This window comes from Streptomyces sp. NPDC043176, from assembly GCF_056436715.1.
Window position 1 is genome coordinate 55,229 of the sequence record NZ_JBWKCA010000002.1, and the last position, 115,343, is coordinate 170,571.

The 115,343-nt window shown below is 70.3% G+C and carries 99 protein-coding genes and 3 pseudogenes (1 of these 102 cut by a window edge); 44 read left to right on the forward strand and 58 right to left on the reverse strand.

Annotated features, from left to right (window positions below):
* Positions 1 to 105 precede the first annotated feature (105 nt).
* The 7 genes from AC067A_RS02860 to AC067A_RS02890 all read right to left on the reverse strand — a co-directional run bounded on the left by AC067A_RS02860 (position 106) and on the right by AC067A_RS02890 (position 4,723).
* Complete coding sequence (locus tag AC067A_RS02860) at positions 106 to 462, reverse strand: hypothetical protein (RefSeq protein WP_478613664.1); 357 nt, start codon at positions 460 to 462, stop codon at positions 106 to 108.
* A 28-nt stretch (positions 463 to 490) separates the two neighbouring features.
* A complete protein-coding gene (locus AC067A_RS02865; RefSeq protein WP_478613666.1) occupies positions 491 to 1,291 on the reverse strand; it encodes an SPDY domain-containing protein in 801 nt (266 codons plus the stop codon).
* Entirely contained in the window at positions 1,288 to 1,671 is a 384-nt protein-coding gene (locus tag AC067A_RS02870) for a hypothetical protein (RefSeq protein ID WP_331452137.1), read from the reverse strand. The genes AC067A_RS02865 and AC067A_RS02870 overlap by 4 nt, the downstream gene beginning before the upstream one ends.
* A gap of 306 nt (positions 1,672 to 1,977) precedes the next feature.
* Entirely contained in the window at positions 1,978 to 2,736 is a 759-nt protein-coding gene (locus tag AC067A_RS02875; protein WP_478614575.1) for a hypothetical protein, read from the reverse strand.
* Positions 2,737 to 2,759: 23 nt separating this feature from the next.
* Complete coding sequence (locus AC067A_RS02880; RefSeq protein ID WP_478613670.1) at positions 2,760 to 3,113, reverse strand: hypothetical protein; 354 nt, start codon at positions 3,111 to 3,113, stop codon at positions 2,760 to 2,762.
* 351 nt (positions 3,114 to 3,464) lie between these two features.
* Positions 3,465 to 4,301, reverse strand: coding sequence for a relaxase/mobilization nuclease (locus tag AC067A_RS02885; protein WP_478613673.1), 837 nt, complete (start codon positions 4,299 to 4,301; stop codon positions 3,465 to 3,467).
* Positions 4,298 to 4,723 (reverse strand): hypothetical protein, encoded by a 426-nt coding sequence (locus AC067A_RS02890; RefSeq protein WP_478613675.1) that lies wholly within the window; start codon positions 4,721 to 4,723, stop codon positions 4,298 to 4,300. Before AC067A_RS02890 ends, AC067A_RS02885 begins: the two co-directional genes overlap by 4 nt.
* Positions 4,724 to 4,976: 253 nt before the next feature.
* On the opposite strand from AC067A_RS02890, the gene AC067A_RS02895 reads away from it, so the two are divergent.
* Entirely contained in the window at positions 4,977 to 5,540 is a 564-nt protein-coding gene (locus AC067A_RS02895) for an HNH endonuclease (RefSeq protein ID WP_478613677.1), read from the forward strand.
* 61 nt (positions 5,541 to 5,601) lie between these two features.
* Here AC067A_RS02895 and AC067A_RS02900 read toward each other — a convergent pair whose 3' ends face one another.
* The 19 genes and pseudogenes from AC067A_RS02900 to AC067A_RS02990 form a co-directional block, all read right to left on the reverse strand.
* The gene (locus tag AC067A_RS02900; protein WP_478613680.1) at positions 5,602 to 6,093 is read right to left on the reverse strand and encodes a hypothetical protein; all 492 of its coding nucleotides are present in this window, start codon (positions 6,091 to 6,093) and stop codon (positions 5,602 to 5,604) included.
* A gap of 208 nt (positions 6,094 to 6,301) precedes the next feature.
* Positions 6,302 to 8,101, reverse strand: coding sequence for a vWA domain-containing protein (locus AC067A_RS02905; protein ID WP_478613683.1), 1,800 nt, complete (start codon positions 8,099 to 8,101; stop codon positions 6,302 to 6,304).
* Positions 8,098 to 9,240 (reverse strand): AAA family ATPase, encoded by a 1,143-nt coding sequence (locus tag AC067A_RS02910; RefSeq protein WP_478614578.1) that lies wholly within the window; start codon positions 9,238 to 9,240, stop codon positions 8,098 to 8,100. The genes AC067A_RS02905 and AC067A_RS02910 overlap by 4 nt, the downstream gene beginning before the upstream one ends.
* 178 nt (positions 9,241 to 9,418) lie before the next feature.
* Entirely contained in the window at positions 9,419 to 9,640 is a 222-nt protein-coding gene (locus AC067A_RS02915; RefSeq protein WP_478614580.1) for a hypothetical protein, read from the reverse strand.
* Between the two features lie 56 nt (positions 9,641 to 9,696).
* Positions 9,697 to 10,968, reverse strand: a complete 1,272-nt coding sequence (locus AC067A_RS02920) for an MFS transporter (protein ID WP_478613686.1) — start codon at positions 10,966 to 10,968, stop codon at positions 9,697 to 9,699.
* 30 nt (positions 10,969 to 10,998) lie between these two features.
* A pseudogene (locus tag AC067A_RS02925) lies at positions 10,999 to 12,109 on the reverse strand (hypothetical protein).
* Between the two features lie 47 nt (positions 12,110 to 12,156).
* A complete protein-coding gene (locus tag AC067A_RS02930; protein WP_478613689.1) occupies positions 12,157 to 12,615 on the reverse strand; it encodes a hypothetical protein in 459 nt (152 codons plus the stop codon).
* 318 nt (positions 12,616 to 12,933) lie between these two features.
* Positions 12,934 to 13,674, reverse strand: coding sequence for a glycosyltransferase family 2 protein (locus tag AC067A_RS02935; protein WP_478614583.1), 741 nt, complete (start codon positions 13,672 to 13,674; stop codon positions 12,934 to 12,936).
* Between the two features lie 50 nt (positions 13,675 to 13,724).
* Positions 13,725 to 14,288 carry a hypothetical protein gene (locus AC067A_RS02940; protein ID WP_478613692.1) on the reverse strand — a complete coding sequence of 188 codons (564 nt, stop codon included), beginning with the start codon at positions 14,286 to 14,288 and terminating at the stop codon, positions 13,725 to 13,727.
* Positions 14,289 to 14,308: 20 nt separating this feature from the next.
* Positions 14,309 to 15,217, reverse strand: a complete 909-nt coding sequence (locus AC067A_RS02945; protein WP_478613694.1) for a hypothetical protein — start codon at positions 15,215 to 15,217, stop codon at positions 14,309 to 14,311.
* A gap of 171 nt (positions 15,218 to 15,388) precedes the next feature.
* Positions 15,389 to 15,958: a hypothetical protein gene (locus AC067A_RS02950; RefSeq protein ID WP_478613697.1), complete on the reverse strand. Its 570-nt coding sequence runs from the start codon at positions 15,956 to 15,958 to the stop codon at positions 15,389 to 15,391.
* Between the two features lie 33 nt (positions 15,959 to 15,991).
* Positions 15,992 to 16,540 carry a hypothetical protein gene (locus AC067A_RS02955; protein WP_381619474.1) on the reverse strand — a complete coding sequence of 183 codons (549 nt, stop codon included), beginning with the start codon at positions 16,538 to 16,540 and terminating at the stop codon, positions 15,992 to 15,994.
* A 20-nt stretch (positions 16,541 to 16,560) separates the two neighbouring features.
* Positions 16,561 to 18,075, reverse strand: a complete 1,515-nt coding sequence (locus AC067A_RS02960) for a VirB4 family type IV secretion system protein (protein ID WP_478613702.1) — start codon at positions 18,073 to 18,075, stop codon at positions 16,561 to 16,563.
* 28 nt (positions 18,076 to 18,103) lie between these two features.
* The gene (locus tag AC067A_RS02965) at positions 18,104 to 18,565 is read right to left on the reverse strand and encodes a DUF6238 family protein (protein WP_478613705.1); all 462 of its coding nucleotides are present in this window, start codon (positions 18,563 to 18,565) and stop codon (positions 18,104 to 18,106) included.
* Positions 18,566 to 18,659: 94 nt separating this feature from the next.
* Positions 18,660 to 20,132, reverse strand: coding sequence for an SCO6880 family protein (locus AC067A_RS02970; protein WP_478613708.1), 1,473 nt, complete (start codon positions 20,130 to 20,132; stop codon positions 18,660 to 18,662).
* An 81-nt stretch (positions 20,133 to 20,213) separates the two neighbouring features.
* On the reverse strand, positions 20,214 to 21,593 hold the full coding sequence (locus AC067A_RS02975; RefSeq protein WP_391074054.1) for an SCO6881 family protein: 1,380 nt from the start codon (positions 21,591 to 21,593) through the stop codon (positions 20,214 to 20,216).
* Positions 21,594 to 21,629: 36 nt separating this feature from the next.
* On the reverse strand, positions 21,630 to 22,322 hold the full coding sequence (locus tag AC067A_RS02980; protein WP_391074057.1) for a hypothetical protein: 693 nt from the start codon (positions 22,320 to 22,322) through the stop codon (positions 21,630 to 21,632).
* Entirely contained in the window at positions 22,322 to 22,636 is a 315-nt protein-coding gene (locus AC067A_RS02985; protein ID WP_190044102.1) for a DUF6112 family protein, read from the reverse strand. Before AC067A_RS02985 ends, AC067A_RS02980 begins: the two co-directional genes overlap by 1 nt.
* Positions 22,637 to 22,738: 102 nt before the next feature.
* Positions 22,739 to 23,854, reverse strand: a complete 1,116-nt coding sequence (locus AC067A_RS02990; RefSeq protein WP_391074060.1) for a C40 family peptidase — start codon at positions 23,852 to 23,854, stop codon at positions 22,739 to 22,741.
* 515 nt (positions 23,855 to 24,369) lie between these two features.
* Between AC067A_RS02990 and AC067A_RS02995 the strand changes: the two genes are divergently transcribed.
* The 16 genes and pseudogenes from AC067A_RS02995 (at position 24,370) to AC067A_RS03070 (ending at position 36,092) form a co-directional block, all read left to right on the forward strand.
* On the forward strand, positions 24,370 to 25,125 hold the full coding sequence (locus tag AC067A_RS02995; RefSeq protein WP_331452123.1) for a DNA-methyltransferase: 756 nt from the start codon (positions 24,370 to 24,372) through the stop codon (positions 25,123 to 25,125).
* Between the two features lie 235 nt (positions 25,126 to 25,360).
* A complete protein-coding gene (locus AC067A_RS03000) occupies positions 25,361 to 25,912 on the forward strand; it encodes a DUF4913 domain-containing protein (RefSeq protein WP_391075761.1) in 552 nt (183 codons plus the stop codon).
* Entirely contained in the window at positions 25,909 to 26,388 is a 480-nt protein-coding gene (locus AC067A_RS03005) for a hypothetical protein (RefSeq protein WP_391074062.1), read from the forward strand. Before AC067A_RS03000 ends, AC067A_RS03005 begins: the two co-directional genes overlap by 4 nt.
* Before the next feature lie 17 nt (positions 26,389 to 26,405).
* A complete protein-coding gene (locus tag AC067A_RS03010) occupies positions 26,406 to 27,107 on the forward strand; it encodes a hypothetical protein (RefSeq protein ID WP_478613716.1) in 702 nt (233 codons plus the stop codon).
* Positions 27,108 to 27,123: 16 nt separating this feature from the next.
* Positions 27,124 to 27,870: a hypothetical protein gene (locus AC067A_RS03015; protein ID WP_391074068.1), complete on the forward strand. Its 747-nt coding sequence runs from the start codon at positions 27,124 to 27,126 to the stop codon at positions 27,868 to 27,870.
* A 182-nt stretch (positions 27,871 to 28,052) separates the two neighbouring features.
* A complete protein-coding gene (locus AC067A_RS03020) occupies positions 28,053 to 28,367 on the forward strand; it encodes an SH3 domain-containing protein (protein WP_190044281.1) in 315 nt (104 codons plus the stop codon).
* Between the two features lie 107 nt (positions 28,368 to 28,474).
* Positions 28,475 to 28,954 carry a hypothetical protein gene (locus tag AC067A_RS03025; RefSeq protein ID WP_391074071.1) on the forward strand — a complete coding sequence of 160 codons (480 nt, stop codon included), beginning with the start codon at positions 28,475 to 28,477 and terminating at the stop codon, positions 28,952 to 28,954.
* A gap of 23 nt (positions 28,955 to 28,977) precedes the next feature.
* Positions 28,978 to 29,387: pseudogene (locus AC067A_RS03030) on the forward strand (hypothetical protein).
* Between the two features lie 10 nt (positions 29,388 to 29,397).
* Positions 29,398 to 29,811 (forward strand): hypothetical protein, encoded by a 414-nt coding sequence (locus AC067A_RS03035; protein WP_391074074.1) that lies wholly within the window; start codon positions 29,398 to 29,400, stop codon positions 29,809 to 29,811.
* Positions 29,812 to 29,852: 41 nt separating this feature from the next.
* Complete coding sequence (locus AC067A_RS03040; protein WP_391074077.1) at positions 29,853 to 30,650, forward strand: winged helix-turn-helix transcriptional regulator; 798 nt, start codon at positions 29,853 to 29,855, stop codon at positions 30,648 to 30,650.
* Positions 30,647 to 31,165, forward strand: coding sequence for a regulator (locus tag AC067A_RS03045; protein ID WP_391074080.1), 519 nt, complete (start codon positions 30,647 to 30,649; stop codon positions 31,163 to 31,165). Before AC067A_RS03040 ends, AC067A_RS03045 begins: the two co-directional genes overlap by 4 nt.
* A complete protein-coding gene (locus AC067A_RS03050) occupies positions 31,162 to 32,397 on the forward strand; it encodes an MFS transporter (RefSeq protein ID WP_478613721.1) in 1,236 nt (411 codons plus the stop codon). The genes AC067A_RS03045 and AC067A_RS03050 overlap by 4 nt, the downstream gene beginning before the upstream one ends.
* A gap of 35 nt (positions 32,398 to 32,432) precedes the next feature.
* Complete coding sequence (locus tag AC067A_RS03055; protein WP_071265904.1) at positions 32,433 to 32,735, forward strand: hypothetical protein; 303 nt, start codon at positions 32,433 to 32,435, stop codon at positions 32,733 to 32,735.
* 39 nt (positions 32,736 to 32,774) lie between these two features.
* Positions 32,775 to 34,004, forward strand: coding sequence for an ATP-grasp domain-containing protein (locus AC067A_RS03060; RefSeq protein ID WP_478613726.1), 1,230 nt, complete (start codon positions 32,775 to 32,777; stop codon positions 34,002 to 34,004).
* On the forward strand, positions 34,001 to 34,999 hold the full coding sequence (locus tag AC067A_RS03065; protein ID WP_391074089.1) for a DUF317 domain-containing protein: 999 nt from the start codon (positions 34,001 to 34,003) through the stop codon (positions 34,997 to 34,999). Before AC067A_RS03060 ends, AC067A_RS03065 begins: the two co-directional genes overlap by 4 nt.
* A 97-nt stretch (positions 35,000 to 35,096) precedes the next feature.
* The gene (locus AC067A_RS03070) at positions 35,097 to 36,092 is read left to right on the forward strand and encodes an MSCRAMM family protein (RefSeq protein WP_478613730.1); all 996 of its coding nucleotides are present in this window, start codon (positions 35,097 to 35,099) and stop codon (positions 36,090 to 36,092) included.
* 125 nt (positions 36,093 to 36,217) lie between these two features.
* Here the strand turns inward: AC067A_RS03070 and AC067A_RS03075 are convergent, their stop codons facing one another.
* The 4 genes from AC067A_RS03075 to AC067A_RS03090 form a co-directional block, all read right to left on the reverse strand.
* Positions 36,218 to 37,279 (reverse strand): hypothetical protein, encoded by a 1,062-nt coding sequence (locus tag AC067A_RS03075; protein WP_391074095.1) that lies wholly within the window; start codon positions 37,277 to 37,279, stop codon positions 36,218 to 36,220.
* 358 nt (positions 37,280 to 37,637) lie between these two features.
* Positions 37,638 to 39,173: a gamma-glutamyltransferase gene (locus AC067A_RS03080; protein WP_391074098.1), complete on the reverse strand. Its 1,536-nt coding sequence runs from the start codon at positions 39,171 to 39,173 to the stop codon at positions 37,638 to 37,640.
* 137 nt (positions 39,174 to 39,310) lie between these two features.
* Complete coding sequence (locus AC067A_RS03085) at positions 39,311 to 40,636, reverse strand: hypothetical protein (RefSeq protein WP_478613735.1); 1,326 nt, start codon at positions 40,634 to 40,636, stop codon at positions 39,311 to 39,313.
* A 437-nt stretch (positions 40,637 to 41,073) separates the two neighbouring features.
* Positions 41,074 to 41,547, reverse strand: coding sequence for a hypothetical protein (locus tag AC067A_RS03090; protein WP_391074107.1), 474 nt, complete (start codon positions 41,545 to 41,547; stop codon positions 41,074 to 41,076).
* A 354-nt stretch (positions 41,548 to 41,901) separates the two neighbouring features.
* Here AC067A_RS03090 and AC067A_RS03095 point away from each other — a divergent pair, with 354 nt between their 5' ends.
* The 3 genes from AC067A_RS03095 (at position 41,902) to AC067A_RS03105 (ending at position 43,464) form a co-directional block, all read left to right on the forward strand.
* Positions 41,902 to 42,240: an SPDY domain-containing protein gene (locus AC067A_RS03095; protein ID WP_391074110.1), complete on the forward strand. Its 339-nt coding sequence runs from the start codon at positions 41,902 to 41,904 to the stop codon at positions 42,238 to 42,240.
* Between the two features lie 96 nt (positions 42,241 to 42,336).
* The gene (locus AC067A_RS03100) at positions 42,337 to 42,627 is read left to right on the forward strand and encodes a hypothetical protein (RefSeq protein WP_391074113.1); all 291 of its coding nucleotides are present in this window, start codon (positions 42,337 to 42,339) and stop codon (positions 42,625 to 42,627) included.
* A gap of 15 nt (positions 42,628 to 42,642) precedes the next feature.
* Positions 42,643 to 43,464, forward strand: a complete 822-nt coding sequence (locus AC067A_RS03105; protein ID WP_478613739.1) for an SPDY domain-containing protein — start codon at positions 42,643 to 42,645, stop codon at positions 43,462 to 43,464.
* Between the two features lie 224 nt (positions 43,465 to 43,688).
* On the opposite strand, the gene AC067A_RS03110 is transcribed toward AC067A_RS03105, so the two are convergent.
* Both AC067A_RS03110 and AC067A_RS03115 read right to left on the reverse strand, forming a co-directional pair.
* Complete coding sequence (locus AC067A_RS03110) at positions 43,689 to 44,384, reverse strand: hypothetical protein (RefSeq protein ID WP_478613742.1); 696 nt, start codon at positions 44,382 to 44,384, stop codon at positions 43,689 to 43,691.
* A 79-nt stretch (positions 44,385 to 44,463) separates the two neighbouring features.
* Positions 44,464 to 44,907 (reverse strand): hypothetical protein, encoded by a 444-nt coding sequence (locus AC067A_RS03115; protein ID WP_478613744.1) that lies wholly within the window; start codon positions 44,905 to 44,907, stop codon positions 44,464 to 44,466.
* A gap of 293 nt (positions 44,908 to 45,200) precedes the next feature.
* Between AC067A_RS03115 and AC067A_RS03120 the strand changes: the two genes are divergently transcribed.
* Positions 45,201 to 45,578, forward strand: coding sequence for a hypothetical protein (locus AC067A_RS03120; protein ID WP_478613747.1), 378 nt, complete (start codon positions 45,201 to 45,203; stop codon positions 45,576 to 45,578).
* Positions 45,579 to 45,754: 176 nt separating this feature from the next.
* Positions 45,755 to 49,378, forward strand: coding sequence for a hypothetical protein (locus AC067A_RS03125; RefSeq protein ID WP_478613750.1), 3,624 nt, complete (start codon positions 45,755 to 45,757; stop codon positions 49,376 to 49,378).
* Between the two features lie 77 nt (positions 49,379 to 49,455).
* On the opposite strand, the gene AC067A_RS03130 is transcribed toward AC067A_RS03125, so the two are convergent.
* Both AC067A_RS03130 and AC067A_RS03135 read right to left on the reverse strand, forming a co-directional pair.
* A complete protein-coding gene (locus AC067A_RS03130) occupies positions 49,456 to 51,186 on the reverse strand; it encodes a relaxase/mobilization nuclease domain-containing protein (RefSeq protein ID WP_391074129.1) in 1,731 nt (576 codons plus the stop codon).
* The gene (locus AC067A_RS03135) at positions 51,183 to 51,809 is read right to left on the reverse strand and encodes a hypothetical protein (RefSeq protein WP_391074132.1); all 627 of its coding nucleotides are present in this window, start codon (positions 51,807 to 51,809) and stop codon (positions 51,183 to 51,185) included. The genes AC067A_RS03130 and AC067A_RS03135 overlap by 4 nt, the downstream gene beginning before the upstream one ends.
* A 26-nt stretch (positions 51,810 to 51,835) precedes the next feature.
* On the opposite strand from AC067A_RS03135, the gene AC067A_RS03140 reads away from it, so the two are divergent.
* The gene (locus AC067A_RS03140; RefSeq protein ID WP_391074135.1) at positions 51,836 to 52,036 is read left to right on the forward strand and encodes a hypothetical protein; all 201 of its coding nucleotides are present in this window, start codon (positions 51,836 to 51,838) and stop codon (positions 52,034 to 52,036) included.
* 108 nt (positions 52,037 to 52,144) lie between these two features.
* On the opposite strand, the gene AC067A_RS03145 is transcribed toward AC067A_RS03140, so the two are convergent.
* From AC067A_RS03145 to AC067A_RS03165, 5 genes are all read right to left on the reverse strand, one after another.
* Positions 52,145 to 52,336: a hypothetical protein gene (locus AC067A_RS03145; protein WP_190044128.1), complete on the reverse strand. Its 192-nt coding sequence runs from the start codon at positions 52,334 to 52,336 to the stop codon at positions 52,145 to 52,147.
* Complete coding sequence (locus AC067A_RS03150; protein ID WP_391074139.1) at positions 52,333 to 53,922, reverse strand: hypothetical protein; 1,590 nt, start codon at positions 53,920 to 53,922, stop codon at positions 52,333 to 52,335. The genes AC067A_RS03145 and AC067A_RS03150 overlap by 4 nt, the downstream gene beginning before the upstream one ends.
* Positions 53,919 to 54,560, reverse strand: coding sequence for a WhiB family transcriptional regulator (locus AC067A_RS03155; RefSeq protein WP_190044130.1), 642 nt, complete (start codon positions 54,558 to 54,560; stop codon positions 53,919 to 53,921). The genes AC067A_RS03150 and AC067A_RS03155 overlap by 4 nt, the downstream gene beginning before the upstream one ends.
* A gap of 159 nt (positions 54,561 to 54,719) precedes the next feature.
* The gene (locus AC067A_RS03160; RefSeq protein WP_478613758.1) at positions 54,720 to 55,436 is read right to left on the reverse strand and encodes a zinc finger domain-containing protein; all 717 of its coding nucleotides are present in this window, start codon (positions 55,434 to 55,436) and stop codon (positions 54,720 to 54,722) included.
* A gap of 2 nt (positions 55,437 to 55,438) precedes the next feature.
* On the reverse strand, positions 55,439 to 56,323 hold the full coding sequence (locus AC067A_RS03165) for a helix-turn-helix domain-containing protein (protein ID WP_391074146.1): 885 nt from the start codon (positions 56,321 to 56,323) through the stop codon (positions 55,439 to 55,441).
* Between the two features lie 848 nt (positions 56,324 to 57,171).
* Here AC067A_RS03165 and AC067A_RS03170 point away from each other — a divergent pair.
* On the forward strand, positions 57,172 to 58,113 hold the full coding sequence (locus tag AC067A_RS03170) for a quinone oxidoreductase family protein (RefSeq protein ID WP_478613763.1): 942 nt from the start codon (positions 57,172 to 57,174) through the stop codon (positions 58,111 to 58,113).
* 86 nt (positions 58,114 to 58,199) lie between these two features.
* Here the strand turns inward: AC067A_RS03170 and AC067A_RS03175 are convergent, their stop codons facing one another.
* The gene (locus AC067A_RS03175; protein WP_391074152.1) at positions 58,200 to 59,477 is read right to left on the reverse strand and encodes a helix-turn-helix transcriptional regulator; all 1,278 of its coding nucleotides are present in this window, start codon (positions 59,475 to 59,477) and stop codon (positions 58,200 to 58,202) included.
* Between the two features lie 260 nt (positions 59,478 to 59,737).
* On the opposite strand from AC067A_RS03175, the gene AC067A_RS03180 reads away from it, so the two are divergent.
* A complete protein-coding gene (locus AC067A_RS03180) occupies positions 59,738 to 60,544 on the forward strand; it encodes a helix-turn-helix domain-containing protein (RefSeq protein ID WP_391074155.1) in 807 nt (268 codons plus the stop codon).
* Between the two features lie 518 nt (positions 60,545 to 61,062).
* On the opposite strand, the gene AC067A_RS03185 is transcribed toward AC067A_RS03180, so the two are convergent.
* From AC067A_RS03185 to AC067A_RS03195, 3 genes are all read right to left on the reverse strand, one after another.
* Positions 61,063 to 61,359 (reverse strand): hypothetical protein, encoded by a 297-nt coding sequence (locus tag AC067A_RS03185; RefSeq protein WP_391074158.1) that lies wholly within the window; start codon positions 61,357 to 61,359, stop codon positions 61,063 to 61,065.
* Positions 61,360 to 62,040: 681 nt separating this feature from the next.
* A complete protein-coding gene (locus AC067A_RS03190) occupies positions 62,041 to 62,994 on the reverse strand; it encodes an FAD-dependent oxidoreductase (RefSeq protein ID WP_478613767.1) in 954 nt (317 codons plus the stop codon).
* Positions 62,995 to 63,004: 10 nt separating this feature from the next.
* Positions 63,005 to 64,450, reverse strand: a complete 1,446-nt coding sequence (locus AC067A_RS03195; RefSeq protein ID WP_478613769.1) for a carph-isopro domain-containing protein — start codon at positions 64,448 to 64,450, stop codon at positions 63,005 to 63,007.
* Between the two features lie 206 nt (positions 64,451 to 64,656).
* On the opposite strand from AC067A_RS03195, the gene AC067A_RS03200 reads away from it, so the two are divergent.
* The 9 genes from AC067A_RS03200 to AC067A_RS03240 are packed head-to-tail and all read left to right on the forward strand — an operon-like array spanning position 64,657 to position 73,916.
* The gene (locus AC067A_RS03200; protein WP_391074167.1) at positions 64,657 to 65,181 is read left to right on the forward strand and encodes an ATP-binding protein; all 525 of its coding nucleotides are present in this window, start codon (positions 64,657 to 64,659) and stop codon (positions 65,179 to 65,181) included.
* 43 nt (positions 65,182 to 65,224) lie between these two features.
* Complete coding sequence (locus tag AC067A_RS03205; protein WP_478613773.1) at positions 65,225 to 66,538, forward strand: glycosyltransferase family 4 protein; 1,314 nt, start codon at positions 65,225 to 65,227, stop codon at positions 66,536 to 66,538.
* Positions 66,535 to 67,533, forward strand: coding sequence for a D-2-hydroxyacid dehydrogenase (locus AC067A_RS03210; RefSeq protein ID WP_478613775.1), 999 nt, complete (start codon positions 66,535 to 66,537; stop codon positions 67,531 to 67,533). Before AC067A_RS03205 ends, AC067A_RS03210 begins: the two co-directional genes overlap by 4 nt.
* A 3-nt stretch (positions 67,534 to 67,536) precedes the next feature.
* A complete protein-coding gene (locus AC067A_RS03215; RefSeq protein ID WP_478613778.1) occupies positions 67,537 to 68,646 on the forward strand; it encodes a radical SAM protein in 1,110 nt (369 codons plus the stop codon).
* Complete coding sequence (locus tag AC067A_RS03220; protein ID WP_478613781.1) at positions 68,646 to 69,761, forward strand: hypothetical protein; 1,116 nt, start codon at positions 68,646 to 68,648, stop codon at positions 69,759 to 69,761. The genes AC067A_RS03215 and AC067A_RS03220 overlap by 1 nt, the downstream gene beginning before the upstream one ends.
* 16 nt (positions 69,762 to 69,777) lie before the next feature.
* Complete coding sequence (locus AC067A_RS03225) at positions 69,778 to 70,575, forward strand: radical SAM protein (protein ID WP_478613784.1); 798 nt, start codon at positions 69,778 to 69,780, stop codon at positions 70,573 to 70,575.
* A gap of 22 nt (positions 70,576 to 70,597) precedes the next feature.
* Entirely contained in the window at positions 70,598 to 72,313 is a 1,716-nt protein-coding gene (locus tag AC067A_RS03230) for a carbamoyltransferase C-terminal domain-containing protein (protein WP_478613785.1), read from the forward strand.
* 5 nt (positions 72,314 to 72,318) lie between these two features.
* Positions 72,319 to 72,933 carry an HD domain-containing protein gene (locus AC067A_RS03235; RefSeq protein ID WP_478613787.1) on the forward strand — a complete coding sequence of 205 codons (615 nt, stop codon included), beginning with the start codon at positions 72,319 to 72,321 and terminating at the stop codon, positions 72,931 to 72,933.
* Positions 72,930 to 73,916: a glycosyltransferase gene (locus tag AC067A_RS03240; protein ID WP_391074187.1), complete on the forward strand. Its 987-nt coding sequence runs from the start codon at positions 72,930 to 72,932 to the stop codon at positions 73,914 to 73,916. The genes AC067A_RS03235 and AC067A_RS03240 overlap by 4 nt, the downstream gene beginning before the upstream one ends.
* Before the next feature lie 7 nt (positions 73,917 to 73,923).
* Here the strand turns inward: AC067A_RS03240 and gltX are convergent, their stop codons facing one another.
* Entirely contained in the window at positions 73,924 to 75,300 is a 1,377-nt protein-coding gene (gene gltX / locus AC067A_RS03245; protein WP_478614588.1) for a glutamate--tRNA ligase, read from the reverse strand.
* A gap of 605 nt (positions 75,301 to 75,905) precedes the next feature.
* Between gltX and AC067A_RS03250 the strand changes: the two genes are divergently transcribed.
* On the forward strand, positions 75,906 to 76,385 hold the full coding sequence (locus AC067A_RS03250) for an NUDIX hydrolase (RefSeq protein ID WP_478614591.1): 480 nt from the start codon (positions 75,906 to 75,908) through the stop codon (positions 76,383 to 76,385).
* Here the strand turns inward: AC067A_RS03250 and AC067A_RS03255 are convergent.
* Positions 76,373 to 76,927 (reverse strand): HD domain-containing protein, encoded by a 555-nt coding sequence (locus tag AC067A_RS03255; protein WP_391074189.1) that lies wholly within the window; start codon positions 76,925 to 76,927, stop codon positions 76,373 to 76,375. The genes AC067A_RS03250 and AC067A_RS03255 overlap by 13 nt on opposite strands.
* A gap of 299 nt (positions 76,928 to 77,226) precedes the next feature.
* Between AC067A_RS03255 and pglW the strand changes: the two genes are divergently transcribed.
* The 6 genes from pglW to AC067A_RS03285 all read left to right on the forward strand — a co-directional run bounded on the left by pglW (position 77,227) and on the right by AC067A_RS03285 (position 96,223).
* On the forward strand, positions 77,227 to 81,894 hold the full coding sequence (pglW, locus tag AC067A_RS03260; protein ID WP_478613791.1) for a BREX system serine/threonine kinase PglW: 4,668 nt from the start codon (positions 77,227 to 77,229) through the stop codon (positions 81,892 to 81,894).
* A 63-nt stretch (positions 81,895 to 81,957) separates the two neighbouring features.
* A complete protein-coding gene (gene pglX / locus AC067A_RS03265; protein ID WP_478613794.1) occupies positions 81,958 to 85,701 on the forward strand; it encodes a BREX-2 system adenine-specific DNA-methyltransferase PglX in 3,744 nt (1,247 codons plus the stop codon).
* 23 nt (positions 85,702 to 85,724) lie between these two features.
* Positions 85,725 to 89,618: a BREX-2 system ATPase PglY gene (gene pglY / locus AC067A_RS03270; protein WP_478613797.1), complete on the forward strand. Its 3,894-nt coding sequence runs from the start codon at positions 85,725 to 85,727 to the stop codon at positions 89,616 to 89,618.
* Positions 89,618 to 92,536 carry a BREX-2 system phosphatase PglZ gene (gene pglZ / locus AC067A_RS03275; protein ID WP_478613800.1) on the forward strand — a complete coding sequence of 973 codons (2,919 nt, stop codon included), beginning with the start codon at positions 89,618 to 89,620 and terminating at the stop codon, positions 92,534 to 92,536. Before pglY ends, pglZ begins: the two co-directional genes overlap by 1 nt.
* Before the next feature lie 121 nt (positions 92,537 to 92,657).
* On the forward strand, positions 92,658 to 94,010 hold the full coding sequence (gene brxD / locus AC067A_RS03280; RefSeq protein WP_478613803.1) for a BREX system ATP-binding protein BrxD: 1,353 nt from the start codon (positions 92,658 to 92,660) through the stop codon (positions 94,008 to 94,010).
* Positions 94,011 to 94,063: 53 nt separating this feature from the next.
* Positions 94,064 to 96,223 carry a DEAD/DEAH box helicase gene (locus AC067A_RS03285; RefSeq protein WP_391074204.1) on the forward strand — a complete coding sequence of 720 codons (2,160 nt, stop codon included), beginning with the start codon at positions 94,064 to 94,066 and terminating at the stop codon, positions 96,221 to 96,223.
* A 162-nt stretch (positions 96,224 to 96,385) separates the two neighbouring features.
* Here AC067A_RS03285 and AC067A_RS03290 read toward each other — a convergent pair.
* Positions 96,386 to 96,765, reverse strand: a pseudogene (locus AC067A_RS03290) (NUDIX domain-containing protein); the annotation flags it as partial.
* Positions 96,766 to 96,911: 146 nt separating this feature from the next.
* On the opposite strand from AC067A_RS03290, the gene AC067A_RS03295 reads away from it, so the two are divergent.
* The 3 genes from AC067A_RS03295 to AC067A_RS03305 all read left to right on the forward strand — a co-directional run bounded on the left by AC067A_RS03295 (position 96,912) and on the right by AC067A_RS03305 (position 98,546).
* Positions 96,912 to 97,385: an NUDIX domain-containing protein gene (locus AC067A_RS03295; protein ID WP_356060688.1), complete on the forward strand. Its 474-nt coding sequence runs from the start codon at positions 96,912 to 96,914 to the stop codon at positions 97,383 to 97,385.
* Between the two features lie 301 nt (positions 97,386 to 97,686).
* Complete coding sequence (locus tag AC067A_RS03300) at positions 97,687 to 97,941, forward strand: GNAT family N-acetyltransferase (protein ID WP_391075771.1); 255 nt, start codon at positions 97,687 to 97,689, stop codon at positions 97,939 to 97,941.
* Positions 97,935 to 98,546, forward strand: coding sequence for a nucleotidyltransferase domain-containing protein (locus AC067A_RS03305; protein ID WP_478613808.1), 612 nt, complete (start codon positions 97,935 to 97,937; stop codon positions 98,544 to 98,546). Before AC067A_RS03300 ends, AC067A_RS03305 begins: the two co-directional genes overlap by 7 nt.
* Positions 98,547 to 98,897: 351 nt before the next feature.
* Here the strand turns inward: AC067A_RS03305 and AC067A_RS03310 are convergent, their stop codons facing one another.
* The 12 genes from AC067A_RS03310 to AC067A_RS03365 all read right to left on the reverse strand — a co-directional run.
* Positions 98,898 to 100,307, reverse strand: a complete 1,410-nt coding sequence (locus AC067A_RS03310) for a TIGR02679 family protein (RefSeq protein ID WP_391074211.1) — start codon at positions 100,305 to 100,307, stop codon at positions 98,898 to 98,900.
* Positions 100,304 to 104,623, reverse strand: coding sequence for an SbcC/MukB-like Walker B domain-containing protein (locus AC067A_RS03315; protein WP_478613812.1), 4,320 nt, complete (start codon positions 104,621 to 104,623; stop codon positions 100,304 to 100,306). Before AC067A_RS03315 ends, AC067A_RS03310 begins: the two co-directional genes overlap by 4 nt.
* A complete protein-coding gene (locus AC067A_RS03320) occupies positions 104,620 to 106,014 on the reverse strand; it encodes a DUF2398 family protein (protein ID WP_478613815.1) in 1,395 nt (464 codons plus the stop codon). Before AC067A_RS03320 ends, AC067A_RS03315 begins: the two co-directional genes overlap by 4 nt.
* Positions 106,015 to 106,040: 26 nt before the next feature.
* Positions 106,041 to 107,609, reverse strand: a complete 1,569-nt coding sequence (locus tag AC067A_RS03325) for a TIGR02677 family protein (protein WP_086823250.1) — start codon at positions 107,607 to 107,609, stop codon at positions 106,041 to 106,043.
* Between the two features lie 342 nt (positions 107,610 to 107,951).
* Positions 107,952 to 108,728: a phosphotransferase family protein gene (locus tag AC067A_RS03330; RefSeq protein ID WP_179199659.1), complete on the reverse strand. Its 777-nt coding sequence runs from the start codon at positions 108,726 to 108,728 to the stop codon at positions 107,952 to 107,954.
* 4 nt (positions 108,729 to 108,732) lie between these two features.
* A complete protein-coding gene (locus tag AC067A_RS03335; RefSeq protein ID WP_179199658.1) occupies positions 108,733 to 109,212 on the reverse strand; it encodes an NUDIX domain-containing protein in 480 nt (159 codons plus the stop codon).
* A 43-nt stretch (positions 109,213 to 109,255) separates the two neighbouring features.
* A complete protein-coding gene (locus tag AC067A_RS03340) occupies positions 109,256 to 110,854 on the reverse strand; it encodes a hypothetical protein (protein ID WP_478613821.1) in 1,599 nt (532 codons plus the stop codon).
* On the reverse strand, positions 110,851 to 111,867 hold the full coding sequence (locus AC067A_RS03345; protein WP_478613823.1) for a glycosyltransferase family 4 protein: 1,017 nt from the start codon (positions 111,865 to 111,867) through the stop codon (positions 110,851 to 110,853). The genes AC067A_RS03340 and AC067A_RS03345 overlap by 4 nt, the downstream gene beginning before the upstream one ends.
* Before the next feature lie 6 nt (positions 111,868 to 111,873).
* Positions 111,874 to 112,425 (reverse strand): P-loop NTPase family protein, encoded by a 552-nt coding sequence (locus AC067A_RS03350; RefSeq protein WP_478613826.1) that lies wholly within the window; start codon positions 112,423 to 112,425, stop codon positions 111,874 to 111,876.
* Entirely contained in the window at positions 112,422 to 113,507 is a 1,086-nt protein-coding gene (locus tag AC067A_RS03355; RefSeq protein WP_086823235.1) for a phosphoenolpyruvate carboxykinase (ATP), read from the reverse strand. Before AC067A_RS03355 ends, AC067A_RS03350 begins: the two co-directional genes overlap by 4 nt.
* Complete coding sequence (locus AC067A_RS03360) at positions 113,504 to 114,928, reverse strand: protoporphyrinogen/coproporphyrinogen oxidase (RefSeq protein WP_391074229.1); 1,425 nt, start codon at positions 114,926 to 114,928, stop codon at positions 113,504 to 113,506. The genes AC067A_RS03355 and AC067A_RS03360 overlap by 4 nt, the downstream gene beginning before the upstream one ends.
* 205 nt (positions 114,929 to 115,133) lie before the next feature.
* Positions 115,134 to 115,343, reverse strand: the 3' portion of a protein-coding gene (locus AC067A_RS03365; protein WP_391074231.1) for a hypothetical protein. It continues 45 nt past the right edge of the window; 210 of the gene's 255 nt are visible here — the last part of the coding sequence; the start codon falls outside the window, past its right edge — the gene reads right to left on this strand; it ends in the stop codon at positions 115,134 to 115,136.

Here is a 115,343-nt window from a genome sequence, read left to right on the forward strand (position 1 = left end):
GTCAGGGTGTTTCCTTGTGTCGAAGGCGGTGGTCAGCGGCTGCGGGCTGGTGTCGAACGGGATATGCCAGGTGCTGATCGGCGAACGCGGCGAGCTGCCGTTCGCTCAGCGGCACCGGCCGCACCCCTGCCCGCCCTCGGCGGCACTGCCGTACAGCTCACGGAGGCCGTCGAGTACGCCGTGGAGGGAGTGCTGGTCGGCCTGCTCCCATGCGGCGGTGCGCAGCTCGTTGATCAGCAGGTCGCCGGCCAGGGTGCGCGGGGCGTCCGGGTGGTTCTGGAGGGCGCGGGCGAGAGCGCGCAGGGTGTCGGCGAACTGGACGGGCAGGCCGGTGTACTCATCCAGGAGGGGCTCGGCGAGGGCGAACGCCTCTTCCGAATCGGGGTTCTCGCGGAGGTAGTCGGTGAGGCGGGAGAGGGTTTCGGTCGCGGTGCGGACGGTGTCCGGGGTGAGCGGGGGCATGGGGTCCTCGGGACGGTAGGTGTCGGGGTCAGCGGTGGGTCCGGGCGCCGCCGGCGGGGGTGTAAGGGCGGGCGGTGGCGCGCGGCCGGGACGTGCGGGCGCTGTTACGGGCCCAGGTGGCGGCGCGGGCGGCCGTGATCCGGGCCTGCTGCCACGCGCTGAGCTGGGAGGGCTTGACGGAGACCGACCAGGTGCGGATCTGCGCGCTCAGCGGAACGCGTCCGCGCGGACGCATCACGGGGTCGGGGTTGGCGAGTTCGGCCGAGAAGGCTTGCACCAGGTGCATCGGCGTGCTCGGCGAGAAGTTCGCGGTCCAGCCGTTGCCCTGGCTGTCCTTCGCCCCGGTCCACCACATCGCCTCGCCTCCGGGGCCCTGGTGATACTGCATCCACGCAGTGCCGTCGGGGCTGGTCGCGGTGTAGTGCTCGCCCTCGAACCGCGTGTGCCAGTTCTGCTCCTGCAGCGGCGCCCAGACGTTGGGGGCGTGCGCGGAGCGCGGCCGGGTGAGGGCGTCGGTGAGGCCAGCGACGATCTCCACCGGGGTCTGCCGGCCCAGGTGCGCCGACCACTCGTCGCCGTGAGCGCTCGCAGCGCCGTGGACGGTCCATCCGCCGGGCAGGACGTAGGGGTCGTAAGAGATGCGGACCGTGCGGTCCGGGCTCTCCATGGCCAGGGGACCGCCGGACTTGGAGTGGTCCCGCCATCCTGAGGCCCGCAGGAACTCGGAGATGTGGCGGACGTCGCCGCCGCCGGCGAGGCCGCGGGGATGGACGAGGTAGTGCTGCTCGGTCTGCTCGCCCGGCCCCCAGCCCTGCCACGTCCTCTTCATCGGTGCCGCCGGATGACGAGCGGGGCGGGCACCGGCGGCTTCGCCGCTGTTGCGGCGGGCTGGGCACCGACCCGCCGGAGGGTGGCACGGTGCTCGTCCAGGTCACCTCCGATGGCGTCGAGGTCGTTGGCGGCCCGGCCGAGAGCGAGCCACACCTCGGCTGGCAGCACGCCCCGCTCGGCCTGCGCCTTCGCGAACGTGCTGCTGACGGACACGAGGCCGGTGACGCCGTCGAGCAGGCCGTCCTCCGGGTCGAGTACGTGAGCGATGACCTGCACCGCTTCGTGGGGAGGGAGCTGGGCGAGGTGGTCGGTCAGCAGGCCGAGCATCCGGGCGATCTCGTCGGCCAGTCGCACGGGGTGGGGGGCGGGGTGGGACATGCTCCTCCGGGTCGGTGGGCGGTCAGTGGTGCTGGTGGTGTACGCGCTGGGTCTCGGCGAGGACCGCCTCCGGGCGGGCGCCGGCCAGCGGGGAGACCTGGTCGGGGCCGGTTGGGATGCAGGCGCGCAGGTAGCGGCGGAACAGGGCCGTCGGGAGACGGGGCTTGAGCAGGGCGGTGATCGGTGTGGGTGTACGGGGTGCTACGGGTTTCTCCGGAGGTCGAGCGGGGCGGGGCAGGCGGCCCCAGCCGAGGCCGGGGCCGCCTGAACGGTCTTACGGGGTGCAGCGGGCTGGTGCCTTCGGGCTCATCGAGCCCGGACGGCCGGGGCTCGGGTGCCGGCCGTAACCGGGGGCACGGACGCCGGGGCCGAGGTGGGCACGGTCCGGCCTGCCGGATGCTGGAGCGCCGTGCCGATGCCGAGCGCTTCGAGCTGCGGTCCGATCGCGCGCAGGGCACGGGCCTGCGCCTGGGTGTCGTCCGCGCCGAGGCGGTAGATACCGCTGCGCGGGTCCTGGATGAAGCCGTTCGCTTCCAGGGCGGCACCAGCCCGGTCGCCGATAGGGGCGGTGGCGACGCTGCCGTCCGGCTGCCAGGTCAGGACGAGACGGTCCGGCCGGGAGGGCTGGATGCCGCCCAGGGCGTTATCCCGGACCTGGGCGAGGGCGCTGTCGTAACGGACAAGGAGGTCGCCGGCGACCTGCTCGGCACCCAGGAACGGGTCGTCCGCCAGGGCGATGCCGTTGGGCTCGGGGACGGCGCGGTACGCCTCGTCGGGCAGGGCGCGCGGGGCGACGGCGGCGACGAGGAAGCCGTCGCGCTCGTCATGCCGCTCAAGGAGGACGAGCTGGGCGCCGTCCGGGCGGCTCAGGACGGCTGCCTGCCGCAGAGGATGCTCGGTGAGGGAGGCGGCGACCAGGTCCAGGTCCCAGATGCGATCAGCGAGTTCGGCGAGATCGTCCTTGGCGTCCGGCGGGACGTAGGAGCTGGTCCAGGTGTCGGGGAGTTCTCCGGCGAGGACGTCGGCGTACGAGGCGAGGCGCTCGGAGGTGTCGTGGTCGTGCATGGTGTCCTTGGGCGAGGTGAGGGTCAGCGGCGCAGGCCGGCGGCGACCGGGGGTGGCGGCGCCGGAAGCGTGCGCGGCGGGGGCGGGCAGGCGCACACGGCGGAGCGTTCGCGTTCGGTGGCGGGGACCTCTTCGGTGCAGGTGCTGCGGCCGGGGTGAGGGGCGTGCCGGTCGGCGAGCGCGTCGCGGGTGTGGGTGAGGTCGCTGCGGAGGACGCGGAGGTGCTCGTCGGCGAGGTAGCGCAGCCGCCGGGTGGTGTACGGGTCGGACGCCTGGCCGAGCCCGTCATGGAAGTCGGCGGTGGCAACCAGCACTTCACCCAGAGCGGTCACGATGCCGTCGTGAGCGGCGGTCAGTTCGGTCAGAGCATCGGCCACTTCGTCGGTGGTGGTGGCTTCGCGGATTCTCTGGGCGAGGTGAGTGACGGAGGCGCCCAGCGGCAGGTAACTGGCCGGACGGGATTCGGAGTCGAAGTCCTCGTGACAGTCGACGTGGTACCCGGCGGCGCGAAGCCGTGCGACGGCGTCGTTGGCGAGGCGGTTCTCGTCTGGCTCGGCCAGGCCGGTGGGGGCAGGGTGGTAAGTCTCGTGGAGACGGACGACGGCAACGAACCCGGCGCGCTGGAGGAGGCTGTGCGCTTCGGGGTCACCGCCACGCGCGAGGACTTCGTCGGCGGATCGCGGCGGATGTCCAGGAAGCGGGCGGCAAGGGGCAGAAAGACGTTTCTCCTACAAGGTTCGGTGGACGGGGCGCTGGACGGTGCAGGGGAAGGTGGCGGCCCGGGGCTGGACCAGGTGGTCGGCGGTAACGTCCAGGTCCTGCTGGATGGTGTGCAGGCGGCGGGCAATCAGCTCCAGGCGGTGCGCGGTGTCGCTGCCGGGCGGGGAGGCGATCAGGTACGCGACGTGCTCGACGAGTTTGCGGACCACCGCCAGGACGCCGGCCTGCTCGTCGGCGAGCTGCGCGAGCACGCTCGCGAGCTGAGCCGACGCCGTCTGCGCGAGCTGGGAGTCGGCCCGCGCGGACGCTGCGGCCGGTACCGGAATCAGCTGCAGGTCCTGTTCGATGCGGCGAGCTTCTGCCGCGAGCCGCCGCAGGACATCGGCGGGCGGGGCGTGCCATGCACCGTCGAGGTGGATCAGGTTGGCGATGAGGTCCAGGCGCCGGGGCTGGGCGTGGACGGCGATCCACCGGCAGCCGTGTCCCTTGCCCGGGATCTCGATGCCCGCGGCGCGGGCGAGTCGGTGGGCGACCTCGGCCCACTCGGGGCCGGTCAGATCCCGGTCGTCGGGATGGAGCCGGACATCGAGGTGGAGGATCGCCCGCCGGTCGTCGTCCGGACTGGCGCTGAACAAGTGCTCCAGGTATGGGTCTTCGAGATGCGCGGCCCACTGGATGGTGGTCCAGGTCTTCTGCTCGTCACCGGACGTGTGGCCGTCCAGTCCCGGCCAGTGAGCGACGACCGTGTGCTCGGGCAGGCTCTCGTGGGGTGAGACCGGGCGCCCGAGTGCCTTGGAGAGCGGACCGTACGGAGTAGGGGTCCGCTCGTGCAGACGCGGGATCACCGGCCGGCCCGGACGTCGGCGGCGTGCACGAGCTGGCCCACGGCGGTGGTGGTGTACCAGCCGCAGTCGATCAGGGCGTCGTCGCCGGGGTACTTCGGCAGGAGGGCGTCCTCCATGGCACGCAGGTGGATCAGGCAGTCCGGGCAGCGGCGCGAGAGATGCACGAGGTAGCGGGGGTGGGCAGTCACGTAGGACTGTTGCCCGCCGGTCGCGTCACGCAGGCGCCAGCCGTCCTCGTCGGTCGGCAGATGCCAGGACGGTGCGACCACGCGCATCGCGTCGCCCCACAGCTCGCCACCGGCTACGCCCTTCAGGACGACGACCGTGTCACCGGCCTGGAAGTGGGCATGGGTGACGTCCCGGTCGGGAGTGAGCGGGTCGGGAGTGAGCGCGACCACGGGGTTGGGCGGGAGCTGGGACATGCGATTCCTTCCACGCGGGGCGGATGCGGTGGGAGGAACAATGGTCCGGAGGATCGCCGGTTTGGCTAACCGGCGATCGTCGGCTATGTTGCGCCGCGAACGAACGGATCGGCGCCGAACCTGAACGCATCGGCCGATCCGGTGGTAGGCGACCGGGGCGCCTGTAACTCGCTGACGCGGTCGACCTTGCACCAGTCCGCCGCCCGTTGTCAGTGGTGCCCGCTAAGTTCCTCCCGAGCGCGGGGAGGGCGCATTGGGCCGCAAGAAGCAGGACATGTGGATCAGGCTGATGGTGCTGTTCACCAACATGGGGCGCTGCGTCTACTGCGATGTCGCAGAATCACAGGAGATCGACCACGTCATTCCTGTGAAACACGGGGGCCGGGACCACTGGTCCAATCTGGTCCCGGCCTGTGAGCCGTGCAACCAGGGCAAGAGCGCAAAGGGACTGTTGGCGTGGGTTGCTGAGCTGACGTATCAGCGCTACAGGGTGGAAGCCAGCACCTGGCCATACGGAGACAAGGGCCTGTGGTGGATGCGGGAGAGAATCGAGCGCGAATTCGACGAGGTCATGGCTCGCGTCGAGGGGGTCAAGTCGGAGTTGGACGACGAGGCGCGCAGGGACTGGTTCCTTGACCGCTATTGGCATCTCGGGAAGAACGATCCGGTCTACATCTGGCGTGGCTGGATTTCGAGCCACGTAGAGAAGGCCCGTGAGGAAGGCTGGCCGAAGCCGCCCCCGCCGCCGCGCATGAGGGTCGTGCGAACCCGCCTCGGGCAGGTGATGGAGCCGATCCCAGAAGGCGAGGCAACGTGACGGTGGCCTGTACACAGGAGGGCCTGCCTGTCGTACGAGCCCGACTGTGTGCTGGCCGACATCAGCGGAACGGGTTCTCCGTCCCGCGGTCGCCCTCACCGGCGGCATCCAGGAGTTCGAGCAGGTCAGAGCCCTCGGCTTCACGCTGGTCGATCCACCACCCGGCGCGGGTGATCGAGCGGGCCTTCTCTTCCAACTCTGCCCAGTCCGCCTCGTCCCAGGAACCCTCGACGACCAGGGCGGCGTACGCCGAGGTCATCAGCTGGTGGCGGGATCGCTCGCCCCAGTCCAGAGCCTTCTCCGGTCCCTCCAGCTGCGGCATGTCGAACTGCTTCGCCCACGCGGCGGCAGCCTCCTGCTCCGTAGCCCGCTTGGCCGCGCGCCACTCCTCCTTGGACTGCGTGTCGGCGTCACGGGCCGCCTTCCAGCAGTCGGTGCAGTCCCGGCCGGCGAGCCAGCGGGCGAAGCCGGCCCGCCGGTCGGCCGACCGGTTCGACAGATCGTGGGTGACGGTGTGTCCACAGTTGTGGACGACCTCGAAGGACGTGGCCACCCCCGGCGAGTTCCGCTTGATGGGCGTTACGTTCGAGGTCCGGCTGCTGGTCTGGGTCTTCAAATCAGGTGCCTCTCGTTGGCGGTTGGGGTGATGGCCTGCGTCGTTGCGCAGGGCCGTGCATCAGATGCGCGATTCATGCGGCGAACGGAGTAGGTCCGGAACGCCTGGTGGTTGTCTCGGGGACGCTTCCGCCTTCTGCGTCGTCTCAGCGCGTCCTGCGGATGGCGTCTGTGGCCGCCGTGGCGATGGCGGCGGGAGCGCTGGAGGGCCGGGGCAGGTGCAGCAAGGTGGTCCCCGGCAAGTGGCGGGACTCTGCGGTGAGGGTGAGCTGGAGTACGGCGCAGCCGGCGGTCGTGAGCCGCTTGACGCGGGTGACGGCTTGAGCGGTTTCGTCGCTGCCGTAGTGGGCGTCGGTGACGATCACGAGGAGGCGGCCGGCGCCGGGGCGGCTGAGTTCGAGGCCGTGGTCGAGTGCGTCGATGGCGTCGCCGAGGTTGTGGTGGCCGCCTGTGGCGTCGAACGTCGTCACGCGCTCTGGTGCTCGGTGGCTGGGTCGGGTCAGTGCGGTCAGGTGCCTGTCATAGGCGATGGTGGCGGTACGGGAGTCGGGGTCGGTCAGAGCTGCTGCGCGTGCCACGATCCAGGCAGCGGACGCGACGGGCGCGCAGGCGGCACGCATGGAGCCGGAGACGTCGACGGCGATACCCACGCGCAGCGGTGGGGTGGGGGAGTTCCGGCGGCGGGTGTGGGTGAACGGTTCCGCGGTGGGGACCGATCCGGCCGCGCATTGAGCGTCGCGGGCGAGGGCCGCTCGCATGTTGAGGCGGCCGGGCGGGGTGGGGCTGGTGGTCCGTTCCTCGGTCCGCTCGCGGTAGGCGGCGGCACGCAGGGCGCGGCTCAGGCGTGCGGCGGCACTCTGCTCGGCGGCGGTGGGCCTGCGGGTGCCGGTGACCGGGTTGTTGCGAGGCGCCGGTGTGCCGTCGGGGGCGACGGTGGTGCCACGGGGGTTGAAGACCGACTTGGCGGTGGCGGCGGCTTTGCGCCGCTGGCCGGCCCGCTGGGCGCGGTCCTGAGCCTGCGCCTTGGACCGGGCGGCCATGGCGTTGGCCGCTGCGGCCTGTGCCGCGAGGTCGGCGGCGTCGGTGGCTGCCGTACTGTCCATGACGACCCCCACGGCGCCGGACAGCAGATCGGTGAGGTTCTCCGGCACGGGCAGGGCGGGGGCCGCCGTGTCCAGAGCGTCGCACCATTCTTGAGCGTGCGAGAGCATGGTCGTGGCGTCGTGGTCGCCGCACTGGTGAGCTGCGGTCCAGATACTCGTGAGCGTGGCCAGCAGGTCTGCGCCCAGCACCTTTTCGCACAGATCGGCGACGGCCCGGGTCTCGCCGGCATCCAGGATGCCGACATCACGGCGGCCGAGGACCAGGGCCGCCACAGCGGCGGCGTGCTCGATGCCCTGGAAGGTGGGGTGGGCGATGTCGGGCATGACCAGGGTTCGGGCACTGGTGCGCAGGTACGTGCGGTCCGTGGGCCGCGTGATCAGGTGCGCGCCTTCGACACGGCTCTCCTCCAGCAGGAGCGCGGCCTCGACGACACGGGGGTTCGCTCCAGCAGGCGCCGTCCAGACGGAGTGGGCCGCGTGCGCGGCCTCGTGGACGAACACTCCCCAGGCGGCGGGATACCGCTCCTCGTCGCCCACGATCCGCGGATGGATCTCGTGGGGCTTAAGCGGGGCGAACAGGCCGGCGTCGAACTCGACCTCGCCCAGAGTCGGGAAGTAGGCGGCCGGTGCGCCGCTGCGCGTGCCGGGGCGGCAGGTGACGAGGAGGTCCTGGCGGCCGGAGAGGGCGACCAGCCGATCGCCGAGTTCGGCTCCCACGCGCAGCCACGCGGCCGGGGAGGAACGGGGCTGCGCGGGCGGGGCGCCGTCGTCGTCCCATCGCGCGAGGTCGGCGTCGTCCTCCGGCGTAGTGGCGGGGGCCTGGACGTGGCGGTGGGCGCTCATCGCGAGCGGCCCCGGTGCGCGGAGCCGGTGCTGCCCGGAGGCTGCCGGACGGCCGAGGCGGAAAGCTGCTTGCCGAGGGTGAGGGGCGCGACCTCCTTGACGCCGACAGCCTTGATGACGGCGGCGGCGACGGCGTCGCGATCCTCCACAGGAGCGATGCCGACCAGGTTCGCGAGCGCGGCCTTGGTGCCGAGGACGGCCTCGGTCTTCTGGTAGCTGAGCAGTTCCCGCAGCTGGGGGGCCCAGCCCAGCTCGCCGAGTTCGACCTGGCGGGAGAGGTGCCGGGCGACCCGGACCACCCGGGCATCGATCTTCAGCGCCAGGGCGAGGTCGTAGTCCGTGCCGATCTGGATCTGCACGCTGAACCGGCTCGCGAGCGCCTCCGTCAGCACCGCGCCGTGGACGCCGGGATTGTGGCCCGCCACCACGTAGAAGCCCAGCTCGGCCTTGATGGTCTCGCCCTTGTGGGCCTTGACCTGGATCTGCCTGCGCCCGTCCATCGCCGGATACAGCGCCGCCAGGACCTTCGGCGAGATCAAGGTGGCATCGTCGATCAGCAGGGCGCGGCCCTCGGTCATCGCGGTGACCAGCGGACCGTACTGGAAGACGTAGTTGCCGCCGTCGTCCTGTGTGTACTCGCCGATCAAGTCGCCGACCGTGGTGTCGCCGTCACCGGCGACGGTGAGCAGGTCCGGGAACGCCGCCTCGACCAGACTCGTCTTGCCGGTGCCCGGAGGGCCGTAGAGCAGCACCGGCACGTCGGCATCGCGCAAGCGATTCAACGCCTCGACGTCGGGCAGATCGGCCAGCTCCCGGGGGTGGTAGAGCTGGCCCCCCGCACGGCGGATGGGGCCGGTCTGCCTGGGCGTGGCTGCCGCGAGAATGGTCGTGCGGGCCGTGGCCGCCTGGGCGCGGGGAGAGTGGGTGCCCGGCGGACTGATCACAGCGGTCTGCGCAGCTGCGGCGGTCTTCGCGTTCGCTCGGAACTCCGGTTGTCCGGTTCCGCCTTGGTCGGCCTCCCCGCGTGTCACCAAGGTCAGGGCCGCGTTGCGGACGGCGCCGTGGGAGTGGCCCAGCTGCCTGGCCATCTCCCCGATGGTGAGCGCGTCCGCCGGCCGGTCGGCCAGCAACCGGGCCACCTTGGCCCGCAGCTCGCCGCCCTTGGTGCGCACAGGCGTTACAGGTGTGGTCAAAACGAGATTCCTTCAACAGGTGCGGGTGGGGTTGGCGATGCGCTCGAGAGGCCGACCGATCCGGGACCGGATCACGGACTGTGCCGCCATCGGCGACGGGTCAACCGGGGCGCACCGTCGGCGATCATCCGCCGACAGAGGACTGAGTCCAGGTGCACGGGGTGTCCGGCGACGAGCAGTTCGCCGGCTGCCGAGCAGGCCCGCGCGTCCGCTCCGTATCAGGTTCCGTCGCTCGGCAGGCGCAGACTGGCGCCTCTTCGAATCCGTCCTGGAGCAGGATCCGCCGGGCGGCGGCGTTGTAGCTGGTGGTGGTGATCTCGCCGGTGATGGTGTGCCGGATCGTCATGAACGGCTCTGCTGGTGCTTCGGGCATGGAGGATCTCCTATCGGTGGTGTCGTGGATCAGGGCGTCTTGTGCCGGCCTCCGGGCGGGCGACGGTGCCGGCCGCGGCGGTCCTGGAGTCCGGCGTGGCCGAGGCGACGGCGCGCGGCGAGCAGGACGACGAGCGCGAAGGCCGCGCCGGCGGCAGGGAGCACGGCGGTGGTGAGGGGCTGCTCGGCGAGGCGCCCGGCCAGGGCGGTGCCGGCGGACTGCCCGGCGCCGATCGACAGGATCAGCCACGCGTACGCCTCGCTCGTGCGACCGGCGGGGGTCAGGGCGTCGGTGGTCACGTAGGCGCACGCGACCACGACGGTCAAGAACACACCGGGCACGGCGACCGCGGCGGGAGCCGCGTACGGGCCCGGGAGAGCAACGAGCGGCAGCCAGCCGGCCAGGAAGAACGTTCCGCCGCCGATCAGCCGATCCGTGGTGGTACTTCTCCAGCGGCGGCGTCCGTAGAGGAGGCCGCCGAGGAAGCTGCCGGTCGAGAACGCGGCGGGCAGGATCCCGGAGAGCAGATCCTGCCCGTGGCGCTCGGCCATGGCGACCGCCCACACGTTCATAGCCCCGATCGCGAACCCGATGCCGGTGAGGGAGACGAACAGCAGCACCAGGCCAGGACTGGCCAACCGGTCTGCCACCCCGGTCTGTGCCTGCGCGGACGGTGTCGGACGCCAGCGCCGGGACGGCGGCGCGAAGGCGACCACGACGGTGCCGACCAGACCGAGGCCGGCGGTGACGGCAAGCGCGACGGGCGGGGTGTACGAAGCGGCGAGCGCGGCGACGAGCAGGGGGCCGGCGATGTACAGCAGGCCCTGCGTGCCGGTGTCGAGGGCGAGCGCGGCGTGCCGCAGCCGCGAGTCAGGCAGCACGCTCGGCCACAGCGCCCGGAGCCCTGCCTCCAAAGCGGGCGTGGTCAGGCCGCCGGCGACGACGATGGCTGTGGCCAGGCCCGGTCCGCCGAACGGTCCGGCCAGCGGGAGGGCCACCAGGAGAGCCGAGTTCAGCAGGGCGGCGGGAAGATGGACTGCGGTCTGGCCGAAGCGGTCCATGAGGCGCCCCTTGACCGGCTGGGCCAGCGCGGACGCGAGCCCGTACAGGGCGCTGAGCAGCCCGCCGAAGGCGATGCTGCCGCCGCTCGTAGTGGCCCACAGGACGATGGCGACGGGCGCCATGCCGTTGGGGAGGCGGCCGACGAGGGTGCCGCCGAGCAGGCGGGCGACGTACGGGCTGCCCAGCACCGCGCCGTAGGTGATGCGCGGTGCCGGGGCAGGGGGTGCGGTCAGGGACAAGAAGGGCTTTCTCTCGTGGGAGGCGACGCCTCAGCGGTGGCGGGCGGCCGTGCTGGTGCGAGGTGGCGGCGTGGGCGGTGCGGTGTCCACGGCAGGGCCGGGGCGGAAGCGCGGTACGGGAGTGCGGTGCGGCGGCAGGACGGCGACGGTCGCGCCGAGGTCCTCGGCCGCCTCCTCGACTTCGCGGGTGAGGAACTCGACCTGGCGGCCGAGCGCGGCGAGCCGGGCGGCGATCTGACGGCCCTGCACGGTCTCCAGCGCACCGGCGAACTGGGCCCCGGTTTCCAGGAGTTCCTGGAGGCGGGCCATCGGGCCCGCCTCGTAGCCGCGCTGGGTGGCGCTGAGGAGCGCGTTGGACGCGTCACCGGCGTGCTGGGCCTCGACGATGTCCCGGATGAGTTCCTGCAGCGACACCTCGGGCGCGGGCGCGGCCCGGTTGAACTCGGAGACATCGGCCCGCAGTACACCGGGCGGAACTGCGGCGGGCAGGATCTGTCCTGCTTCGTATTCATGGGCGTAGTGGCCGATCACCTGCCAGCCCGGTGCGTCCGGGTCGCCTCTCAGCGCGACCACCGTCGAGTCGTCGTTCTCGACCAGGTAGGCGAGGGTGATCGGCTGTCCGTCCGCGGCGTACCAGGACTCGGTGAGCCGGAGCTCGCCCCGCCTCTGCGCTGCTCGGGCCAGCTCGGTCCACATCTGCTGCTCTTCGCCGGTCAGCGGGGCCTTGTGCTGTTGGCGCTGGTCGAGGTCGGCGAGGTGACTGGCGATGAAGCCGTGGTCCGCCCAGGTGGTGAGGTGCGGCCACAGAGCCTTGTACTGGGCGCGTTCGCCCGCGAGGCCGGGGGCGGTCGGCCGGTCGAGCACTCGGCGGATCGCGGCAGTGGAGGCGGCCAGGCTGTCCAGCACGGTCCGCCACCCGACCAGGTGGCGGGCGGGCGGCAGCTCGTCGAGCGTGCGGCGGGCAGTGTCGAGCAGGGCGTCGGCGCACGGCGCACGGCGCAAGGTACGTGGTGTACGCCTCGACGGCCGCCTTGTCGCGGTGGGCACGCACATCTGCGGCGGCGTCTGGGTGGACGGTGCGTCCGTAGCGGTCGCGGGTCATGTCCAGCGCGGTCTCGGTCTCGCGGTCGATGACCGCCATCCGCAGCCGGAAGTTGCGGGCCCCGTCGGTGAGGCTGCTTCCGGGTGTCATCGGGATCGCCCGCCGCCTGCGGCCGTCAGGTGGACGGTGGGCGCGTAGGTGGGCCTTGGCGGGATCGGCCGGGCGGTCGGTGGGGAGGTGGTGGGTGGCGCTGTGCGCTGTGTGGTTCGGCCGGCAGCGGCCTGCGCGAGCCGGCTGCGCCGCTCCTGCAGGCCGCTCGGGCGGACCGGGCGCGGCGGGCCGGCCGATGCAGCGGGGTCGAGAGCGATGTCGGCGTGCACTGTGTAGCCCTGTCGCCGCAGGTCGTGGACGGCATGACGGGTGCGGCGGGGGCCGTCGTTCTCGGGTTCGACGAGCCGGTACAGCCGCGGTTGCCCGGGGACGGGCTCGAACTGCTCTCGCTCCAGGAACCAGTGGGCGAGGTGGGCGGGCATGGAGGCGGTGAAGGAGGCGACGAAGCCGTAGTCCTTGTGGGTACCGAAGGCGAAGTGGGTGCCGGGTTGCAAAGGGGCGGGATTCTCCTCACAGGTCGGTGGTGGAGCTGATCGGCGTCTGTCATGCGCAGGGCGGCAGTGCGAAGGGCTCAGTGGAGTAGGAGCAGCGAGAGCCGGTGGCGCTGGCGCGCGCAGGCCGGCATGGGGGAGGGGCTCATTGCCGGTGGGCCGTACGGCGGATCAGGGCCATGACGGCGGCCTCGTCGGTGCCTGTCGACAGGCGGCCGACGCCTCCTTCGTTCGGCAGGAAGTCCGTCCCCGCCCGGGCGCTGCTTGCCCGTGGTGATGCCGACGCCCGTGCTCCGCCTGGGCAACGGGGCGTCCCGCGTGTCAGCCGTGGACCGGATCCGCGCGGCTGTCCAGGATGGAGCGAAGACTGTGGCCGTACTGCCAGGCGTGATTGCGGGCCGCCGCCTCCAGCTGGTCGTACCCGAGCTGGGCCGTCATCTGCCCGCCCCACTTCCGGTACCGGTACACGGGGACCGGGAGCAGGACGCCGGGAGCGAGGTTCGAGGTGCCGACGGCCGCCATGTAGTCCTCGCCCTGAACGAGTCCGCCCATGCCGCCGGCTGCGCGTACGAGGCGGGTGCGGGCGAGGATCGTGGTCGGTCCGATCGGGATGGTGTCCTCGGGGCGCGGCCAGTAGGTGATCACGTCGCCGGCCTCGTGGTAGCCGGGCGGGGTGGGGCACTTCCACAGGCGCGTCGTACCGTCCGGCAGCCAGTCTTCGCTGTATCCCGCGACCCACCCGAGCCGGTCGGTGAAGGCTTCCAGACGCAGGCCCAGGCTCCAGTCGGGGAAGAGGTCATCGTCATCGGCCCAGTTCACGAACTCCGTTCGGACCTGGGTCAGGCCGAGGTTGCGGGCGCAGGCAGCACCGACCGGACGCGGCAGAACGAGGGGCCGGATGCGCGGGTCGGCTGCAACCGAACTGGGGAGCAGCTGCGGGTCGGCCCCGTCGAGAACGAGGACGGCTTCCCACGGCACGGTCTGCCGGGCGAGGCTCGCGTGCATCTCCTCCAGGTAGGGCAGGCGCTCGGGACGGAGCTGGGTGGCGATGACGACGGTGATCTGCGGGACGGACAGTGAAGGGCTCCTGTGTTTGGAGTGGGGCGGGGCGGTCAGCGACGGGCGGCCGTGCGGGACATGCCTGGCGCTGCGGGAAGAAGGAAGGCTGTGGACGGAGCTGGGGAGCGGGCCGGCGTGACGGTGGGCCAGGAGGCGGGGTTGCCGAAGTCGGTGAGAGGGTCGGCATCCCAGTCGACGACGGGGCCGGACGTGGCGTACATGGTGGGGAACACCTCGACGCCGGAGGGGCGCAGGACGTATCCCCACTCCACGTCCATGTTGGCGACGGTCGTCTCGGTGACCGTGATGCGGGTCGGCGGCGAGCCGTCCGGGGTGATCAGGTTGTCCAGGGTTCGGCTGGGCCAGGGCTGTCCGCCGGTAAGGGCGGCGACGGTCCCGGGCGGTGCTCCGTCGAGGAGATCGCTGCCCAGCTCCTCCCAGCCGATGGCGACGTTGTCCACGAGGTGCCGGGTCATCGCCTCCAGATCACGGCCGAAGCGGTACTGAAAGGCGGTGACCAGCAGCGGGAGCTTCGAAGCGGGCGTGCCGTCGAAGCTCACGTACACCCCGGTGTACCCGGTGGCGGTGGGGCGGGCGATGAAGGATCCGGTGGTCAAGGAGAACGCTCCAGGAACGGTTAGCGGCTGGGGGAGGTGCCGGGCCTCGACGAGCTGGGCGGAGCCGGAGGAAGGGACGGCGTGGGTTCCCGGGCTGCGGACGCTGGCGCGGGGACGGGGGCGTACTCGGCGCGGAGGTTTTCCAGGTCGGCCTCGGTCACCTTGACCACGGCTGTGCGGATGCTCTGGGCCGCCTCCCGCAGAAGGCGCTGGGCTTGGGGTGTGTGCCGGTGGTCCTGGCCGCGCCAGAGAGCGACCCCGACGATGTGCCGGGCGATGTGGTCGAGCACCGGCGCGGTGAACCCGGCCAAGTGGTGCGTGATCGCGCTGACCTCGGCGGGCGTCTCGGCCGCCCCCAGGGCGGAGAGGAAGGGCGTCAGGACCGGGAGTGGCAAGGGCTCCTGCGGGAGCGGATGCTCGGCGAGAAAGGCTGCCGCGTCCCGGCGGGCGTACCCACGAAGCACCCTCGGGGGCGTAGTGGTGCTCGTGTCGGGGGCATTGAGCAGTCCGAGTTGGGCCAGCCGCAGGTCGATCGCATGGATGAGGGGCGGGACGCTGCCGCCATGCACGGCTTCGGGCCGATCAGGAGTGCCGGAGTCGTAGATCACCTCGAACAGCGCTTGGTCGTCAGGGTGCTCGCGGGTCACGATCCACCCCTCGGGGTCCCCCGGCGGGCGGTCGGACGAGGGCTCCTGAGGTGGGCCGATGATCAGGTGGCTGTCGTCGGGGAGCGAGACGCGCACGATGTAGGCGCTGAGGCCGTACTCGATGTCGCATTCCAGCCCGCGCTGGCGCAGGGGCGTGGTGATGTGCGAGTGGCGGGACCACAGCTCCTGCCACCAAGGGGCGCCGACGTGGCGGTGATCGGGAAGCGGAGCGAGCCGGCCGGCGTGACGGGCTTCTGCGAGGTTGTCGCCGTCAGCGTCCACGGCTCCTCCGGCGGAGAGTAGACGCGCTGCGCGGTGAAGGCGTGTGGCGTGCGGAACCCCGCTGTGGCTCCTCGGGCCGGCAGGCGGTCCAGGCGGCGTCGGTGGGGTTGGAGGGGCGGTTCAGAGGTCTCCTTGACGAGGTGACGTCGGCGCAGGTGCTCTCGGCGCGGGTCAACGGTGACGTGCGCTCGGTGGGGGCGACGGCGGTGCCGCTACCGCCCGTTGGGCGGGCGCGGGCAGGAAGCGGTGGAGGTCGAGGTGAGCGTGGAGTTCCTTGGCCGCTTCGCCGATCGATTCCGAGGTGCGCCGCAGGTAGGCGCGCGCCGTGGCGTGGTCTATGACCATCGAGTTCCCTCGGTACCGCCTGGTGATCGGGCCCGCGGCCCGGGAGAGGGAGAGGGCGGTCTCCGCGGTCTCGGCGAAGTGCGGTGCTGCGTGGCTCGACATCGTGGCCGCGGTCGCGAGGTGGGCGAGGACAGTGCGGCTGGCACGGTTCGCGCTGTGGGAGCTGCGGGCGAAGTCGGCCGCCAGCCGGACGACGTCGCGGGAGAGGTCCTGCGCGTCGACGGCATGCTGGAGCAGCTCGGTGTACGACGGTTCGGCCGGCACGTCACCGGTGTCGTCGAGTAGCTGCCACTGTTCGGCGGCGTCGAGGAATGCGGTCTTCAGATTGTCGAGCGAACTGATCAGGCGGAGGGTGTCACCGCGCGGTATCAGCTCGCCCTGGATGTCGCGATTCATGGATCTCTCTCCTGTGCGGGGTATGGGCGCTGGTCAGCGTCCTCGCGGGGGGTTTGTCGCAGCGGGAGGTGCCACAGGGTGGGCTGGTGCGGTCGTGGTGCTGACCGAAGGCGCGCGCGAGATCTGCGCGGCGTGATCACGCAGGTGCTGGGCGGCCGTGCGCAGGGCGGTGCCGGTGTGGTCGAGATGCTCTTGGAGGACATGCCGGACGGCGTCCGGCGTGGGGGTGCGCTTGGTGGAGGAGTGCCGGATGTTCTCGTGGAGGAAGCCGAGACGCTCGATTACCTGGCCGAGATGGGCGAGGGCGGTGCCGAGAGGGGCCGCACACCGGGTGAGGGCTGCGGTGCCGGAGCGTTCGGCGTGGCCGTGCGCCGACGGGATCTCGGCTTCGTGGCGGTTGCTGGTTTCCAGCTCTTCGCTGATCTCGATCACGTAGTGGGCGATGTCGCCGACCATGCTCTGGATGGCCGGACTGATGTCGTCGCCCCGACGCAGGTGCTCGGCCTCGGGGAGGTCGTTGAGGGTCCTGTCGATGCTTCGCGCGAGCCGGATGAAGTAGACGGGGTGGGTGATATCAGGCATGGAAGGGTCCCGGTGGCCTTTCAGTGCATTCGGGCGTCGGTGTCGAAGAGCGCCAGCTCGTGACTGTGCAGGAGGTGCTGCACGATGAAAGATCGTCCGGCGACCTTCCACAGGCCCCGGCCGCGGTTCAGGTGCGCGATGGCGTCCATCTCGACCGAGGTGAGGCCGAGCAGGGAGGCCGCGGCCTGGAGCTGGTCGTTCTCCTGCCGGTAGATGATGCGGGTGGAGCAGTCGGCGAGGAGGCCCTCGGCGAGAGCGCGGCCCTGTGATCCGGCGTCGCCGGCGGTGAGCAGGTCGGACAGGCGGTGGATCACCAGGAGGTTGGCGATGCCGAGGCCGCGGGAGAGTTTCCACTGGGCCTGCATCCGCTGCAGCAGGCCGACGTGCCGCATCAGGCGCCATGCCTCGTCGTACACGATCCAGCGCCGGCCGCCGTTCGGGTCGGAGAGGGCGGACTCCATCCAGGCGGAGGCGCAGGTCATCGCCAGGACGAGGGCCGTGTCGTCTCCGGAGCCGCCGAGCCGGGAGAGGTCGATGGTGAGCATCGGCGCGTTCGGGTCGAAGGCGACGGTGGAGGGGGCGTCGAACATCCCGGCGAGGTCACCGTGGACCAGGCGCCGCATCGCGTGGGCCAGGTCTCGGGCCGCGTCGCCGAGCTGTCCCGACATGATCCCGGCGGCCTCGTCGAGCGCCCGGGGATCGTTGAGGGTCGCGGCGATGTCGCCCAGGAGCGGGGTGCGGCCGGTGGCGGCAGCGTGGCTGACGACGGCGTCCAGGGCGATGTCCAGGGCGGTGTGCTCCATGGGCATCAGGTCCCGGCCGAGGACGGTCCGGGCGAGGGAGCCGAGCAGGAGCAGGCGCCGCTTGCGGATCTCGCCGACCCAGTCGGCCTCGGAGACGCCCGCGGGGCGCGGGGCCGCGTCGAGCGGGTTCAGCCGGCCGGGCAGTCCGGGCCCGAGGGCCACGGACCGTCCGCCGAGGGCCTCTGCCACCGGTGTCCACTCGCCCTTCGGGTCACACGGGACGTAGACGCGGTACCCGAAGGCGATCGAGCGCAGCGCGAAGGACTTGGCCAGCGCGCTCTTGCCCTGGCCGATGACGCCGGCCAGGAGGAGGTTCGGGTTGGTGAAGCCCTCGACCTTGCCGTACAGGGCGAACGGGTCGAAGACGAAGGACGCCTCGGCGTGGACGTCGCGCCCGATGTAGATGCCTTCTGCGCCGAGGCCGCCTTCGGCGAGGAACGGATACGCGCCGGCGGCCACGGCGGTGGTCATGCGGTGGGCGGGGAGTTTGAGCCGGTTGTGGCGGGCGGAGGCGGGGCCGGGGCGTCCGCCTGGAGGGTAGAGCGGGGCCGGTGTCTCGTGGTCGGCCGATGTGGTCTCGGTTTGGTGGGCGCTGGCTTCCGCGCGGGCCTTGGCGGCGGCTTCGGCGAGCTGCCGGCGAGCGGCCTTTCGGCTGGCCCGGTCGGTGCCGTGGGGGGTGAACAGAGGAGAGGCGGAGGCGCGGCGGGCGCGGCGGGCGGGCCGGTGACTCATCGGAGGCCCTCGTTTCTGCGGGTCGTGCTCATCGCGCGCAGGCCGTGGTGTGCGCGCCGAGGTCGGTGGGGGTGGTTTTGCGCCGGACGACGTGGCCGGCGGCGAGGTGGCGCTGGCAGATGGTCAGCACGGGCGGTCCCTCGGGCAGACGCTCCGGACGGCACATGCTCGACTCGGTGCCCGCCGTCGTGCTGCTGGGCAGCAGGTGGAACGCGGCGTGGACTTCGCTGGCGGCCTGCCACAGGTGGGTGTGAGCGGCGGCCAGGTGACGGCCGGCTGCCGGGTGCGGTGGCCGGGTGGTCTCGGCGAGGCGGTCGAGGAGCTGGAGCACGGTGGTGAGGTGGGCGTGGAGCACGTCGAGGTGCAGGCGGTCCGCCGGCGGGGGCGGGCCCGTGTCCGACGGTGCCAGTGCGCGGGTGTGGTGGCGTACTCCGGCGTTCGCGGCGCGGAGATAGGGGTGGGCGTCGGCCGGGTGGGCGGGGGAGGTCAAAGGTGGTGGTCCTTCCTGCCGGGAGGCAGGGGTGGCGACGGGGGTTCCGCCGCAGATGATCGGAGGGGGCCAGCAGGACCGGGGCGGGCCTGGGTCACAGGGCGGTCCGGGCGAGCGGGAGCGCGCTGAGGGCGAAGGCGTCCGGCTGCTGGTAGTTGAGCCGGCGCAGGTCGACGCCCGAGGTGACGGCGTGGGTTTCGATCTGCGCGCAGGCGGCGTCCAGGAGGGCGTCGGTCTCGGCGGTGACGGTGATCAGACCCGTGAGGGCCACGTCGGCGTGACCGGCGATGAGCTGGCGTTCGCGGGTTTTGACGTCGGCGTACTCGACGGAGTCTTCCTCGCTGTCGACCTGTCCGCGGCGGGCGCGTTCGTTGGCGTCGGCGATGATCGCGGCCTTCTTCCGCTGGACGTCCCGCAGCGCGGACTCGAGCCCCTGCGGCACGTATATGAGGGAGAGGCTGCGCCGCACGCCGGCCGTGAACATCAGCCCGTGCAGGAATCCGGCCCCGATCTCGGTGCGTGGCCAGTTCTCCACCCAGTACGTCGCATGCCGTGCGCTGTCGGTGGCGATCCGGTCGTACTCCTCGACCTGGACGACGGGTCCGGCGGCGGCTGGGTCGGCCTCGGCGCGGCCGGTCTCGGACCACTGCTGGAGTGCGCCGAGGGCCTTCGGGTCGTAGGCGGTGCGGATGACGGCGGCGATCTCCCGCGAGCTGAGCCATCCGGTCACCTGGAGGCCGGCGGTGCGGGCGGCCTGGGCGATGGAGGCGGTGGTCTGCTCCATGACGGTGAACGCTCCGGGCAAGCCTCCGCCGGCCTGAGCGATGAGCCGCTTGGCGGCCTTGAGGTCGAGGGAGATGGCGAGGTAGGTCTCGTGCGGGGCGGCGGCGGGGCCGGCGGAGGCGACCAGCTCGGAGTAGATCTGGCCTGCGACCGGGGCCTGGGGCTGTCCGTTCTGGGTCCAGTGGCGGGTGAGGGTGTCGCCGCTGTCGGGGACGGTGCGTTCCAGGACCTGCACGGTGGCGATGTGCCCGCTGCGGGCGATGCTCGCCAGCGCGCGTCCCCAGCTGGTCACGTTGTGGATTTGGGTGGCGGGGTCGAGGAGGGCGAAGGCGCGGCTGGTGACGCGGGCGATGGCGGTCAGCGTCTGCTGGTGGGGGTCGTGTACGGCCGCGGCGCCGTTGGCGGAGTCGCCGGGGGTGACCACCTTGAGGGAGGCGGCGCTGCCGGGCAGGTGCAGGACGCCGTCCTGCCGGGGGCGGGTGACGGGACGGGCGAGCCAGAGAATCTGGCCGGTGCGGCGGCGGTGCGCGTGGCGGGCGACGATCGGCATCCAGTCGATGAGGGAGCGGCCGTGCCGGCGGATCGCGACGAGCGCACCGGAGGCCGCCCACAGGGGGGTCAGGGCGACGGCACCGAGCAGTCCGGTGGAGACCACCGTCATCAGCAGCAGGGCCAGAGTGGCGGAGACGAGGACCAGTTGGGGCAGGGAGAGGCCGAGGAGGATGCCGCGGCGGGACCGGTGCGGGAACTTCACCGTGACCGGGGCGACGGAGAGATCAGTCAAGGGACGGGTCCTGGGGACGCGGGTGGAACCCGGGGGCGGGAGGTGGCGTGCACGTCCCGCCCCCGGTAGTCGGGCAGGGGATCAGAGGCCGGCCGGAGGCGGCGGTGGTGAGGCAGCTCCGCCGTACGTGGCGTTCTGTGAGCCGAAGGACGGGGATGCGCCCTGCGGCGGTGGGGTCGTGGTCGGCGGAGTGGACTGCCATCCGCCGCCCTGGCCGGAGGCGCGGTTCGTTCCGGAACCACCCTGCCCCGGGCTGCCGCCCACCTGGCCGCTGGTGTCGGCGGACACGCTCGTCGGCGCGGGCTGGACGGCCTTGTCCAGACCGGACTTGATGGCATCACCACCGGGCGAGACGCCCGTTCCGCCGCTCGACGAGCCTTCCTCGCCTTCTCCACCTGCGCTGGTCGGGTGGGAGGCGATGTCACCGGGGAAACCACCGCCACCAGCCGCGGACGGGCCCTGCGGGGCGGCGCTCGCTCCGGCTGCCGCACCACCGGTTCCGGCGGTGGCCGCCGCTGCGGCGGCCTTCCGGGCGGCCTTCTCGGCATGTGCCTTGGCGATCTGGGCCCCGGCGCCGCCGGCCCGGTGGATGGACTCGCCGTCCGTGCCCTCGGCCGCCCAGTGCACGAACTTGAAAACGGCGTATGGGCACAGCAGCACGAGGACCATGATGACGATGCCGGCCATGACGTCGGCGAGAGCGGCCACACCGTCCTTGGCCTCCGTCCGGCCCATGGCGGCGATGCCGAGCACGAAGATCACGGTCATCAGCAGCTTGCTGACCACGAGGGTGGCGGTGGCCTCGATCCAGCCCCGGCGCCAGCGCCGAGCGACCTCCCAGCCGCCTCCGGCGGACGCGAAGATCGCCAGGGTGACCATGACCAGGATGCCCACCTTGCGGACCATCATCACGCACCAGTAGAGGATCGCGCCGATCGCGGCACCGAGGCCGGCGACGACCGGTACGAGCCAGCCCAGTCCGGCGAGGGCGCCGATCTGGTTGACCTTCACGATGCGCCGCACGGCTGAGGCGATGTCCAGCTTCGCGGCCTTGAACAGGCCGTCGGAGATCGCGTCGACGACTTCGACGGCGACCGTGGTGAAGGCGATGGCGCAGAAGGCGAACAGGACGCCGCCCATGGTGCCGGTGAACGCCTGGGTCAGGGCTTGTCCGTCGCGGCGGACGGCGGCCCGGACCAGCTGCGCGCAGAACGTGGCGACCAGCAGGACCAGGCCCAGCGGCAGCAGCATCTCGTAGTTGTCGCGGAACCATCCGGCGTTCAGGTCCACCTTGGTGGTGGTGTCGACGGCCTCGGCGGCCAGGTCGGCGGCAGCGGCGGCGAGCTCGCCTGCCGACTTCGCCATCCAGTCGCCGATCGCCTTGCCGGGGTTGGAGGCGAAGTCCACCGCGTCGCCGACGGCGCACAGCTTGTCCGCCAGGGGGAAGTCACAGAAACCCACGAGGAGTTACTCCTCCTTTCTTATGTCAGGCGCGGGTCACTGCGTGACGCTCGGAGCGATGGCGGCGAGAGAGCAGTCATGGCTGGGCCGGCACTGCACGGCGAGCGTCACGGCGCGCGCCTCGGCCCCGGCGCCGCCGTTCTTCCAGGCGATCTGCTGCTTGCCGTTGACGGTGACGACGTAGATGTACGCCTTCGTGATCGCGGAGGGGTCCTCGGTCAGGGCCTGCTTGAACGCGCCGGGGTAGTGGCCTTCGAGGGCCGTTCCGGTGGCGTTCTGGTCCTGGTCGGCCATCCGCGACCACAGCACCGGATCGGGCACCTGCCCGACGACGGAGGCCCAGTCGGCGTACTTGGTCTCGCTGGTCATCCACGCCCGCATCCCGGCGAGTTGCTGGTCGCGGCTGGTGGTGCGGGTGTCGTAGGACCACAGCATCTGGGCCGCGGCCTTGGCGTAGGCGACGGGCTCGGCGATCCGCGGAGGATGGGGAACAGACCCGGATCCGGCCGCGGGCTTCGGGGCGGCCTCCGAGGAGGACGTGCTCGACGCCGGGGCCGGAGCGGCGGAGTCCGGCACCTGGTGGCCGTTGTTGCTGCCGGACAGCCAGGCGACGACGGTGGCGACAGCCAGGAGGACGGCGACGGTGGCGGCGACGATCGCGATGCGCCGGTTGGCGGACCAGCCAGCGCCGTACGAGGACAGCGAAAGGGAGGGGAATCGTTTCTGCATCACTGGACCTGCGACCCGAGGGCTGAGAAGAAGCTCACGATCCCGTTGGCGGCGCCGAGGCCGAGGGCGGCGCCGGCTGCAACGACCGCGCCCTTCTTGCCGTTGGCCTCGGCCTGGTGTCCACCGGTGTGGTGGCCCCAGGCCCACACGCCGAGCGAGACGGCGAGGGCACCGACGACGGCGATGATCCCGAACATGTTGATCGAGTTGACGACGTTCTTCAGCACGGAGAGTCCGGGCAGGCCGCCGCCCTTAGGCGAGATCCCAGGGTCGAAGGCGAGCTGGATGACGTGGTCTGCGAGGGGGAGGGGCATGGGTGTGGCGGGGCTCCTTGCGTGCGCAGGCCGAGCGGGCCCGGGCGGAGGTGAAGAAGAAGAGGGGGAGGGGCGCGAGAGCGGCGCGAGAAGGGGCCGGCGTCAGAGGACGCGGCGGGCTGCGAGGACGTCCCAGTCCTTGAGCGGCGTGATCCGGACGGGCTTGCCGGTGCGCGGGGCCTCGATCACGAGCCCCTCGCCCATGTACATGCCGACGTGTTCCGGACGGGCCGCGGTACCGCGGCTGAAAATCAGGTCGCCGGGCTTGAGCGCCTTGACGGAGACGGCCTTGCCCTCGTTGACCTGCGTGTACGTGGTGCGAGTGAGCTGGATGCCGGCCTTGGCGTACGCCTGCTGCATCAGGCTGGAGCAGTCGCAGCGGCCCATCGGATCAGGGCCGTGTGCGGCCGTGCACGAGCCGCCCCACTGGTACATCGTGCCGAGCTGGTGCATCGCCCAGTCGATCGCCGTTCGGGCGCGCGGGTCGACGTCCTTCGGGATCGAGTAGCCCTTCGGGACGGCACCCTCGGGGATCGGCCCGTACTGGGACCCGTCCTGCGTGCTGCAGCTCGTCGAGGAGGCGGTGTCACCGGTCTCGTCGCCGGCACCCTCCGAGTTACCGGGGAAGGTGGCGGCGATGGCCTTTTGCAGGGCGGTAGCCAGCGGCTCCCACTGCGCGTACGCGTCCGGGAAGCCGGACTTCTGGACTGCTTGGGCTGCCTGGGTGACGGTCATCTGCTGCCAGCCGTCCACGGCGAGAAGAGCCTTGTAGAAGCGCTCGCTCGCGTAGACCGGGTCACGGATCTGCTGGGCGGTGCCCCAGCCCTGCGAAGGGCGCTGCTGGAACAGGCCGAGCGAGTCGCGGTCCCCGTAGTTGAGGTTGCGCAGCCGCGACTCCTGCATCGCCGTGGCGAGCGCGATGATCTGACCCTTCTTCGGGACGTCGAGGCTGATGCCGGTGGCCACGATCGTCTGGGCGTGGGGGATCTGCTCGGTCGGCAGGTCCAGGCCCTCGACGCGGACATCCTCGCCGGACGCCCCGTCGAGGATCTTGGTCACTTGGTCGGCGACCTTGCCGGCGTCGATGCCGGTCAGGCAGTTACTGACGGAGCCGGTGGTCTGCACGGCTTCGGCGGACGCGGCCAGCGCCATGCCGGTGCCGGCGATCAGGAGCGGGGAGAGGAAGACGGCGCCGATACCGGCGGCGAGCGCCTTCAACCGGTTCGGATGGCTCGCGGGTCAGCGGTTTCGGGCAGGAGTGGGTAGCGAGACGTCATAGACGTGTCCTTCGGGGTGCGGTGTCCGGCGTGCCGCGTGCGCGAGGCGTGTCGGAAGGGCGCGGCAGCCGGGGTGGGCGATCGGTACGGGCCGGCGCGGGCGAGTTGCCGCTCGCTCCATGCGGCCGGGCCGTGAGCTAGGTGTGCCGGGGCAGGGGGAAACCTCCGTGAGGAAGGGCAGGGGAGTAGCCATCGGCGGTGTGCGCCGGGCGGTTCAAAAACAGTAAGCGCGAATTGGCGGCTGGCCAAAAAGTGGCGCGGAAGGTGCCGGAATCCGGGACCTCAGCCATGCACTTCTTGGTCGTCGGCGTTTTCGCCTCTACAGTTTTTGGACTCCCCTCGCCCTCCTCGGTCTGCGGCCCTGGGCTTCTGCATGCCCGTCTTCGGCCCGCGAGGACTCCTTTTGTGCGACGGGCAGTTCCCTCCGTGCTTCCACACCCGAATTGGGGTTCCTCTTTGCCTTTTTCCCTGCACCACGGTGATGCCCTCAGCGTTCTTGCCGGTCTGCCGGACGACTGCGTCGACTCCGTCATCACCGACCCGCCGTACAACAGCGGCGGGAGGACCGCGAAGGAGCGAACCACCCGCTCCGCCAGGGCGAAGTACACCTCCGCCGACGCCCAGCACGCCCTGCCGGACTTCACCGGCGAGAACATGGACCAGCGGTCGTACGGCTTCTGGCTGACGCAGATCATGACCGAGTCCCACCGCCTCACGAAGGAGGGCGGCACCGCGCTGCTGTTCACCGACTGGCGCCAGCTCCCCGTCACCACGGACGCGATCCAGGCGGCCGGCTGGCTGTGGCGCGGGGTGCTCGCCTGGCACAAGCCGCAGGCCAGGCCGCAGAAGGGCCGGTTCACGCAGAACTGTGAGTTCATCGTCTGGGCGTCAAAGGGGGCGATCGACGGCTCCCGGAACCCTGTCTACTTGCCGGGCATGTACAGCGCCTCGCAGCCCTCGGGAGCGAAGCGCCAGCACATCACCCAGAAGCCCGTCGAGGTGATGCGCGATCTGGTCAAGATCGCCCCGCCGGGCGGCACGGTGCTCGACTTCTGTGCCGGCTCCGGCTCCACCGGCGTCGCCGCCCTGCTGGAAGGCCGCGACTTCATCGGGGTGGAGAAGACCGCGCACTATGCGTCGATCGCGGCCGACCGGCTCACCGAGACGGTCCGCGGGACCCTGACGCAGGACGACGTGGTTCTCGCCGTCTAGAGCGTCAACTGCGCTGCCCTCGGGGGCCACCGGCTCTCTTTTCCAATCCCTTGCGGTTTCACGCCGCCAGCGTGCTCGTCATTCGCCGGCCGGTCTGTGTGCCGCCATCCGTGTCTCATAGGAGGCCGTACTTCTCATGCCCGAATCCACAGAGCCCGCGGATGGCGGGATGCTGGAGCCGGTTCGCATTCCGGACCCGCAGCTGGAGGGAATCGAGGCGAGCGTCCGGCGGCTCATGGAGCAGTCGGCGCAGCAGGCCCGGCAGCTCGACCACCTCTCCTCCGCTCCGGCCCCGGACCGATCGCCGTTCGCCGCGTTCGGCATGCCCGAGTTCGGCGGGGGGCATCCCGCCGTGCCGTCGGAGCCCCGCCCGATCCTGGAACTCGCGGGGGAGGAGCGCGAGGACGAGCTGGACGCCCTGTCGGACTGGGTGGACGACTTCTTCCTCTCCGTCTACGGGGCGGAGGTCACCACCGCGGCGCCCTGGTGCCTGCAGTGGCAGGAGCACGACGACGTCGTGGCCTGGCTGCATGCCCTGTGGCTCGCCTACCAGCAGCACAAGGAACCCGACGCCGGCCTGGCCGGGATGTTCGTGTGGCACCGTGACTTCCTCACCCACGCCATCGCGGCGATCCGCGCGCCCGGCGGCCCGCTGTCGGCCTGCATGACGTCTCCCGACCGGCCCGCGCACCGCCTGCTGTCCGGCCCGCCGCCGTCCGCCCGTACGGAAACGGCGAGCGCAGCGCAGCCCACCGGTTCCGCGGAGCTGGACGAGCCGACGTCATGAGCGCGGGACAGCCGGCCTTCGGCCTGAGCTTCGACCCCCGTGCTCTGACCGACCTCCTGCAGGCGCCCGGCGACATCCGCGACCTCACCCTCGCCTACCTGCAGGAAGTCGTGAACGCCGAGCGCTTCGGGCTGCGCCTCACCGGAGACCTGGAGGGCTACCGCAAGCTGTTCGTGGACGCCCGCAAGGACTGGCGCGTCGTTTACGGGCTCCGCCCCGCGCCCGCGGAGTCCACACATCAGCGGGAGATCCACGTCGTCGCGGTCCGGCCGCGCGCGGGCAACGACGTCTACGACGAGGTCGGCCGCCGCCTGGGGATGACGCGCCGGCCCTTGAGCGCCCGCACCCACGCGGCACGCTCCCGCTCCCCGCAGCTGACCACCCGCGCTCCCGTCCCCCGGCCCGGTCCGCCGCTCTCCGGCATGCCGGGCCTGCCCCGCCCTGCGCAGAATCCCGCGCACCATCACACCCGCTGAACCCGTGGAGCTCGCCTATGCCCCCTGAACCCGCGCCGGCGGCAGGCCGGCGTGCGGCTTCTCCGCTCGACCACCGCATCGAAGCCGTCACCGGCCATGACGTCGACACGCTGTGGGCCTTGCGAGACCGCGGTGTCCTCGACGAACCGCACGCCCGTCTGGTCGACCGGCACCGCGAGCTGGCCAGGGCCCAGACCAGCGTCACGTTCTACCTCAAGCTCCTCAACCGCCTCTCCAGCGGCGAGTTCCCCGTCGACACCGCCTGGTTCGAGCGCGTCGACCGTGCCGTGGACCAGATGGAGGAGGCCGCCGGTGAACGTGACGCCGCCGCCCGCAAGGTGCTCGCGGCCCTGGAACCCATCGAGGCCGCCACAGCAGCACCGGTGCGCGGGGAAGGAACGCTCACGACCGAGGACCAGGCGGCACTGCTCGCTATCGCCGGCGGAGCCAAGCTGTATGAGCACCTGCTGACCGGCCGGCTGTCGGTGACCGTCGCCTCCGGCACCCGTATCCCCTATGCCGAGGTGCGGAAGCTGGAGGACGCCGGCCTGGTCGTCCGGGATACCGGCCACCCCTTGCACGCCGGCCAGCCGGTCGCTCTGACCGATGCGGGCCGCGCCGCGCTGTTCGCGGCCCGCCGGGCCCCCACCACCAGGCAGGTGACAAAGCCCCCGGCCCGGCCTGGGGCATGGCCGTCCACCCCGGCTCGGCGGCGCTGATCCCACCGAAAGGCTCTTGTTGTCCTCCACCGAACCCGCGCCCGCCAGGAAGCCCGTCCCCGTCGTTGATTTCGGCCTGGACGACTTCGACGCCGACGAAGAGGTCCTCCTCGACTTCGATCGCCGGGTCGGAGTCGGGGAGATGCTTACCCCGCTCGCCGAGCACCACTCCGCCGATGGCGTGCACAGCTACTACGTGTTGTTCGACGGATCCGTCACCTGGGGAATCCCCGGTATGCCGCAGCTGATGGCCCTGCACCTTCAACGCGACCGGCAGAAGCGGACGTTCACCTTCGAGGGGAAACGGCTGCCGCTGCCCGCGATGGCGCAGTCCTGGCTCATCCACCGTGGCTGCCCGCCCGAAGCCATCGTCCTCGACCCCGAGCTGGGGCCACCGGCGTCGGACGAGACGACGCGCGCACTGGAACGCCGTCTCGCCGGCGACGGCGACCACTACGCCATGGGCTACTCCTACACCCGCGACGACCCGGACGACATGGTCACCGTCGTCGCGCTGCACGCCCTGGACGAGCGGGCCCCCAGCCCGTTCCGCGTCCTGGTCGAAGAGGTCGACACCGACGCATGGACCCACACCCTGCGCGAGGGCGGCTTCGCCACCCAGGCCGAGGCCCTGCGCTGGTGTTACAGCCGGCTCGACGGCGAGGCCGCGCCCCTCCCGCCGGTCCGCCCGGCAGCCGCAGCCACCCGCCCGGCCGGCTTGCCCAAGGCCCCTGCCGCACACCCGCCCGGCCGCTCGCGCTGAGCACCACCGTCGACGAGAGCGGCGAAACATAGCCGACGATCGCCGGTTAGCCAAACCGGCGATTCTCTGGACTCTTAGTGCAGCCGCCGGGACGACGCCCGCAGCGGCCGCCCATCTCATCCCTATGCCTTTACGGAGGTCTCTTCAGCATGCGCTCCACCCGAATTGCCATCACCGCGGCGATGCTCGGCGCCATCACCCTGCCGGTGCTGTCCGCCACCACCGCCAGCGCGGCACCCGCCGCCGCTCCCACGGCCCTCGCGACCAGCTGCTACGACCTGCCGCCGCTGCCGTACGAGGTGCACACCGCGGCCGTCACCATCCGGTCGAAGGCCACCTCGAACTCCACCGCCCTCGGCATCCTCTACCGCAGCCACAAGTTCACCGTGCACAAGAAGAGCGGCAACTGGCTCTACATCACGGACAGGACTACGGGCGTCAAGGGTTGGGTCTCCGGCACGTACGTCTACCGCGACGTCCGCATGTGCCTCGACTGAGAGCCGCACCCGCGCCCCTTCCCGTCCCACCGGCTGAGCTACCGGGACGCCTGCGAACTCCCCACCTTCCCCTCCGGTATCGCCTTCCGGAAAGGAAACCTTTCCCTTTGTCTGACGACATACCCGACGTCGGTGAAGACGTCGTAGGCGTGCTCACCGCACGGATCGAAGCCCATCTCGGAACGAGCATGGACCACTTGAAGGCCGTGGTCACCGACGATCCGGCCACGAACCCCTACGTCACCGACATCGTCAAGTGGCACGGTCTGCTTCTCGACGCCCAGGCGGTGCTCGACCGCGCGGAGGACGAACTCCTCGCCGCACTGCAGACCCAGCCCAGTGAGGTCGACGACCCGACGATGGACCTCGCCCACCGAGTGAACGCGGCCGTCACCGCCCGCGACGGCCGGGCCCTGGTCGTGCGGTGGCTCCTCAACCCGGACGCTCCGGGCAAGAAGGGCCTCGCCGCCGAACGCCTCGCCCGCCTCCGTTCCCGAACAGGACCGGCGGTGCAGACCAGCCCGGCTCGCCCGCCTGCGGGAGTACCCGCGCCGGCGGTGGCCCGAGCGGCAAGGGCCCCGCGGTGAGCGTGCGAATCAAGACCAGCACCATGGACAGCGAGCTGCAGGACGTCTTCGGCACCCCCGTCTCCGAGCTGCACGAGGCGGCATGCGGCCCCGATGCCTCTCCCGGGCCATGGAACTGCGCTCCTTCCTCGCCCTGACCGAGGAACAGGTCGTCCGCGTCCGCGACCGCGTCCACGCGGACATGCGTCCGGACCGCGACATGGGCGAGCTGTCGGCGGACCAGCTCCGCTTCGACTCGCAGTGGCTGGAGGCGGCGCTCGAAGCCCGCGACGGCTACCGCACCGCGCTCGGCGAGCTACTGCGCACCATGCCCACGCTCGACCAGCGACCCCGGCCCGTCCGCATGACCCAGCTCAGGGCCACCACCACCCTGGCCCCGCCTGCCGCCCCGGCACCTCCGCATGCCGGGGCGGCCCGGCCCCGCCGACCGTGAAAGCCCCCGCTTGCCCCATCCCACGTCCACCGAGGTAGCCGGACGGATCGAGGAACTGTACGGCGCTCCGCTCGCCGACCTCGAAGCCTGTGCCCAAGACCAGCCGCCCGGGATGCTCTCCGCCCTGCTCGGCATGCACACCGACCTGGCCCTCGCCGAGCGCAGCATCGACTTCCACCGTGAGCACCTCGCCCGGCTCCTGAACCCGGACCGGCAGATCGACCGGCACGAAGTCTCCCACCTCCTCGACGGCGCCCGCCGGCTCGCCGAAGCCGTCGCCACCCGCGACGCCCAGACCAAGTCGGCCTCCGCAGTTCTGCAGAGCCTGACCCGCACCTCGGCCCCGGCACCCTCACCGCCAGCATCCGCGCCGCCCGTACCGGCTCCGCCCCGCCCGGCCCCAAGCGCGCCCCGAAGCCGCTGACCCGCAGGCGAATCCCTCTTCACTTCCCAGGAGTCCCTCCCTTGGCCATCACCGCTCTGCCTCCCGACACCGACGCCGACATCGCCCGGGTCACCGAGGCCCTCGCCATGATCACTCCGCGCTGGAACGTCAGGATCATGCTGGCGCTCTCCGGTCCGCCGCTGCGCTACAGCGAGCTGGCGGCCCGGGTGCCCTGGCTGCAGAGCGGCCAGCTCCACCCCAAGCTCAAGTCGCTGTGCGACGCCGGGCTCGTCGAGCGCACCGAACACACCGCGCGGCACGTCACCTACGGCCACACCGACCGTGGTGCCGCCCTGCTGCCGGTGCTGCCGGTGATCGCCACCTGGGCCGAGGAGCACCTGGAGAAGCCGGACCGCCCGCTGCCCGTGATCGAGCAGGTCGAGGACAGCCTCACCCTGCTCACCCGGCGTCACGCCGCCGCCCTGCTGTGGGTGCTCAAGCAGCGCGGAGAAGTGAGCGGCCGGGCGCTGGCCAGGATCCTCATGCCGAGCAGTGACTGGACCAACGTCTACCCGCCGCTACGCCAGTTGGTGGCCGACGGCTTGGTCGACACCGACGGGATCGGCCGGCCCTACCGGCTGTCCGCGGCGGGCGACGGCCTGGGGCCCGTTCTCGGAGCCGTGTCCGCGTGGTCCGCCGGTCAGCCCCTCAGCAAGGCCGGCCAACACCCGGTCTGGGGGCATCCCCAGACGACGCCCGCGCCGAAGGGGTGGGTCAGCAACCAGTCCCGGCCGACGTGGCACAACCGCGACCTCTTCTCCCACGCCACGCCCGCCCGCCCGATGGCGGCCGTCCCGGCGGGAGGCCCGCGCCGATGACCACCCTGTTCACCTCCGCTGAACTGCACAAGGCCACCGCTGTGCTGGCCTCGCCGCCACTGGTCCGGCTCATCACCGAGATCGACGACAACGGGGCGATACCGCCGCGACGACTGGCCGGCATCCTCCACGACCTGTCCCCACACCACCTGCGCTGCGCTACCGAGACGGCCCGCGACCACGGCCTCGTCCGGTCCGTTCCCGGCGTTGGCCTGGAACTCACCGAGCCCGGTTCGGCCCTGGCCGACCTCTACGACGCGACCGCCCGATGGGCCCGCCGCCACAACTGTCCGCAGCCGATCAGCGATTTCAGCAGCCGCGTCCGGCACACCTTCGACCTCCTGGCGTCCGCGCTCGGAACCGGGCAGGCCGATGGCTTCCCCTCTCCGGCGACCGAGCCGGTGGTCGGCTCCGAGCCCGACACGGACCTTGATTGTCTTCGCGCTCTGCTGCTCCAGTGGCTGACCAGTAATCCGCAGGTCACCGCGCTGCCCGAGCCCGAGCCGATCGCGTGAGCGTAGCGGTCGCACCCCGGCACGCGCGTCACACCGCCGGGCTGATGCGCGGCATCTACCTGCCGCGCACGGCGGACGCCCTGGCGTTCGCCATGTCCACCTACGGCATCCCCCTCCTGGTCTTGGCCACCACACGCTCCGCCACGCTGACGGGCGCCGCCTTCGCCCTGGAGTGGATCCCGAGGCTGGCGGCGTTCGGGTGGGCCGGCTCCGTCGTCGACCGGCGCGGAGCAGCCGTCGTCTTCCACCTCGCCTCCATGGGACGAGCGCTGGCCCTCACCGCCGGCGCCGTCCTTCTCTACCTTCACCCGTCCGGCATCGTGGCGAGCGTGACCGTGATGGCGCTCGCGGCGACCACCGGCGTGCTCACGGAGTTCAGTTACATCGCGGCCGAGACCGCGGGTGCCGCTGCCGGCCGCCGAGCCGGTACACGCGCCCACCGCGTCCAGGCCGTTCTACTCGGGATCGACCAGACCGCGACCTTAGCCGGACCCGCGCTCGCCGGACTGCTTCTGCTCACCGGCCCGCCGCAGATGCTCGCGGTGATCACCGCGCTCTCGCTGCTCGCTGCGCTGCTCGCACTGCGCACACCCCCTTCGCCTGTCGCCCCGGCCCGACTGCCCAAGGGGCAGACGAACGCCGGCCTGCTCACCGGATGGCGCACCATCCGTTCGCTGCCCGCGCTCGGCTGGCTCGTGACCGGCCTGACCCTGTCCAACCTGGCCACGGGTCTCTTCCAAGCGGCTGGACCTGTGATCGTCGTTCAGCACTTCGGGCAGTCGACCACTGCCGTCGGCCTGGTCTGGTCCGCCGCTGCCGGAGCGACGCTCCTGGCCGTCACCATCTGCCGGTTCGCGATCGACCGCCTGGGCCTGTGGCCGGTCGGTGCCGCCTGCGCTGCCCTCGGCTCGCTCGCCTGTCTCGCTGCCGCCCAGGCCCCCGACTACCTGTCCTACCTGATCCTGGTCGCCCTCCTCATGGCGGGCGAAGGCGGCATGACGGTGGTCCTGCGCACCCTGCGCTCCCGCCTCATTCCACCGGAGGCGTTCGGCAGCACCCTGTCGGCGACCATCCTCATCCTCCTGCTGCCCTTCCCCGTCGCCGGCGTGCTGACCGCACTCACCCCGCCCAAGGCACTCGGCCACGTCATCACCGCCTGCGCCGCCCTGCAGGCCCTCGGGCTGTTCCTCGCTTTCGCCCGCCTGCGCACCGATCCCGCCCTGCGCACCTGACCCCGCCACGCTTTCCCCAGCCTGTGGAGAACCCCATGCCCGCTGTCGCTCTCGGCCCGAACCCTGCGCGCGGTCGCACCATCACCGAGCAGTTCCACGCCTTCGACGCACACAACCCGCACGTCTACCGAGCCCTGGAACGCCTGGCCGCCCGCCGCCTTGCCGCCGGCGCTACCCGCGTCGGCGTGAAGGACCTCTTCGAAGACCTGCGCCGCCAGCTCCCGCACGGCGTCGCCGGGCTGAACAACAACTACACCGCCCTCTACGCCCGCCGCCTGGTCGACGACCACCCCCGCTGGGCCGGCGCGTTCGAGCTGCGCCGCCGCCGCGCCGCCTGAAACGCCCGCCCTGCCCTCCACCGATACGGAGAACCCTTCTTGCCCGCTCGTCCCCTCGTACTCGTCGTCTCTCCGGGCGATGAGATCTACCGCGGCTACTGCCTCGAGCAGGTGGCCGCCGCGTACGACGTCGTCCTGCTGACCGGTACCGAGCCGTCGTGGGAGAAGCCGTACATCGTCGACCACGCCGTCGTCGACCTGAACGACTCCGCAGCACTGCTCGTCGCCGGCCGCGCCCTGGCCGAACGCCACGACCTCGGCGGCGTCGTCACGTGGGACGAGTGGAACCTCGTCCCCACCGCCCGTCTCGCCCGCGCGCTCGGCCTGCCGTCGAACTCCGTCGAGGTGACACGAGGCTGCCGCAACAAGGCCACCGCCCGCACGCTGTTCGCCCGCCACGGGGTGCCGTCGGCATCCTCCATGACGGTGCGCAGTCTGGTGGAGGCAGGACTGGCGACCATGACGCTGGGCTACCCCGCCGTCATCAAGCCGACCGCGTTCGCCGGCAGCATCGGCGTGATTCGCGTCAACCGGCCCGAAGAACTCCCCGCCGCGTTCGAGTTCGCCTCGGCCGGCGCGAGCCGCAGCCGCGAGGACACGGCCGTCCTGGTCGAGGAGTACCTCGACGGCCCCGAGGTCTCCGTCGAGTGCGTCACCCACCGCGGCGAGACCACCGCCGTCGCCGTGACCCGCAAGCAGCTGGGCCCCGCCCCGTACTTCGAGGAGATCGGCCACACCGTCGATGCGGCCGACCCGCTCCTCGCGCAGGTCGCCCCCGTCGCGGCGGCGGCCGTCAAGGCCCTGGGGCTCACCGACGGCGTACAGCACGTCGAGATGCGTCTCGTGGACGGCCGGCCTCGGCTGATCGAGGTGAACGCGCGCATCGGCGGCGACATGATCGGACACCTCGTCCGCCTCGCCACCGGCATCGACCTGCCGAGGGCCGCCGCCGACCTCGCCTGCGGCCAAGAACCAGACCTTACCCAGACCCACCGCGGAGCCGCAGGCATCCGCATGCTCCACCCGGCCGTCTCCGGCACGCTCACCGAGCGGCACATCAACCAGCCGTTCGCCGCCCACACCCCGTGGCTGCGGCAGGTGCAGTGGATCCGCGAGATCGGCGACCGGCTCGTCCTGCCGCCCGACGGCGACCTGTTCACCGCCCGGGCCGGGTTCTACATCGTCACCGGCCGCAACACCGCCGAGGTCAACGAGCGCCTTGACACGGCGGGCGACGAGATCACCATGACCACCCAGGCGGTCCGATGAATCCCCGGCCCGACCCGTCCTCCGACATCGATGGGGACGTCTACGTATCCCCCCGCCATCTCGCCGGCTCCATCGGGATCGGTGACCCCGCGCTCGCCCCGCTGCTCAACCTCGGCTGGGACCTGGAGCACGACGACCGCGGCAACCTCTATGTCAACGCCCCGGACCGCAAGGTCCGCCTCGGCTTCCTCCCCGAAGGAGAGGACGACGGCCTGTGGCGGATCAACGCCTACAAGGACCCGTTCGGTCCGCCGACCTGGGGCACGTGCTTCAACGACTCCTGCCCCACCGAGTTCGTGACGGCCTTCACCAACGCTCTCGCCGAGGCGTACGAGAACGGCCCGGACGCCTACCTCGCCGCGCCCGACCCGAGGAGCATGGACCGTGACCCGTTCGTCGTGGTCGTCCCGCTCATCCAACGCGGCTGGCAGATCGACCACCCCCGCTGGGGGGTCTTCGCGATCCACTCCGCCGACGGGCTCGCCGGACTGGAGTTCACCACCGGGCGCCTCGACCCGGAAGCCGAGCTCACCACGCGCGACGCCCGCTGGAGCCTGTGGGCCGGCACCTCGATCGACCGCCCCGCTTGGTACGCGACCGCCAGCTCGGACACCCCTGTCGCCCTGCTCAAGGCCGTCACCGAGTGCGTCTCCGACCCGGCCCCGCTGCCGCGCTGGCGTCAGGACACCCACAGCTACGTCGAGGGCATGGCCCAGCTCACCCCCGTCCTCCCGCCAAGCCCGCCGGCCCCGACCCCGCTCGACGTGCAGCGGGCCGTCTCCCGACGACTGGCCACGCTCCCAGCGTCCAGCGTCCCGCGCTGGAGCACTACCAGCCGCCCGGCCCCGCCGAGCGCCCCGCCGTCCGGCTCCCTCGCCCATACCGGGGCCGACACCACGCCGTGGCTGATCGGCGGCGCGACAGCTCTACTCGCCGGCGGATCCGGCCTCTACTTGATCAGCCGCCGACGACGCACGAGCGACACCGCCAGCTGACCCACGAGCGCGCCGTCCCCCTACCTGCCTCCCGCTCGGAGTAATAGCCATAAAGCACCACCACGTCCTGCCCACGCTCGTCCTGACCACCACGGCCGTGCTCGCCGCGGCCCCTGCCGCCTTCGCCGCCCCGACCTCCGAACCGACTCCCTCGGCCTCCACGGCCCGCGCCGATATACCGACCTCGGACGCGGGCAGCGTCGAGATCACCAAGAAGGACCCGGCTGGGGACGTGCTCTCCGGTGCCACGTTCCTCCTGCTCGACTCCGCCGGCCAGGAGGCAGGAGGTGGGACGACGGACGACCAGGGGAAGTTGGCCTTCCCCGACCTCGCGCCGGGCATCTACCGGCTCAAGGAGACGGCCTCCGGTAGTCCGCTCCACGACGTCGTGGCCGATCAGGACGTGATCGTCACACCGGGCGCGACCACCCGGCTGACGATCACCGACCCGTTCAAGGCCGCCCAGGTCGTCCTGCAGTCCAAGGACGATAAGACCGGCAAGCTCCTGCCCGGCGCGACCGTGAACATCGGCACCGGCGACTCGACGCTCCTCACCCTCACCACCGGGACCGGGGGTACGGCTTCCGGGGAGCTGCCGGTGTCGAGCCGGAAGACGGAGTTCTGGGTCAAGCAGATCAAGGCCCCTGACGGTTACGACCTCTACAAGCCGTCGAAGACTTTCACCGCCGGCCCCGGCGCCCCGGTGACCGTGACCGTCACCAACGCCAAGACCGCCGCCACGCCCAAGCCCACCAGCACTCCGTCGGACAAGCCGAGCAGCAGCCCGATCGGCGCTCCGAAGCCCACGCAGACTGACACCAGCACGCCGGGCACCGGCTCCTCGTCCACCGCGGCCGAGAGTGCGCTCGACGCCTCATCGTCCACCGCATCCCCATCAGCCCTCGCAGCCTCGACCGGCGGCTCCGCGCCGGTCATCCCGGCAGGTTCCCTCGCCCACACCGGCGCCGACACCACCCCGTGGATTGCCGGAGGTGCCGGCCTCCTCGTTGTCGTCGGCGCCGTCACACTGGTCGTCACCCGCCGTCGCGGGGGGATCGAGCCGGAGCCGGACGACATCAGCGAGACCATCTAGCCGAAGATCACCCCCAACAGCGGGCCCCTGGGACGTCGTTCCAGGGGCCTGCTCTCGTCTACCGCCGTGTCAGGCTGGCTCCACTGCGCGCCGCCGTATACAGCACGATCTGCCCGGTCCCGGTCTCATGTCAGTACGGGTGCCTTCGAAGCAGGAGATCCACCGCGCTCGAGCCAGCGGTCGACCCAGGCGGGCACGGAGAGGGCAAGCTGCTGCTTGGCAGCGAAGGTCGCCGGCCTGTCCTCTTGGATCCGCTTCAGGCGATCGCCGCGGCGCTGGATGGCGCGAACCTCCAGCACTCCGCGCCGCTCGGCCAGGCCGGCGGCGACGGTGGTGCACTGGTCGCTGTAGCCGGGCGGCAGATGACAGGAGCAGTGTTCGTCCACGGAGGCGAGGGGCAGGCCCCAGCCGGGCGCCGCGAGCAGTGCCATCAGCCGCCGGTGGCCGGTGGCGCCGGAACCTTCCGCGAAAGTGGGGTCGATGATCCAGCGTTCGCCACCGCCGCGTTCGTGGTGGCCGAGCCAGCCGGTCACGGCCAGCGGCGCCCCCAGGGTGCGGATCAGGCCGGCACGACGCAGCAGCCCGCTGGTCAGCCAGGCCGACGCCGCGGTGCCCCGGCCGCCCGGCCGCCGGTAGGGACGCTCGGCCGGGTGCCACCGGGCGGGCCGGTCGCGGTGGCAGGGCGTCATGCCGTAGGCGCCCAGCCGCCGGTCCTGGACGTCGACGGCGCGCAGCCACTCGTCGGGGTCCAGACCCAGCAGGGTGACGGAGGCGGACGTGTCCGGCACGCGCAACACCACCTGGCCGTCCTCGACGTGGGTACGGGCCCCCGGCACCCCCTTGATGTCGCCGTACTCGTCGGCGCGCGGTAGTAGCGCCTCGGCCAGGTCCAGGGCCTGGAACTCCTTCGGGTCACGACGCTCGACCAGGTCGGCCTCGAATCGGATCAGGAGGCGGTCGGAGCGCGGGTCGACGTATTCGATGCCCCATGGGTGCACAGTGGTGATCCGACGCCAGGCCAGTGCGGCCATCACCCGGGCCTCCAGCAGGATCTGGTCGGCATCCGGCTCCGGAATCAGCAAGGAGCCAGGCGCGGCGGCCTCGACCCGGCGCCGGGCGGACTGCCAGGGCATCCCGGTGTACAGACGCAGCAGTTCGGCGCGACGTTCGACGGCGGTTGTCTTCATAACTCGAAGCCCCTCAACGCCGCGGAGCCGTCCCGACACAGCACACGCGGCAGAGAGCCACGAGGAACACGAGGACCATGCAGCGGCGCCGGCCGAGTTGGCTTCTCCACGGCGTGCTCGATGTCGGGTCGAGCACGGGGCAGGGACCCCGCCGGGCCCACCGATCCGGATTCGACCACATCGACCGGGGGCAGGTCCTGGTCGCGGGGGTGACACGCCGCCGCACCACCCGAACGACGGCAGTCGGACATTGATCGAATCATCGGGGCATGAAGTGGCTCCACCTCCGCAGGCGGCACATCTGGCCCCTGTGTTGCTCGAAGTGGCCAACTGGCCCCTCTTGGCCACACCTCACGGGTTAGGCGCGGATCGGGGGCACGTCGTAGCGACTGACGGCCAGGTACGTTTCCGGGGTCGCCGCTTCGAGGAGACTCTCGTCGCCCTCCAGGTCGAGCTTCGGCTCCTGGGGGCGGCGCAGCAGGTCGCTCCAGTCGCTCGCCGCACCCCGCTCGTAGGCTTCACGGAGCAGGGGGCGCAGCCGGGGACGGGCTTCCTCCTGCTGCTCACGGAAGATCCGCCGCCGGGTGAGTCGCTGTTCTTCCTGAGCATCCTCGCTGAGCCCCTGGTCGACGGCCATCTGGTCCTCAGCGCGCAGCCCCGGGGTACGCCTGGCGATGGCGAGATCTTCCTCGTGGAGGCGCTCGCAGGCGGCGAACAGCTTCCGGGACATGCCGAGGTAGACCTCGGTTCCGGGGATGCGACAGGAGAGGAAGTCGTCGAGCCCCATCGAACGGATCCCGGCACGCAGGTTGTGCTGATCACCGTGGAGCGCCGCTCCACGGGCGTCGGCCCGCATAGCGAGCGTGAGGGTGTCGTCTTCCAGGGGGGTGGTCAGACCTGAGCGCCGGTGACGGGAAGTGCGGTCGGCTGGCACGGGCACCGTGCGCAGCTGGGAGGCGGGAGCGGAGCGCAGCGCCAAGTAGGCGAGCATCTGGGCGCGGGCCGTGCCGATGAGCGCGTCGTCGTTGTCGCCGAGGCGGTCTTCGAGGTTCCCCGGACCCGCCGCTGTGTGGTCGTCGGAGTCGGATCCGCTTGGGATGAGCGGCGGCTGGCCCGCGTGCAGATCGTGGTCGATGGTGAGGAAGAGGTCGTCTCCGGGCCGCACGGAGGCACCGACCAGGACGGTGCGGTGCGCGTACGAGCCGAGGATCTCGCTGCCGGCCGCCAGTTGCGCCCACCCTTTACGGAGTACGTCGACGCCGACGTTGCCGCCCTTGGCCTCGATGAGCCAGTACATCTGCTCCATCTCGTGCCGTCCCCACAGGTCGGGCAGCTTCTTCTTCGGATCCTTGAAGGTTTCACTCAGGGCGGGGATGGGGCCGCCGAGTTCGAGGTGCTCGGTCTGCCCGAGGCCGAGCAGCGAACGGCAGGCCCACTCGGTCATCGTCATGCCCAGCCGGTAGGCGGCGGCGTTCTTCGCCGTGCGCTCGGTTCCGTGCGCGTAGACCGGGTTCAGGGTCAGGCGCTGGCCCTTCGCGCCCGGTACGGGGTGCCGGGGCTCGACGAGGTGCGCGCCGAGGTAGGCGTACAGCGGGGCGACTCGGGCGACGAGTTCCCCGTGCGCGTACTGCGGCTGGTTCTGCAGGTGCGGGGTGACGTCGCGGCCGACCTCGGTGGCGGCCTTGATGATCTCGCGCCACGTGGTGGTCGGGGCGTACCAGCCATCCGTTGCCGGGAACCCGTCCGACCCGGTCCACGCCTTGTGCTCGGCCGTCCGCCACTGCCTCTTGGGCTTATCCGTGGGCCCGTTACGAAAGAGGACCGGTATGTCGAAGCTGTCGGCGTAGGTGAGCGGCGGCGCGTCGGGGACGTGTGCGGGGATCATAGGGTCCATGGGGATAACCCTGGCACGGGCCTGGACCCTCCAGAGGACCGGGCGGCGGGCTGCCGATCTGGATGGCTCCTGAGGTCCTGGCACGGTCGCGGTCATGATTAATGACGACTGGTGCTGTTGGCCAGTCACCCGTCTCCTCACCTTGTACCGCACGGTCGGTCGGGCCAGAAGATCGACAAGGGGAGTCGGACGGAGGGCAGGTGCACCGCCTGGATCGGTCCCAGGGCGGCGGCAGAAGCACGAAGGGCTTCGTCGAAGGTGCCGGAGCCAAGGACCTCAGCCGAGCAGGCAGGACAATCTCCGGGGCGGCGGGCGTGACCGGCGCTGCGATCCGCGGACCCTCGGACGTGTGCGAAGGCGTCGTCTGGAAAGTCGGCCCGCACAACATGCCAGACACCGACGCGTTCGCCGTCGGGCAGCCCGGCCGCTACCGCCGGCCGCATCGGTGGCAGCAGGCGCCCATGGTCCTGGACGAGGAACACCCGGTCGGTGAAATCGATGCTGTCCCCCGCAGGGCGCTCCTTCTCCAACCACGCCCGGGCCTGCTCGCGGGTGCCAGGCCCCCACAGGTACTCCGTCGGGAACCGTGTGGTCTCGTAGCGGGTGTCGAACTCCGCCCAGTGAGCGTCATTCCAGCGACTGCCCGGAATGAAGGGGATGGCCCGTACCACGACGTGCTGGTACTCGTCGCTCTCCTCATCTTCCATGGGTTCGGAGGCAGTGAGCGCGCCGGCGGGCTCCATCCGTGCCCGCCCGGAACCGTTCCAGCTCAGCACGGTGATCTCCCGGTGCAGAGGTGCCGGGTACAGGCGCCCATCGGGGGTGGCCTGCCCCCAAAGCTGGTTGATCAGCTCCGCCAGATCCCGCACCGTTCGGGCCGCCCCGACAGGAGTATCGACATGGTGGCCGGAGGGATGGGCAACGTGGTTACGCAGCTTGGCCAGCGCGTCTTCGACCGCCCTGCTGCGCCGCCCGCGCAGCAGTCCCGCCGTACGCGCCCACAGGCGGAGCCCGTGCAGCATCCCGTTGAACTCGATGGCGTGGGTGTCGACGACCAGCTTCGCGCGTTGCCGCGTCATCCTGTCCGCGCGCTTCTTGACGTCGTCGTACGACGTGACGGTGTAGGAGACGTCCGGGGCCTGAGAGAGGCGGAAGGTGATGGTGCCGGAGCACCACTCCATGAAGCGGTCGCGCAACGCCTGCTCGTAGATGAGGAGAGCCTGGTCGCCGACGATGGTGTACACGTCGTAGCACAGCACGCCGTACGCGAAGACGGTGCGCAGCCGCTCGAAGGAGTCACGTGTCCCTGCCGCGACGCCCTCCGACAGGTTGCAGTCGGCGATCTGCCGCTGCTGGAACTCCGTGGCGTCTTCGGGTCTCATACGGCCGCCGAGTCCGTAGGGGTTGAACGCCAGCGACAGATCGTCTGCGGCGCGCAGCTCCTCAAGCGACCGGATCTCCATGTACTTCTCCTCACGATGGGAAACGGGCCAGCTTGCACCTCCGGGCCTCTAGTTGGCCACCCCTTTCCTTTCAGGTGGCTTCGTGAGATCGACGCGAAGTGAGGTGGAAGGGAACAGTTTGTCCTCGGACAGCGAACCCAGTCGCTTTGTCATCGAATCGAGTCGACCCCTGACAAAGCGCCGACACACCCGTGCATGCTGATCCGGGCGGCTGGGACGTGCGGGTTCACTCGGCCAGCCGGATCATTCGCCGCCGGACCTCCCTACCCGAGCGGGCCGGTGAGCAGACGCAGCAGACGCGCCGGAGGCTCCGTCGGATGTCCTTTACGGTCGACCTGAGCCCCCGCGGCTCCAGTACGGCGGCGATGACGGCGAGGGTGACACCAGCGACGGTCACTGCCGGAGCGTAGCGACTGCACGGGGGTGATCGCTGCGGATCAGCCCAGCGCGACGAAGTTCGCGGCAGTGCCGACGAGCACTCCGGCGATGAGCAGGATCGGGCCCCGGTAACTCTCCCACCACTTCTGCTTGCTGCCCTCGACGTACTCCCGCAGTCCTGCGTACTGGTCCTCGACGTTCTTCCGGGCAGCCTCCAGGTCGCTTTGGAATCGGCTCTCCAGGCGGACCATCAATTCCTCGTTCCGCCGGTCGAGCTCCTGGGGCAGATCGACCTGCTTCCACTTTTCGACGTCAGCCATGCGTTGCTCGATCGTCTTCTCTTCGTTCGTGGCGACGTTCGCATTGAACGCCTCAACAACGGCGCCCGCGTCCGTGGCGTAGACGTTGCGCGGGCGCGTGAGATAACCGGCGAGACGCTTGCGAGCACTGTTGATGTCGAGGATGGTCACGACCAGGCCGACCGATTCCAGTAGCCCGGAGACTCCGTAGAGGGTGGCAGCGGCAGCGGACATGCCCGGAGGCTACTGTGCGGCAAGCGGATCGGAAGCCTTGTAGCGGCCTTTGGTGCGCGAGTTCACCCGCGAGAGGAAGACGCCCCGCCCCGAGCAGTGCGGGTCTACCGCATGGGCATAGCCAGCTCCCGCATCAACCGCAAACGAACTGGGGGCAGATGGCCAGAGGGGGTTGGCAGGTCGACTCGATTCGCTGACACAGCGACTGGGTTCGCCGTCAAAGGACACAGTTCGCCGGGGGCAGACAGGAAAGATCCTCGAAAGACTGGCCAACGCGGGCAGGGGCATGTCAACGTAGACGACCTTGCAAGAAACCCCAGGTCAGAGAGGTGATTGCTCGTGACCTTGACTCCGGTGAGCCCTGGATTCTCCACGACCGTCGAGGCCCTGCGGCTGCGCGAGTGGCAACTGGGTCCCGGCCAGCCCACGCTCGTCATGGACCAGTTCTCCGCAGAGGACTTCCACCTTATCGTGGACGACCGCGCGGACGTGCACGTCAGCTCGAAGGACGGCCGGTTCTATCTCGGCTGGTTCCCGCTCGGTCGTCCCGGCACCAACGGGGAGGGGTGGAAGATCGCCGTCACCGGCACGGCCAAGGTGCGCGGCTATCACCTGTCGTTCGACACCGAGACGCCGGCCGAGATCGTGGCCGCCGCCGTCGCGCGCGTGCTGGAGACCTCGCGTCGCGTGTGACAGCGCTGCCGTTCCCAGGAGCCCTCGCTCCGAGGCGGTCGGCTAAGTGCCGGCCGGTTCCATCGCTCATCGTTTCCGCACCCCAGGAGGCTTTTCGTGACGTCCCGGGAGATGACCGTCGGCGACCTCATCGCCCTGCTGTCCCGCTGCGATCGGGATGCTCCGGTCCGCCAGGCCATGAACCCGTTCTTCCCGATGTCCCACCGGCTGGCGCAGGTCGTGCAGTCCGTGGACGAGACCGGCCAGACCATCGTCTACCTCGCCGAGGGACGTGACGAGAACACCCAGCTCGGCCACCTCCCCCCGGAGGTCGTCGTAGCCCTGGCCTGGCAGGAACCCGTTCAGGCACCCCCACGCCGCCCTCGCCGCAGTGCAGGCGGCAAGTAGAACCGCATCGAGCCCTTGGAGGCGCCGCTGTACCCCGAATTCCCGCTCGACCCGTCCACACCGCCCGGCGGACAGCCCGCGTTCTGGGTCGGCCCCCGGCACCTGGCCGGCGACGACGGGCGCCTCTATGACACCGTCGCCGACACGCTCTCCGGCCTGGGCTGGTCGAGCCTGACGATCGTCCGCGGTCGCCACGAGCCAGACGAAGCAGACGAGGACCGCCAGGTCCTGCGCAGCACCGTCCTGCACATCAGCCCCGACACCCTCCGGTGGGCCCAGTGGAGCCTGGCCGACGAGCCGTTCTACCTGGGGGAACTACCGATCGCCTGGCAGGTCTCCGCCCGCGCGGACACGAGCAGTCCGCTCGCTGGGTGGTCGGCCTACTTCACCCCCGACGTCCCCGGCGAGGCCGTGGCCGACTTCCTCGTCGCGCTCGACGCCCGCGACCAGCCCGTCGTGCCGCTCGTCGGCCCGGACGTGGTCCTCGACGCTGTCGCCTCACACGGATGGCTCCGCGACATCGACCAGCCCCAAGGGGCATCGACGGACCCGACGTTCACCTCGCATCTCAGCCTCGGCGAGGTGCCGCCCCTCATCCAGGACGGCGACCCGCGCGCCCTGACCACCAAGGCCGACGAGGCTGGACCGCCTGGGTGGCAAGCGTGGGCCGAGCCCGCGCTCGGCGCACCATGCCTGTGGGTGGCGTCGTTCGGCAGCAGCGTTCCGCACGACCTCGTCGCCGCGTTCGCCGGCTCCCTCAGCTCGACCGCCCCAGTCCTGCGACGGGTTCTGCCCAAGGCCACCCAGGAGCGGCTCCTCCGCGCACCTGCCGTCTAACGCCTGCCGGCCCCCTCTCGCCCGACGCACGTAGCCCGGCCTCCCTCTGGGAGAGCCGGGCTACTTGCTGTTCGGGCCGGAACCCACCTGCACACGATGCTGTCCCCCGGCGTCGAGGTCGACGCAACAGGTCGGTGTCGGCCCGAGCGGCACGCACTGACGGTGGGTAAACGCGCGGATGCCCCCGACCGTCAGAGTCGGGGGCATCCGCGTATCGGGGCCGGTCAGCTCGTCGCCGTGGCCTTGGCGAGGGCCGTGTCGAGGTGGCGGTCGACCAGGGCCGGCGAGCCGGAGACGATCAATAGCAGACTGCCGTCGCGGATCGCGGTCTGCTTCACCACGGTGCTGCGGCCTCCGGCGGAGAACGTCAGGAGCTGGCTCCACTGCTCGTCACCGAGCCCGTGGGGCGCGGGCAGCTTCTGCGAGGCCATGTCGATCGGGGTCCCACCCGCGACGACCTGATAGCTCGGGCAGCCCGTCATGGCGTCGAAGATCCGGCCTATGCCGTCGGACAGCTTGATCGCGCTGTCGCTGTACAGCTCCTCGGAGACCTCGGAGGTGCTGCCGGCGTAGGTAAAGGTGGCCTTCGCCTTGTGCGGGAAGGACAGTGTGCCGCCGGTCGCAGCGTCGCCGCCCAGCTCGCTCAGGGCCGGGCAGCCGACGACGGTGATGTCGTCGTGCTGCGCGGGGCGCTCCGGCCTGCGCACGTAGTCGCCGCCGAGGTCGCCCTCGTCGAGCAGACGCGTCTTCAGGACGGCCGAAGACAGTAGAGCGCCGTTCCGGTCGGAGCGGGCCGGCTTCCCGGCAGGGGCGGAGGAGGCGGTGTCGGACTTCGTGCCGGCGGCGCCGCTGGAGCACGCGGGCACGGCGAGAAGAGCGGCGGTGATGCCGAGGGCGGTGGTGGCGACGCGAACGCGCATGACGGAACTGACCCCTTGGTGCTAGGCGGCGGGTGGTCAGTGCGGGCCCGCGGGCCCGGTGGGGTTGTAGGGGTGGGGGTCAGTGGCCGAGGTGCCGCAGGCAGTCCTCGAACGTGGCGTGCGTCGCGTCCGCAGGCCCGGCGCTCCGGTTGTACCAGGCGGTGTCGAGACGCGTCTCCTGCTGCTGGTGCCCCGCCTGGCAGCGTAGCCAGATCTGGTCGCGGGTGGAGAGGACGAGCCAGTCCCGGTACGCGCCGCACTCGACGCAGGTGACCATCTCGTCGTCGAGGACCAGCGGCTGCTTCCAGGGCATCATCCTGCCGTCGAGCTGATCGTGGCTGGGCACCCGCAGTTCCGGCGGAAGGAAGTCGTCCACCGCGACGGCCGGTTCACCGCGCTCGGGCTCGGCCGGCTGCCCCCCGATTCCTGGCGGGACCTGGTCCCGCAGCCGCGCCGACAGCTCGAAGAACCGGCGCTGAGCCTCGCTGGGCTCCGCCGCCCGGCGGCGTATCCGGTGAAACACCCTGACGTCCTCCTTTGCCTCGTCCTGCTCGCGTCATGATCGTCCCCCACGCCCCCGGGAGCTTCAATTCACAAAGTCACCAGTCACGCCCCGTGAACCCGGGAGGTATTTCCCTGCCGCCCGCACCGAGGAGTCTCGCCCCGGGGGCACTCATAGATGGCACGCATTTGGCATGCTGTCAGACGAGTGATTCTCCTTCTTCGGGGAGACCCACAGGTTGTTACAGCAGTTCGCCCAGCCCGGGCTGTGAGGCCGCGGCCGGGCGCGAAGTATGCACAGTTGGGGGAGAGGGAATGGCTCAGCCGACGGCAGCGGTGGTCGCGGTGTCCGAGATGGCGGTGGTCCGGGCATTGGAGTTGGCGGGCAACCGCCTGTTGGGCCGGAACGGCCGGAGCGACCGAGGCACCCTCCAGCGTATGGCCCCTTGGGACCGACACTCGTTCTTCCGCGTGACCGGGGAGGAGGCGGACAGAGTGCTCGCCGGCGTCTGGGAGGCTCCGGCCGCGCGTGGGGTGCCGGAGGAGCTGCTGCGGGTACTGGACACCTACGTCCGGCTGCTCCTGGCGTCCGGCCACTCCTTGCACCGCTCCGACCTGATGCAGATGCTGTCGAGGATGCCCCAGCAGGTCGTCCTGCCCTGGGAGGCGGACGAGGCGTTCGTCACTCCGTGACCAGCACCGAATCGTCCGCCAGTCACCGATCGCCTCTACCTCATCGCCGCAGACGGCGCGGCCTGCTCGTCGAATTTGCGCAGTATTACTGGGACCGATCGTCGTCTCGGCCGGACAACTCCCGGCGTCCGCTGTCCGGCCGATCATGCTGCCCGTTGGGGTGCTAGCGTGGCCCAGTGGCACCGAATGGAGCTCCTGGAGCGGAAGTTGACCCGTCCCGGCTGGCCGACGGCTCGCACACTGCTACGGCCCTCTCCGAGCTGGGAGTCAATGGTGAGCGCGCACTGGCCCATTTGTGCACCGCCGCGCAGATGCTCCAGGAGCCCGAGCGCTGGCCCAGGCCGTTCGAGACCGTCCAGGCGTCCTGCCGATCCGCTCTGGATGCGCTCCTCAAGGAAGCCGGGGAGGACTTCGAGGGTCTGGTCGATGCCGAGAAACAGGTCATCAACGAGGTCGGGGGCCTTCTCAAGCAGGCCGGGAAGCAGGGGCAGACCCCGCTGGGCAAGTTGCTCGAAGTTCTCGACGCCGCCGACGTGCCGGACACCTTGGAGCCGAAGGCCGGTCTGGGAGCGCAGGTCGAACGGCTGATCCGCATCCCCAAGCCATATCTGCCGGTTCTGCCCGACCCCCGTCCGGAGTACGAGGCGCTCCGCGAGCTCCTTGACCTGGTCAAGAAGCTGCCGGCGCTACCCGCCGACGGGGATGACCAGCGGGCAGTCCTCGAGATCCTGCGCCGCGTGCGGCAGGCCCGCCAGGCGTCCGGAGCGGCCGAAGAGGCTGCCCGGCCGGACGGTCTCGACGGCCTGCGGAACGCGTGGGCCTACCGGGAGCGCGAGAAGCAGATCGGCGGCGGTTTCCGGCGGCGCCAGCTGGCGAACTTCGTCACCCAGCGACACGGCACCGTCCCCGGGGACGGCGAGGAGGAGGCGTTTCGGGCCTGGGCGAAGTTCTACCAGCGCACCTCCGGCACCCTTCACGGCGGCGGAGCCGAGGACGAGGCGAGCACCCGCCGTCTCTTCGCCGACCTCCTGGCCCACGTCGAGCAGCTCCTGCTCGACCTGCCCGCCTTGGCCCCCCTGCTGGTCCGGCTCGCCCGGACCGAGGCGCCAAGCGCCGAGGACGCCGCCGCCGTGGCCGCTTTCCACCAGCCCCGCGCGATTAGGTGGTTCTTCGCCAACGCCATCAGCACCGCCTGGCTCGACCTGATCAGTACGGCGCGGCTGCTGCCCCAGGCGGAGCACTGGCCGGCCCAGCCGTACCTGGAGCGCGTCGCGCAGGCGGATCCGCAACGGGCCCTGGATTGGCTCCAGCTGTACCAGGGCGCCTTCACCGGTGTGGACCCGGCGGTGCGGGGCGGCCTGCTGCGGGTGGCTCGCGCCATCGGTAGGGCCTCCGCCCCCTTGGTGCGCGCCCTCCTGGACCAAGACGGCACCGTGGAGGTGCTCTGGCACCAGCTGGTGGTGTGGCTGGTCGACATCCCGACCGGCGAGCGGGATGTCGACTGGGTGGAGACGGCCAAGCGGGTGCTGCTGTACGTGGTGGAGCACCCTGCCGGGCAATACTGGGAGCTCCAGGCCCTGCTGAGGGAGCTCCAGTGCGCCGCGTACGGCCCGGACGGCACCGTGGAGGCGGTCGCGTTGCGGGCCGTGCGCTCCGCAATGAAGGCGGTCGTCGAGGCTGCCGTGACGTCCGGGGTGGAGCGGGCGGACCTCGACCTGGCGGACGACCTGCGCCAGGGCGTCGCGGCCGACGACTTCGGCGGCGCTTCCGCCACTCGGATCGCGGTCCGTGCCCGCCTCGACTTCGCCCGTACCGAGTTCCAGCACGGCGTCACCCTGGCCGAGCGCACAGGCGGATGGCAGAGCCTGCCGGGACCGTCCCGGTGGGCGGACCGCGTGCTGGCCGCGCACCTGCTGGAGGCCCTCCCCCAGCAGCACGACGACTCCGAGGCATCCCAGAGCTGGCTCGCAGCCGCCCGCGGCCTCCTGACTCGCCTGGGCGACGTCAAGATGGTCGGCGTCGACACCGTCGACCTGGTCGCCACCTCCCTCGACCGTTGCCCGCCCGATGCCCTGCCGGAGCTGGAGGAAGAACTCGCAGCCGCGCTCGGCCCGGCCCCGACCGGGGCCGCCATCGACGCGGGCCGCAGCGCTCTGGCCGACTGGACTGTCCCGGCCCCGGCGGGCTGGTCCTTGGCGTGGTCGCTGTCCCCAGTACTGCCCGCCTCGGTGCTTGCCCCGTGGCGGCCCGTCGTCGACGCGGTGACCTCCCTGCTCGGGCCCGCTCCGGCCAAGCCGCTGCCGCGCTTTCGGATCGTCCCCTACCTCGACACCCTCACCGCCGCAGGACAGGAACTCGCAGCCGTGGCCACCAGCCAGGGCGCGCCGGTCGCCGCCGCGCTCCTGCCGCAGCGGCAGCAGACCGGTTCCCTGTCCCCGGACTACACCCGGATTGTCCTGGGCCAGCTCGTCGCCACCGAGCCGGCCCTGTGGGCCGCCGACGTCCCCGCGGTCACCGCGGCCCTCGCGGACCACGCTCTGCAGCAGGCATACCTGGCCGCGCTGCGCACCCTGCTGAACGCCGACCCGTGCCCGCTCCCGGACCACGAGGCCACCACGAGGGCCGTCATCGCGGCGCTGTGGGACCTGCTTGGCGTATCCGGCGTCGAGGCCCCGGTCCGGCTGCAGGCGCAGGAGACCCTGTGCCTGGCGCTGAGCAAGGCGTGGACGCACCACATCGGCCTCGGGGATATTTCGGTTGCGCTCACCGGCTGGCTGGATACGGCCGTCGCCGCCTGGACCGAGCCGACCACTTCGGTGGCCGACCTGCTGTCGGTCGCGCACCAGGAGATCGGCGGCCTCGCGCTCGACGCCCTCATCCGATACGGCCTGACGTTCGCCGTGGCCCCGGCCGAACTCACGGCAGCCGTTGAGACCCTTCTCGACGGCATCCTCGACGCGGGATCTGACGGCCGCGCCTTGGCCGTCATCGGCCAACACCTCCCCGCTCTGATCCAGCACGCGCCCCGCTGGACCGACCGGCACCAGGCCGATCTCTTCGACCTCGACAAGACGTTCGTCCCCGCCGTCATCGGGATCAACTCCCGGCGGAGCATCGACGCGGCTGGCATGCGAATCCTGCAGCACCTCGACCCGATCAAGCTCGCCGCCTACCTGGCCCGCACCAACGGCGACGACACGACACACGCGCCGCTCTGGGCATACTGCGCGGCCCTGCTCCTGGCCAGGCCAGCCGACCTCGGAGGCCGACCCGAGTTCCTCGCCCTCCTCAGCACCTACGACGGCGGCCCGGCAGCGATCTCCCGGCTGCTGGGCGACGCCGAGCGCCTCCTGCCCCGCACCGCCACCCCGGAGAGGGCGTCGGACATCGAGCACGGCGTTGAACTGTGGCGCGGCGTTCTCGCGCTCGACCTTCCCGGCTCAGCCGGCCACCTGCACGACGCCGGGAACTTCGCCTACACCGCAGCGCTGGACGACACGGTGTGGCTGGAGTTGACCGCCCAGACCCTTCAGCGCACCACGGACATCACCCGCATCACCGCCGTGGCACGGCGCGCGGCTCGGCATCCAGGTCGCGAAGCCGCCCACCAGATTCTCGCGGTCCTCGTGGCTGCCGATGCCCCCGACGACTCAGCCAGGGCATCGTTCCACATCACGGAGATTAAGAACGCGGGCATCGCGTTGTGGCAGACATCCCAGCCCGGCACACCGGGCCGTACGGAGCTCGGCCATGCCCTCGCCCGCCACTACGACTTCCTAGAGGGCGCCGTGGAGGAGTGAGGCGGGGAAGCCACTCCACTGCCCGAACCGCACATGGGCGAGCGCAAGCGGTCCGCCTGGGTGCGGACCGGGAATGATCACCGCCCGCGGCGCCGGCCGTCACGGCCCTGTGCGGTGCCGGGCGTACGCGACTGCGACGACGTATGGGTCGTGGAGGTGCCGGGGACGGGCTGGGCGGAGGCGTCGGCGGGAAGGCCGGCGGCTCGCCGAAGTCGCCACACGAGGACGTCGCTGAGCGAGGCCGCGCTGTCCAACTCCCGCCGGCCTGCTGCATCGCTGAGCAGAACGGCGGGGTCATGCCCGGCGGCCTCGGCGTCGGCGAGAGTGGCCGCGAGCGCGGGCCAGCCCGCCTCGGCGAGGATCTGCTCGGCCAGCTCAGGCACGGCCTGGCGCACGACGATGGTGTGGCGGCGCTGCAGCGGGAGGGGGAGGAGCTGGCCGCGCTGGTGGAGGGCGGCCATGGGCTGGCCGGCGGCGGCCTGGTAGGCGGCGCGCAGGTGTTCGGCGGCATGGCGGGCGGCCTCGGCCTGCTGGGCGTGCTCCTTTTTGCCGTGCCAGGCCGCAGCAGCGGTGACGAGGAAGAACGCCATGTCGATGAGCATCGCGGTGGTCGCGCCGTCTTCCCCGCGGCCGAGGGCTGGGCCGCCGTGGACGAGGTCGCGGGCGGCCTGTCGCAGGGCGCGGTCGTGCCCGCGTACGGCACGGACGTGGGAGCGGGAGGCCCGCTCGAACGCGAAGGCCGCGTCACGGAGTTCCTTTCGGGTGTGGGCGGCGGAGGTTTTGGCGAGGGCGTCCAGGATCTCCCCGGCCGCCGCGATGTGCGCGGCGATCAGCCCGTCGTCGGAGTCGTGGTCGATCACCAGCACCGCCTGCCAAGCCGCGGTCGCAGCACGGCGACGGGCCATGGCCGGGCCGGTATCCGGGGGATCGGCGGGCTGCTCCGTACCGGTGTGGCCCTGATCGGGTGCGGCCGGAGTGGTGAAGCGTTCGCGGATGCGGGGCAGCGAGAGGTCGGGGGCGAGGCGCGCGCCGGGGTAGAACACCGGCTCGCCGTCCTTGTTCCGGTCGTCGGGCAGCGCGACCTTGTACCCCAGGAGGTCCCCGGAGGGCGCGGCGCGCTTGCGGATCAGGAGGCCGGCGCCAGCGAGCCGGTCGAAGAACTCCTCCTCGCTGGTCGCGCCGGCCACCGCACGCCGTACCGTCTCGCGCAGTTCTTCGCGGGCAGTGCGCTCACGGCCCTGGCGCTCGGCCTTGTGGCGTTCGGCGCTGGTGGGGCGCTGCGCAGCCGTGCCGTCCCCGGGCGCGACCTCGTGGAGCCCGAGTTCCTTCTCGATGAGCCGGGCTTCGGCCTGGGCGCGGGCGCCGGAGCGGTAGTCGTCGGGCCGGTGGCCGTCCTCGGTCACGAGGGTGGCGACGATGTGGATGTGGTCGTCCGCGTGCCGTACGGCGGCCCAGCGGCAGCCGGGCTGTCCGTCGCCGGGGTCGATGCCGGTGGCGGCGACGATGCGGCGGGCGATGTCGGCCCACTCATCGTCGGACAGGATCCGGTCGCGCGGGTCGGCGCGGACGGAGGTGTGCCACACGTGTTTGGCCGGTCGGGCGTGTTCGGCGAGGGCCATCACGGGCTGGTCGAGGAGCTGCTGAAGGTCCTTGAGAGTGGCGTTCGGGTCGCGGCCGGGGTCGGGGGACATGCCGTCGAAGGAGGCCACGAGATGGGGGTCGGTGTGTTCCTCGTGCTTGCCCGGGCCGTAGAGGTAGGACAGGAGCCCGATGGTCCGGGAGCCCGAGGAGTTGACGCTGGGGATCATGAGCTGCGGCGTTCGATCAGTCGCGTGGCGGCTTCGTGCGCGGTGTCGGCGGCCCGCCGTACGGCGGCGATGGCCGCCTCGAGCTGGGGCGCATCCGCACCGGAGTTGAGCGCTTTGACCGCCTGGTTGAGGTTGCTGCCGGCCCAGCCGAGCCGACGCCGGCTGTCGAATAGGGCTGTGATCACTTCGCGCTCGTCCGCGATCTCGGCGCTGGTGCGGTCGAGGTCGCGGGCGGCGGCGAGCGCGGAACGGGCGAGGAATCCGGCGACGGACAGGCTGCACCGGGCGGCGGCGGACTTGATCAGGGCGAACTCTTCATCGTTGAAACGTGTGTTGGGCTGGTGTAGACGCTTCTTCTCGGGCGGCTGGCGCGGGCGCTGACGGGCGCGGGCGGCGCGCTCTCGGCGTGTGCGGCGATCGGTCGGCTTCTCCTCCTGCCCCGACTTCGACCCGCCCTCGGTCGAAGTCGGAAGGACCTGCGCCCCCCGGTGCAGGTCCTGCCCCGCGCCCTCTGGGGCGGGTTCGGCGGAAGCTACGCTTCCGCCCCAACTTGCTCGCCCCAAGACCGAGTTGTGGTCGGGAGCAGGTTCCGGGGTGGTGCCGTTCTGGGTGGGGTACGTCATCGGGATTCGGGCCTCGTGGAACGGATGTGGAGCTGGATGGCGGCGGCCAGTTCGAGGACATCGGCCGGTCCCGCGAGGACGCGGACTGGTCCGTCGCGATGGCCCTGGACGAGCCACTGGCCGGTGGGCGCGAGAACAGCGGCGTGTACGAGCCGCCGGCGGACCAGGACGTCCGCCCAGGCGCTGGCCTCGGCGACCGTGGCCTCGGCGACCGTGGGCTCGGATGACCGAGGAGAAGGCGGAATCACGGCGTACCTCCGTAAGCGGGGCGGTGGCCCGGCGCGAGGCCGGGCCACCCATGGCGGCTAGGGGCGCTGAGCTGGGGCTTTGCGGGCTCAGCCGCACTCGGGGCAGCGCCCGACATGGCCACTGAGGGCCCGGGCCATCCGCTGCTTCGCCGACGCGGCCTGCTTCGCGCTGGACTTCGCCGCCGGACTGCCCTCGTACCGCTTGGAGTGGGCGAGCATGAAGCCGATCTCCCGCTCGTACTGCGTGCGGATGGTGGTGAAGTAGTGGCAGGTCTTCATCGGGCATTGCTCCTTGTCGTCGTGGTGTCGATGCTCCGCAGCTCCTGGAGGACGAGGCTCAGCCGGTCGTTCCGGCCACCCTTCAGTCCCTCGCGGCGGAGGATCTCCCGAAGCTGGACTCGGGTGATGGCCGGGTTGCCGTCCCGTTCGAGCAGGGCGGGGACGTGAGGGAGGACCTGCTGGACGAGCTGGTCCACCGACTGCTCCGACTCCCGAGACGGGCGCTGCGCCTGCGGGGCGCGGGGGCGACTGCCGCGCTGACCCTTGCCCTTGGCCCTGGTCTTCGAGCTCGCCTTTCGCCGGAGGGGGACCTTGTGTCCCCGGTCCCCGGTGGGCTCGGTCCCCGTGTCGGTGTCGGTCGGTCCCCGGTCCCCGGTGGGCTCGGTCCCCGACTCGGCGCCCCTCGGTCCCCGATGCGAATCATCCGTCTGAGCAGGCACTTCGGCAGCAGGACCGTCGGTCCCCGCGCCGTCGGTGGTCCCCTCGCCGGGGTCCTGTGCGACGGGGACGGTCCCCGGGGCGGCGCTCACGTCTGGGGACTTGGTCCCCGCGTCATCGCCCTCGGTCCCCGCCGCTGGTGGTGCGCTGACGTCCCAGTTCTCGGTCCCCGGTCCCCCCGGGAAACCCGGTCCACGGCTCCCGTCCTCCGACTCGCCGGGACTGCGGGGACCGGCCACGGGGACCGGTGCTTCCGGCATCTGCTGCGCGGGGACCGTGGCAGCCGCGGTGGTGGTAAGCCCCGGGGACCAGGGAGACGGGAGCGGGACCGTGGCGAGGGCGAGCGCGTGCCGGCGGGCGGCGAGCTGGTCGAGCAGCTGCGTGCGCTGGAGGGGGTCGGTGCCGACCGAGGCCCTGGCGACCGCCTTCGACAGCCGTCGGGCGAGCCGCCGGCCTCGCCAGTCCTCCCGCCGCTCGGGGGCGCGCTCGGCGAGGCGGGCGGCCAGGTCGACCGCGCGGGCGGTGGCCCGGTCGCGGGTGATCTGCGCGGCGTCGCGGTCGCGGGCGGCGATGCCGAGGCGGGACAGCAGCCGTTCGCGTGCCTCCCGCCCCAGGGCGGCGAGCAGCCCGTGGGAAGCGGCACCAGGGGTGTGAAGACGCAGCTCGATTCCCATGGCGAGGTGCCACAGCATGGCCGCCATGACCGGGCCGACGAAGGCCCGGACGGTGCCGCCGACGGGACCGCTCTCGGCGTAGGCGGGGATCACCTGCACTCCGGTGATCACCCAGACCAGGGTGCCGGGCAGACCCGGGGCGCCCTGCGCGGCCAGGTTCTGCCGCGCCATCAGCGCGGTCGCGAAGAGCGCCAGTTCGGCGGCGGCGAACATCCCGGCACGCTCGGCGGTGCCGGCCATGTCGAGGTAGTCGGCCGCGAAGCGCCACGAGGTGTCGGCGCTGTAGGCGGTGCAGCCGAGGGCGGCGAGGGCGGCGACCTTGACCGCCGGACCGCCGACGCGCTTCTGCGGGCGGGCTCCCCGGCGCCGGGCCGTCCAGGCGACCAGCACCAGGGCGAAGGCGGCGGGGACGCCGGCGACGAGGAGGAGAGGGAGGTCCGGAGCGGCACCCAGGGACAGAACGGGGTGGGTCATGCGGCCTTTCCGAAAGAGGCGGGCGTCGCGGTCGACGCTGCCTGGCGGGATACCGGCTGTCGGGTGCCGGGCTTGGTGGTCATGTGGCGGCCCGCGGCTGGAGCGGTCTTCTGCCGGTTCTTCTTGGGCCGGGGCACACCCTGGCGGCGGTCGCGGTCGAGCACCTTATTGGCCGCCTGCCGCAGCAGGTCACGGGCGTGCTTGGGGCTGATCTGCAGGCCGGCGGCGAGCCGGTCGGGCCGCCAGCCCCGGACATAGGCGTGGTCGACGACGACCTGGCGCTCGGCCTCGGTCAGGTGGACGTCGCGTCCCTGGAAGAACGCGATCACGCGCCGGTAGTCGAGGCGCTGGGGCAGTCCGTCGTGCCACGGGCGGCGTTCGGCCTCGGTGAGCCCGCCCCAGATGCCCTCCTTGAGGACGTTCTCGAGCGCGTAGTTGAGGCAGTCGCTGCGCACCGGGCACCAGCCGCACAGCTCCTTCGCCTCGGCGATGGCTTCGTGGTCCCGGGGGAGCGGGAAGAAGATGGCGTCGGCGTCCTCGACGTCCATGCCGTGGCAGGCTCCGCGGGTGTGCCAGCTGGTGTCTGCGATGCCGCGCAGGCCGGTGGCCGGAGCGTCGTGGGTGGTGATGTGGCGCAAGGGGGTTCTCCGATGTGCTGCCGCGCCGAGGGGCGAGGGCGGTGCTCGGCGGGTACGGCGTCGGGTGGCGGCTGCGGCGCGGGAGCGTGCGCCGCAGCCGAGGAGGGACGGTGGTGGCCGGCGGTGCACCGAGAGGGGTGCACCAGCCGCGGACGCCGGTCAGACCATGGCCGGCTGCTGGGCCTGCTGGGCCTGCTGGGCCTGCTGGGCGGCGGCGAGGTCGAGGCGGCCGGGATGCGGGGTGGCACGCGGAGCTGTTCCGCGTACCCCGTCGTCGGGACCGATCCGGCGCCGACGGCACGGCTCACCGGGCTGCGCCAAGCACCAGCCGCAGCGCACGCCGAGAGGGTCAGGCTGGCCCTGCGCGATGGCGGCCTCCCGTGCGGCCCGGGCGGGCCGGTAGGGCGCGAGAGCGGCTCGGGCGGTGGGCGGTATGCATGAGCCGATCTCCCGCAGCCGGGCCTCCAGCCGTGGGTCGATCCCGCTACGCCCGCTGGTGATCGCCCTGGCCTGCGCGGGCTGCGCGAGGCCGGCGGCGACGGCGCGGCGGGCGCCGGCCAGCGCGGCGGTCCAGGCGGCCTGGTCGTCCGGGTCGACGGACGGCGTGGGGTCGGAGTGCCTCGACAGCCGGTCGCGCCGGTAGCTCTCCCAGGGACGGGCCACGTCCGCGGGCAGGATCTGGTACGGCGAGGTCCGGATGTGCTGGCGGGCGGCTACGCGGGCATCCCAGCCGTGCGGGGTGGCCATCGGCACGTCGCCGAGCAGCTCGTGCCACTGCGCGAGCTGGTCGCGGGCCTCACCCGGGTCGGTGCGGATGGTGCGGGGGTCGAGTCGACCGATGTAGGCCAGCAGGGCGGCGATTTCGCGGCGGTCCACGGTCAGCCCTCCGTTCCGGTCGGCTCGTCGAGGGCGGCGAGAAGGGCGGCGGTGTGGGCCTCGGCCCGCGTCATACCGCCGGGGGCGGCGGAGGCCCCTCCAGGCACGGCGTAGAGGTTCGGGCGGCTGAGGGCGTGCTCCCGGGCGATCCAGGAGCGCCAGTCGGTGGCCCAGGCATCCGCCGGCCTCGGTTTGAAGGCCGCCCGGTGAGCACGCCACTTCGCGTCGGCCGCCCGCAGGCCCTCCTGGCCGAGCCGGTCGAGGTGTCCCTGCTCGCGGGCCCAGGAGTGGGTGGCGGGGTCGACCTGCCACTCGCTGGCCGAGATGACGGCAGCACCACTGCTGTACCTACGGTTCAAATCAGGTTCACTACGGTTCTGTGTACCGGTTTCCGGTACATCGCTGTGCCGGTTTCCGGTACGTCGGGGTGCCGGTTTCCGCCGAGGTCTGCCGGTTTCCGGTACTGCCGGAATCCGGTCCCTCGCGGGGGATTCCGGTACCTCACGCGGCCGGATTCCGTACCGCCGCAGGACCGAGACCCGGAGGGCGGGGGCGGCCTCGTGCTCGCCCACCTGCGCCTGGTCGGCATCCTCGTCCTGGGCGGTCTCTGCCGCGGCCTGGGCGGCGAGGGGGAGGCGGTAGACCGTGCTGCGCTGCGGGCCCGTGAGGTCGTCGAGCTGCTCCAGCTCACCGGCATGCACCAGGCGGTCGATGGCCTCGCGCACCGTGGAGACGGAAGCGCGCGTGCGCTTGGCCAGGCTGGACAGAGAGGCCCAGGAGACGCACTGCTCGTCGGCCACCCGGTCGGCGATCGACAGCAGGACCAGGCGCGCGGTCCCCCGGCTGGAGCTGTGCTCCCAGACCCACTCGCGGGCTTCGCTGCTCATCGGCCGCTCCCGGTGACGGGGCGGAGCCGGTGGTTCGCCGGGGCGGGGGAGGCGGGCTCCGTCGCGGTGCGTGAACACGCCGGGGCGGAGGTGGCTGCCGCGCAGGCCAGGCGGAAGGGCCTTTTACGCAGGGCAGGAGGCATGTGATACTCCTCGTTGCAGTGTTGCCACGCTGATGCGCCCCTCGGAAGGACTCAGCGTGGTGATGGTGGGCAATCCCCGCCCTTGCCGGGGCGGACATGCCACTTAGCGTTCGGCGTCTGGGAGTTCCTGCTCCCGGGCGCCGTCGCTGTATGCAGACCTACACGGTCTGGTCGGTGCGTATCTCGTTCCTCACGACGCGGTGCCGGGCGGGCTGCCCGGAGGACGACGAACATACGCAGGGACCCGCGGCAAGATCCAGACTTGGTTCTTAAACTCTGTAGAACTTGTTGCCCCATCAGTTGCCCCATCAGGTGCAGGCGCCGAAGGCGCAGCCTGCACTGCAGAGAGATCGTTTCCTGGCGGGGCAGCGACGACGCCCGTCATTCGCCCTGGGGAGTGGCCTCTCCCGGACTCCGCCACCTTTTGCCTGGGATTAGCGCCCTGACGGGTCGCGCGGTGGGCGCTGTCCGGTGTGCGGGCCGCCACAAATTGCGCCACGTGCAATTTAGCGGAAGTGATGCGGCTCACTGTGAGAGTTGTTTCCTGTCCGTAGGGCTCTAAGAATTGAGGTGGAATTTATGCCTGCCAGGCCCTGCGCGTCAAGGGTGGTTTAATGTCTCCGGAATTTGCGCGTGGCGCAATTCATTCAAATTGCGCGTGGCGCAATTTCGTCGAATGATCTTGAAGTGCTGAGAGGCGAGAAAGTGCGGGCTGTCACTATGCCCAGCCACGGCGGCCCGGAGGTCCTCCGGCTCACGGAGGTCCCTGAACCAGAGCCGACGGCCGGACACCACAGGGTCGAGGTCCTCCAGGCGGGGGTGAACTACGCGGACCTGCATGTGCGAGAAGGGGACTACCTGGCCGGTGTCACGCTCCCGTACGTCCCTGGCAACGAAGTGATGGGCTACAGCGACGGGCGGCGGGTGGTGGCCCTGACGCGCGGCGGCGGATATGCGCAGGTGGCCTTGGCCCACCGCCGCTCCACGATCCCGGTCCCGGACGACATCGACGACGCCACGGCGATCTCGTTGACCCTCCAGGGCAACTCGGCCTGGCACCTGCTGCACACCGTGCTGCGCATCAGCCCGGGGGAGACTGTGATCGTGCCCGCAGCCGCCGGCGGCGTCGGGTCCCTAGCAGTGCAGCTCGCCAAGCGGGCCGGAGCCCGCGTGGTGGCCCTGGCCGGCACGGACGCCAAGCGAGCTCTGGCCCTTGGCCTCGGGGCAGATGCCGTCGTCGACAGCACCTCGACAAGCCTGGCCGTAGACCTGAAGGAGTCGACCCATGGCGCAGCCGCCGCGGCGTTGGAGATGACAGGCGGCGACACCCTCCATGCGACCCTGGAAGCCCTGGCACCCATGGGCCGGATGGCGGTCTACGGAAGCGTCAGCGGCATCGAGACCACGATCACCACCCGCGACCTCATGGCCACCGGCAAGACGGTCAGCGGATTCTGGCTCCCCCTGCTGTGCGGGCATCGGACCGCGCTGCGCGACTCCATGACCGACCTCTTCCAGGCCGTACGGGACGGGGAACTCGCCGTCCCGGCGCCCATCGTGTACCCGCTCACCGAAGCGGCTCGTGCGCACGAGGACATGGCGGCCCGCCGAACCACCGGCAAGGTCATCCTCGACCCCGCTGCCTGACTCGGCTCGGTATTCGGCGCGGCTCGGACCCCGGTGCTCCGCCCCCACGAGGGGAGGGGCGAGGCGCGAGGTCGAGCTCGCTGCCGTCAACCGACCGGCTCGTCCAGCTGCTCGCGCAGGTCACGCAGAACCACCAGGCGCTCCGACAGCTCGGCGATCATCGTGTCCAGCTCACTGCCGGCCTCTCCCGCGGAGGCCGGCAGTGTTGTGCGCAGAAGCTGCTGGTACTCGCGCACCACGCCCCGGCGGGACGACTGCGGCACGAGACGGCTGAGCGTCGCCTCCACGGAGAGCGAATTCACCCGCCACCCGCCACCGTCCTGCCGATACGCCCATACCACGGCCCCGTCCTGCGGGTTGAGCGTGAGACGGCACCCAGGGCCGGCCAGAGCGCTCAGCTCCGGCAGGTCGATCGCCCCGTTGCCCGCGAGCGCTGCCGCGTCCTCCGCTGAATCAGCCCACCCGGCCTGCGCCCAAGAGGCGTCCCCGATCGCCTCGGAGCCTCCGCCCCCGCCCGCTGACAGCGCATTCGGCTGCTGTACGGATCCGGGCTGTAGCTCGTGCTCGCTGCCGAGCCAGGTGATCACCACCGCCCGCAGGTCCGGGTGGCCGGCCGGGAAGAGGAGGTGCGAGACGACTTCGACCTCCTGAAAGTCGAACCGTGGCAGGCGCATGCGGAATCGGTTGCCGTCGCGATGGGCGACCACATGGGGGCTTTCGTCCCACAGCCGACGGCAGTCCGGGTCCTCGTAGATCTCGCGCAGCAGGGAGGTCATGAAGCGGTCGGCCTTATGGCGCGCCAGGAACATGCGGATCATGGCCAGGTACACACGGGCATGATCTTCCCAGCCCACGTACTGCTTGCGAGCGTCCGGGTGCAGCAGAGCCCAGCGCATCAGGTTGGCGTCCGGCTCGACGACCCAGGGGTACCAGTCCGCCATCGCCCGGTTATAGGCGATCATGGACCAGCGGGCATCGGTCACATAGGCAGGGTGGGGCATCTGCTGGTCCAGCAAGAACTGCAGGGTGCGTAGCTCCGGAGGCTCGCCCTTCGGCCTGGCCCGACCGATCAGAGCACCGCCCGGGGTGTAGTACAGAAGCGTCTGACGCTCGTCCGGCCCCAGATGGAGCCGCTCGACCAGCTTCTCGACCGCGTCATGGGGAAGGCGGGGAACCGCGCCCCGTTCCAGCTGCCCATACCACTTCTCGGACATGCCGATGGCGTGCGCCACCTCTGCCTGAGGGATCGCCCGACCACGTCCCTCCCTCAGCCCCGCAGCGAGGCGCCAGGCCCGGAGCAGACCGGCCAGCCCCATCAGCTCTTCCGGGCCGAGTTCTCCCTCGTCGCTTTCTCCGAGACTCATGCGGCACCAGCTCCCATCACGTGCCGCCAGCTTGAGGCAGCCCGAAGGAGGCGACAACTCGAGTCACGCCGGCAGGGGCGCGAGGCCCCTCTCCTGCAGAGTCCTCCCGGACCGGTAGTCGTGTTCCGGTAGCTGTGTTCCGGTACTCCAGTTCCGATTCCGCCCTGAGAACGTGTGCGAGCAGGAGACGGAGACGGGCTTTCCGTCCCTGAACTTGCACGTCGGGCACCAATCATCCCGCTATTAGTTCTGGATTCAACATGGCATCCGAGCGCCCCAAGGGGAGCAGCCACGCAGAGCGAGTGATCCGGGTCATACAGGCATTCGCCGAGCTCCCCGGAGACACGCATTCGCTGAAAGCCATTTCCGAGCACACGGAATTGGATCCTGCGGTGGTTCACCGCATTCTCGCGGCCCAGGTGGCCGCCAAATGGGTCGAGCGCGTAGGCCGCGGCAAGTACCGGCTCGGCAGTCACGCGGCCCGCGCCGGGATGCAGGCGATGGCCGGCATGTATGACGGCCTGGACCAGCACGAGATCCTCGTCGACCTGCAAGCGGACTGCGGCGGCCTCGTCCTCTTCTACAGCCTCGCCTCCATCGGCGCGCGCCGCGTCTGCACCGACTACGCGATCGGCAACTACTGCCCGGACGACTTCGGCATGACCGCGTACGACATCTTCACTGCCGGCTGCTCCCTGCGCACCGGCGCCTCCGGACGCGCCCTGCTCGCCTACGTCCCCGAGAGCCTTCGGGAGATCGCGCTCGCCGAACCCATCCCCGAGACCGCAGGCCCGGGCGCACTCGGCAACGACGACCTCCTCGCGACCCTCGACGGAATCCGCGTGCTGGGCTACGCCGTCGGACGCCAGGAGTGCCTGCCCGGTTGGGACTCGGTCGCGGCCCCGGCCCTGTGGGGCGACACGGCACTCGGCGTTGTCCTGCTCCTCAAACCCCTGAGTGATATCCCGAACGACATTACCGATTACATCGACCAAGTTCTGGGAGCCGCCCAGCTCATCAGCCTGGCGGCCACCCAGGGTGGCCGGAACCCCCAGCTAGTCGCCTGACCACGAGAAAGCGCAGCCGCACCGTGCCCTTCTTCACTCACGTCCAGACCGCAGACGAAGCCCAGGCCCTCATAGCAGATCTCGCAGGCACGGGCCTGCACCGTCTCGACGCGCTCGGACGTCACCTAGGCCCCGTCCGACTCGGCCTCGATCCAGAACACAAGGAGATCTGGTGGGCTGTGCCCGACCGTGAGGCATGGGCTGTGGAGTCGACGACACCAGGCCGGTTCCTCGACCTCATCAGCGAGCGTGCTGATCCAGCCTGGGCTGATGAACCCCTCGCGCGTGCCGATTACCAGCGCATCCTCGACACGCTCATCCCGTCTGTAGGATCCACACGGCATGCGGGGCGGCTCGGCGCCAGGCATAACGGCTGAGGACGCCGCCGCCTTGGCGGCTACGCGTCACCACCAGGGCACCCTCCCTGTCGGCGGCGCAGCACCCCCTGGGCTGGGTTCGCCATACTGGCCGCCTCGGCCAGAATGCCAGCCTCTTCGTGGCCCACCGCTCCCTGGATGTCAGTCTTCGTCGGTGGCTGCCTGTTCCTCGACCTTGGCATCCTCTACCATCCGCTCGATTTCCGTCTCGACTCGACGCAGCTCGTCGACCACCAGACCCCACGCCCGCCCGTGCAGCTCTTCTGGCACCTCGTCCTGGATGAACTGCGACAACCGGCAAATCTGCATCTCGGCGTCGTACTCGCTCGCGATCGTCGGCGAGGTCGCCACGGCCCACACCAACCGGCCGACCGCCGCGACCCCCCGGCCGATGCCGCCGAGCACCGCCCCGAAATCCGGCACTGTCCCCTCCTCCATCTTCAGCAGTCTGTCGATTCTGACTGTGCCGGCCAGCGCCGTCCCAACCGTCCCAGGCAGATGGTGACGGACGCACGGCATGAAGGCCACTCAGCAGCCTGCGGATTCCTGCTCTGTGGCCTCTTCCAGACCTTGGCAGGTAGGAGCGCTACCAAGAGATGGGGCCGGCGAGTTCGGTGACGAGCTGGCGACCGGCCTGGAAAATGCCGAGGAGGACGCCGGCCTAGTGGAGCCCCTGGAGCTGCTCGGCTGTGGGCGGCGCCCAATCGAAGAGTTCCAGGGCCTGCTTTGGGGTGGCCAGGATCCGGACGTAGGTGGGTCCGATAGCTGGATCGACAGGGGTGGGGCCGAGGCTCGTGGGGTGGCGGTGTAGCGGACGCGCGCACAGGGTTCGTCGGGGGCGTACAGGTACCCGAGGTACCGGGTGCCGGCGAGCTCGGCCGCGGCCTCCTTACGGGCTTCACGGATCAACGTTGTCTCGGGGTCTGCGTGATCCGTCCGTGGGTTCCGGTGTGACGCGGGGCAGCCAGGCCGCGCCGGTGCCGGGTCGAGGAGGGCGAGGACACGCCCGTCCGGGACGAAGGCCCACGCCCAGGACTGGCGAACCGTGGGGCCGTCGGGGACGTCTGCTCCTTCAAGGCGCTGGGAGGAGCGAGAGACGTATCGACCAGCGACCTGAGGTCACTTCAGGTCAAGCAGCATCCGAGCCTCCTCGGCGCAGCCCCACGAGAGCGTGACGCCAGCACCCCCGTGCCCATAGTTGTGTACGACGACGGTGCCATCCTTCCGACGCTCGGCCTCCACGCGGACTGCGGAGCGGGTCGGGCGGGCGCCGATCCGGTGTTCCAGGACGCGGGCCTCAGCAAGGCGGGGTTCGACCTCGGCGCAGCGGGCCTGGATGTTGGCCGCAGCCGTGTCGTCGGGGGCGAGGCTGCCTTCGCCGTCGATAGCCGTACCGCCCAGGACGACCGTGTCGCCATGAGGGTAGAAGCACAGCAGGTCCGGAGAGAGGCCGGTGTCCTCGGAGAAGAACTCGGTCAGCCCCGGGTTGGTGACAACGACGTGCTGGCCGCGGATGGGCCGAAGGTCATGGTCCGGGACCAGTTCCTGGGCACCCAACCCCGTGCAGTTGACGATCACGGAAGCAGGCGCGGCGTCCGTGAGCGAGGCCAGGCGCCGCCGCTCGACCGTTCCTCCAGCGGCGTCGAGCCGGCGCAGGAGGTAGCCGAGGTAGGTGGGCATGTCGATCAGCGGCACAGTGAATCGGTACCCGGCGGTGAACCCTGCCGACAGTTCGGCCGACTTGCACGGTCGGAAGCCGGGCAGAATGGTGGCCCAGTCCGGCGGGGCTTCGGCCGTGCGGGATGCCTCGATGCCGCTGGTGAGCCGGACGCCTGTGGCCGGGCCCTCGGCCAGCTTGCGGAAGATCTCCAGGGATCGTTGTCCCCACTGGTCGACCTTGTCCTTGGGCTCGACCAGGTATGGCCCCCACATCGCCCCGGCGGCCAGTGAGGTGACGCCCGGTACCTGCTCGGCGATCACGTGCACCGAGGCTCCTGCCTCGGCGAGAACGACGGCGGTGGTGAGCCCTGCCACCCCAGCCCCGACAACGACAACGCGCTCCCCTGCGGTCATGATCCTGACCCTAACGGCCGGGTTGCGTCGACGGGGCGTGTTCGGCAAGGGCGTGCTCCAGGGTCGGCAGGAAGCTGCGCACGTGGGCGTTGCGCTGTCGGCGGCGTAAATCTGCGGCGAGCTGGTGGAGCAGGGCCGCGCTGCGTGGCGAGCGCACGACGTTGAGGCGGTCAGCGACGATCTGGCCGATCTGGCAAGCGGCCTCCAGGTCACCATGAGCGCTGTGGCCCAGGGCCAGCCAGGCCCCTTCGAACATGGCCCTGCGTTGGCTGGGGTCGCCGCGCGGGACGTCGTACGCCCCGGAACGCAGCATCTCCGCTCCCTGGGCGAGGAAGCGCCGTCCCCTCGTGCCACCGTCCGCCTTCAGCCGGGCGCGCCCCATCTGGATGAGGCCATAACCGGCCTGACAGTCCAGGTGGTTGTCGGTGAGGAAGTACATCCAGCGAGGCTCCTCCTGGCCGCCGTCCCGGCTGGCGATCAGGTCACGGGCGGCCCCGCGGGTGTGGGCGAAGTCGTTGTCGCGGCCGGCGGTGGCGTACGCGTACGCGAGCCGGGACAGGACGGATGCCCGTACGGCCGGCGGGGCGGCGTCGCTGGCGCGGCGGGCGGCCTCGCCGAGGGCGATGGCGTCCGCCGGGTGGCCCCGGCTCGCGGCCTGGAAGGAGAGGTCGCCGAGGATGTGGGCGCAGAGGGGCAGGTCGTTGACCTGGTGTGCTGCCCTCAACGCGGTGGCGAAGTAGCGCTGCGCCAGACCGTGGTCGGCGGCGTCGAAGGCCATCCAGCCGGCCAGCTGGCCGATCTCCGCGAGCGCGCGGATGAGACGGCTCGCGACGGCGGGAGCGTGACCGCCTTCGCGGATCAGCAAGCCGACCGCACGGAACTGAACACCCACGTATGGGAGATGACGTGCTCCACCGTGCTCGTCGTCGAGGGCGGAGAGCATGGGCAGGTGCTGCTCGACCTGGTCGACGAGCGGATCGGCACCTGCGGACGGCGTGATCCGGGGCGCGTACTGGCCGCGCCCTGCCGTGCCGTCGAGGTACTGGGCGACGATCGCGAGGAGCCCCGCGCCCGAGATCGCGAGGAACCGGCGTCGGTCGACAAGCCCTCCCATCACCCAGTCCTCCACGATCGCCTCCATGCCCTGCACGGTCCAGGGCCGTGCGAGATCCGTGTCGGCCGGAACGAGCGCCGAGGAGTCGCCCACGCGGCCCTGCCAGAGTTCGGCCACCGAGACAGGTCTACCCAGTTCCTGGGAGAGCACGTAGGCGGCCATCATCGGTAACGGCGAGCGCGGCAGCGAGCCCGCGTCTCGCCAGTGGTACGGCGCCGACTCGGCCACCGTCCCCGCTCCGAACACCCTGTTCAGCTTGCGAGCGAGCGCCTTGGGACTCCACCCGAGTTCATCCAGGCACCCCGCCAGTACGGCGTTGGGTTCCCCTGCCTGCGGTGCCACGTGCGACCACCTCTTGCCCCAGTGGTTCATCCATCACTTCTCGCGCTCCCTCATGGTGACGCCCTCGGGCGGCTGATTCACCTCCTTCTCAAGGAAGTTGACCGAGTTGACCCGTTGATCGGGTCCTGAGTGACCGGCCTCCTCCGGTGTTCTTGGATCCCGGCGGACGGCGCCGCCTTCGGTGCCGACGGAGAAAGGGGTGGGCCTTGAGACACCGCACGAGCACCTCCCGAAGCCGTCCGGGCAGTGTCCTGGAGCGCGACGTCGGACAACCGGCCTCCGTCGCCGGACAGGACGACATCGGCAGCGCCGACGCGACCACGCTGATCACGGATCTGCCGTACGGGCCGAAGGCGGCCGAGATCGCCCGGAAGGCCGTGGCGGTCGCCCTCCACGGCACCGAGGCGGACCTCCTCGATGACGCCCGACTGATCACGTCCGAGCTCGCGACGAACGCCTTCGCCTCGGGCAGCCCGCCCCTTGTCCTGTGCGTCGACCGCACGACACCACCCACCGGCGGCCTGGAGGTCGAGATCACCGTCACCGACGGCGGCTGCTCTCACCCCGCACCGTCCTCTCCTCCAGCTCCCGAGGAGGAGGCCGAATCGGGACGAGGGCTGGTCATCGTCGAGGCCCTGGCCGACGCCTGGTCGCTGACGACCGGCACCCACGGCACCCGCGCCTGGTGCCGACTCACCCGCGAGGCCAGCCCGTCGACCGCCAGCACCTGATGCCCACGCCCGCGCTCCCCCGCTTCGAAGGAGGCACCACACGGTGCGCATCGACCATGCCACTCCACCACCCCCGCCCACGGCCGCCGTACCGGAGGCGGTCCGCCGGCCCCGTGTCGTCGTCGCCCTCCACGAGGGCTTCTACGGCGCGGCGTCGGGCACCGGCTTCAGCAACCGCGCCTTCCTCACGGCCCTCGCCCGCCTGCTGCCGCCTGGCCGCCTCTCCGTGATCACCCCGTACGTGTCGGACACGGCAGGAGCGCACGACCGGCGGTGGTCCGGCGAGGTCCAGCAGATGCTGCGGCAGGCCGAGGCCGACGTCATCACGATCCCGGAGGTCCGGGCGGCGCCGGACTCGATCCACGGCTCCGTTCAGCTGTGCGACCTGGCAGGCGAAGCGGCCGTACGCATCGCCGACCGCGCGAGCCGGTGCCTCCTCATCGGCCTCGACATCCCATTCCTCGGGCTGGCCCCCTACACATCGCCGACGACGGATCTACTGCTCGTACCCCGCTCCACGACCGCGCTGACAAGGCCCAGGGACACGTCCCGCGTCCGCTGGGAGCGGGACGCCCTGCGGGCGGCGACCGTCCGAGGCGGGCGGATCGGCGCCATCTCGTCCCACATGCGCGGCCACCTCGTCGTCAGCTACGCCGTACCCCGGGGAAGCATCGTGAGCGTCCCGAACGGGCTGATCCAGGAGGAGATGGCCCCGCCTACGAGCGCGCCGCCCCTGCCGTTCAAGGCCCGCGCCGGGTTCCTTCTCGCCATGGGCCGTGCCGTGCCGACGAAGGGCTTCGACGACCTCCTGGATGCGTTGCACCTTCTCAAGGAGCGCGGGGTCCGCGCCCCGCATCTGGTCCTGGCGGCCGTGACCTCGGACGAACACGAGCGCCCGACCTCGTACCAGGAGGACCTGGCGGCGCGCATCCGCGCGTACGGCCTGGACGCGACCCTGATCACGCGCTTCACCCCCGCGATCCGCGCCTGGCTGCACAACCCGGCCCTGCGTGCGGTCGTCGTCCCCTCGCGAGAGGAGCCCTTCGGGCGCATCCCCCTGGAGGCGTTCGCAGCCGGAGCGGGTCCCGTGGTGGCGACCACGGCCGGCGGGCTGGCCCAGACCGTGGTCGAGGGCGAGACCGGCTTCACCGCCATGCCACGTGACGCCAGGTCTCTGGCCGCTGCGCTCCACCGCGCCCTGACCGTCCTGCCCCACGAACGCGACCGGCTCCGGAGCGCCGGGGCGGCCCTCGTGCGCTCGCGCCACGACTACGAGGCCAGCATCGGCTCCGTCGTCGAACGCCTCGCCCCATGGGCTCTTGTGCCGACGTCCAGCGCGGAGGGCCGAGCGCGATGAACCGGCCGGTCGTGTTGATCAGTCTGGAGTCCCCGCACTCCTTCTGGCGGCTGTCCGCCGAGCACGAGCAGGCCCTGTCCGCCGCCTTCCCCGGTGTCGAGTTCCGTACGGCGCCCGAGGGAGCCGTGCCGCACCAGCTGGCTGAGGCGCACGTCTACTTCGGTTGGACGTTCAAGCCGTCGTGGCTGTTCGGTGCGCCTCATCTGAGGTGGATCGCCTCCCCGGCCGCAGGCACCGACCATCTGCCCGTCGCCGAGGCGTACTCCGTCGGGGTGGCTCTGACCCGCTCGTACGGGTTCCACGGCAGGCCCATGGCCGAGCACGCCATGGGGATAGTCCTGGGCTTCTCACGCGGCTTGTTCATGTGTCAGCTCGCCCAGCGGAACCGGACCTGGTGGAAGGACGACCTGGCCGAGGAGTTCTTCGACCTGGCAGGGGCGACGATGACCATCGTCGGCTGCGGCAGCATCGGCGGACACCTCGCGCGTGCGGCCCGCTCCTTCGGGATGAACGTCATCGGCGTACGGCGGACACCGCCGGTGGCCCCCGAGGGCGAGATCACGTGGATGCACACGTCGGCGGTGCACCAGGCGGTCGCCGTCGCCGACGTGGTGGTCGGTCTGCTGCCCGCCACCCGGGCCACGGACCGCTTCTTCGACCACGACCTCTTCACGGCGTTCAAGCCGAAGTCCGTCTTCCTCAACCTCGGCCGCGCGGCGACCGTCGACCAGGCGGCCCTCCTGGCCGCCCTCAACGCCGGCCACCTTCGCGGCGCCGCCTTGGACGTCTTCGACCCGAAACCGCTGCCCGCCCGACATCCGCTGCGACTCCACCCCCGGGTCGTCCTCACGCCGAAGAGCTCCACGCTCAGCCGCACGTACATGAACGAGGCGGTCGCGTTCTTCGCCGACAACCTGCGCCGATACCTCACCGACCAGCCGCTCAACGGCCTCGCCGAGGTCCCCGCCGCCCGCTCGCCCCTCGTAGGAGGCTGACCGATGCCCACCACACACCACCGCGACTTGGCCGCCGCCTTCACGGCGACCGGCCGCAACCACCCCTACCTCGCCTTCACCCTGAACTCGCTCTGCAACCTGGACTGCGTGTTCTGCAAGCCCCGCTGCATGCCGGACTACGGGCACAAGGACCGCCCCCTGACCGCCTCCGACTACGCGGCCATTGCCGCCGAGGCCGGCGTCTGGAAGATCAAGAAGGCGCACTGCTCCGGCGGGGAGCCGACCCTCCGGGCGGACATCCTCGACGTGATCTCGGGCCTTGCCGACGGCCTCGGACTTGGCGCCGCGATCGGCATGACCAGCCACGGCAACCTGCGCCGCGGCCTGAGCGTCGAGCAGCTCCACGGTGCCGGCCTGACGTACCTCAACCTCAGCCTCCACAGTCTCGACCCCGACCGATCCGCCGAGATCATGGGCGGCGGCGACCCGCGCGTCACCCGGCGCACCCTCGACACCGCCCTCTCCCTCGGCCTGCGAGTGAAGATCAACTGCGTTCTCCAGCGCACCTACCTGGACGACGCCTTCGCCGTCGCCGAACTCGCCCGCGACCTGCCCATCGCCGTCCGGCTGATCGAACTCCAGAACATCGGCCCCGCCCAGGCACTGTTCGACACCGAGTTCATCAACGAGGCCGAGGTCCGCGACCGCCTCCACGAGTGGTTCGCGAACGCCGGCGAGGTCCGCAGGGACGAGCTTGGGGTCCGCAGCCCCGGGCAGTACCTCCGCCCCGACGGCTGGGCGGGCTCGATCGGCTTCATCTCCAACTCCAGCTGCGCCACCTGCTCCGACGCCAACCGCATCAAGATCACGCCCACCGGTGTGGCCCGCCCCTGCATCCTCCACAACCGGGACATCCCTCTGAAGCCCCACCTCGCCGAGGGCACCCTCGACGACGCCTTCGCCCACCTCTTCCAGGCCATGCTCGACCGCAACACCAACGACGCCTGGCAGGGCTTCCACTACGTCGACTACGACCTGCGCTGGGACCGGATGGAGCGCCCCGAAGGCACTCCCGTCCTGCCCGTGCTGCCGCTGCTCACCACGGACGCTGCCCGGCCCGCCTGCGCCCGCGCCTCCTCGCGGGAACGGTGATGGCGGTGATCGAAGCACCGTCCCTCTACCTCGGGCTCGGAGCGCTGTACGAACGCGAGCTGGACGCCCACAGCGTCGGCGCGGTGATGCTCACCCACAAGTGGCAGCCAGCCGACCTGCTAGCCCCGCACTCCGACATCGACGTCCGGGTGCTCCTCTCCCAGGCCCCGGCGGACTGGGAGGAGTGGAACCACCGTCTGGCCGCCGCGCACACCGCCGCGGTCGGCCGGGAGTTCTCCCACCGGCGTCTCTTGGAGCATCCGCCCGGCTTCGCGTTCACCGTGGCCGAGGCAGACGGGCGGCACGTCTCCGCACCCGAACTCGCGACCTGGTCGCTGATCAGCGGGAGCGCCCGGGACTTCCAGCGTTGGAAGTCCCGGGCTCAGATGGCGCCGTGGTGCGACGTCGACGAGCGGTTCTACCGGGGCATCCTCCACGGGCGACTGGGCGGCCGGTACCAGCTGGCGGCGGACAGCATCGACAACGTGGTGGAGGACATCGTCGCCTACCGACGACACTGCGCGGCCTGGCACTACCTGGCCCCCTGCTGGTTCGCCGCAACCGCGCTCGCGACACGGACGCGCTGCCCAGGCAAGACGGCCGCCCTCACACAGTGGCGGCCGGACGGGCTGGACGGGTACGCCGAGCTGTTCCTCGGGCACGCCGAAGATCGACCCGACGCCCGTCCGCGGAGTCCGCGTCACCTGCTCCGCACGGCCCACGTCGCCCTCGAGGCTGCGATGCGCCGCGTTCCCGCTGCGGGGCCCGCCGGCCAGGGCGAGGAGCACACCCGTACCGACTGGGTGATGACCGCCGGGATGCTCCGCGTCCGTGTCGCCCGCTGGCTGTACTACCTCGAACCGCCGCCCGGCGTGGCGACCGACTACCTGATCCGGCGCGAGGCGAAGGAACTCCGAGCCGCCGCGCACACCCTGAACGCGCTCGCGGCCGACGAGGCCACTCCCACCCAGCGGCTGGCCGCCCGGATGGCGGCGTTGATCCCCACCGGGCCGACCACCGCCGGCACCCTGCGCGCGACCCTCGCGCTCTGGCACCGGCAGAAGTCCACCGTGCAGGACTTCCTCAGCCTCACCCCCGGTGACGTCCATCCCTGACCCAAGGAGTCCCGCCATGCCCGCGCGTGCGCCCCTGCCCCGCATCCTGAAGACGGCCAAGATCAAGATCACGACGAAGTGCAACCGGTCCTGCGACTTCTGCATCTTCGCCGACGGCGCCCAGGGCGAGAACATGTCCCTGGAACTGTTCTCCACCATCCTGGCCAGACTGGAGACCATCCCCTTCCAGCAGCTGCACATCAACGGCGGCGAGCCCACCGTGCACCGCGACTTCCCCGCCCTCAGCGACGCGGCCCGCACCCGCCTGCCGGACAAGGTCATGGTCCTGGGCACGAACGCCATCACCCTGGCCCGCAACAGGCGGATCATGGAGGCCACCCTCCGCTCGTACGACCAGGTCCTCATCGGCTGCGACGACGAGCACGAGAACTACGACGAGGTCCACGCCGTCGTGCCCCACCTCCGCGAGGCCGGCAAGACCGTGGTCATCAACAGCGTCTTGGAAGGCATCAGTTCCACCCGCCTCGCCCAGCTTGCAAGGCTCTGCGACACGTACGGCGCCATCCACGTCACCAACCACGTGCACCACGTCGACGTCGGCCAGCCGGCCAACGAGCTGCGCGGCATCTGCGACCGCTACCTCGACCAGCACCTGATGATCGAGATGGACGGGTCCTGCTACCGCTGCTTCAACGCCATGGCGAAAGACGACAGCGAATTCAGCATCTGGGACGAGGACTTCGCGGCCAAGGTGTTCGCGCCTCGAGGCCACCACTTCCGGTTCTGCCTGCGCTGCCACGAGTACACCGACTCCGGCGCCGCCATCCTCCCCACCTCGGCCCTCACCGTCTGACCCAGACCGGAGGTACACGACCATGCCCGCAGTCCTCGGACTGAACTTCCACCACGACACCAGCGCCGCCTTACTCGTCGACGGCCGCCTCTACGCGGCCGAGGAGGAACGCTGGAGCGGCGTCAAGCACAACCACCCCACCCGCAAGGGCACGCTCACCGCCCCGACCCGCGCGCTCCAGTGGTGCCTGGAGGCCGCCGGCCTCGAACCGCAGGACATCGACGCCGTCTGGGCCGCCTCCATGCGCCCCAACCCCGCCGCCGGCTGGTGGCTGGCCGAGGAGCGCGACGAACTCGCCACCCTCCTGCCCGCCCCGCTCGGCGAACACCTCCGCCTGCTCTCCCACCACACGGCCCACGTGCTCTCCGGCTACCTGCTCTCGGGCCACGACCACGCGGCCGGCCTCGTCATCGACGCCGGCGGCTCCTCCCTCGGCTCCGACTTCGGCCCGCGCCGCGAGCGCATCACCGGGTACGACCTGCGACCCGATTGCATCGACCGCCTCCACCAGGCCATGCCGACCATCGTGCCCAGCCCGGCCGGCCCCCGGCGCGTCCACTCCTCCCTCGGGCACTTCTACCGGAACCTCGCGCGGCGGGTGATCCCGCCCGGCGACGAGCCCGAGGGCAGCATGATGGCGCTCGCGGTCTTCGGCGATCCCCAGCGCTACGGAGCACAGATCCGCGAGCTGGTCCGGCTCGGCGACGACGGCGAGGTCCACATCGATCACCCCTGGGGCTCGGCGGACAGCAGCACACCGCTGCTGCTCGGCGGCCGGGCCTGGACCGCCGATAACGTCGCGGAGCAGCCGGAACACAAGCGGGCCGACCTGGCCGCCGCCGTCCAGGAGGTCTTCGCCGAGTCCGTCGTCCACATCGCCCGCCACCTGCAACGACTCACCAGGGCCTCGACGTTGGTGTTCTCGGGCGGGTGCGCCCTGAACTCCCACCTCAACGGCCAGCTGGCCGCCGACAGTGGCTTCGACACCCTCTTCGTCGCACCAGCCCCGCACGACGCGGGCACCGCCGTGGGCGCCGCGCTCTACGGCTGGCACTACCAGCTCGGCCAGGAGCGCCTCCCGGTGCCGACCGACGCGGCCTGGGGCCCGCACCCGGACGTCCTACCGGCGGCTGCGGTGCCGCCCGGATACCGTTCGTTGCCCGATCTCGGCCCGGGTCTGGCGCCGACGGTGGCCGCACTGCTCGCGGACCACCACATCGTCGGCTGGGTGCAGGGACAGCTCGAGTTCGGCCCGCGGGCCCTTGGCCATCGCTCGATCCTCGCCCACCCCGGCCACACTGCCACGCGTGACCGGCTCAACGCGATCAAGAAGCGAGCCGCATACCGCCCCTTCGCGCCAGCGGTCCTCGCCGAGCACGCCACGGAGTGGTTCATGTCCGCGGGCGACCCCTTCATGAACCGCGTCGCCCGTGTCCGCCGATGCCGAGCGGACCGCATCGCCGCGATCACCCACCACGACGGCACCGCCCGCGTGCAGTCCGTCGCCCCCGATCACCAGGGCCTGCGCGCACTCCTGGAGCAGTTTCACGAGCGCACCGGACTGCCGCTGCTGCTGAACACCTCCTTCAACCGCAAGGGCACCCCGATCCTGCGGACCGCCGAGCAGGCCGTTGTAGTGGCGGCAGACCTTGGCCTCGACGCCCTGGCGGTCGGCGACACCCTGCTCCTCGCCGACCACGTGCCCGACCCCCGTGCTACGGCCCCCCGTACGAGGTGAAGCGGATGAACCACATCGACCTGGACCACGTCCTGACCGTGCTCGGCGCCGCCGCGTGGAGCACGGACGAGCAGTCCCGTGCCCGCGTGGCCGGCGCCCTCGCCCTCACCGTCTACGACGGCCACACCCGCGACCAGGGCACGCCCTACCTGGAACACCCGCTCGCCATCATCACGCTGCTCGCCACGGAGATCAGGGTCAGCCAGGTCGAGATCCTTCTCCTTGCTCTCCTCCACGACGCCCTGGAGGTGGCCCCTGAATCGGAGGCGCTGCTCGTCCAGCACCTCGGCGCCCCGTTCGCCGACCGCCTGCGGGCAATGACGGCCGACCACCGCCTCGAACAGCGCCCCAAGGCCGCTGGCGACGAAACCCGCTGGCGCTTCAAGCAGGCCGCGCTCCCACCCGAGGACCTCCTCGTTCGGCTCGCCGACCGTCTCCACAACCTGCGCGATCTCGCCGCCTCGCCCAACCTCGACAGGCGCCGACGGTTCCTCCGAAGCCTGCAGGACTTCTACCTGCCGCTCGCCGGCGCCGCCCGCGGCCTCAGCCCCCACCTGGAGGCCATGTACACGCTGCTCCACGCCGAGTACGTCCGACACCACCAGGAGGTACGTCCGTGAAGCGGGTCGTCTACTCAATGGAGCCGGTCGGCCGGACCGGCGGCCGGGTCTACCTGCGGATGCTCCACGAGGCGACGGCCGACGACGTGGAGTGGCGCACGGTCCCGGACCACAAGCGCACCTACCGTGTCCGCCGCTGGCGCAAGCTCCGCCACCTCGCCCGCCTGGCCCCGGCCATCCGGGCGCTCGACAGCACCACCGGCACCTTCATGTGGGACGACCTGAGCCTGTTGCTCTTCACGCCAGAGATGCGGGCCCGCACGGTATTTCTCCTGCACCACTACGAGCCGCTGCAGCACGACTCCGCCCCGGTCGAGCCCATGCTCTGGGAGCACCTGTTCCGCGTACTGCCCCAGTGCGCCGCCGTGGTCTGCGTCGCCCCCTACTGGGCCGACTTCCTCCAGGCCCGAGGCGTCCGCAACGTCCGGGTGATCTACAACGCCTTCGACATGACGGAGGTCGAGCGGGCCCGCGGCTTCGACCGGACCGAGTGCCGCGCAGAGTTCGGTCTGTCGCCGGACGTGATCGGCGTGTACGCGGGCAAGGCCGTGCACTGGAAGGGCACCGAAGAGGTCTCGGCGACCCTGGCCGGCGCGCCCGGGCTGCGGGTGATCACCAGCGGCAGCAACACCATCGGCTTCGACGGCGCCCACTACGACGTCGACCGCGAGCGGTACCTCCGGCTGCTGTGCGCGTGCGACGTCGGCGTCTTCCTCCCCCAGATGCGGGAGGGCTGGAGCCGCTGCGCGGCCGAGGCCCTACTGCTCGGCCTGCCCTGCCTGATCCGCCCGGTGGCCGGCCTGGGCGACCTCGCCACGCTGACCGGCCAGCCGGCCCCGGACCTCGGCCGACTGCCTGCGCAGGTCCGGGAACGCGCGGCCGCGCGTCAGACGGAGACCAAGGCAACGTACGAGGCCCTGGCCCGGTTCGATCTGAACTACTTCGGCAACGCCTGGGGCGACCTTCTCGCGAAGGTCGCCTGAACGGCGGCTACGCCTGCGCGGCGGCCAGCTTCTTCGCCGCCGCGTCCAGACGGGCCAGCACGCGGTCCCGGCCGAGCAGCTCCATGGACTCGAACAGCGGGAGTCCGATCGTGCGGCCGGTGACCGCGACCCGGATAGGCGCCTGGGCCTTGCCCAGCTTGAGGCCGTGCTTCTCGCCGACGGCGAGGAGGACGGCCTTCAGGTCGTCCGCCTTCCAGTTCGCGACGGTGGCGAACTCTGCGCGAGTACCGGACAGGATGTCTCCGGCGCCAGCCTTCATCGCCTTGTTCCACGACGCCTCGTCCTCGACCGGCTCGTCGAGGAACAGGAAGTCCACGTAGCCGATGATCTCCGACAGCAGCGCGATCCGGGTCTGAGCCAGCGCCGCCGCCACCTCGAACACGTCCTTGTCGAACGCCTCCGGGGCCCACGGCGCGTGCGGAGCGACGAGCCACGGCGCGCAGGCGTTGACGAACTGTTCCGGCGAGAGCGCGCGGATGTAGTCGCCGTTGAACGCCGTCAGCTTCTTCACGTCGAAGAAGGCCGGCGCCGTGTTGACGTCCTCGATCCGGAAGAGCTGCTCCAGCTCCTCGTACGGCATGATCTCCCGGTCGTCACCAGGGCCCCAGCCCAGGAGCATGAGGTAGTTCACCATCGCCTCGGGCAGGAAGCCCTCGGCGAGGTAGTCCTCCAGCGCGACCTTGTCACGGCGCTTGGACAGCTTCTGCCGCTTCTCGTTCACGATCACCGGCAGGTGCGCCCACACCGGCGGCTTGGCGCCGAGCGCCTCCCACAGCAGCTGCTGCTTCGGCGTGTTCGACAGGTGCTCCTCACCGCGGATGACCTGCGTGATGCCCTCGTCTAGGTCGTCGACGACGTTGGCGATCAGGAAGACCGGGGACCCGTCACCGCGGGCGATCACGAAGTCCTCGATCGCGCTGTTCGGGAACGCCGGCTCCCCGCGGATCAAGTCGACCACGACGGTCTCGCCCTCGTCCGGCGTCCGGAACCGCAGCGCCCGGCCCTCCTCGAAGGCCAGCCCCCGCTCCCGGCAGAACCCGTCGTACCCGAGGTGGTCCGACCCGGTGCGTTCCTTCAGCTGCTCCCGGGTGCAGTCGCAGTAGTACGCCCGGCCGGCCGCGAAGAGCTGCTGGGCCGCTTCCCGGTGCCGGTCGGCGTTGTGCGACTGGAAGTACGGTCCTTCGAAGGCCGTGTCCTCGCCGTGGATGCCGATCGCCGCGAGCGCGTTGATGATTCCGTCGATCCACTCCGGCTTGTTCCGGGCCGCGTCGGTGTCCTCGATCCGCAGGACGAACGTGCCGCCGGACTGTCGCGCCACGGCCCAGTTGTAGAGAGCGGACCGTGCACCACCGACATGGAACATGCCGGTCGGGGACGGGGCGAAACGAACGCGAACCGGAGCAGTAGACATGCGCTCCAGGGTACCGACGCAGGACACCCCCTCTGGACCACCCCGCCCGCCCCCGCACCGTCGTTTTCTGGCCGCCTTCGCCCTCTACTCATGTCTCCTTCCATCTCTCCCGATGCCGCCGGTCCCCTTGTCCCAGGCCGTTTACCGTGCCGAGCGACAGCAGCGAGGCCCCGCTGTTCCACAGGCCCGAGGTGATCGCGATGGACGGCGAGGATGTCGTTCGTCGTGGCGAACTTCTCAGCTGGCCCGCTGAAGTGCGTGGCCACAAAGATCGCAACGCCGACCTTGAAGCGCGCTTTCGCACCGAGAGGAATCGGCGACACGCTCGCGGCGAAGATCGCCTCCCTGACCTACTACCGTTCCCGTCTGGGCAAGCCGGGGTGCGAGGTACGGCTGCACGACACCACCCTGTGCACCTCGCTCTTCCTCTACGACGAGAACCTGCTGGTCAATCCTCACGTGTGGGGGTGCCCGGCCAGCGCCAATCCGCTGCTTCACCTCCGGCAGGGCACCGAAGGCGGCTGGTTCGACAACTACGCTCAGAGCTTCGACGCCGTCTGGGCCGCGCACGGCCGTGGACTGAGTACTACAACGATCCCGACGCCCCCAAGGCCAACACCCTCATCCCCGCCAGCAACCTGCTGGTCGTCGACGACAGCGGTGCCATCCTGCTCCAGCGCCGCCGTGACACGGGCCAGTGGGCGCTGCCCGGCGGCGCACAGGACATCGGCGAGACCGCCGCCGAGTGCGCGGTGCGCGAGTGCCTGGAGGAGACGGGGATCGTCGCCGAGATCACCGGCTTCCTCGGCGTCTACACCAACCCGAACCACATCGTGGCGTACACCGACGGCGAGATCCCCCAGCAGTACGAGAACACCTACATCGGCCGACCCGTCGGCGGCGAGCCCACGATCAACGACGAGGCCGACAGCGTGCGCTTCGTCCAGCCGGCCGACCTCGACCAGTACGACATCCACGCGAGCATGCGCCAGCAGATCGGCGACTACCTCGCCGGCACCTACCCCTACCTCGGCTGAGCCGCCAGCACCGCCTCCACCCGCCCCACGGCGGCGAAGATCTCCGGCGCCGCCCGACGGATGAACCGCCCGACCACGCTGTCGTCCCCGTAGCGGCCAAGGATCTCCGCGACCCGCTCCGCGGCGGTGGTCCGGCCCCCATCGGGCGTGGTCGTCATATCGCAGTAAACGAGCGCGTCCACCAGCAGTGGCTCCTCCAGCAAGGGGAACTCGCCCGCGAGCTCCTCCCGCAGTCCCCGCTCTTCGGCCTCCAGGAGCGCGAACGAGTCATTCGCGACCAGCCGCACCAGCCGCTCGTCGGCCCCGTGCTCGTCCCGAAAGAACCGGGCCCCGTCCAGTGGACAGAACCCGGTTGTGGCCAGGCGCGGCGCGTACCCGACGTCGTGCAGTGTGGCGGCAGCGATGAGGAGGCCGGCGTCCTGGCCGAAAACCTGACTTACTTCGACTGCGAGCTTGGCCACTCCCTTTGTATGCACTGGAAGCGTGCTGCTGAGCTCGGCCTCCGCGACCTGCGTCGCCCATTCCTTGGTGAGACCACCCATTAGAGCTCTCTGCTCGGCGCTTGGCCCGCACGAGCCCCACCATCGATGGCTTCCTACGCCTTCGCGTAACCGGCAGCGCGGGGCCATCACTGACATGCCGTGGCTGAATCTCTACCTGACCTGCGGGAACCCGGTGATCAGGCTCGAAGGGCAAAGACCGCCAGGAAGCCAGCTCTCCCTCTTGCTGTCAGTCCTGCCCTCTAAGATTCATCCAGCGGGGGCAGCCCGACGTTCCTGCGAACGGCGGCAGGGTCGCGGTACGTGCAAATGTGCGCAAATGGACACAGGCGGGGAGTCGCATGCTGGAAGATCGGTGGACGACGGTCACCGAGTCCGAGCACGAGCACGAGCGCCGCGGCCTGGAAGCGATCCGCAGGCGTATGCCGGACGAGGAGCCGTGGCGCGCCTGGTCGAACTTCACGTTCACCGCGAACAGTGGCCATGTCCGCGAGATCGATCTTCTGGTGACAGCACCGGCCGGGGTGTTCCTCCTCGAGCTGAAGGACTGGCACGGTTCGGTACGCGGCGGCGGTAACGACTGGGTGCAGACCACGCCCGGCGGGACTCAGCGGCGACACGGCAACCCTCTGCACCTGGCGAATCGGAAGGCCAAGGAACTGGCCGGCCTGATTAACGACGTCTCCGGTCGGCCCGGGGACCGGCCGAAGATCTGGGTGGGCGAGGCGGTCTGCTTCACCGATGACAAGCTCCGTGTGAACCTGCCCGCCGCCGATCTGAACGGCGTTTTCACGGTCAAGCAGCTCGTGGAAATGCTGGCTGAGCCGCCGGGTGACGCCCGGCGCCGGATAACGGCCGAGACGTCCCGCCGCGTCGACGTGGCCCTGAAGAAGCTCGGCATCGCACCGATCCGCCGCCAGCATGAGGTGGGCTCCTATCTCCTGGACGCGAAGGCGTTCGACTCCGGACCCACCTGGGCCGACTACCTGGGCCGTCACTCCCAGCTGCACGATCTGGCGCGAGTGCGGGTCTTCCTCAGTGAGCGCGGTGCTTCGGACGCCGAGCGGCGTTCGGTGGAGCAGGCCGCTGCTCGCGAGGCATTGGTGCTCAGCCGGTTCCGGCACCCTGGTGCGGTACAGCTGAAGAGTTATCTGCCGTCGGGGCATCCGGCCGGGCCGACGATTCTGTTCGACTACCACCCGGAGACTCTGCGGCTGGACGACTTTCTGGTGCAGCACGGGAAGCAGCTGGACCTGCGGGGTCGCCTCGCGCTCGTACGGCAGCTCGCGGAGACGGTGCGCTCCGCGCACTCCCGCCGTGTCCATCACCGCACACTGTCGGCGCACGCAGTGCACATCATTCCGCGTGATCGCGGCCCGCGCGGGCGGGAGCTCGGCGAGGAGCAGCGCTGGCTGAGCCCTTGGCCGCAGATCGCGGACTGGCAGATCGCTACAGGCCAGAGTGCCAGCCGTGGCCGGCCACTGACCCTGGCTCCTACAAATGTGTCCGGGTTCCACGTCTCGGAGCAGGCCGATCCGTATCTGGCGCCGGAGCTGAGAATTCCGAAGGCCGATCCAGTGCGCCTCGATGTGTACGGGCTCGGTGTCCTCACGTATCTGCTGGTCACCGGGCAGGCGCCAGGCGCAAGCCAGAGCGAGGTCATGGCCCGCCTGGAAGCTGGCGAAAGCCTGCGCCCGAGTGCCTTGGTCGACGGACTCAACCCGGACATCGACGACCTGGTGGAGGCATCCACCGCGTACGAACCGGGCCGTCGCCTGTCCACGGTCGACGACTTCCTGGAGATGCTGGAGTACGTCGAGCAGGCATTCACCGAAAAGGACTCCGTCGGCCCGGCCACAGCCGCAGGCACGGGCGGGGACGGCGGGTCGGGATCGGAAACGGACGAGGATCGGGGCGAGCCGGAGAAGGACCCGCTGGAGGCCGTGGCCGGGGATGTACTGGCCGGGCGCTGGGAGGTTGTTCGCCGGCTCGGCACGGGCTCGACCTCTCGGGCGTTCCTCGTGAGGGATCTCGCGGGCGAGCCGCGGCGCAGCGGCACCCTGCCGGTGGCTGTGTTGAAGGTCGCGCTGAGCGAGGCCAAGCACGCCGTCCTTGACCGGGAGGCCCAGATCTTGGGCCGCATCCACCGGGATTCCAGCATCATCGCGCTGTACGAGCGGGAGCCGATCACTCTCGCGGGACGCCGGGTGCTCGCTCTCGAATACGTCGGCGACAGCCGAGAGTTGAAGGACCAGGACCGTGGTGACGGGAAGGGACCGAGGCGGCGTGAGGACACCGTCGCCCGTCAGCTGCGGGACAACGGCCGCCTGGGCATGGACCAGCTGGAGGCGTACGGGAAGTACCTGTTCGGCGCGGTGGAGCACTTGGAGGCGGAGGGAATCTGGCATCGGGACCTGAAGCCGGACAACATCGCCATCCGGATCCGTCCCAACGGCACCCGACAGTTGGTGCTGATCGACTTCTCGCTCGCCGGATACCCGGCGAAGGAGATCGATGCGGGCACCGAGGGCTATCTCGACCCGTTCGTGGGAGTCATCACGCGCGGCTCGTACGACGGTCATGCCGAGCGGTACGCGCTCGCGGCGACATTGCACGAGATGGCGTCGAACGAGCTGCCCCGATGGGGTGACGGTGCCGTCACAGCCCGGCAGACCGATCCGCAGGAGTGGCCGTACCCGCAGCTCGCCGCCGACGCCTTCGAGCCGGCGGTTCGCGACGGCCTGGTCGCCTTTTTCCGCAAGGCTCTGGCGCGGGACGTGAAGGACCGGTTCTCGGACCTGAAGCCGATGGAGCGTGCCTGGCAGGCAATCTTCCTGGATGCACAGCGGACAACAGCTCCGAGCTCCGGGCACGGTACGGCGGAAAGCGTAGGGACCACGCAGGACGCCGGGCCGCAGATCGGCCGCGAGGACGACGATGCTTCCGTCGAGCAGGTTCGTGACCAGCAGGCGGCCAGGGCTGACCGTACGACGCCTCTGTCCGTGGCAGGTCTGACGCTCTCCGCGCAGTCCCAGCTGTTCGCCATGGGTCTGAACACCGTTGGGGACGTACTGGATTACTCGGCGAGGAAGTTCCTCACTGCGCCGGGCATGGGCTCGCGCACCCGGGAGGAGATCCAGCGCCGGCAGAAGGAGTGGAACCTCCGACTCGGCAAAGCGGCCCCCGCGCCACTCAGCGCGGAAGCCCGCAAGGCAGCCGGCCAGGAAATCACGGAGCTGGAGCAGGCGGTAGCCGAGTCGGTCGCTGCCGGCGGCGGAAATGTCACTGACCCGCAGCTGCTGGGCGCACTGAGCCTGGACGCGCTGGCCGCTCGCCTGGTCCCGAAGCCATCCAGCGGCAATGCCCGCTCCAACGCCAAGGAGCGCGAAGCGGTCCGGCTGCTACTGCGGCTGCCCAACGAGACCGGCAAGCTGCCCGAGGGCCTGGCATGGGTTCGGCAGCGGGACGTCGCCGACGCGGTGGGCCTGACGGCGGGCCGTATCCCGCAGATCGTGAAGAAGGCGCGCGAGCGATGGTACGAGGACGCCGCCCTTGGACTGCTGCGCGAGGTGGTGGTGGAGCTTCTTGCCGAGCGCGGCCGGGTGGCCCCGGTGATCGAGCTCGCCGACGCGCTGATCGCCCGGCGCGGCACCCAGCACGTGGAGCGTCGCGGCCGGCGCGCGCTCGCACTGTCGCTCCTGCGCGCGGTGGTCGAGCGAGAGAGCTACAACAACGAGTCCCCGCCGCTCTTCCGCTACTTCCATGCCCGGATGCCCAAGGGCGCCGATCCGGTGCTCGGCCTGCTCGCCATCGATGTCCGGGAGGGCGTGGACGGCCCGGATACCCCGACGCTGCCCGCTCTGCAGGAATACGCGCTCAACCTGGGCGCGCGAGCCGACCGACTCGCGGACCTGGAATCCCTGCCGACTGCCAGCACCGTCCTTACCGAGCTGGACGCGGTGCGACGGCCGCCGGGAAACCTGGGCTGGGACGAGCGGCGCACCGCCGAGATCGCGGTGGCAGCTTCCAACCGAGCCGCTCTCACCCCCCGACTGGAGATCTACCCGCGCGACCTGGACCTGGTTCGCGCGCTGAGGATCACCCAGGCTGGTGTGGTCGCCGTGCAGTCGGGCGTCGAGGAGGAGCGACTGCCGGGCCTCACGGTTGACGCCCTGCACAAGCGAGTCACGACCCGCTTCCCCGACCTGGGCACAGACCCGCTGGTGCCACGCGAGTTGCCCACGGGCAGCGCACTGGTCCGCCACCTGAAGCAGGCCGGCTTCGAGCTGAAGCTGGCGACGCGTTACGACAAGGTGCTCCGCCTCATCCCGGACCGTCCGGCTGGGGACGCCACCGCCGGCCTGACCTCGGCGAGCTGGGGAGCCTCGGCGGCCCGTCGATCCGCCCCCACCCAATACGACGCGGATGCGGCCGTCGCCGCCGCGGTCAAGGCCGAACAGCGGCTCAGCCACTCGGCGGGACAGGACGGCTTCCGGGTCCTAACGGTGCCCCACCGGGGTGCTGAAGACGCGGTGCGGCACCTGGCGGACGAGCCGTACGGTGTGCAGCCGGTGTCACTGACCGGGCTCTTCGTGAACGAACTGCGCAGTGTGATCGGCGAGGCGGCCAGACCGACCTGGGAGACCGTCCTCAAGGCCGACGCTGCCGAACCCGGAAGCCGGGCTCACCAGCAGCTGCGCATCCGTACAGACAAGGCGTGGGGGCGCATCGAGCCGCAGCTGCGAGAGCGACTGCGGCAGGGGCAGGGACCGCTGCTCCTTACCGACACTGCGGTGCTCGCCCGGTACGACGCGTTGGACCTGCTCGTAAGGCTCGCGGAGGAAGCGCGGCAAGGTGGCAGTCCGCTGTGGCTGCTCGTCGCTCAGTCCGACCCGGCGAAAGCACCGCGGCTGGCCGGGCAGAGCGTGCCGTACCAGGCAGGGTTCGACGAGTGGATCGTCGTGCCCGATGCCTGGGTCGCGCGCAAACACCTCGCACCGGAATCCTGACCCTATTCCCCTCCTGAACCGGCCTTCTTCCGCCCACTCCGATTTCTCCACAGGAGCCGTTCCGTGATCGACCGCAAGAGCCTCCTCGCCGACCTGCAGAAGCAGGTCAAGGCGGCAGAGACCGACCTTGAACAGCAGGTCAAAGCTGTCCCCGAGGTAGGGACGCGGCTGCGCGGTGAGTACGAGCAGGCCCGGAAGCTGGGTCGTACGGCGGCGACGTGGAACGCCTGGCTCGGGGAGCGGATCACCCAGGTTGCGGTGGCCTGGGTGCTCGGCACCGTCTTCGTCCGCTTCAGCGAGGACAACCGGCTGATCGCCGAGCCGTACATCACCGCCCCGGATGTAGCTGGGCGCGAGACCGCGCGGGCGCGGTACGAGGAGTACCTGGAGAAGGACGCCGACCCGACGTACCGAGGCTGGCTGGAGACGGCGTTCGCAGAGCTGGGCGCCGGGCAGGCCGGCCGACTGCTCTTCGACCGCGATCACAACCCGCTCTACCAGATCCCGCTTTCGCACGACGGGGCCGGCGCGCTGCTCGCGTTTTGGCGGGAGCAGCGTGCTGGCGAGGGAGAGCTCAGCGGAGACGGCGATGGCGGTGCCGGCGGCCCTGTTCTCGTACACGACTTCAGCGACCCGCTGAGCGAGGACGGCACCGAGGGATGGGACACCCGGTTCCTCGGCGACCTGTACCAGGACCTGAGCGAGGCGGCCCGCAAGACGTACGCGCTGCTGCAGACGCCGGAGTTCGTGGAGGAGTTCATCCTCGACCGGACTATGACCCCGGCAGTGCGGGAGTTCGGCTTCGAAGAACTGAAGATGATCGACCCGACCTGCGGGTCCGGACACTTCGTACTTGGAGCGTTCCGACGTCTTGTGCGGATGTGGGTCGAGCAGCGGCCCGCGGTGGGCTCGTACGAGCGGGTGCGGGCCGCCCTCGACTCGGTGCACGGGGTCGACCTCAACCCGTTCGCGGTCGCGGTCGCCCGCTTCCGGCTCCTTGTCGCGGCGATGGCTGCTAGCGGCATGCGGACGTTCGAAGAGGCCAGGCAGTACGAGTGGCCGATCCAGCTCGCGGTCGGTGACTCCCTCATCAAGGACCGGCAGTTGGAGCTGCAGTTGGGGCTCGGGCTCGAGGAGGAGGACGGCGGCGGGGCCGGTGACCCGTTGGCCGAGTTCTCCTACGCAACAGAGGACGTGCACGAGTACCCCGGGATCCTGGAGCAGGGGCGGTACCACGTGGTGGTGGGCAACCCGCCGTACATCACGGTCAAGGACAAAAACCTCAACCAGCTGTACCGGGAGCTGTACGACGCCTGCGCGGGGACGTACGCGCTGTCCGTCCCCTTCGCCCAGAGGTTCTTCGAACTGGCCAAGCGGGGCGGGAACGACGGAAATGGCTACGGCATGGTCGGCCAGATCACGGCGAACTCCTTCATGAAGCGCGAATTCGGAACCAAGCTCATCGAGGAGTACTTCGCCCACAAGGTCGAACTCACCGAGGTCATCGACACCTCGGGCGCCTACGTGCCGGGACACGGGACACCGACGGTGATCCTCGTGGGACGGCCGAGGGAAGGAACAAAGCGACAGGCCACGATCCGGACGGTACGGAGCGTACAGGGGGAGCCTTCGGCACCGGAGAAGCCAGAAGACGGGTTGGTGTGGCGGGCGATTGTTGCCCAGATTGACCAGCCTGGGAGTTCTGGACTGTGGGTATCGACAGATGACATGGATCGCAACGATCATTTTGCTCGACAGCCTTGGATTCTCGCTGCGGGTGGTCTCGAAATGGTGCATCAGCTTGATGCAAATTCGATGTCCAGGTTGAGCCGTGAGATCGATGCGATTGGACGCACCACGCACACCGGATTGGATGATGCCTACTATCTCCCAAGCTCGGCAGCGAAGACCTTGGGGATCACAAAAGGCACCGTACCCGTAGTCCTTGGCGATGGCGTGCGAGACTATCTTACTGAAGCTCCAATCGTCACCCTCTTCCCTTACGGACCGAAGGGGGAGGCACGGGAACTCACATCGAGCGAAGAGAAATTCCTGTGGCCTCGGCGAACGGTTTTGAATCGACGCATTGATTTTGGGCAGACGCCGGTTCAGCGCGGCCTGCGCTGGTTCGATCACAGCATGTTCTTCCCGAAGCGTTTCAGTGCCCCTCTTGGAATTGCTTTCCCCTTCGTGGCCACGCACAATCACTTTGCGCTGGATCGGGGCGGGAAGGTTTTCAAACAGACTGCGCCCGTGATCAAGTTGCGGGAGACGGCAACAGAGGAAGAACACGTTCGGCTGCTTGGGCTGCTCAGTAGCTCCACGGCTGGGTTCTGGCTCAAGATGGTGAGCCACGACAAGGGTAGCCAGGGCGTAAACGAGGGCTATAAATCACAGGCGTGGGAGCGGTTCTACGAGTTCACCGGCACCAAGCTCCAAGAATTCCCCCTACCCTCTGAATACCCCACTGCCCTCGCAATCGAGCTTGACGCTTTCGCCCAGCAGCTTTCCATTACGGTCCCCGCCGCCCTTGCCGGTGAGGCCGTCCCCACCGCCACCGCCCTCCGCGAAGCGAAGGCCCGCTTCGACTCAATCCGCGCCCGCATGATTGCCCTCCAGGAGGAATTGGACTGGCAGGTCTATTCCCTCTATAACCTGCACTCCGAAGATCTGCGCCTGCCCGACGCCTCCGCCGTGCCCGAACTCGCCCTCGGCGAGAGGGCCTTCGAGATCGTGCTGGCGAGGCGGGTCGCTGCTGGCGAGGCTAGCGACGAGTGGTTCAAGCGGCATGGGTCCACGCCAATCACGGAGATCCCCGCCCACTGGCCAGCCGACTACCAGGCGCTCGTGCAGAGGCGGATCGAGGTCATCGGGTCGAACCGTGCCATCGGCATGGTCGAGCGTCCGGAGTACAAGCGGCGCTGGTCCACTGAGGGCTGGGAGGTGATGCGACAGCGGGCGTTGAAGTTCTGGCTGCTCGACCGGGTCGAGACCCGCGCGCACTGGTTCGATGCCAGTGGCAACCCGACTGTCACCACCCTCGCTCGCCTCGCCGAAGGTCTCTCCGCCGACGAGGACTTCACGTCCGTCGCCGAGCTGTACGCCCCCAGGCAGGATCTCGCCAAGACCGTGCGGGAGCTGTTGTCAGAGGAGCACGTGCCGTTCGTGTCCGCGCTGCGCTACAAGCCGACCGGGTTGAAGAAGCACTCCGACTGGGAGCAGGTGTGGGAGTTGCAGCGTGAGGAGGATGCTGCGCCCGACGAGCCCGCCAAGCGGAAGGTCCGTGATCGGACGCCCGTGCCAGCGAAGTACAACTCCGCGGACTTCCTGAAGCCGAGCTACTGGCGTGCGCGCGGGAGGCTCGACGTGCCGAAGGAGCGGTTCGTGTCGTATGGCACGGTCAACGCGCAGTCACCGGAGCTGTACGGATGGGCCGGCTGGGACCACCTGGAGCAGGCGCTCGCCCTTGCCTCGTATATCCAGCAGGCGGGGCTCGGCGACGAGGAGATCGTGCCGTACCTGGCCGGGCTGCTTGAGCTGCAGCCATGGCTGGAGCAGTGGCATGGCGAGTACGACCCGGAGTTCGGGGCGTCGCCGGCCGGCGAGATCCTGGCATTCCGGCAGCAGAAGCAGGGCGAGCTCGGGCTGACCGACGACGCTCTGCGGGCCTGGCGCCCGGCCGCGGCCACTCGCGGAGGCGCGAAGAAGGCAGCCGCGCCCAAGAGGCGAACGGGCGCGAAGGCCGCCGCCCAGATGTCCGTCACGGACACCGTCACCGATGCCGTCGCCGGCGCAGAGTCCGACTGATCAGGGCGAGGAGCTTAAACACCATGGCGTTCATGAGTAGGAACAACTCTCGCCCCGAGGACCGGCCGCTTCTGCGGGAGCTGATCGACATCCCGGAGTCGGTGTCCACCTCCGACTTCGTGCTGAAGCTGAACGAGGCGGTCACCGCCGAGGGGGCTGAGGCGGCCCTGAAGGACTACGTCGTCACCGACCGGCTGCTGGGTAACTTCGACGAGGCCCTGGACCTGATCAAGTCGGCGCTCGACAGCCACTCGTCGAAGGCCGCATATCTGCACGGTTCGTTCGGTTCCGGTAAGTCGCACTTCATGGCGGTGCTTTACGCGCTGCTCTCGCGCAACCGGGCCGCTCGGAACCGTAGCGAGCTCGATCCGGTGCGGGCCCGGCACTCTTGGCTCGACGCGGATGACCGTAAGTTCCTGCTGGTGCCGTACCACATGCTCGGCGCCAAGTCTTTGGAGCAGCGGGTGCTCGGCAAGTACGTGGAGCACGTACGCAAGCTGCATGAGGACTGCCCGCTGCCGCAGGTCTACCGGACCGACGGGATCTTCGAGGACTTCGCCGAGCAGCGCCGACGTAACGGCGACGACTGGGTGATCGCGCAGCTCGCCGATGCCGGTGGCCAGGAGGACGAATGGGGTGATTCCTTCACCTGGACCAGCAGCCTTCTCGACGAGGCCATGGACGCGGTGGAGGAACACGAGAACACCAAGAGCCTCGATCTGGACAATCCCTCCACGCCGAGGGAACTGCGTGCCCGCCTCGTCCAGGACCTCACAAGAACGCTGTTCCCCGCCTTCGCGCGCAATGCTTCCGAGGACGCCAGCGGCTTCATCTCCCTTGACAGGGGGCTCAGCGTCATCGCGGCGCACGCCAAGGCGCTGGGCTACGACGGGCTCATCCTGTTCATGGACGAGCTGATCCTGTGGCTGGCCACTCTCATCCACGACCAGAAGGTGCTGGGCAGGGAATCCAGCAAGGTGACGAACTTCGTGGAGGGCGGTGACGAGCGGCGTGCCATTCCGGTGGTGTCGTTCATCGCCCGTCAGCGCGATCTGCGTGAGCTGGTCGGTGAGGAGATGTCCGGTGCCGCCGAGGCGGCAGTGCAGGACACCCTGAAGCTCAACGGCGGGCGTTACGACGAGATCGTCCTGGAGGACCGCAACCTTCCTCAGATCGCGCAGGCTCGCCTGCTAAAGCCCGTGCCGGGTGCCGAGGCGAAGGTGGACGCGGCGTTCGCTGAGGCCAAGAAGCTCGGCCCGGACGTGTGGGACACCCTGCTGGGGCACGACAAGTCCACCACCGGCGCGGACGAGGACGCTTTTAGGCGGACCTACCCGTTCCCGCCGGCGTTCATGGACACCCTGGTGCACATCTCTGCCGCGCTGCAGCGCTCCCGCACCGGCCTGAAGCTGATGAGCCAGCTGCTTGTCGACCATCGTGACGACTGGCGGCTCGGACAGCTCGTGCCGCTCGGCGATCTGTATCCGGCGATCGCGGGCGGCGGCGACAAAGCGTTCAGCGGGGAGACCAATGTCCACTTCGAAGCTGCCGACAAGCTGTACCGGGACAAGCTGCGCCCGTACCTGCTGAAGACCAACCAGGTTACCGACGACCAGGTCGAGGCGTACCGACGCTCTCCCGAGAGCCTGGGCGACCCGCAGCTCGCGGCCCGTTGCCGCGACTTCACCGGCGACAGCCGGCTCCTGCAGACCCTCTTGCTGTCGGCGCTCGCGCCCAGCGTGCCCGCGCTCGCCGACCTCACGTTGGCGCGGCTGCACGCCCTCAACCACGGTTCCATCACCACCCGAATCGCGGGGACCGAGGTCGGCCGGCTCGAGCAGAAGGTGAAGGAGTGGGCGGCGACCTTCCCTGAAATCAAGGTCGCCGGTACCGGGCCGTGCGCGGTGGTCCGTCTAGAACTCACCGGCGTCGACCTGGACGCCGTCCTCGCCAATGCACAGGTCCACAACAACCTGGGCAACCGGCGCGCCAAGATGCGCAGCCTGCTCAAGGACGCGCTCGGGGTTGGCGACGGGCCCGGCGGCTTCGACGCATACGACGTGCTCGACCTTGTGTGGAAGGGCACCGAACGACAGATCGAGGTGGTCTTCGGCCACGTCGCCGACGTCGACTCGCTGTCCGAGGCGACCTTGCGGCCCAGCCAGGACGACGCCTGGCGGCTCGTCGTGGATTTCCCGTACGACGAGGGCGAGTTCGGTCCGATGGACGACCTGCAGCGGCTGCGTGCCCTGCGAGAGAAGCCGGGTGGCGACTCGCGCACCCTGGCCTGGCTGCCCACCCACCTGACCGACGCCTCCCGCAGTGACTTCGAGCGTCTCGTCGTCATCGACAAGGCCCTCGCCGACGAGGCCCGCTTCGACTCCGAATTCGCACGCAGCCTCAACGCTGACGACAAGGCGCGAGCCAAGAGCATGCTGCAGTCGCAGCGCAACATCCTCACCGAGCGCGTCACCCAGGCGCTGCGGCAGGCGTACGGGCTCGCGCAAAAGCAGGAAGGGGTCGTGGACCTCGGCTTCGACACCCACTTGGTCGCCCAGCAGGATGTACCTGAGCTTCGGCTTCCGCTCGGTGCAGCGCTGGACGCTGCTGCCCGCGACCTGGCCAGCAGGCTGCTTGCCCACCAGTACCCTGCCCACCCCGACCTGGACCCCGATGGGGCCGGCAAGTCTGTGAAGCCTGCCGAGATCAGGACCGTCTTCGAGTACGTGCGCAAGGCCGCCGAGGACCGCGATGGACAGGTCGAGGTCGATGGCAAGGATCGCAAGACCATGGCGCGGATCGCGGGCGGCCTCGGGCTCGGAACCATGCGGGAGGCGTACTACCGGCAGTCCACCACCTGGCCTGACCACTTCACCAGCCAGGCCCGCTGGGACGGCACGGCCGAGCCGACTCTGGTGAAGCTCTCCGACTGGAGCGACCTCCCCGAGCCGCGCGGACTGTCCGAGCCGCTGCGCCGGCTGCTCGCCGCCGCTTACGCGGAGATGACTGACCGGGTGTGGGTTCGCGGGGGTGTCCCCGTCGAACCGGCGCCCGCACCACATGAGTTGAAGCGGGACTACGCCCTGCGCGAGCAGGCTCTGCCCAGTGAGGAGGACTGGACCGAGGCGCGGAAGCGGTATGAGACCGTGCTTGGAGACCGGGCGCCGCAACTGCGTCGTGGGCGGATCGTCAACCAGTTCGCCGGACAGATCAAGCAGGCCGCCGCCGCGCTCGCCCAGGACGCAGGACGGCTCGTCGGGGAACTGGAGAAGCACCGTTCCTTCCTGCGCCTCGATGACGCCTCGCCCCGCCTCGTCCTCGCTCGGCGGGCGCAGGAGCTGGTGAAGTCGGTGACGGAGGGCGGCATAGACGCCAAGAGCGTCGTTGACCGGCTCGCACGCTTCGACCTTGGCGACTTCACCGCACACCGTTACGCCATGTCCCTCAAGGGCGCGGGGAAGGTCGCTGCCGCGCTGCAGAACACCAGCTGGGACCAGCTGGGCCTGGCCGACACCCTCGGTGTGGACGGCGCGGCTGTCCTGGAGCGGGTGCGAGATGCCGCCGCCGGCGATCCGGGGGATTACCCCGACCTGCCGGGCGTGTTGCAGGCCAGTGGCCGGGAGGTGCTGTCCCTGCTGAGGTCCCGACAGACCACGGCCGAGCAGCCTCAAACCCCCGCCATCCCGTCGCCGAGTTCGGACGATGTGGACCTGATCGGCGGCTCCGCCCACCCGCAGGTGCTGCCGGAGCCGGTGGCGCAGCCGGGGCCCCGCACGCCGTCTCGGCCCGGTGTCCGCTCCGGCGGCGGGCGAACCACCGCCGCGCGGGCTGCCGCCGAGCTGCAGGCGGAGATCGCGGCGCTCGCGGCTGAGAACCCCAACGCCACCGTCGAGGTCGTCTGGAAGGTTGTCGACTGATGTCCGAGACCGTCACCGCAGCGCCCCCGTCCGCCGGTCTTGCCCGGCTGCCGGCGGGTACCGTCCGCCAGTACCTCGCTGCGCGCAGCCGGCTCGGTGACGGCACGGTCCGCGTCCTGCTGCTGCGGGCCGATCCGGCCTGGGACGGGCCCGCCGCGCTACAGACTGCGGGCGGGCTGCGGGCGCGCGTGGCCGTCGGGCCCTCGGTATTGGCCGTACATGAGCAGATCCTGGGCCACCTCGACGCGGCGACTCCCCCAGACCCCAAGGTCCTGGTCGTCCTCACCGACCGCGAGGATACCGACCTCGACCCCGGGCTGCTCGCCCGTGTCTACGGCGGCAGGATCCGGTCCGTCGACAACTGGGAGGTCGTGCAGGAGGCGTTCGATGCACGCGGCCTCGACGGGCGACTGCGCAGCGAGATCTGGGCGGCCGAAGCGCTCCTGGACGCGGCGGCCACCCGCGGCTGGCCCTCGTTGGGCAAGGGAGTGCTCTCTCGAGACGAGGCACTCACCCGGCTGGCCAGGCGCCGTCTCAGGCTCGGCCGTCACGACACGGATGCGCTAGGCGGGCCAGCCGCGCACGACGACGGGGACCGCATCGACCCCGTTGCACTGTTCCGATGGGCCCTCACCCCTGGCGGCCCCGACCTCCTGCGCGACCTGCGCGGACCGGAGCGGGCCGGCTTGGCCCGCTTCCTCGCCGAACCCGAACATGGCGGCTCCACCGGAAAGATCATCACTGCCCTGGTGAATGCCGAACACGGGGCAGACGCAGCCGCCTACGCGGTCGTCTGCGCCGCCTTGTGGGGGCACGCAGAGGCCGACCACGACTTGTACCGGGCGCGAGGGCGCGCTGAGCGGTGGCTCGGTGAACAGCCTCCCGCCCAGGGCGACGACCTCGACAGACTCCTGGCCTCCTTCGGATCCAGTGGCGAGGCGTTCGTCCGCGGGCTTGTCGACCGAGGCGAGCACCGGCTCGCCGACCCGGTCCTGACTCGGGCCGCACAGCTCGTGGCACAGTTCGGGGCACAGGCTGCCGCGACTGCCAGCCCGCTGCTCGCGGCCGGACTCGATGCCCGCTTCACCGCGGCTGGTCGTGCCCTCGCGGACGGCGGCACCGACACGATCACCGCTGCCGTCACCGCGCTGGCCGATCATGCTCTGGCCGCCGACGGCGCTACCCGGGCCCGTATCGAGCGGGTGAGGATGGCGGCGCGGTTGCGACAGTGGCTTGCCGGCTCGCCTGAGGCCGATATCGCCTCGGTCGCTGACGGCACCGCCCGTCAGATCTGCGAACTCGGCTGGGTGGAGCGGGCCTTGGAACACCTCGAAGCGGGCGGCGACCCGGACGGCGTACTCGCCGACGCATACAGCCGGATCGGTGTGCAGGTGCGGGACAAGCGCCGCGAGCTGGACCGTGCGTTCTCCGAGCGGCTTGCGGTGTGGACCGCGGGTGGCACCGCCCCCGGCGTCATGCTCACCGTGGAGAGCTTGCTGGACCGTGTTGTTGCACCCGTCGTGGCCAGCCCCGGCCGACGGGTCCTGCTCCTGCTCGTGGATGGGATGAGCGCGGCGATAGCTGCGGAGCTTGGTGAAGAACTTCGTGGGCAGTGGGCTGAGTTCGACCCGCTGCCTGCTGCGACCGGAGCGCCTGTTCGGCGCGCCGTGGCTGCCGCGCTGCCCACCCTCACGGCCGTATCCCGAACCTCGTTGTTCGCGGGCACCCTGATGAAGGGCGACCAGAGCGACGAGAAGCGGCTCTTCCCCCAGCACTCCTGCTGGAACGGGGCTCCGGCGGTCGTCTTCCACAAGGATGACCTGCGCGGCCCTGACACCGGTTCGCCCTTCTCCACCGCTCTCACCGAAGCCCTTGCCGACGAGCGCACCCATGTCGCGGTCGTGCTGAACACGGTCGACGACCGCCTCGGCAAGGAGCAGAAGCTCGGCGACGGCGCGTGGCAGGCCAAGGAGATCGGGGGTCTGGAACCCCTGCTGCGGGCCGCCCGCGCGTACGGCATGACCGTGCTGCTCACCTCCGACCACGGCCATGTAATCGAGCGGCGCGGCACCAAGCTCGACGCGGCCGGAGGCACAATCGGCTCGGCCCGCCACCGCACCCCTGGCGGTCCGGTCGCATCGGCCGAGATCGAGCTGTCCGGACCTCGGGTGGTCTGGCCGGAGCCAGGATCGCGGATCGTCGCGCTGCGGGACCACGACACCCGGTATACCGCGCTCAAGGCCGGCTACCACGGCGGGGCAACTCTCGCAGAGTTCACCATCCCGCTTCTCGCCCTGCTTCCCTTCGGCGCCGAGCCGCCGATCGGATGGCGGGAGCTGGGCGACCCGACCCCCTCCTGGTGGACCGAGGACGGCGAGGTTCGTGGCGTCGTCCAGGCCGGCGCCAAAAACGAAGCGGACGCAGGTGCCGTGCCCGACGCCGCCGTGGCGAGCCCGCGCCGGCAGCAGACCAAGAAGGCCGCCCCGCCCCCGCCCGAGGGCGCCATCAGCCTGTTCGGCGAGGACGAGGTGGTACCCCCCGTATCGCAGGAACCCGGGGAATCGGCGGCCGCGTCCGAGACCGCACCCACCTCCAACCAGTCCGAAGACCCTGCTGTTGCCCTGGTCGAGCGGCTCATGGCGACTGAGCTATACCAGGCACAGCTGGACCTGCTCGCCCGTAAGCCACGCGACAAGACCGTCCTCCCGAAGGCACTGGTCGCGCTTGTCGAGGCCGGCACCCTGCCGATGACGGCTCTTGCCGAGCGAGCGGGCCAGCCCGCCACCCGTGCACCCGGCTTCGCAGCGACCCTCGCCCAGCTCCTCAATTACGACGGGGCCCAGATCCTGGAGATCCTCCCGGACAACCGCACCCTTCGCCTGCACCGCGCCCAGCTGATCGAGCAGTTCGGGCTGTGAACCGGCGCAGTGTGCCTGCATCGGGCGGGCCGGTCTGCCGGCCCGTCCAGTCCGCGTGCTGGATGTCAGGCTTTGGCGTCGGAATCCGGCCAGGTGGGCGGCCGGATGGGAGACTGTTCGGGTGAACGCGTTTGGATCCTCAGCATCAGCGGCCGCCACCCCGATCGGCGTCGTGCGACGGCGCGCCGTCGTGGATGCGCTGCGGCGCGGCGCCGTCCCCGAAAGCGGCCTCGACCTGCTCGCGACCGGCCTGGGCCGCTTCGAAGGGGCAATCGACGAGGAGCTGGACGCCGTCGCCGGCGGAGGTTCGGTGTTCAAGGCCGTGCGTGGCGAGTACGGATCCGGCAAGACCTTCTTCACCCGCTGGCTCGGCGAACGCGCCAAACGACGCACGTTCGCCGTAGCCGAAGTACAGGTGTCGGAGACCGAGACCCCACTGCACAAGCTCGAGACCGTTTACCGGCGGCTCACCGAACGCCTGACCACCGTGAGCTTCCCGCCCAGCGCCCTGCGGCCGGTCGCCGATGCCTGGTTCTATGCGCTGGAGGAAGACGCACTCGCCGACGGCGTGAGCGAGGCCGAGCTGCCGCAGGCCGTGGATCGGCTTCTCACCGCCCGGCTTGCCGAGGTCTCCCGGCATGCCCCCGCATTCGCCACTGCCCTGCGTGGATACAAGCAGTCCCTGGACGCCGGAGACGAGGCCACCGCCGCCGCGGTCATGGCCTGGCTCGGTGGCCAGCCGCACGTCGCCGCAGCCGCCCGGCGCAGCGCAGGCGTCCGCGGCGACCTGGACCACTTCGGTGCCTTCGGCTTCTTGCAGGGCCTGCTCACCGTGCTCCGGGACGCCGGGCACGCCGGACTCGTCCTCGTGCTGGACGAGGTGGAGACCCTGCAGCGGGTTCGCTCCGACGCACGCGACAAGGCACTCAACGCGCTGCGGCAGCTCATCGACGAGGTTCACTCCGGCCGCTTCCCTGGCCTCTACCTCGTCATCACAGGAACGCCCGCCTTCTACGATGGACAACAGGGCGTACAGCGACTCGCACCACTCGCCCAGCGCCTCGCCACCGACTTCACCACCGACCCCCGCTTCGACAACCCACGGGCCGTCCAGATCCGGCTGCCCGGATTCACCCAGCAGTCACTGACCGGCCTGGGCGCCACCATCCGCGACCTGTACGCGGACGGCTCCCAGTCCCCGGATCGGATCAAGCAGCTCGCCGACGACGCGTACCTCACCGACCTGGCACGGGCCGTGGGAGGTGCTCTCGGCGGAAGGGTCGGAGTAGCACCCCGGCTGTACCTGAAGAAACTGGTCGGGGACGTGTTGGACCGGATCGACCAGTTCCCCGACTTCGACCCGCGCACGCACTACAAGCTCACGGTCTCCAGCGGCGACCTCACCGCCACCGAACGGAACTTCGCCGCGCCCACGCCAGCCACCTCCGCGGACGACCTCGACCTCGAGCTCTGAAGAGCCATTCCTCGAAGCCCCGACCTCTGACGACCAGCGCAGGAGCCGTAGACGTGCAGGATCAGCCGCGCGCCACCGACCCGGTGGAACGCCTCGACCCGGTAGTCCTGCACCACATCGTCAACACACTCGGGTGGCCGGATCTGCGCCCCCTGCAGAAGGCGGCCGTACACCCGCTGATGGACGGCGAGGACGCGATCCTGCTCGCGCCGACCGCCGGAGGGAAGACGGAGGCCGCCACCTTCCCGATGCTGTCCGCTATGCGGGAGAAGCACTGGACCGGCACCTCCGTCCTCTACCTGGCGCCGCTCAAGGCACTCCTGAACAACCTGGTGCACCGGGTCGACAGCTACGCCCAGTGGCTGGGCCGCCGAGCCGCGCTCTGGCATGGCGACACCCCCGAGTCCGTGCGCCGCCGCATCCGCACAGAGTCCCCCGACTTCCTGCTGACGACGCCCGAGTCCCTCGAAGCGATGCTCATCAGCGTCAAGACCGACCACACACACATGCTGGGCCGCGTACGCGCTGTCGTCATCGACGAGGTACACGCCTTCGCGGGGGACGACCGCGGCTGGCACCTGCTCGCCGTACTCGAACGCCTGGAGCGACTGACCGGCCAACGGATCCAACGCATCGGCCTCTCCGCCACCGTCGGCAACCCCGACACCCTGCTCACCTGGCTCCAGGGCGCCAGCCCCGCCGACCGCCCCGGCCGAGTCGTCGCCCCCGGAGTGACCCTGCCCGCCAGCGGGACCGCATCGGCCGGCGCCGAAAATCTCCCGCGCCCCGCTGGAGAGGTGGAACTCGACTACGTCGGATCTCTCGCCAACGCTGCCAAAGTGATCTCCACCCTGCACAAGGGCGAAAAACGGCTCGTCTTTTGTGACTCGCGCAAGCAGGTGGAAGAGCTCGGCGCGGCACTACGGGCGCGCGACGTCACCGTGTTCCTCTCCCATGCCTCCCTCTCCGCTGACGAACGTGCTCGCTCCGAGCAGGCATTCGCCGAAGCACGCGACTGTGTCATCGTCTCCACCTCAACCCTCGAACTCGGCATTGACGTGGGCGACCTCGACCGCGTCATCCAGATCGACTCACCCAGCACGGTGGCCTCTTTCCTGCAACGCATCGGCCGTACCGGACGCCGTGCTGGCACCTCCCGTAACTGCCTGTTCCTCGCCACCCGGCCCGACGCCCTCCTCCAAGCCGCCGGCCTCCTCACCCTGTGGACCCGAGGTTGGGTTGAACCCGTCACCCCGCCCCCCTCGCCGCGCCATCTCGTCGCGCAACAACTCCTCGCTGTCACCCTGCAGGAACACCGCCTCGGCGACCGCCTATGGCCCGAACAATGGAACGGTTTGGCTCCCTTCGACCGCTCCGCTGGCCCTCTCTTGTCCCACCTCGTTGAAGGCGGCTTCCTCGACAGCGACGGCGGCATGCTGTTCATTGGCACCGAAGCCGAGAAACACTTCGGCCGACGCCACTTCATGGAGCTGACCGCTTCCTTCACGGCACCGCCTGAGTTCACCGTGCTTGCCGGACGCAAGGAGATCGGGACCACCGACCCCACCGTCCTCACCGAGGAACGCCCAGGCCCGCGACGCCTGCTCCTGGCCGGCCGCAGCTGGCAGGTCACCTTTATTGACTGGGCTCGACGTCGCGCCTTCGTCGAACCCGTCGAAAACGGGGGCATCGCCAAATGGCAGGGAAGCGAAGCCCGCGGTCTCTCCTACGCCCTCACCCGCGCCATGCGCGACGTCCTCCTCGGCACCGACCCCGACGTGCGCCTCACGCGCCGCGCCACCGCTACCCTCGCCGAACTCCGCATGGACCGCGCACCCCACGAAGTGCACCCTGCAGGCACCCTCCTCGTCCGCGACGCAGACGCCACCCGCTGGTGGACTTGGGCCGGCTACCGCGCCAACGCCACTCTCACAGCTTCCCTCGGAAACCTTGCTGACCCCGTTCAGCGCCCCACAGACACCCACGTCCGCCTGCGCCAGGACCTCAGTTCGAAGGACTGGAAGGTCGCCCGCTCCGAATTGGCCGAGTCCCTCACCCTGCCCACCGTTGATCCGCGTGCCGTCCGCGGCCTCAAGTTCTCCGCTGCACTTCCACCCCGACTCGCCTCCGCCACGCTCGCTGAACGTCTAGCCGACTTCGACGGCGCGCTTGGCACCGCCCGTGAGCCTGTACGAGTGGAATGGGGCAGCTGAACACCCCGGCGTTTGCGCCGCTGCGGTTAGCAACTGACCGAAGGAGCAGTCCGCACGCCACCCCTCCGCGATCGAGCAGTCTGCGACAGCTCTGCGTGGGGTGTCTTGCCTCTCGCTGCTAGGGCCGTTGAGGCTGGCGAAGGTCAAGGTCTCCGCCATCCCTCACGCCTCCTCATGGATCGGGGAGTCGACGACGGAGACGATGGCCTCCGTGTTCGTGGCGATGAACTCGGCCGGCTCGGGCGGCATCAGGTTCAGCTCGCGCACGGCCTCGGCGGTGAACGGTATCCGGACCACCTCGTACGTGCCCCGCTCTGGCTTGGAGAACTCCGTCCCCGTACGTGCGGCCAGGTCCATCGACGCCAGGCGCGCGGCGAAGATGTGCTGGACGCCAATGCCGTCCTCCAACTGGTCGGTGATCAGGTGGACGAGCTCGGCGCCCTCCAGCTCGCCGCCCAGCTCCTCGAACACCTCCCGATGCAGGGCCGCCTTGATGGTTGCGTCGTCCTGCTCCCCCCGCCGCCGACCGACACCCAGTACGGCAGTACGGCTCTCTGTCCGGCTTGGTGCCGCATCAGAAGTCCTGATCGCCACCCGCCCATGAGTCGATGGTGCTGGCGGCCGAATTCCGTCGCCGGCTACAGAGGCGCCCTGTAGCGTGACCGGCCTTGACGATCGGAGGAGAGCCATGCCTGAGAAGACCGCGGAATCCGGCCGTACGTATGCTGCTCACTACGCTGACGTTCACCTGATCGTCCGCCAGGGCGACGAGATCCTGATGGGGCGACGCCGCAGCCAGCCTGTGTTCCCTGGCATGTACCAGGTACCGGCCGGGCTGATGGAGGACCACGAGCCCGCCACGCTGGCAGCCGTACGTGAGTTCACCGAGGAGACCGGCGCCACCGCTGACCCCTCCGACGTGCGATTCGTTCACCTGATGCACCACGTCTCCACGCACGCTGGGTCACGGCGGATCGCCTTCTTCTTCGAGGTCGACCGCTGGCAAGGCCAGATCGGGAACCCCGAGCCGGACAAGTGCGAGGGCTGGCAGTGGCACAAGCCCAGCAGTCTCCCCGCGCCTCTGCCTCCGTACCTCGCGGTCGCCCTGCAGTACATCGCCGACAGCGTCACGTACAGCGAATACGCTTGGCCCTCCGCATGAGTGCTGGCGACACGTGGATGCGGCCGTGCCCAGGACCGGACACCAGCCGCACACTGCTCGCACCTGCGTGAAAGGAAGAACGCATGCCGGTCCCGGAGTTAGCCCGACGCGCCGTGGTCGCCGATGCGCCCGAGCTGGTCAGGCTGCGATGGATCATGTTCGGGTCGCCTGGTACAGAGCCCCCTCCGCGATGGGCGGCGGACTGCGCAACGGCATTCGTCCAACGCCTCGACGACCCGCTGTTCGCCATCTTCGTCGTTAACACGGGGAGCGGCGGCCTGACCGCCTGGGCCGCAGGAACCTGCACTCCTCGACTCCCCAGCCCGGCTATGCCGGGCACATCGGGTCGGTGGCCACCGACCCGGCGCACCGCCGCCATGGGCACGGCCGGGCGTGCGTCACGGCCGCGCGTGATCGGCTAGCCGGGCAGGGCTGCACAGTCATCGATCTGTACGCCTCGGCGGACGGCCGCCCCCTGTACGACACGATGGGCTTCGTTGTCCGGCCCGATGTCGCGATGATCTGGCGCGCACCGAGCGCGAGCCGTGAATGGTGACCGGCCAGGGCCCCGGGCAGAGCTGGCAGCCCGCACCGCTGACTGAGATCGCCGCTCTGTTCTCGAAGACGGCTGCGCCGTGGTGGATCGCGGGCGGTCATGCCATCGAGCTTGCCACAGGCCACTCATTCCGTGAGCACCACGACATCGACGTCCTCGTGCTGCGCCGAGACCAGCTCGCCGTTCAGGAGGTCCTCGCCGGGTGGCAGTGGTGGGCTGCCGACCCGCCTGGGAACCTGCGGCCGTGGCGGCCCGACGAGCTGCTGCCGGTTGGCGTGCATGACGTCTGGTGCCGTCCCAGCGCGTCGGCGCCGTGGCGGATTCAAGTGATGCTCGACGAGGCCGAGGGCGACGAGTGGGTGTCGCGGCGGGACCGCCATGTGCGGCGCGACCTCACGGACCTGGGCGCAGTCTCCGCGGCCGGCATCCCCTACCTACGGCCGGAGATTCAGCTCTACTACAAGGCGAAGCAGCCGCGGCCCAGGGACGCGGTCGACTTCGTCGCGGTGCTGCCGATCCTCGACACCGGGCAGCGGGCATGGCTCGAGCAGTCGATCGGCAGCACGTACGGGCCGCACCCATGGATCGAGCAGCTCGGCGAGTAGCGGCGGAGCCGGACAGTCAGCGTGCCTTGACGGGGACGCGAAGCACTGAGTGAATGGCGGCGAGGCCCCCGGTTGGGGGTGTTACCTCGTCAGAAAATCCTCCCACGTACGCCTGTGCCCATCGGGGTTTCGGCGTGGGTAGCGTGCGCAGGGCGGTTGCCGTGAAGGGCATAGCGGTGGTGTGGGCCGCTGTGGGCACGGGTGTCCCCCGCCAGGCCGGCGATCTGGGGGAGTCCAAGCGGTCATTGCTCCGGGTCGGGGGACTGGTGCGTTGGTGATCTCCCTCGGTGACCTCGTTGTCGCGCAACGCGCCATGGGGCGATCGCGATGTCTGGTTATGACTGCGCTTGCCTACAATCCGGGCCCCGCGCGACCTCCGCAGCAGACTTCCCGGTCTCCGTCACTATCCCTTCTCGGCGGAACTACGTCTCGTATGGGCGTCTCTTCCTCATCGTGACGCTCAGCTTCTGCGCTGGTCGTAACTCCACGCCCAGGGGGAATGCGATCAGCCGGAATCTTCCAATCCGCTAGCAGGGCGTCAGCGACGGCCTCTTCGTAGACGGCGCGGTTTTCCCGTTCCATGGCCTCGGCGAGCTCTGGGTCCCAGAAGGTGGCCTGGGCCTTGCCGCTCAGCTGGACGTGATCGCTGTCGGTACGCACCGCGCTGAGGTAGTCCTCAGCGCTCATTCGCCAGGGTTCGGCCTGGTAGCGGGTTCGGAGCTGGTTCGTCATGTCGATGCCGGGCCAGTCGAAGTCCCCGTGGTAGAGCAAGGTGCCACCGGCTTCGACGACCAACCGCGCCAGCCGGTGAAAGGCGGTCGAGGGGCGCCCCTCGGTGCAGATCAGCGGCGGACTGCTGGCACCGAGCTCACCGGCGGCACGACGGAGCACGGCCGGGTTCTCGCAGACGTACACCGTATGCAGATTCACGGCGATCGGCAGGGTGATGAGCTGGTGGAGGGTGATGTGGAATGGAGTGCCGTAGCGGGCGGCGTCGGTGAGCCACTGGCCCAGCCCCTGGCCGGTCGCGGGGAGGTTGAGGACGAGGACACGGCTGGCCAGATCATCGACGATGACGTCGAAGGCGTCCCACAACTCGCGCCGAGACTCGGCCCCTGATCCGAGTGGGACTCCGCGTGCCATGGCCAAGGCCCGCAGGACCAGTGTCGGCAGAGAGCCGCGGCCGGGATTGAGGGCCTTGGTGTCTCCTGTGGTGGCGTCGGCCAAGGCGGGCAGCATGATCGGTGGAGCGTCGCTTGGCCGGCTGTAGAGGTGTTCCAGGACGCGGACGGCCTGGCTGAAGAGGTGAGGGTCCTTCCTATTGATCAGCGCGGTGATCGTGCCGTCGGATGCGAGGCCGGCCAGCCACTGCCGGTACCAGGCATGCTCGGCATGAAGCGGGCTGGCCTCGCCCTCAGCAAGGATCCTCCGCCGGGCCTGATCGAGCACGGTCCGCTCATCGGCGCGAAAGCGCAGCTCGGGGCCGATCCGTTCCAGGACGTCGCGGAGCGACATGCCCGTGACGTTGCGGACGCTCTCCTCCAATGTTCCGAGGGGGATGGTGATGCGGCGGACATTGGCCGACCGGTACGCACCGGTGATGCCGATGACAGCGGTGCGTTCGGCCGAGGTCGGGTTGGCCAGGCCGATGGAGCCCTTGACCTCGCCGCCGTTGCGCTCGAGCGAGCGCCGGGCAGCAGCCAGGAGCCGACGGAACTCGGGGGCCCGGTAGCGCTCGTATGCCTCTGTCGATCCGGTCATTCTGTCTCCTCGACCTTGTCGTTCGTCGGCTGGTCCTCGGGGATGTCCGCGAGCAGTCCTGCCCCTGCGGGAACGTGCCGACGGGGCGCGAAGCCAAGGAGTTCGGCGGCAAGATCGTCGGATCCGGGGTACTCGAGGTCATCGAGGATCTGTTCGCCGTCCCAGACCAGCAGCATGGCGGAGACGGTGTGGGACGCCTCGTCGTGCTTCATGTCGTAGTGGGAGATTTGCGGCACGTCAGGGTAAGTGATCCACAGGTCGTAGCCCGTCATGAAGAGGTCGAGGTCGAACTTGGCTGTGAGGGCGAGCAGGTCGGGGCGGTACTTCTCGTCGATGCCGGCGAAAGCTTCGTCAAGGGCGATCAGCCGCGGGCAGGTGGGGTAGGCGGAGCTGTACTGCGCATGGGCGGCTGCGAAGAGCGGAAGGTGGATGGAGGCGGATTTCTCGCCGCCGGACATCACGCTGTGCTTGGCCTTGGTGAGCAGTTCTCCCTTCTTCCGCTCCTCTTCGCTCATGCCCGGCCGGAACAGCCGGAGTTCGAACTTGCGCCAGGCGCGATAGTCCAGAACCTCAGCGATCACCTGCTGGTAGCTCCTCTTCTTGTCGGCAGCAGCCCTCGCGCGGATCTGGCTGCGCAGGTGGGAGCGGAGCTCGGCCAGTCCTGCCGGTCCGAGACCGGAGGCGTCCTTGTCGAGCAGTTTGTTGACGGCCTGCTGGGAGTCGGTGAGTGCGTCGGAGGTGATCCAGTTGATGCCCACGGTGGTACCGGAGGACATCGGCTTGGAGCGGGTATCGGCGTCCATGCTTTTGACCAGGTCGCGGGCGGCGACGGTGCGATCATGGATTTGCTCGGCCAGCCCGGTCAGGAGTCCGTCCTCCAGGACGGTCCGTTCCCTGTCTTCCAGCAGTACGCTCTGATCGGCGAGCTGTTCGGCCAGGCGACGGGCGAAGTCCGTTACGGGGGCGGGGCCTTCGCTGTCGGTGACCCGGGCCAGGATGATGTCACCGGCCGGCTCCCACTCGAAGAGGTAACCCTGATCAGATTCCAGCAGGGCTGCCTCCAGCGCGGTGATAGCGCTAGAGATCTTGGATGTCACGGTCTTCAGGAGGCTCGAGGTGATCGGCCGGCCCCGGGTCGCCTCATCGAGCGCGTTGACCAAGGAAGCGACGGATGCGGGGACGACGCTCTGGGCGGCTTCGATGCCCGTGAGGGGAATGCCGGGCGAGGTCAGGCTGTCCATGAGGGCCTGGACTGCCTGCTCGGGGCTCGGCCACATGTCGTGGGGCAGCCAGATGGTCTCGGCGTTCGCTTCGAGGAGGCCGAGAAGGTCGGGCCGGGCATATGGCTCCAGCGTGAGCGTGGTGCGCACCTGCTCCGCCACGGCCGTGGCGAGTGCGGTACGGCCGAACTCCAGGGCATGGTCAGCCTTCAGAAGCCGGTCTCGATGCTCTTCCGCGTCCTTCTTCGCACGGTCGTACGTCTTCTGCGCCGTGGTGAGCTGCTCCTCCGCGTCCGTGATCTGCTGCAGAATCTCCTGCAGAGGAGCTTCCAGCGTCGCTTCCTGGGTGCGCAGACGTTCCTCCTGAACGGCGAACGCATCCCTACGCGCCTGTAGCGCCTCAGCCTGCTCTGAGCAGGACTCGGTCTGCGCTTCGATGATCTCCTTGCGGCCGGCGATGTCGCGCTCGGCCGCATCGGCCTGCTCACGGCAGGCGGAGAGCGCCTTGCCGGCGTCGGCGAAGTCGTCGATGGCCTGCGCGACGTTGTCCAGTTCCTCACGAAGCGTAGGCAGCCGTGCGGCCGTGGCAGCATGCCGAAGCTGCCGATTCTTCTCATGGGCGCGCGCAATCGCCCCGTCGAGCCGCTTGCGGGCTTCGGAGAGGCGGCGGCGTGCGCCAGCGGCCTTCTCCGCCACCACCGCCACCTGACCCACCGCCTGGATGATCGGTTGGGTGCGCGGGAGCTCATGCCGGGCGCGGTCGAAGTCGTCGCATGCTTCCTGCGCGTACCTCTGCTGCTCTTCGATGCCGGCGAGCTGAGCTTCCAGGACGGCGATGGATTCTTCGAGCAGGCGCAGCCGCTCGCGCCGGCGGGCGGCTCGTGCCGTGGCCCCGATGTACTCCGGCTGATCCTTAGGATGCGCACCGACCTGGATGCCGAGGCAGAAGTGCGAGCCGGTCGTGACCGCAGGAGCGCGCAGCGCGCCGTCCGTCGCAGGGACGTCGTCCGTTACGGCGACGGACGCCAGGACAGCCTGTACGGCCGCGGCGGAGACGAGCTGCTGATCTTCGACGACCAGTACGTCGGCCAGGGTGCGTCCGGTCGGCCGCTGCGCGGGAGGCAGTGGGCGCAGATAGGCGTCGCCGACCTTGTCGTGCAGTGCCTGGTCGGTCAGCGCAAGGTCGGGGTGCAGCCAGGCGGTGAGCAGGCCGGCCGCGTACAGGGCGCCCTCCACCGCAGCCGCATGATCGTTGGGAACATCCTCGGCGAACCGCACAAGCTGCCACAACGGCGCACCGGGCCGCGCATCGCGGCTGGCGGGGCGCAGGTCACTGGGCGGGGGCGCGTCGTCGCCTTCCGCTGCCACGGTGTCGCGCTCTGCTCGCCTGGATCGCAGGGCCTCCGCGACGTCGCTGTGCTCCCGCTTCAAGTTCTCGACGCGGGCCAGAGCACTGGTGCGGCGCTGGTCGGTGAGGGAACGAAACTCCTCCGGCAGCGAGGCCGCTTCGGGTTCCCCCACCGCGGCGATGGCAGTACGCAGTACGTCACCGTCGGCGGCGACCAAGACCGCGGTGTCATCACTGCCGCTCCAGCGGCTGATGAACTCCTCCAGCTCCTGGTCGGCCGTGGCGCGGACGATCTCGAGCTTCTCAGCTGCTGCGGCGGATTGCCGCTCGGTCTCGGTCAGCTCACCGCTCGCCGCGTCAGCGTGCTCCTGCTCGCGCTCCTGGTCCTTCGCGGCGTTCTCGGACGCGCTGAGGTGGACGCGTACGTCCTCCACTTCGCTGCGACGCGCGGCAACCCGGCCTGCCACGTCCGTGTCCAGATCGGCACCGAGATCCAGTGTGTCGTCGTCGTGCAGGACGCCGCAGCGGCGCGCCGCGTCCATGAGACTGTGGGTATGCCGAGAAGCGGCCTTGCGCAGCTCATCGTTTCTCAGGAGAGCCCGCTCAGCCTCCCCTTTGAGGGCAGCCAAGCCCTCCTGGGCCCGGTTGAGGTGGCGGCCACTCTCCGCGATGCCCTGGCGCTCGTTGCGTACGCGATCGCGCAGCTCCTCGAGACCGTTCTGCTGCTTGATAGCGTCGTGGTTCTTGTACTCGGCCAGGCTCGCGCTGAGCTCATTGCACCGGCGTTCGGCGGTATCGCGCTCATGCTGTGAGGAGGCCAGCTGCCGCTCGGCGGTGCGGTGGTCCTCCGCCGCCTCCATGATCGTCTCGCACTGCGCGGCTGTGTCCTGAATGCGCCCGGTGACCTGGTCCACGCGGTCACGGGCATGGGCGCGCAGATAACTGGTGTATTCACGCAGGAAGGTCCGGACTGCGGTGTCCGCCCCCGTCAGTGCGTTGAGGAGCGCTTGGATCTCGGCGAGGTTCTCGAAATCGCGGGCGGCCTGCAGGATGAGGTCCTCGTCGACGGGGCGCAGGCCGGCGGTGAGGGTGTCGGACACCTTGACCGGGTCGAGGTCCTTGGCCAGCAGAGGACGCCGTAGCTGGAGCAGAAGGTTGACCAGCTGGCTGTAGCGCTCGCGGCCCAGCCCAAACAGCCGGTCATCGATCGCCTCCCGGTACGCCTCCGCCGAAGCGTAGGTGGCTCCTTCACCCAGGAGCTTCTTCAGAGCGTTCTCCCGCAGCGGGCGCGAGGCGGCGTCCAGCAGGCCGAAGTCGATGCCGACTCGGCCGTCGGTGACGAAGAAGAAGCGGGCCGGCGTGGACATCGGCTTGGTCACCCGCATGCCGATCCCCACGGTGACGGCTTCGAGGACCTCTCCGTCGGGTGCGGTGCGGGCGAACTCCATCCACACATAGCCGTATGCGGACTCCTGCCCTTTGTAGAGCAGGTTCGACTTCATGGTGCGCTCCTCGCCGCTGAACGGATCGAGACGCCTCGCGTCGAGGACACCGTCCAGAACCAAGGGGAAGAGAACCTCCAGGGCCTTGGTCTTGCCGGAACCGTTGTGCCCGCGCAGGACCAGGCGTCCGTCGGCGAAGACGAACTCCTCGTCGGTGTAGTCCCATAGGCCGATCACTCCGGCGCGGGTGGGCTTGAAGCGGACCTCCGACCGGTCAGCGGTGCGGGAGTGAGGGATGAGCGTCATCGAGAGGTTTCCTCAGTGGGGAAGTCAAGAGCGAACTGGCCGTCGTGCGCGGGGCGCGGTAGGACGGCGGTGATATTGCGGTAGCGGCCGGCCGCGGGCCGGACCAGAATCCCGCCAGGGACGATGTGGACCAGGCGCAGGTCCGCCAGGAGCGCGACCGCCTCCGCCAGTAGCCCGCCGGGATCGGCCTGCCACTTGTTGGTGAAGGACGAGGGGCCGAACTCCTCATAGAGCTCGGTGATCATCTGCTCCAGCGTGCCGTGTTCCACGAAGGGCAAGCCCGTCTGCCCCTCATGCTCCGGGGAGTCCTGATCGGCCTCGGCCGCGTGCTCGCCAGCATCCGTGTGCGGGTCGTGCGCCAAGGCTTCGAGCGTGCCCGCCTGCGGCAGGGCCATATCGATGCGGCTGAGCAGGACTGCGTGTTCCTCTCCTGGATCGGTGGGCAGGAGGTAGTGAAGGCTGCTGGCCCGGTCCGGGTCTTCCCGCAGGTCCGCGATCTTCGCGAGTATCAGCCCGGCAGTCCGGTTGACGGCTCCGCCGCGGCCGGGGAACCGCTTGTCCGTAAAGTGCCCTGTGGTGTCTACGAGCATGATGCCCTCGGCCCGGCGCTCGACAGGCAACCCGGTCAGCCGTGCGATGTCCTCGGCCAGGGTGGGCTGGCGCAGTGCTATCGCGGTCTCCGCGTCGGTGTCGCTGAAGTAGACCACCGGGTACTCGATCAGCAGCCGACGGGCTCGCTGGGCAGCAAAGCGGCGACGGGGGTCGCGCCCGGTGCCGGCGGTCGGAGTGTCCAACAGCCCAGCAGCGCTGACCAGGTGCTGCAGCGGTTTGTTCGGCCGGAAAAGCGCCGCGCAGGTGTCGTGGTCGATGTCGAACAGCGCGTCCCCGCGGTCGTGGTCACGGGCCCAGTCCTCCATGGAGCCATCGGAGATCCGCAGTGCACCCCGGTCGACGAGCCAGTCCATCACGTCAACGACCGCGTCCTTGTGACCTGGTGCGGTCGCATCGAAGCCCAAGTGCTCGATCGTGTTCGCGGACGGCGTGAGCAGTTTGACGAGATCGGCGAGGTTGATCTCGACGCGCGACCTGTGCAGGCAGGCCAAGATCAGACAGAGGTAGGCCAGCCGCCGCCGGTCGAAGGGTCGCTTGCTCTTCACCGTGAGGAACGCCTGGCTGGCGTCGAAGGCGTCCAGCCGCCGCAGCAGCCGTGCGTGACGGGCGCTGGTCTGCAAGGAGTAGCCGAACAGGTCACGGAAGTCCTTGGCCAGTTCGTCGGCCCATTGCAGCACCAGCGCAAGCGCCTTGGCCCGCGGGTAGCTCTCGGTGACGACGCCATGCAGCAGCATGAGCCGGGCCGCTTGCTGGTACGAGCCAAGGTCTGCGGTCTCCACGGAGGCGGCTACGCGATGGGCGGGCATCAGGATTTCTCCGTTCGGCTTCGGCGCATCGCACCATGGGGCTTGATCTCCAGGGCGAAGCCGGGCAGGTGCAGCGTGCCGGTCTCGGTCCGCAGCTGGCTGCCGCGCTCGTTCGGGATCAGGCGCAGCGTCAGGACGTCGCTGCTGCCGGTGCCGGAACGCAGTCGCCCCGCGACGACCGTTCGCACCTGCAGGGCACGGGTTAGCAGCTTGAGCACGGCGCGGGTCTCCGCCTCGTTCAGCACCCGGTCGTGCGGCCCATGGTCCAGGAGATCCTTCGCGGCCTCCCGGTCCGCGGCCCGATCCGCCAACTGCTGTTCACGTAGCCGGGCATGGGCACCACGGCGGGTACGGACCGGTTGCGGGCCACCCGGTGCTGGCCGCTTGCCGTGCCGGAACAGGCTGATGCTGACCTCTACACCAGGCGCATCCCACCACGTCGTCCGCGGCGAGATCTGGTCATCGTCGTCGTGGGCACCCGACAGATGACGTACCGAGCGGAGGTCGAAGGCGGCAGACACGAGGGCGTTCGCAGCCTGCTCATCCGGCGCAGCTGCTGCCCAGGCGGCAAGATGCCGGAGTTGGGTGGTCCGGCTCACCCCTCCTCGACGTGACTCCGTCACCTGCCGCAGCAGGGCGATGACCCCCGAAATGGCCGTGCGCGTTGCGCCTTGCAAATGGGCGGCCTTGGTCTCCATGGGGCCGTCCGCCAAGAACCATTGGCGCAGCCCGATCCAGCGCCGCCGCCAGTCCTCCAGGCGTGCGGACGGCCGCATCATGGGCCGCTCATCCACTGCGACGGCCCGCTCCAGCAAGGTCTCGACCCCGGTGTCTTCCACCTCGTACACGGCCTCGGCCAGCCGGGGCGCGTAGCGCTCCAGTTCCGCTGTGAACTCACTCATGTGTGCCAGCAGCGCGTGCTTGTAGCGCAGGAAAGTCTCAGGAGAGACATCTGTCGTGCGCGCCACGTCGTTCAGGGTCAGATAGAAGCGCGCCGCCCGCTGGGTCATGTCTTCCAGCACGCTGTCGAGGCGTGCGAGCTTGCGGTACACCTCGTCCCGGTCGCCTTCCCGGTTCGCTGTCGCCAGCGCCTTGAAGTCCGTCAGGATGTCGGCGAAGACCAGCCGCGACAGGTTCGCGTCCTGTACGCGGGAGCCGATGACCTCCTCCACCGCGCGGTAGACGCGGTAGCCGATCTCCGTGAACTGGTAGACCGATTGCCGGTTCCGGTATGCGGCAAGATTGCCGCACCGCAACGGATCTTCCACTCGATAGAGGACCTGCTCGTCGTCCGAGGAGAGGTTGTCGAGCATGCCCCGCAGATTCAGATCCGCAGCAGACGGTACCTCGTCGTGTTCTGTGGCGAGCTCCTTCAACGTGTTCGCCACGTCGTCAGGGTGAACCTGTAACTGGTGTACCGCTCGCAGTACGTTCATCGCACGCAGCACCCACAAATATGCGACAGGATCATCGCGCTGCGTGAAGTTGAACAGTCGCAGGCGGTCGCCCACCGTCAATGAATCAAGATCGAATGACTCGGAGACTCCAGAGTCATCACGCTGGAACACTTACGCCGCCCCTCATCTCGGCACGCATTGCGCATACCCTGACAGACACCACTGACAATCGAGGCCGGAAGAGAAGCGGCTTCCCCCTCTTCAGCGCTCTCGGCAGAATCGAACGGCCTCACCTCCTCCGATCGTTTGGCCGCCTCGACTCGTTGCCGCCACCCTCGCGAGTCTCGGCAACGCCCTCGCCATCGCCCGCGAGCCGATGCGCCTGGAATGGGGCGACTGAAACCAAGTTCCAGGCCACGATCTTCCAGAACTGTTGGATACGCAGAGTCGCCGCTCAGTACGGTGAACAGCGAGGGGCCTGCGAGAGGTCGTGGTTCACGAGGGAAGGAGTGGTTATAACTCTCCCCCCAGGCGAGCCCGTCCGCGGTGCCGTATGACTGGATCGGTGCTGAGGGCGGCGTCAGCGAGCTGATGAATGCGCCAGTACACCTGGACTCTGCGGACGGCGTTCGGAGCCGCCTGGTGGGCGACCTGAAGCACATGGGTGGGGTCGGTGAGGTCGAGACGGACGGCGAGGCGGGCGAGGTCGGACAGCGGGTCGCCGAAGGCGGCGAGTTCCCAGTCCAGTAGCAGTGGCCCGCCGGCCGCGGGCCTGACGAGGTGGCCCGGCTGCAGGTCGTGGTGCAGCAGTCTGGGCTCGATGTTCAGGTCCGTGGTGTCGAGTTGGCGGCGGAGGGCCGCCGCGGCGGGAGCGAGGTCGGACGCGGCAGTCGTGTACGTGTCGAGACGGTCGTGAAGGTAACGGCGCCAGGTGCGATACCGCCGGGCTCCGGCAAGTCGGCCGCTATGGGGGCCCGTGATGCGGTGGACGGCGGCGAGGGGGCCGGCCAGCTCGTGAAGGAGCTGGCCGGCGGGCACGGGCTCGGCGTGCACCGCGGTTTGCGCGGTCCACGCCGGACTGCCCCCGGGGTTGGCCCCAAGTAGCTCGGGAGCCGGGGCGCCGTGCATGGTGAGGAGGGCCAGGGCGGCGGCCTCGTTGGCGGCGCGGTTCGGGTCTCCGTAGTGCTTGAGTACGTACGGCACTGGGCCGTCGACGTACCAGACGCGGTTGGCCTGTCCGGTCGTGATCTCTCGGGCACCGTCAGGGACCCTGCCGTCTATCGCCGCCACGGGTTCAGGCGACGTCGCCGAGATAGCCGGATGAGGGCTGGCCCGTGGCGAGGGCGGCGATCGGCTGCCGGAGGGCGTGGGGCAGCAGGTTCAGACCGGGAACCTTCTCCAGTTCCACCCATTCCAGGCCGGTCTGCACATCGTCTTCGGCGTGTCCGCCGAGGCGGCCGGGGTCGCCTTTGGGGGTGCAGTGGAAGATCGCTTCGATGCGGTGGGTGCCGGCCTCGGTGTCGGCGTGGTCGTGGTTGGCGCCGATGTACTCGCGCAGCCACAGAAGCTTGTCCACGGTGACGGTCAGGCCGGTTTCCTCGTGGACCTCGCGGCGGGCGGTCTGGTCGAGGGGTTCGCCGGGGTTCTGGCCGCCGCCGGGCAGGAAGTAGCAGTCCTGGCCCTCCCAGTTGGCTCGTTGGAGCAGGACCTGACCATCGTGGACGACGACGGCTTTGGCGGAGGTGCGGATGGTCGGGGTGACAGGCTCGGCCACGAGTGGGCTCCAACTCTGCTTCGGTGGTGGTTGGGAAGGGCTTTCAGCGTTCAGTCTTGCCGAATCCGCGGTGGCGTCCGGCCGCCTTCGCGAAGATCAGCTGCCAGGGTCCGGCCAGTCGTACGAATGGCTGGAACGGGCTGGCTGCGACCAGCGATGCCAGGTGGGCCGGGGACGTCCGGGGCAGCGGGGCGAGACCGGGTGGTGGGGCGACGGCCGCGTGCAGGGCCGGGGCGAGGGCCAGTAGCCGGGCGGTGGCCACGGGGCCGTGCAGCAGCACGCCGGCCGCCGCAACGGCCGTCCAGACGGGCCCGGCCCACCAGGCGGACAGGACGGCCGCCGCGATCAGCGGGGCGCCGAGCACCCAGGCGGCCTCGTCCACCCACTCCCGGGCCACCAGGACCACCCTGGCTGGGCGGGAGAGGGCGGAGGGAAGGTGCGCAACGGCGGCCGCGTGACGGTCCGGGCGGGCGGAGGCGGTGAAGGCCAGCGCGTGGAGGTTGGCCAGTCCGGAGGGCTCGGTGTAGGGCTCGTCGAGGACGGCGACGGTGGAGGCGGTGAGGTCGGCGCCGAGCAGGGACAGCCGGTGCCCTGTACCGAGGTCTTCCATCGGTTCGGGGAAGCCGCCGAGCGCGCGGACAGCAGGGAGATGGACGGCCATGCCGCAGCCCACCCCGTACACCATGGGCCGCAGCCACATCCGGACCGCCTCCGGCAGACGGGAGGCGGCCAGGAATCGGTGGAGACGGACGCGGGCGAGTTCGATGCCGAGCGAGCGCCGCAGCTGGTAGGCCCATTCCCCCTCCAACAGGAGACCGACCGGGCCGGCCGGAAAGGGGCGGCGGGCCAGCAGCGGCAGCCGCTGCTGCTGGATGAGCGCCGGGGCGTGCCGGGTGCGGGTCCGGTGTGCGGTGGCCTCGGTGGCGAACGCCTGAAGGGTGCGGCGGTCGGGGGCTGCGTCGGCGTCGTAGACCACTGCGTACGTGTCGTCAGCGTGCTCGTCCTCCCTCCACCCGAGCGGGCCGAGAACCTGCTGCAGGCGGTCGAGGGCGAAGTTGAGCTGTCCGGCCTTGCGTCCGCCGACATCGGGCTGGTGGAGGTGCACCAGCGGCAGCCCTCCGTCCGGCAGGCTGGCGGCGAGGGACGTCACGATGTCGGCGGTGGTCGGCTCGGTGTCGAACAGTTCGGTCAGCACCCGTAGCCGGTCGGCTGGTCGTGCGGCGTTGACCGTCTCGGCGACCTTGCGGCAGCGGGCGGCCGGAAACAGGCCCCGCAAATGCCCTGTCTCCAGCGGGGTGTGGGCTGTCAGGGCCGCCAGCCGGTCGCGGTGTCCGGCGCGTGCGGAGACTTCGCGTTCGGTGGTGATGACCACGACGGCGGCGCGGTCGCGCGGGTAGTCCAGTGCCCTGAATGCGGTCACCGTCTCCTCCGCGATGGTCTGCTCGCGCAGCATCGGCAGCAGCACCACCAGCCACGGCACCGTGTCCTTCCCCGCCTGCGTCCCCGTGGGTGTGCTGCCGGCGGAGGCGAGGAGCCACCTCGCGCATACCTCGACCGCGATCAAGGCCCACAGCGCGCGGGCCAGCAGCAGCGCCAGCAGGACGGGCACGGTCGTCTGTAGCCACATCTCGGCCGCGGTCACCGTGCTTCCTCCATCAGTTGGTAGACGCCGCGCATTTGGTCGGCGACGAGGGGCCAGGCGAACTGTTCCGCCCGTTCACGGGCGGAGGCCCGCCTGGCGGCGTGCGCGGCGGTGCCGGTCTCGGTGAGGACCTTCTCCACCGCCTCCGTCGCCGCGACGGCGTCACCGGGCGGGGGGAGCAGGGCTGCCTCTCCCGTGTAGTGGCAGATGCCGCCGACGTCGGTGGCGACAACCGGTGTGCCGCAGGCCATCGCCTCCAGGAGCGCGTTGTTGGCGGTCGCGTCGAGTAGCGGCAGCAGCATCACGGCTGCCTGCCGGTACAGCGCGACCAGGGTCTGCTCGGCGACGCCTTCGAGGACGCGAGCGGCCGGGTGCCAGGCCCGGGTACGGGCCTGGCGGGTGACGACGACCAGCTCGACGCCGTCACCGTAGCGGCGGTGCAGCCGCTCGTGGACCGCGTCCAGGACGGTCCAGTCCCGCAGCCACCAGCCGACGGTCAGCACCAGCGGCCGGTCCGACGGGGGCGGTGCGGGCGCCGGAGTGAAGGCGGTGGTGTCGATCCCGTGGGATACCAGGTGCACGCGGTCGGCGGGCACCAGGTCGGCGAAGAACGTCACCTGGTGCGGGTCGAGGACGATGATGCGTTCGGCAGTCGGCGCGAGCTTTCGCCACGTGCGGGCCGGCAGGTGCTGCTGGAGGTATGCGGGCGGCTGGTGATAGGTGACGGCGGTCGGGCCGAGGCGGCGGCGGGAGAACCAGTATTGCTCGTCCCCGTACAGCACGTGGGCGGCCGAGCGAGAGGCCAGCAGGTGCAGGTCGGTGACGAAGTGCTCGGCCGGGTAGAAGGGCAGCGGGCAGCTTCGGGCGAGCAGACGGTGGGCCTGACCGGCCGCCCTGGTGGCGAGCGGTCCGGCGGGTGGGGTGATGCGGCGGACTTCGGGGAGGTGGTCGAGAAGGCGGTCGTAGCCGCCGTGGGCGGTGTGCCAGGGGACGCGGACGACGGAGGCGATCACGGCGGCTCACGCCTCCTTCGGGGCGAGAAGACCGAGGGACCGCAGTCGGCCGTTGATGGCGTGGGGGCGGTTGAGGTGGACGACGGGCTGGCCGTCGGCCTGGTTCGGGCGGAGATGTTCGGCCCAGCGGCGGCGGTGCCGGCGGTGGTGAGCCGGGCCCCACCACAGGATCGAGTCGCGGGCCAGCAGATGGCTGAAGGTCTCCCGGTTCCCGGCGAACAGCTCCTGCCGGGTGCCGGCCCGCCGGAGCGAGCGGCGGATCAGCCGGGGCAGGCAGACCCTCATCGGCAGGTCGAGCCAGATGACGAGTTCGGCGCGAGCAAGCAGCGTCTCGCCGACTTCGCCGCCGTAGTTGCCGTCGGCGATCCAGATGTCCGAGGCCAGGGCGTCGCGGACCCGGGCGTGAAAGATCTGCGGACCGACGGGCGTCCACCTCGGTCCCCAGAACAGCTCGTCCAGGTCGAGGTGGGGCAGTCCGGTATGGGCCGCGATGGCGGCGGCGAGGGTGGACTTCCCGGAGGCCACCGGGCCGACCAGCGCGATGCGCTTGGGTATCACGGAAGCCTCCTCGCGACGGCGTCAGCGAGCCGTTCCAGCAGGTGAGGGGTGTGCACTCCGACTGTCACCTGCATCACCGGCACCCGGGCGACCAGGTCGTCCATGACGTCAGCGGCCTGCCGGGCCAGTTCGCCCTCGGGACGGGTGCGGTCGGCGAACCACGGGCGCAGCCAGTCCTCGTCGTGCGGGGTACAGCACACGGCGGCGAGCGCGGCGCGAGCCGCCGCCGCGCCCGGGAAGGCGATGCTGATGTCCCGGTCGTCGTCATGGAGCCGCGGGAGCACGACGAGCCGCAGCGGGGCGCTTTCCCTCACACGGACGGTGAAGGCGCCAGCGAAGTCGTGCGGGGTGCACGACGCTTTGCGGGACGTGCCGAAGTCGGTCGGCAGCACGCTGTGCGGCGGAAGACTGCTGTTCGGGGCTAGCGCAGACAGGGTGCCGCCGGCGATCCGGACCGAGATCGGTACCCCGACCACGCTCGCGGCCGACTCGGTGACCAGTACGCGGTCAGACCCGACGAGGTCGGCGCGACGGTGGGCGGCCAGGGCCGTGAGCAGGGTCGTCTTGCCGGCCCCGGATGGGCCGACGATCAGTACCCCGTGGCCGTCGACCGCCGCGGCTGCGGCGTGGAAGGCGGTCCAGCCGCGGTGTTCGGCGCAGCGCAGGACGACCTCGCGGATCACCCGCAGGGCGTACCGCTCGCCGCGATCGGTCCCTGGATGCAGCACGATGTGCAGCCGGCCCGTCGCGTCGCGGGCGTACAGGTGGTCTGCCGGCAGGTGCGAGGCGGGGTCGGGCCTCCACCAGCGGACCTGCCCAAGCCATGAGGCCAGGTACGGCTCGCCGCGGAACGGCAACACCTCCAGCGACTGTGCACCGGCCAAGCGGGCCCCGTGATCGCGAAAGAGGTCTTCGCTGTGGTGGATGCGTATCTGCGTGAGCTGCCCGCACATCGGCGCTGGCGAGGTCTCGGGGGAGAAGTTCTCCAGGTGGATGCTCTGGTCAGCATGGAAGGTCTCGTCGGTACGGACGTCGAAGCGGTGCCCAGCGAAGGCGACCGTCCCGTTGCTGCGGCCGCTCACCTTCGTCCCCCTGTTGCCGCCATGGCGTCGGGTGCCTGAATGAGGAGTTCTTCAGTGGTGCCGTGCACCAGGCGTCGGGCGATATCGATGCCCATCTTCACCGCGTGGTCCATGTTGCCGATCTCGTACCGCCACGTCCCGAACCGGCCTCGCGGGTAGATCCCTTGGGACTCCATCCACGGCACCACTGTGTCCAGGGCCTCATCACGGTCGAGGGTGGGTATCGGGTAGGCGTAGTCGATCAGCTCCAGGTGGGTACTGGCCAGCGGCGCGTCCTCGGGCACGAGGCCGTGGCGCCGCAGGGCCTGGTCGCAGTCGCGTATGAGCCGGTGATGGTCCAGCCGGGTCCCCGGCAGCAGGGAGGTCTCGGTCATCCACGCGCTGAATGCCATTGTGTCGGCGCCGGGGACGTTGGCGGGCGCGTACTTGCTGAAGTTCGTGGCCCGGTAGAACGGCACCTCAGGCTGGGGGAAGTACAACCAGGACCGTTCGTCGGTGGTCGGGGCCTCGTAGCCGAGGCCGACCATGGCCACCGTGGTGTGCCGCAGCCGTCCGGCTGCCGTTCGCACCGCGTCCGGGGCGCCGGCCGTGATGGCGGAGAGCTGGTCAAGGGGACCGGTGGCCACCAGGTGGTCGAAGCCGATGAGCTCGCCGTCGGAGAGCGTCACAGTGCGGGCGGCCGGGTCGACGGCGACCGCGCGGACTGACGTCCGCAGGCCCGCGTCGAGCCGTGCGGCCAGGCGGCGCCAGATCTCTCCGGTGCCGCCGCGGGCGGGGAAGGCGAAGGTGGCGTTGGGTCCCCACCGGCGGGCCGGCGGGGCGGTCCCCGAGAAGGCAGCCAGGATTTCACCGGGATCGACCGGGGCGACGCGTTCGGCGACCCAGGACGAGGCCATCTGCTCAGGATGCGTCGCCCAGACCTTGGAGTTGTACGGGCCGAAGAACCGCTGCACCAGGCCCGATCCGTACATCGCCTGCAACCACGTGGCGAAGTCCATACCCGCGGCCATCCCTTCCTCGCGCCGCTGGCAGGCGCGAAGAAGATCGTGCACACACGCCTCGGCATCCTCGGTCGGGAGACGGTGAAGGTACTGCTGGAAGGGGTAGGGCACCCACCGGTCGCGGAAGCGGACGTAGGACGACCGGTCATGATGCAGCAGCTCGTCGGGGGCGAACAGCTCGGCAAGCAGCCGGTCGAACTCGCCGAAGTGGGAGAAGACCACGTGCCCGCCCAGGTCCCAGGTGAAGCCGGCCGGATCGACCACGGACGAGGCAAGTCCGCCGGGCAGAGGGGCAGCCTCCAGCAGCGTCCAGGAACGGTGACCCAGCCGCTTCAACTCGTCCGCGCAGGCCAGGCCACAAGGGCCGGCACCGAGGATGACAATCCTTTCGGAGGGTAAGGCGTGCGGTGAATCGGGCATGAAGCCTCCTTTGATCGGCAGGCGGTAAAGCTATGGCCCGCGTCCGGCGGGCGGCGGTGAGAGAACGGGGGGGGGGTGGGGTGACCAGACCGCCGATGCACGGGAAGCGGCGTGGCCACCCTGCTCAGCATCGGCTTCGACCACGAGGGGTTGGTGCGTGAGCGCGGGCCGTCGACAGGTCCAGCCGGCGCAAGCTGGAGGAGCCTCAGGTCGCCGGCCCCTCGGTGTCCGGGTCCACATGTGTGTTGTGGATGTGGAAGTAGGCCACCTCCACCTGCTCCTTGAAGCCCTTGCCGTCCGCGAGCGCCTGGAACATCGTCTCGCTGACGGACCGGCAGTAGTCGCAGGTCTCCACGTCAGCGGGTCCCTCGCGGCGCGCCATGGCCGCACGGGCCTGCTCCACTGCTTCGGGAGA

Coding starts and splice junctions, on each gene's coding strand:
- pglW (WP_478613791.1), top strand. CDS start 77,227: ATGCTGGAAGATCGGTGGACGACGGTCACCGAGTCCGAGCACGAGCAC.
- AC067A_RS03065 (WP_391074089.1), top strand. CDS start 34,001: ATGAATCCCCGGCCCGACCCGTCCTCCGACATCGATGGGGACGTCTAC.
- AC067A_RS03020 (WP_190044281.1), top strand. CDS start 28,053: ATGCTCGGCGCCATCACCCTGCCGGTGCTGTCCGCCACCACCGCCAGC.
- pglY (WP_478613797.1), top strand. CDS start 85,725: ATGGCGTTCATGAGTAGGAACAACTCTCGCCCCGAGGACCGGCCGCTT.
- AC067A_RS02985 (WP_190044102.1), bottom strand. CDS start 22,636: ATGCCCCTCCCCCTCGCAGACCACGTCATCCAGCTCGCCTTCGACCCT.
- AC067A_RS03120 (WP_478613747.1), top strand. CDS start 45,201: ATGGCTCAGCCGACGGCAGCGGTGGTCGCGGTGTCCGAGATGGCGGTG.
- AC067A_RS03010 (WP_478613716.1), top strand. CDS start 26,406: ATGCCCCCTGAACCCGCGCCGGCGGCAGGCCGGCGTGCGGCTTCTCCG.
- AC067A_RS03005 (WP_391074062.1), top strand. CDS start 25,909: ATGAGCGCGGGACAGCCGGCCTTCGGCCTGAGCTTCGACCCCCGTGCT.
- AC067A_RS02950 (WP_478613697.1), bottom strand. CDS start 15,958: ATGAATCGCGACATCCAGGGCGAGCTGATACCGCGCGGTGACACCCTC.
- AC067A_RS03315 (WP_478613812.1), bottom strand. CDS start 104,623: ATGACGCTCATCCCTCACTCCCGCACCGCTGACCGGTCGGAGGTCCGC.
- AC067A_RS03225 (WP_478613784.1), top strand. CDS start 69,778: ATGCCCGCGCGTGCGCCCCTGCCCCGCATCCTGAAGACGGCCAAGATC.
- AC067A_RS03130 (WP_391074129.1), bottom strand. CDS start 51,186: ATGATCCCCAGCGTCAACTCCTCGGGCTCCCGGACCATCGGGCTCCTG.
- AC067A_RS03230 (WP_478613785.1), top strand. CDS start 70,598: ATGCCCGCAGTCCTCGGACTGAACTTCCACCACGACACCAGCGCCGCC.
- AC067A_RS03210 (WP_478613775.1), top strand. CDS start 66,535: ATGAACCGGCCGGTCGTGTTGATCAGTCTGGAGTCCCCGCACTCCTTC.
- AC067A_RS02905 (WP_478613683.1), bottom strand. CDS start 8,101: ATGAGCGCCCACCGCCACGTCCAGGCCCCCGCCACTACGCCGGAGGAC.
- gltX (WP_478614588.1), bottom strand. CDS start 75,300: ATGTTCCATGTCGGTGGTGCACGGTCCGCTCTCTACAACTGGGCCGTG.
- AC067A_RS03305 (WP_478613808.1), top strand. CDS start 97,935: ATGGTGACCGGCCAGGGCCCCGGGCAGAGCTGGCAGCCCGCACCGCTG.
- AC067A_RS03085 (WP_478613735.1), bottom strand. CDS start 40,636: ATGGAGATCCGGTCGCTTGAGGAGCTGCGCGCCGCAGACGATCTGTCG.
- AC067A_RS02870 (WP_331452137.1), bottom strand. CDS start 1,671: ATGTCCCACCCCGCCCCCCACCCCGTGCGACTGGCCGACGAGATCGCC.
- AC067A_RS03235 (WP_478613787.1), top strand. CDS start 72,319: ATGAACCACATCGACCTGGACCACGTCCTGACCGTGCTCGGCGCCGCC.
- AC067A_RS03150 (WP_391074139.1), bottom strand. CDS start 53,922: ATGACCCACCCCGTTCTGTCCCTGGGTGCCGCTCCGGACCTCCCTCTC.
- AC067A_RS03295 (WP_356060688.1), top strand. CDS start 96,912: ATGCCTGAGAAGACCGCGGAATCCGGCCGTACGTATGCTGCTCACTAC.
- AC067A_RS02860 (WP_478613664.1), bottom strand. CDS start 462: ATGCCCCCGCTCACCCCGGACACCGTCCGCACCGCGACCGAAACCCTC.
- AC067A_RS03145 (WP_190044128.1), bottom strand. CDS start 52,336: ATGAAGACCTGCCACTACTTCACCACCATCCGCACGCAGTACGAGCGG.
- AC067A_RS03165 (WP_391074146.1), bottom strand. CDS start 56,323: ATGAGCAGCGAAGCCCGCGAGTGGGTCTGGGAGCACAGCTCCAGCCGG.
- AC067A_RS03055 (WP_071265904.1), top strand. CDS start 32,433: ATGCCCGCTGTCGCTCTCGGCCCGAACCCTGCGCGCGGTCGCACCATC.
- AC067A_RS03110 (WP_478613742.1), bottom strand. CDS start 44,384: ATGCGCGTTCGCGTCGCCACCACCGCCCTCGGCATCACCGCCGCTCTT.
- pglZ (WP_478613800.1), top strand. CDS start 89,618: ATGTCCGAGACCGTCACCGCAGCGCCCCCGTCCGCCGGTCTTGCCCGG.
- AC067A_RS02955 (WP_381619474.1), bottom strand. CDS start 16,540: ATGCCTGATATCACCCACCCCGTCTACTTCATCCGGCTCGCGCGAAGC.
- AC067A_RS02960 (WP_478613702.1), bottom strand. CDS start 18,075: ATGAGTCACCGGCCCGCCCGCCGCGCCCGCCGCGCCTCCGCCTCTCCT.
- AC067A_RS03190 (WP_478613767.1), bottom strand. CDS start 62,994: ATGACCGCAGGGGAGCGCGTTGTCGTTGTCGGGGCTGGGGTGGCAGGG.
- AC067A_RS03360 (WP_391074229.1), bottom strand. CDS start 114,928: ATGCCCGATTCACCGCACGCCTTACCCTCCGAAAGGATTGTCATCCTC.
- AC067A_RS02890 (WP_478613675.1), bottom strand. CDS start 4,723: ATGTCCCAGCTCCCGCCCAACCCCGTGGTCGCGCTCACTCCCGACCCG.
- AC067A_RS03090 (WP_391074107.1), bottom strand. CDS start 41,547: ATGTCCGCTGCCGCTGCCACCCTCTACGGAGTCTCCGGGCTACTGGAA.
- AC067A_RS03080 (WP_391074098.1), bottom strand. CDS start 39,173: ATGGACCCTATGATCCCCGCACACGTCCCCGACGCGCCGCCGCTCACC.
- AC067A_RS02865 (WP_478613666.1), bottom strand. CDS start 1,291: ATGAAGAGGACGTGGCAGGGCTGGGGGCCGGGCGAGCAGACCGAGCAG.
- AC067A_RS03185 (WP_391074158.1), bottom strand. CDS start 61,359: ATGGAGGAGGGGACAGTGCCGGATTTCGGGGCGGTGCTCGGCGGCATC.
- AC067A_RS03045 (WP_391074080.1), top strand. CDS start 30,647: ATGACCACCCTGTTCACCTCCGCTGAACTGCACAAGGCCACCGCTGTG.
- AC067A_RS03215 (WP_478613778.1), top strand. CDS start 67,537: ATGCCCACCACACACCACCGCGACTTGGCCGCCGCCTTCACGGCGACC.
- AC067A_RS03135 (WP_391074132.1), bottom strand. CDS start 51,809: ATGACGTACCCCACCCAGAACGGCACCACCCCGGAACCTGCTCCCGAC.
- AC067A_RS03310 (WP_391074211.1), bottom strand. CDS start 100,307: ATGACCGGATCGACAGAGGCATACGAGCGCTACCGGGCCCCCGAGTTC.
- AC067A_RS02915 (WP_478614580.1), bottom strand. CDS start 9,640: ATGACGATCCGGCACACCATCACCGGCGAGATCACCACCACCAGCTAC.
- AC067A_RS02980 (WP_391074057.1), bottom strand. CDS start 22,322: ATGCAGAAACGATTCCCCTCCCTTTCGCTGTCCTCGTACGGCGCTGGC.
- AC067A_RS02875 (WP_478614575.1), bottom strand. CDS start 2,736: ATGCACGACCACGACACCTCCGAGCGCCTCGCCTCGTACGCCGACGTC.
- AC067A_RS03255 (WP_391074189.1), bottom strand. CDS start 76,927: ATGGGTGGTCTCACCAAGGAATGGGCGACGCAGGTCGCGGAGGCCGAG.
- AC067A_RS03180 (WP_391074155.1), top strand. CDS start 59,738: ATGGCATCCGAGCGCCCCAAGGGGAGCAGCCACGCAGAGCGAGTGATC.
- AC067A_RS03075 (WP_391074095.1), bottom strand. CDS start 37,279: ATGAAGACAACCGCCGTCGAACGTCGCGCCGAACTGCTGCGTCTGTAC.
- AC067A_RS03220 (WP_478613781.1), top strand. CDS start 68,646: ATGGCGGTGATCGAAGCACCGTCCCTCTACCTCGGGCTCGGAGCGCTG.
- AC067A_RS03000 (WP_391075761.1), top strand. CDS start 25,361: ATGGAGCAGTCGGCGCAGCAGGCCCGGCAGCTCGACCACCTCTCCTCC.
- AC067A_RS03175 (WP_391074152.1), bottom strand. CDS start 59,477: ATGAGTCTCGGAGAAAGCGACGAGGGAGAACTCGGCCCGGAAGAGCTG.